Source organism: Kribbella alba, assembly GCF_039529635.1.
GTDB lineage: Bacteria > Actinomycetota > Actinomycetes > Propionibacteriales > Kribbellaceae > Kribbella > Kribbella alba.
Window position 1 is genome coordinate 253,525 of record NZ_BAAANE010000005.1, and the last position, 105,971, is coordinate 359,495.

A 105,971-nucleotide genomic window follows, 5' to 3' on the forward strand; every position below is an offset into this window, starting at 1 on the left:
ATCACGACCACGGCCGCGTTCTGGTCCCGGCTCCGGCCGACACCACCCCAGAGGGCGAGCCGGGTCATCAACCCGGCGAGCACGCCGAGGAAGGAGGCGATCGTCATGACCGCCACGTCCCGGTGCGCGACGTGGGACAGCTCGTGGGCGAGCACACCTTCGAGCTCGTCCGGCTCGAGCCGCCGTAGCAGCCCGGTTGTCACGCAGACCACGGCCTTGCTCGGACTGCGCCCGGTCGCGAACGCATTCGGCATGTCGGAGTCCGCGATGGCCACCGCCGGCTTCGGCATGTCGGCGAGCGCGCACAGCCGGTCGATGACGCCGTGCAGCTCGGGCGCCTGTTCCGGAGTCACCACGTGACCACGCATGGCATACAACGCGATACGGTCGGAGAACCAGTACTGCGCGAACAGCAGGCCGGCGGCAATCACGACGGCCACGAACGCGCTCTTGGTCAGTGCGATCAGTACGCCCACGAAAACGACGTACAACAATCCGAGCAGAAACCCAGTGGCCACCATCCGGCCGGTCAGGCCGCGATCGGGCTTGAAGCGGGTCTTCATCTGCAGACCCTGCGATCAGGACGTGTGCCCACGCTCATCGATGAACCATCTCCGCTCGGACCGTCATCGTGACGGTCCCGGCCGAGCCCGCGGACCGCCCACTCCTTACAAGAACGAGCGTAGATCGGCGCACCAATACCCAGGCCCGCGAGGAGCCGGTACGGCCCTGCGCGAAGGGTCCGGCGCCAGGCGCAGTAGCAGGTAGCTGGTACGGCGGCGTTGGTGCTGTCCGGGTGAGGGAACGGGGGCTGGTCGCCATGATTCGCGGGGCCGGCGCGGCCAGGCTAGGGATTGCCTGAGGGCCAAGCCAGATACGCGAGCGGGCACTGTGCCGCTTGGCGGGCGCCTTCGACGGCGATCGAGTTCACCGTTCCGAAGGAGGCGTCATCACATGCTTGCCGCGCTGCTGCTTGCGGGATTGTTCGTCGCACCCATCAGTTCTCTCGCGATGTTCGTCTCCCTGCCCACGCGATGGCCCGTCGCCACCGCCTGGGCCTATTCGCGGCGAGCGATCTCCGCAGTCATTGCCACTGTCGTCCTCGCCGCGATCGGCTACGCACTCTCAGTACTGGTCGGCACCACACCACATCGCGCGCTGATCGCCGCCATCGTCGTCATCGCGTTCAGCATCGCGCTCCTACCCGCCACCCCGCGCTGGAATGGCCGGGCGCGGGTGTGCTGGGCCGCGTCGACGTACCTGTACCTCGCATACCTGGTCTTCATCATCCACTGGACCTTCGTCAGCCACCTCGGTGTCGTCAACACGATCGGCGGTGTCGTCCTGTGGCTCCTCGAAGTCCTGGCCGGCCTGCTCGCGGGTGCTTACCTGTGGGAGCTGTGCGATGCGCTCGGTACGCAGTACTGGCGCCGTCGCGTCATCGGCGCGGGCAGGCCTGTCCAGGAAGGTGACTACCAACCGTTCGTCAGCCTGCACGTCCCCGCCCACAACGAGCCGCCCGAGATGGTCATCCAGACCCTCAGCGCGCTGCGCCGTCTGAACTACCCGTACTACGAGATCGTGGCCATCGACGACAACACCGACGACCCCGACCTCTGGCGCCCGGTCGAGCAGTGGTGCGCGACCCACGACGTGAAGTTCGTGCATCTGGAGAACTGGCCCGGCTACAAGTCCGGCGCGCTCAACTACGCGCTCGAAAACCTCACCGACGCACGGACCGAACTCATCGCGGTCGTCGACTCCGACTACCAGCTCCAGCCGGACTTCCTCGCCGACTGCGCGCGGCTCTTCGCCGACCCGGGCCTCGGGTTCGTCCAGGCGCCACAGGACTACCGCGGCTGGCAGCAGTCCGGGTACTACCGTCGGCTCTACTACTCCTACCGGTACTTCTTCGCCGTCTCGCAGCCGTCGCGCAACGAGCGGGACGCCGCGATCTTCGCCGGGACCATGGGCATCATCCGCAAGAAGGCGATCGAGGACCTCGGCGGCTGGGACCAGTGGTGCATCACCGAGGACGCTGAACTCTCGCTGCGCATGTTGCGAGCCGGCTGGACCGGTCTGCACGTCGACAAGTCGTACGGTGAGGGCATCATGCCTCTGACGTTCGAGGCACTGAAGAGTCAGCGGTACCGCTGGTGTTTCGGCGGTATCCAGATCCTCAGGATGCACTGGCGCTCGCTTGTGCCGGGCCCCCTCACCGCTGACAACCGCTTGACCTTGGGGCAGCGCTGGGGATACCTGTCGGGCGGCCTCCAGTGGTACGGCGACCTGCTCGGCGTGGTCTTCTACATGTTCCTGCTGGCTGGTGCCGCGAATCTCGCACTGGGCGGCGGGGAACTGTTCCGTAAGATCACCGGCTTCCTCGTCGCGGCGGTGCCTGTGCTCGTCCTGATCGGCCTGCTGCGCGCAGTGGCGCTGCTACGACGGGGCACGGATGCGTCGTGGCGGGATGCGTTCGGGGCGTTCTTCATCTGGCAGGCGACCGCACTCGTGGTCGCACGTGCCTCCGTTCTGGGGCTGTTCGCCAAGGAAGCCGTCTTCATGCGGACGCCGAAGACATTTGAGAGGGCTTCCTGGTTGGACGTGATCAAGGCGAATCGCGCGGAGAGCCTGCTGGCCGCACTCGGCATCGTCGGCATCGTGGCGGCACTGAGCCACCCCACGACGCTCAGCGGACCGCTGCTCGCCGCGTTGCTCCTCTTTCCGACCCTCGGTTTCGCCGCCGCACCGTTCAACAGTTTCTCCGCACAGCGGGCGGCGCTGCCGCCGGACCTGCGGCACCGCCGGCGTACCGAGTTCCTGCGCCAGCCGGCCGTGGTACGTGGTACTGCCCTGGCGAGCGGCCTTGTAGTGGGCGTGGGCGTCACGGCGGCCGCCTTCACCTTGCTAGCGGCAGGTTCCACTCCAAGCACCGTGCCTTCGCCAATCCTGGTGCAGCCGGCGCCGGCGCCAAGCTCGACCGCGCCAGTACCGACCAGCACGCCTTCCCCGACACCGAGCAGCACGCCCACCACCACCCCGACCCCGTCACCGACCCCCACGGCGTCCCCAACCCCGACCCCGACAGCCTCGGTGTCGCCGACACTCCCTCCGTCACCAACGCCCTCGCCGTCCGCGACGCCGACCGGCGCGCCATCGCCGACCAGCACGCCCTCCCCGGCACCGAGCAGCGCACCGACAACCACGCCAACTCCAATTCCGGCCCCCACACCCACTCCGCTACCGGCGGCCGCGTCCTCGACGCCTTGAGGCCGAAGTGGGCCGGGGCTCGACCGTCCGATGGAGCGAAGGGCGAAATCCTTTGCAGCTAAGGGATCTCGGCTCAACGGGAGAACAGGCCACTTTCTGAGGACTGCGCCGAGCGCGCCGGACCTGCGCCGTACCGGAGTACTGCGCATTAGACTCGGCGATGACTCGTTCGGAGGACTCGTCATGGCAGATATCAAACAATCGCCGGCGAAACTTGAACTCCAGCTGCCTGGCCAGATGCTGGCGGATCTGGCTACCGCGGCGTCGTCACGCGGCCAGGACGTCGAGGCCCTGGCCCTTGAGTGGCTGCAGGATCGCCTGGTCCACGAACAGGAGAAGCAGGAAGGCCTTGCCAAGAAGGTCCGCCGACCCTGACGCCGTGCCCGCGACATGGCATTGTTTCGCCCGACGTTTCGCCCGACGGAGCCCGGTCAGGGGACGTCGAGGGCGTCGTCGATGGTTGCGTGGAATTCGAACAGGGATCGAACGCCGGCTTCGTCCAGTGCCGATTCGACCACGCTGTCAGGTGCCACCAGAGCGAGGCCGACGTTCGCGTCGCCGAGCTCTCGCGCCATCCGTAGCAGCGCACGCACGCCGTCCGGGCCGAGGGTGGTCAGGTTGGTCAGATCCACGATCAGCAGGTCCAGAGCTGGGGAAAGCTGATCGCCGATCAGGCTCAGCAGCCCGGCAATGGTCCGTTCATCCAGGTTGCCGGCCGGCCGCACCAGTCGTGCGCCTCGCCTGAGGCTGTCCAGCGAGAGGACCACGCCTCTGTGTATGGACGGCATCGGCTCCCAGTCGCGATGGCTCAACTCAGACTCTCTCCCAAGCGGCGAACCCCCGAGGTACTGCTTCCAGTGAAGGGCCGCCGAAGGGTGCCATCCCAGCCGGTTGACGCGGAGTTCTGTCCAGTTTGCGCGTTGATTGCAACGGCAGCTGGGTACCCTCTGATTCGTGATGGCCTCAAGCCACAGGGAACTGCTCACCGGGCATCCCGTCGCCCGCGCGGCTGACGTGGATGAGGCCCACGACGCGGTCACTCGGCTCTACCTGCCGCATCGGCTGGAGGTCCTGGAGCGCGATACCGCGCTGAACATGACCCTCAACGCGGTCCGGATGGGAGCCGTCACGGTCGGCTACTTCCGGTACGGAGGCGCTGTCCGGATGGTCACGGCCGACGCCGGCAATTATCACGTCAACGTTCCCGTCGCCGGCCAGTGTGAGCAGCAGTGCGGCTCACTCGAGCCCGTCCTCGCCTCGACGAACCGTACGGCGGCCGTGTTCATGCCGGGGTATCCGGCCGACCTACGGTGGCAGGCAGATTCCGCGCAGCTGTGCCTCATGATCGACCGGCACGAACTGGAGTTCGAGCTCGAGCGGCAGATCGGGCAGCCACTTGCCAAGCCGCTGCAGTTCACCACAGCGATGGATCTGAGCACCGCGGCCGCGCAATCCTGGCTCGCAGTACTGGAACTGCTTGAACGTGAGATCGATCGGCCGGGCGGTATCGCTCACCACCCGCTGGCAAAGGCGCGCCTGCAGATGCTGGTGATCGCGGGCCTGTTGCTGGCTCAGCCGCACAACTACAGCGATCTGGTCTCTGCTCCCGCACGGCCGGCGGCGCCGAGGGCGGTGCGCCGCGCTGTCGAACTGATGGAGAGCGAGCCGTCACGACCGTGGTCGTCAGGCGCCCTGGCTCAAGAAGTCGCAGTCAGCGTACGGGCGCTGCAGGAGGGGTTCCGGCGTTCGTTCGGGCTGCCGCCGATGGTCTACCTGCGGGAGGTTCGCCTCAACCGGGTGCACGACGAGTTGTTGTCGGCGGCCCCGGACGACGTCACGGTCAGCGTGGTCGCCGGCCGCTGGGGCTTCCTGCACCACGGGCGGTTCGCCGAGGCCTACCGGCGAAAGTTCGGCTGCTCGCCGTCGGCGACGCTGCGTAGCTGAGCTCGGCCACTCGAGCTGGGTCAGTCGGACCTCGCTTGCAGATCGACGCGCCGCAAAGCTCCACCCCGATCAGCAGCCCTCTGATGACACTCGCGAAGAGTAGGTTCGATCTCGGCCCGGGGGCCGTAACAGGAGCCGGTTGGTGTGGAGCCGAAGGAGGGGTGGGATGGGTCAGGCAGGGGTCGAAGAGCTGGTGGTCCGCCGCAGCGATGGGCGCGACGACGGCGAGGACTGGACCGAGAACTACGAGGAACTGCCGGGTGCGGCGGGGATCTCGATCATCTTGGAGTCGACGTCGAAGGCCGGGGTAGGGCCGCGCTTGCACCGGCACCCGTACGCCGAGACGTTCATCATCCGCCGCGGATCGGCGACCTTCACGATCGGGGACGAGCAGGTCGTCGGCCGGGCCGGGCAGATCCTCGTGGTGCCGGCGGGTACGGCGCACAAGTTCGCGACCGGGCCGGACGGCTACGAGGCCGTGCACATCCACGCGAACTCCAGCTTCGAGACCGAGTGGCTGGAGTAGGCACCCACGATCGTCAGCCCAGGAGTTCTCGCCCGGCGGTTCGCGGCGGGACTTTGAGGTAGTGGCCGCTGTCGTCCCCGGCGCGGCTGCGGGATGTGTTACCACTGGTTGATGGCGCACGAGCAGGAGAGTGAGCAGGCGGAGGTCGTCCCGGGCGAGGGAGTCGCCTCAGGCGGCGGCCTCAGCCGGCCGGCCCATGACTTGCTCGGGAAGGTGCCGGGGTCGGAGGGGCCGGGTGGATCCGACAGCGTGACGACGGTACTGGTTGCCTTCGGCGCCAATGTGCTGATCGCGCTCGCGAAGTCGGTCGCCGCGGTCATGACCGGGTCGGCGTCGATTCTGGCCGAGGCGGCGCATTCGTGGGCCGATGCGGGCAATGAGATCTTTCTGCTGATCGCCAACCGGCGGTCCCGTCGCCCACCCGACGTCTTGCACCCGCTCGGTCACGGCCGGGAGGCGTACGTCTGGTCGTTGTTCGCCGCGCTGGGCCTGTTCATAGCCGGCGCCGCGGTGTCCGTCACGCACGGCGTCCAGGAACTCGTGACGCCGGAGCCGGCGGGCCAGTTCGTCGTCGGGTACGTCGTCCTGGCCGTCTCCTTCGTCCTCGAGGGGATCTCGTTCCTGCAGTCGGCGCGGCAGGCTCGGTCCGAGGCCGAGTCGTTGCAGCGGGACCTGATCGAGCACGTCCTGGCCACGTCCGATCCGACACTTCGAGCCGTGTTCGTGGAGGACGCGGCCGCGCTGACCGGTCTGCTCATCGCGACCGCCGGCCTGGCCGCGCACCAACTGACCGGTTCCTCGATTCCGGACGCGATCGGCTCGATCCTGGTCGGGTTGCTGCTCGCTTGGGTCGCGCTGCTTCTGATCAACCAGAACCGGCGATTCCTGGTCGGACAGGAGGCGGACCCCCGCCTGCGCGCGGCAGCACTCCAAGCCCTGCTGGAGGCACCGGAGGTCGCCCGGGTCACCTATCTGCGACTGGAGATCGTTGGTCCGCGGCTGATCTCGGTCATCGGCGACGTCGACCTCACCGGCGACGACACCGAGTCCCACGTAGCAGTCCGCCTCCGCGCCCTCGAGGCCCGCGTCAGCGCCTCCCCCGCCGTAGCCGGCGCAGTACTGAGCCTCTCCGCCCCCGACGAACCCACCCTCGTCGTCTGAGCAGAAGCGACTGTGGGAGACGGGTGGCTGGCGGGGTGTGACGGGTGGGGTCGGGCACTGGACCCGTAGGGGTTGCGGGCCTAGCGTCGGCGGGAGGGGGTGAGCCGAACGCAGGTCTAGGGGAGGCATCATGCGAAGGGTTGCGAAGTTGCTGGCGGTAGCGCTGGCGATCGTGTTGACGCTGGGGATGGGCGTGCCGTCGTCGGTACGGTCGGTACGGCTGCCGACCGACTTCTCGCCGGAAGGAATCGCGGCGGGCACGGGATCGACGGTGTACGTCGGGTCGCTGAAGGACGGGGACATCTATCGCGCCGACATCCGATCCGGCAAGGGCAAGGTCTTCATCAACGCACCCGCCGGCCGGAGGGCGCTCGGGATGAAGTTCGAGAAGGCGCGTCACCGGCTATGGGTCGCGGGCGGCCCCACCGGCCACGCGTATGTGTACGACACCCGCAACGGCAAGTCACGCGCGGATCTCGCGCTCGGCACCCCCGGCGCGTCACTGATCAACGACGTGGTGCTCACGAAGCGCGCCGCGTACTTCACCGACTCGTTCAACCCGGTGATCTACAAGGTGCCGATCGGACACCATGGCAAGATCGGCAAACCCCACAAGATCAACCTGAGAGGGCCGGCGGCGGATACCTCCGGCGACTTCAGCCTCAACGGGATCGCGGCGCCCGACGACCACACGCTGATCGTGGACAACACCACACTCGGAACGTTGATCACGATCGACCTACGCAACGGGTCCAGCCGCACCATCACGGTGACCGGTGGCACGCTGACCAAGGGCACGCTGGACGGCATCCTGCTCCACGGCCGGAAGCTCTACGTGGTCGAGAACTTCGCCGAGAGACTGGTGACGCTGAAGCTCAGCAAGGATCTCCGTACTGCGCGGATCGTCTCCGTGGTGACCGACAAGGACGTCAAGGGTGCGTTCCGGATCCCGACCGCTGTCGCGGAGCAGAACGGCAAACTCGCCCTGGTCAACGCCCGCTTCGACGTCGGCCTCCCGCCACCGCTGGGCACCGGAGTACCACGAGGTACCAAGTACAACCTGGTGATCCTCAAGAAGTAGTAGGAACGAAGGGTGCGGCCCTGACCAGGAGTGGAGACCTGGGACAGGTAGTCGGGGCCTTGAACACGTTATTTCGTGTCCGCGGTCCCTGTTTGGTGTTCAAGGCCCCCTGACTCACTCATCACCTGTCTCCTCTCCGATCGAAGCTGGTCGACTCCCTGCTCGACCCGCTCGCCGCGTCGGAACAGACCCCGCGACCTCGGCATCTTCACCCGAGGCATGATGGGAGCCGTGAGCACCGAGCTGACGCCTGAACTGGCGGCGACGATCGAGGAAGCGTTCGCGAACCGGGACCGGGCGAACATGCAACCCACCATCGACTTCTTCGCCGACCTGCTGACCAAGCATCCCGGCAACCCGTACATCCTGTACGAGGTGGGCGGCTCGTACGACACGGCGGGCCGGGAAGAGAAGGCCATCGAGTACTACGAGCAGGCGCTCCCGGGGCTGAGCGGGGACACCAAACGTCGGTGCCTGCTGCAGTACGGGAGCACGCTGCGCAACCTGGACAGGATCGACGAGTCACTCGAGGTATTCGCCGCCGCGTGCAAGGAGTTCCCGGAATCGGACTCGCTGCGGGTCTTCAAGGCGCTCAGCCTGCAGGCGGCGGGTCGCAAGGACAAGGCGCTGGCCACGTTGCTCCTGCTCGTCGCGGACCGGCTGGCGACCCCCGAGATCAAGCGCTACGAAGCCGCCATCCGGGGCAACGCGGAACACCTCGCCAACCTCTGATCGCCAACCAGCCAAGCACGGCGTCCCGCGGTACAGGGCCGTCAGCAGGCGCAGGCGACTCCGAGGGGCGCCACCAGGGCATCCACGAGGCGACGCTCGATGCCGTCGGCGGTCTCGACCGGGAGCCCTTCGCGGGTCCAGTACTCGAACCCGCCGATCATCTCCTTGACGGGATAACCCAGCTTGGCGAACTCGAGAGCAGCCCTGGTTCCGCCGTTGCACCCAGGACCCCAGCAGTACGTGATGACCGCGGACCCAGCCGGTACGACGGACGCCGCGCGCGCCGCGATCTCGGCTGTCGGCAGGTGGATCGCCCCGGGCACGTGGCCCTGGTCCCAGCTCGCCCGGCTCCTGCTGTCGACCAGCACCCAGCCGGTGACCCCGGCACCGATGTCGGCGGCCACGTCGGACGGGTCGGTCTCGAACGACAACCGCGCGGCGAAATGTGCGATCGCCTCCCCCTGGGCGGCAGGCGCAGTACTCAACACCGATGACATCTGGAAACCCCTTCTTGTCAGGAATCCCCAGCGTCACGCATCACTATCCATTTGAACCAGTGGCAGAAATGACGCAGCTAGACAAGTTACTGCCAGGCCTCAGAGCGACCGCCACAAGAGAGCGGCAGCATAGGTGCGGTACGGCGCCCAGGCGGCTCCCATCGCCTCGACTGCCTTGATGCTTGGCACCTCCGGGAGACCCCACGCGCGCTCGACAGCCCGGCGGATGCCCATGTCACCCGCAGGCAGAATGTCGGACCGATGCAACTGAGCCAGCAGGAACATCTGCGCCGACCACAGCCCGATCCCCCGCACCGCCGTCAGAGCCGCGATCGCCTCGGCGTCCTCGAGTGCCGTCATGTTCTCCAGGTCGATGAGGCCGTCCGCCTGCCGTTGGGCGAGGTCGAGCAGGTAGGCCGCCTTGGCGCGGGACAAACCACACTCGCGCAGGCGATCCGCTCCCAGCGCCAGCACCACCGCCGGGGTCACCTTGCCGCCGACGGCAGCGGCGACCCGGTCGAACAGCACGAACGCCACCTTGGTGGAGATCTGCTGGCCGACGATATGCAGCACCATCGCCGCGAAGTTGCTCGACTCCATCCGTTCGTCGGACCAGCCGAACGCATCGACCTCGCCGTACTGCTCGATCAGCCGGGCGAGCACCGGCTCCCGCGCGGCGAGTTCGCGGTACGGCTCCCTCATGACTCAGCGCCCCGGCGTGAGCGGCGGCGTACGAGAGGACCGAGGTCGTCGGTCTTGATGGCGGCCCGGGCGCGTGCGGTCTTGATCGCCTTGGTCAACGTCTCGATGTCGTAGGCGCCGTAGTGTCGCTGTCCGTTGATGAAGAAGGTCGGCGTCCCGGAGACCCCGCTGAGGTCGGCGGACTCGACGTCCCGCGCGACGCGGCCGGCCGCCACATGACGCTTCACATCGTCGTGGAAGCGCTGTGGATCCAGCCCGAGCTCATCGGCATACCTGAGGAGATCCGCCGACTGCAGCTTGTCCTGATTCGCCAGCAGCAGGTCATGCATCTCCCAGAACTTCCCCTGTGCTCCCGCCGCTTCAGCTGCTTCCGCCGCGATCTCGGCACGAGGATGGACGTCCGACAGTGGGAGGTGCCGCCAGACGAAGCGCAGGTCGTCATCCTTGAGAACATCCCGTACTACGGGCTCCGCCATCCCGCAGTACGGGCATTCGAAGTCGCCGTACTCCACCAGCGTCACCGAGGCGGACTCCGGGCCGCGGGTGTGGTCCCGCTCGGGGTCGACCGGATCGTTCAGATCGACGAGTTGGTCCACATCACCGAGCAGCGCCTTCGCCTTCCGCGGGGGCGAGAGCAGGGCCGCCACCCGGAACACGAGCCACGTCAGGGCGGCCGCCAGCACGACGGCCGCCAGCAACCCCAGCTTCGCCTCCTCCAGCTCCGGACCACTGAAGGCCAAGGTTGCTATCAGCAACGAAACCGTGAACCCGATACCGGCGATCGTGCCGCTGCCGACGACTCCGGCCCAACCGACCAGCGGACGGATCCGGCCACCGCTGAACCGCGCCAGCGCAGCCGACGAGACGATGATGGCCAGCGGCTTGCCGACGACGTACCCGATGACGATTCCGAGCGTGATCCGCGAGGTGGCCGCCCTGGCGAGGAGGTCCTGATTGATCGTGACGCCGGCATTGGCCAACCCGAAGAGCGGAACGATCAGGTAGCTCGTCCACGGGTGGTAGAAGCGCTGCAGCCGGGCGTTCGGTGAGACCGTCTGGGTGAGCCCCACCGCGGCAGTCCGAGCCAGCTCAGGCGTCGGCTGCTCGCGGAACAGCCGGAACAATCCGCTGGCTTGCTCGAGCTCGTCCCGGCCGGGCGAGTACGCCGGAGCCGTCAGCCCGATCGCGAGGCCCGCCACCACCGGGTCGACGCCACTCGTGAGCAACGAGGCCCACGTGGCGATGCCCAGGACAACGTAGACGAACGGCTTGCGGAGCCCGTAGGCCGAAGCGACGAGCACCGCGGCGAAGGCGGCGATCGCCGTCAGCAACGGCATCAACGCGATGTCCTTGCTGTAGAACACCGCGATCACCAGCAGCGCGATCAGGTCGTCGACCACGAAGACGGTCAGCAGGAAGACCCGGACCCGATCCGGCACCCCGCGGCCGACCAGCGCCAGGAGCCCCAGGGCCAGGGCGGTGTCGGTGGACATCGCGACACCCCAGCCGTGCGCGCCCGGACCGCCGTGGTTGAACGCCAGGTAGATCAGGACGGGCAGTGCCATCCCGGCGATCCCCGCAACCACCGGCAGCACGAACCGGCTCCGCTCGCGTAGATCGCCGAGATCGAACTCGCGCCGCGCCTCCAACCCGACCACCAGGAAGAACAGCGTCATCAACCCGCTGTTGATCCACTCCTGCAGGTCGAGACTGAGGTCGCGGTGCCCGAACGAGATCGCGAGGTCGGTGTGCCAGAACCCGTCGTACGAACCGGGTGCGAGGTTGGCCCAGATCAACGCGATCACGATGGCTCCGGCCAGGACTCCGGAACTGCCGGCCTCCGTGGTCAGGAAGGCTCGCAGCGGCGCCGCGACTTCGCGCTTCCAGTTCGTCCGGCCGCTCAGCCGCGCCGTGAAGTCGCTCATGGCGGAAGCATACCGGGCAAAATGGGATTCACAACCCAATCTCTGCCGTGGCCGGGATCCCGGCGAGCGGGCGTCTCGGGCCTACTCTCAGTGGCATGACAGCAAGCAGTTACACCGCGCGGATCGTCGAGGTACCCGGGCAAGGCATCCGGCTCGAGCCGACCGAGGAGTCGAACCGGCCCGACGAACCGACCGGGGTCAACCTGCTCGGCATGGCCATCGCTCTCGCGCTCGGCGCCGCCGGCTACCACCACCATGCGGAGACCCGCGATCCGGAGCTCCAGACCCTCGACGCCCTCCTCGCCGGCCAGGCCGTGATGCCCTGGCGCGGCGAAACCCCGCCGGGCGATTCGACCTTCATAGTCTGCGAGTCCGCACCCACCGGGGCCCCGACGTGCCACTTGGAACACCGCCCCGCCTGACCTGCCGGCGGCCGCGGCGTGAGGTCACGCCGGCCAGCCGGAGCGGGAGGTGGTCGACGGTGGACCGGGGAGGTCGCCGCTGCGGACCAACTGGTCGGCGACGTCGCGGAGCTTGATGTGGAGATCCTGGGAGTAGCGCTTGAGGACCTTGAAGGCCCGGTCGCCGTCGATCTCGAAGCGTTCCATCAGGATCCCGACCGCCAGGCCGACCTCAGCCTGGGTATCCAGCGCGATTATCAGGTTCTCCCGGACCCTGGTGATGTCCAGGGCAACCGACACGTGCGCCGCGACCGCTCCGGCCAACCGGATGTACTCCGGGTCGAGCGCGTCCGGCTTGGCCAGAGCGAAGTTCAGTACGCCGAGAGTGTTCCGGTTCCGGCTCATCATCCGCAGGCTCAGCCAGCTCCGCCAGCCCAGCTGAACCGCCGGCCCGGCCCAGGGAGTCCACCTCGGGTCCATGAACAAGTCCGGGCTCTGGACCATCGTCGCACCGTGCAGAACGTCCAGCGAGGGCCCTTCGCCGAGCTTGATCTGGAGGTCGTCGGCCCGCCGCAGAGACGGGGCGCCGGCCGCCACGGCGACCGGTGTCCGGTGCTGGCTCAGCACGATGCTTGCCGACGTCCCCGGAAGGAACTTCGCGATCCAGTCCACCGCAACCCGCGCGACGCCAGGCAGATCGGCGGTGGCATGCAAGGCCGCGGCCAGGTCTGCCAAGGACTTGCTCTTCGTGCCGTCTGTGACGATCACTCCGACCCACCTCCCCGTGGCTTCTCCTGAGAATGCGCCTCGGGCAAGCCTCCGCACAACAACTAGGTGCGTAGTCGCCACATCGATTTACCTTGCACCCTTCGGACGTCCGCGTAAGCTGCGGTTGCAGATCGTCGGAAGGGAGATCCGTTGACGGCAGGTGCGTGGCAACCGCTGACGGGGCCGTCGCACCAGGTCGCTCTGGAGATCCTGCTCGACGGCCCGCTCTCGCGCGCCGAACTGTCCCGCCGGCTCGGCCTCTCGCCGGGCAGTCTGACCCGGATCGCCAAGCCGATGGTCGAGTCCGGTCTACTGGTCGAGGTCTCCGCCGGTCCCACGGATCCGCGGGTCGGACGTCCGTCGCAACCGCTCGACATCGACCCCACCACCCACCACTTCGCCGGCGTGAAGCTCACCGCGGATACGGCGGTAGGCGTGCTCACTACTCTGCGCTCCGAGGTGATCGCCACCGAGGAGCGCCCGCTTCCCGACCACACCCCGCAGGTCGTAGCGGACCTGGTGGTCGACCTGGCCCAGTCTCTAGCCCAGTCCCTGACCCAGTCCGCAGCCGCTGAGGTGCCGGCGATCACGGGGATCGGGGTGAGTCTGGGCGGTCATGTCGCACGGGACGGGAAGGTGTTGCTGGGCAACTTCCTGGACTGGACCGACGTACCGTTCCAGCAGCTGGTCGCGACGAGGTCGGGCACCCAGGTGGTGGTCGCGAACGACGTCACCGCGGTGACCGAGGCGATCCACTGGTTCGGAGCCGGACGGGGTGTCAGCCGGTTCTGCCTGATCACCATCGGTGCCGGTGTCGGCTATGGCCTGGTCGTGCACGACAAGCTGGTCGACACCACCGACACCGGGCTCGGCCTGATCGGACACTTCCTGCTGGACCCCGAGGGCCCGCTCTGCCCGCTGGGACATCGCGGCTGCGCCGAAGCGATGCTCACGACCGCGGCCATCACGAGCCAGATCAGCGCCGCGCTGGGGCGCCCGGTGGAGTACGACGAATGCCTCGACCTCGCGAAGAACGGCGAGCCGGAGTCACTGCGGGTGGTCGCCACCTCCGGGCGAGCGCTCGGCCGGTTGATCGCGGCGGCGACCAACTTCACCATGCCGGAACTGGTCGTGCTCGGCGGCGAAGGGGTCCAACTTGCCGCCGTCGCCCACGAGGATGTCCTCGCCGGGCTCCGCGCCGACCGCGACCCGGCCGCCCTCGTGCCACCCCTGCTGCTCGAGGACCCCACCTTCACCCAATGGGCGCGCGGGGCCGCCGTCATCGCCATCCAAACGTTCGTCCTCGGCCGCTGAACCGCCTCAGCCCAGGAGACCGCTCGGCGTGCCGCAGCCCGGGGCTCTCGGACTACTCGTTGTCATCGGCCGCTCTTTCGGCGCCACCCTGGCGCCGACGTCTGCGGCCGCCTACCCGGATCGGTGCCAGCTGTGGGGGGCTCGGACAGCTACTGGGGACCGCGGACACGAAATAACCTGTCCGCGGTCCCCATTAAGTGACCGAGGTCCCCAGACCATCCTCAGTCAGTCGCGGGTCTGGCCGCGGTCGAAGTAGTCCCGACCGTCCACTGGTCGAGCTCTTCACCCGGGAGATCTCGGCGGAAGGTCGCCAACACGTCCGCGAGAGCCTGGCGGACCGGCTGGCCATGGCGAACGACTTCCTGCCGACAGGGGTTCGGCTGCACGTCTGCTTCCGGGCTGGTGAACTATCCGACCGAGTGGTGGCACTGGTCCTTCGGCGACCGCTACTGGGCCTTCAGCGAGATCGGGCGCACGCGATCTACGGCCCGGCCGGGGCCGCCGAACTGTCCTCGACCAGCCCCTCGACGACTGTTGCCTACGGCGCGCATTGATAGAGAGCGCCTATCACGTCATAGGTAGGTTTGCTTTGACCCCGGGGTAATGGGCAGCGACAGTCGGGGGTATGACGATCGAAGTCGCCAATCCCGCCCCCGTGCCCGCTGCCGGGCGGTCCGCGCGCGTGCGCGAGATCGCGACCGCCCGGAAGGCCCTGCGCGGTGCTCTGATGCCGATCCTGCATGCCGTGCAGGAGGACCTCGGGTACGTCGATCAGACCGACCTCCCGGTGATCGCCGACGTGCTGAACCTGTCGGTCGCCGAGGTACACGGCGTGGTGACGTTCTATCGCGACTTCCGGCGCGAGCCGGCCGGCCGGACCACCGTGCGGATCTGCCAGGCGGAGGCGTGCCGCTCCGTCGGCGCCGAGGAACTCGCCGAGCACGCGAAACGGCGTACCGGCGTCGGCTTCGGGGAGACCACGTACGACGGGAGGGTGACCGTCGACGAGGTGTTCTGCCTCGGCAACTGTGCCCTCGGGCCGGCCGTCCAGGTCGGCGACAAGCTGCACGGCCGGGTCACGCCGTCCCGGCTGGACGCGATCCTCGGGGAGGCACGATGACGTTCTCCGCAACGCCCATCAGCAAGAACGTCAGGGTGTTCGTACCCCGGGACGCGGCTGCCCGGTCCGTCGGAGCGGACGAAGTAGCCGAGCGGGTCGCCGCCGCGGCGACAGCCAACGGGGTTGCCGTCGAGGTGGTCCGCAACGGATCCCGCGGCATGCTCTGGCTGGAGCCACTGGTCGAGGTGGAGACCCTCGAAGGTCGCGTCGGCTACGGCCCGGTCGCGCCCGAGGACATCGACGGACTCGTCGCCGCCGGGATGCTGACTGGCGGCGGCCGGAGCGAAGGCGCCTACCTCGGACTGGTCGAGGAGCTGCCCTGGATGCGGCGCCAGCAGCGGTTGACCTTCGCTCGCGTGGGTGTGATCGACCCGCGCTCGGCCGACGACCACGCGCAGTACGAGGGAAACGCGGGGCTCAAGCAGGCTCTCGCCATGACGCCGTCCGAGGTCGTCGAGGAGGTGGTGAGCTCGGGGCTGCGTGGCCGGGGTGGTGCGGGGTTCCCGACGGGGATCAAGTGGCGCACGGTGCTGGCGGCGGAGTCCGAGCTGAAGTTCGTCTGCTGCAACGCCGACGAGGGCGACTCCGGTACGTTCGCCGACCGGATGCTGATCGAGGGCGACCCGTTCACCTTGATCGAGGGTATGACCATCGCGGCCTACGCGGTCGGGGCCACCGAGGGATACGTCTACCTGCGCTCGGAGTACCCGGATGCCATCGAGGCGCTGAACGCCGCGATCGTCGCGGCCCGTTCAAGGGGTTGGCTGGGCGAGAACATCCTGGATTCGGGCCTCGACTTCGACCTGCACGTGCGAGTCGGCGCCGGCGCCTACATCTGCGGCGAAGAGACCTCGATGCTGGAGAGTCTCGAGGGCAAGCGTGGCATGGTTCGCGCGAAGCCCCCGATCCCTGCCCTGGAAGGGCTTTTCGGCCGCCCGACCGTGGTGAACAACGTGTTGTCGCTGGCAACGATCCCGACCATCCTGGCGAACGGCGCGCCGGCGTACGCGGCCTACGGGATGGGTCGTTCGCTCGGCACGAACGTCTTCCAGCTCGGCGGCAACGTCGCCCGCGGCGGCATCGTGGAGACGGCGTTCGGCATCACCCTCGGCGAACTGGTGAACGAGCTCGGCGGCGGGGCCGCCTCCGGGCGCGCGGTCCGCGCAGTACAGGTAGGTGGGCCGCTGGGGGCCTACCTACCGGTCGAGCAGTTCGACCTGCCGATGGACTACGAGGCGTTCGCCGCGGCGGGCGCGATGGTCGGGCACGGCGGCATCGTGGTGTTCGACGAGACCGTGGACATGTCCGCGATGGCCCGGTTCGCCTTCGAGTTCTGCGCGGAGGAGTCCTGCGGCAAGTGCACGCCCTGCCGGGTCGGCGCCGTCCGCGGCGTCGAGACGATCGACCGGATCCGGAACGGCGAGGACCGGAAGAAGAACCTCGTGCTGCTCGACGACTTGTGCGACTTGATGACCGACGGCTCGCTCTGCGCGATGGGCGGGCTCACTCCGCTGCCCGTCCGCAGTGCCGTCCGCCACTTCGGAAAGGACTTCGGCGAATGACCCTGCTCAAGGAACCCGACTTCGGTACGCCGGCCCGCGAGGGCGAGGCGACTGTCGAGCTCACCATCGACGGGGTCGCCGTCACCGTTCCACCGGGGACGTCGGTCATGCGCGCCGCGAAACAAGCGGGCCTCGACATCCCCAAACTCTGCGCCACCGACAGCCTCGAGGCCTTCGGCTCCTGCCGCCTGTGCATCGTCGAGATCGACGGCGCCCGCGGAACACCAGCCTCCTGTACTACGCCTGTCGCGCCCGGCATGGTGGTTCACACCCAGAACGAGAAGCTTGGCAAACTCCGCCGCGGCGTGATGGAGCTCTACATCTCCGACCACCCGCTCGACTGCCTCACCTGCTCGGCCAACGGCGACTGCGAACTCCAGGACATGGCCGGCGTCACCGGCCTCCGCGAGGTCCGGTACGGCTCCGGCGTGGAGGCCGGTGCGAACCACCTGGACGCCCCGACCGACAGCTCCAACCCGTACTTCGATTTCGACGCGTCCAAGTGCATCGCCTGTTCGAGGTGTGTCCGCGCTTGCGATGAAGTCCAGGGCACGCTGGCTCTCACGATCGAGGGCCGCGGGTTCGACTCCAAGGTCGCCGCGGGCGCGGGGGTCTCCTTCATGGAGTCCGACTGCGTGTCCTGCGGGGCGTGCGTGCAGGCTTGTCCGACCGCGACGTTGCAGGAGAAGTCGGTCATCGAGCTCGGCATGCCTACGCGGTCCGTCGTGACCACCTGCGCCTATTGCGGTGTCGGTTGCTCCTTCAAGGCCGAACTGCGCGGTGACGAGCTGGTCCGGATGGTGCCGTTCAAGGACGGCGGTGCCAACGAGGGTCACTCGTGCGTGAAGGGACGGTTCGCCTTCGGGTACGCCAGCCACCCGGACCGGGTGATGGAGCCGATGGTGCGCGAGTCCATCACCGACCCGTGGCGCAAGGTCTCCTGGGAGGAAGCGATCACCTACACCGCCCGCCGGCTGCAGGAGATCCAGTCCACCTATGGGCAAGGGTCCATCGGTGCGATCACCTCGTCCCGGACCACCAACGAAGAGGTGTATGCGGTCCAGAAGATGGTCCGCGCGGTCTTCGGGAACAACAACGTCGACACCTGCGCGCGGGTCTGCCACTCGCCCACGGGGTACGGCCTGAAGCAGACCTTTGGCGAGTCCGCCGGCACGCAGGACTTCAGCTCCGTCGAGAAGGCGGACGTGATCCTGCTGATCGGGGCCAACCCGACCGACGGTCACCCGGTGTTCGCGTCGCGGATGAAGAGGCGGCTTCGCCAGGGCGCCAAGCTGATCGTGGTGGACCCGCGGCGGATCGACCTGGTCCGCTCGCCGCACATCGAGGCGGCCCACCACCTGCAGCTCGCGCCCGGCACGAACGTTGCCGTGGTCAACGCCTTCGCTCACGTCGTCGTCACCGAAGGTCTGGTCGACCGGTCATTCGTCGAGGAGCGCTGCGAGGACTTCGAGCAGTGGGAGCAGTTCATCTCCGGGCCGGAGCACAGCCCTGAGGCGGTGGAATCGGTCACCGGCATACCCGCCGAGGAACTGCGTGCCGCGGCACGGCTTTACGCGACCGGCGGCAACGGCGCGATCTACTACGGCCTCGGTGTCACCGAGCACAGCCAGGGCTCGACCACGGTGATGGGCATGGCGAACCTCGCGATGGCGACGGGCAACATCGGCCGCCGCGGCGTCGGGGTCAACCCTCTGCGCGGCCAGAACAACGTCCAGGGCTCGTGCGACATGGGTTCGTTCCCGCACGAACTGCCGGGCTACCGGCACGTTTCCGACGACGGCGCCCGGGACGTGTACGAACAGCTCTGGGGTACGCCGATCCTGAACGAGCCCGGCCTGCGGATTCCGAACATGTTCGACGCGGCGATCGACGGCTCGTTCCGCGCGTTGTTCGTGCAGGGCGAGGACATCGCGCAGTCCGACCCGAACATCCAGCACGTGCATGCCGCGCTGGCAGCACTGGACCTGGTCGTGGTCCAGGACCTCTTCGAGAACGAGACGGCCAAGTTCGCCCACGTGCTGCTGCCGGGCACCTCGTTCCTGGAGAAGGACGGCACTTTCACCAACGCGGAACGCCGGATCAACCGGGTCCGGCCGGTGATGGCGCCGAAGACCGGCAAGCAGGAGTGGCAGATCATCTGCGAGATCGCCCAGGCGATGGGCTACCCGATGCACTACGACTCGGCCTCGCAGATCATGGACGAGATCGCGCTGACCACCCCGACGTTCGCAGGGGTCTCCTTCGCGCACCTGGACAAGGTCGGCTCCGTCCAGTGGCCGTGCAACCTCGAGGCGCCGAACGGGACGCCGATCATGCACTCCGACGAGTTCACCCGCGGCAAAGGCCGGTTCATGGAGACCATGTACGTGCCGACTTCCGAGCGGAGCACGCGCAAGTACCCGTTGATCCTGACGACCGGGCGCATCCTGTCGCAGTACAACGTCGGCGCGCAGACCCGGCGTACGGCGAACGTGGCCTGGCATCCCGAGGACATCCTCGAGTTGCATCCGCACGACGCGGAGGTGCGCGGGATCGAGAACGGCGACATGGTGGCGTTGTCGAGCCGGGTCGGGCGGACCACGCTGCGGGCGGAGCTGTCGGAGCGGATGCCGGTCGGGGTCTGCTACACCACGTTCCACCACCCTGTGACCGGGGCGAACGTGATCACCACGGATAACTCGGACTGGGCGACCAACTGCCCGGAGTACAAGGTCACTGCTGTCCAGGTGGACCTGGTGGTCGAGCCGACTGCAGCTGCGGCTGCCCTTGAGCCTGCTGTGGCGGGCAGCTGATGAGTGCCGCGCTGCTGCCGCCGCATGTCCGGCTGGCCAATGAGATCGCCCGACAGTTCGCACACCGCCCGGCCGCCGACGCGGCGACGGCGATCGCGAACCACATGAAGGCGGTCTGGGACCCGCGGATGAAGAAGGCGCTGCTGGCCTCTCTCGATGCGGGGGACGATGCGCTGGATCCCGTCGCGGCGCTGGCCGCTGAGCAACTTCGGGTCAAGTAAGTGACTCAATTGGTCGATGGTCCCGGGATGCGGCACCGCCACGCGTTGGCCGCGATGTCGTGGGACGATGCGCGGCTGACCGCACATGCTTCGGCAACGCCGTTGAAGCCGAGCTCTGTGCCGCTCGCCGAGGCCGGCGGCAGCGTGCTCGCGACTCCGTTGGTAGCACCTGCGGCGGTGCCGCCGGTGGATCGGGCAGCGATGGATGGGTACGCCGTTCGTGGTCCCGGTCCCTGGCGGGTGGTCGGCGCGGTGATGGCTGCGTCGGGTCTGGCGGATCACTTGGAGGACGGTCAGGCTTGCAGCATCGTGACGGGGGCCGCGGTACCGCCTGGGACGACCTCCGTACTGCGGGACGAAGATGCTTCGCGCTCGGGTTCGCGCTCGGGCTCGGGCTCGGGTTCGGGTTCGGGCTCGGGTTCGGGTGATCTCGTAGCCGGCCCAGCCGGGACGGGTCGCCACATTCGGCGAGCTGGTGAAGAGTGCGCGGCCGGCGAGGTTCTCCTGCGCGCGGGCGTGGTCGTCGATCCGCCGGTGCTCGGGCTGGCCGCGTCGCTCGGGCTCGACCGGTTGACCGTGATCAGTCAGCCGCGAGTGACCGCCCTGGTGACGGGTGACGAGTTGGTCCACCGCGGTCCGTCCGGACCTGGTCGCGTACGAGATGCGATCGGCCCGATGCTGCCGGGCTTGATCGCCCGGGCAGGCGGCATCGCGTCGCCCGTGGCGCACCTGCCAGACTCACGTGATGCGTTGATCGAGGCGCTGGCGTCCGCGGACGCGGAGCTCGTGCTTGTCTCCGGTTCCTCGGCCTCGGGCCCTGCTGATCACCTGCGGGGCGCGTTGGCTGCCTTGGGTGCCGAGCTGATCATCGACGGGGTCGCCTGCCGGCCGGGTCACCCGCAAGCGTTGGCGCGGTTCAATGACGGCCGGTTGGTGCTCGGCCTTCCAGGGAATCCCCTTGCTGCATTGACCGCCTTCCTGACTCTCGGCGTGGCTGCGCTACATCGTCTTCGCGGACTCGGCCTGCCCGTGCTGCCGGTTGCGCCGGTGCCGGGCGGGATCGCTTGTCACCCGCACACCACTCGGCTGGTCCCCGTACGCGTGGGCCCGCAGGGCGTAGTACCGGTCGGGCATGGGGGCTCAGCGATGTTGCGAGGTGTCGCGGGCGCGGATGCGCTGGCGGTGGTTGATCCGGGTCCCGCGGAGGCGATCGCGGCGCGGCTGTTGTCGCTCGACCCGGGAGCGCGGCCATGGGGCGTCTGATCGCGCGTCGTCCGGTGCTGCGGCTCTCAGCCGATGGAGAGAGAACCAGGCCGGATTCGATCGCGGTCGAGGAACCGCTCGAGCTCCGCGTCGACGGACGTCCGCTCGCTGTCACCATGCGCACTCCGGGGCACGACGTCGAACTCGCGCACGGATTCCTGCACACCGAAGGCGTGATCGGGTCGGTCGACGACATCCGCGACGCCCGGTACTGCGATTCGCGCGATGACGAGGGCCGGAACACCTACAACGTGCTCGACCTCGGGTTGTCCCCCGGCGTACCGGCGCCCGAGATCGGTGTCGAGCGCAACTTCTACACCACCTCGTCGTGCGGGGTCTGCGGCAAGGCCTCGCTGGACGCCGTACGGGTGAAGACACGTTTCTCCCCCGCGGATGACCCGGTGCGGGTGCCCTTCGACGTACTGGTGACGCTGCCGGACGCGCTGCGGGATCACCAGCAGGTGTTCGACCGTACCGGCGGTCTGCACGCCGCCGGGTTGTTCAGCGCGACCGGCGAACTGCTGGTGGTCCGCGAGGACGTCGGCCGCCACAACGCCGTCGACAAAGTAGTCGGCTGGGCTTTGCTCGGCGGGCTCATCCCTGCGCGCGGATGCGTCCTGGTCGTCTCGGGCCGCACCTCGTTCGAACTTGCGCAGAAGGCCGTGATGGCAGGCATCCCCGTCCTCGGCGCAGTCTCAGCCCCCTCCTCGCTGGCCGTCGACCTAGCCGACGAATGCGGGCTCACCCTGGCCGGCTTCATCCGCAACGGCTCCATGAACGTCTACACCCACGCTAGCCGTATCACTGTCCCTGCGCTGCTCTGATAGAACCGCCTGCCCTGTCTGGAGGCTTGACCGGCTCTTAGATTGCTGTGGACAACTAACTTCTATTCAGCACCTCTGCGTCCACAGGTCGAGCGTTGCTGTGGACAACTGGGTCAATTTCGGTGCATCACGAAATCCCTTATCTATAAGGGATTCTCGGCACAGAAACTGTCGGCGGTCCCGTCTAGAGTCTTGGGTATGGATCTCGTGGAGATGCGGCCGGTGTGGTCGATGAGTGGCAGCGAACAGCTGACCACCCTCGACGCGCTGCGCGACGAGATCGCCCGGCTGGAAACCTACCGGCTCCAGGTCCTGGCCGGCTTCGACGCCGGCGGCCACGCCAAACAGCTCGGCGCCCGCGACACCGCCGAACTCGTGTCGTTGCGGCACCGCCTCGACAAAGCCGACGTCCGCCGCGACCTCAAACTCGCCGCCGCGCTACCCAAATACGAACTCGTCTCCGCCGCCCTACCCACCCCCACCGACGACCTAGACGACGATCAGAACGACACCGGCAGCGGCACCGACGATGAAAATGGCGGGGACATCGACAGTGCCGCGCTGGAAGGCGACGGCGCCGAGGGGGACGCCGGCGGGGAGGCGCCGGTGCTGCTGCACCTGGCCCAGGCCCGGGCGATCGTGTCCGCGCTGGAAAAGATCCCCACCACAGTGCCGGTCGAGCACGTGGTCGCCGCCGAGGAGCAGATGGTGCGGGCCGCGCGGCACCTGCCACCCGGAGATCTGCGCGACCTCGGCCGACAAATCCTGGAGTTGCTCGACACCGACGGACCCGAACCGGCCGAGGACAAGGCCTACGCCCGCGAGGCGTTCTGGATGAAGAACGCCGACCACGGCCTGAAGTTCGGCGGGTTCCTCGCCAACGAAAACGCAGAACTCCTCAACACCCTCATCGACGCCAACGCCAAACCCCACAAGACCATCGACGGCGAACAAGACCCCAGATCCCGCGACAAGCGCCAAGCCGACGCCTTGACCACGGTGCTGAACGCCGCCGCCGGTGCCGGCACCACCGGCCACGGCGCCATCAAACCCCACATCACCATCACCATCGACCTCACCGACCTCCAAAACGCCCTCACCGCCACCGGCAGGCACGCCCGGAACGGCGAGAACGCCGAAGGCAGCGGGAACGACGCGAACGACGGGCTCGGCGGGCTCGATGGAAACGGCGGCCTCGAGGGAAACGGCGGGTTCGAGGGGTTCGAGGAGCTCGCCGGGCTCGCCGGGCTCGGCGGGTCCGGCGGGTTCGATGGGCTCGGCGGGTCCGGCGGGTTCGATGGGCTCGGCGGGTCCGGCGGGTTCGATGGGCTGGGTGCCCTCGACCACACCAACCCGGGGTTCGGCCGGTTCGTCTACGGCGGCAACCTGTCCGCCGCCGCCGTCCGCCGACTCGCCTGCGACGCCGGCGTCGTCCCCATCATCCTCGGCTCCGACTCCGAACCTTTGGATGTGGGGAAGGAGGAACGGTTCGTCAACCGGGCGATGCGCCGCGCGCTGAACTTCCGCGACAGGGGCTGCGTCGTGTGCGGAGCACCGCCGATCCAGTGCGACGCCCACCACCTGATCCACTGGATCGACGGCGGACCCACCGCGATGTGGAATCTTGTCCTGCTCTGCCGGGCCCACCACATCCAGATCCACCACGGCCACTGGACCATCACCATCACCCGCGGCCGCGTCACCGTCACCCGCCCCACCTGGGCCGAACCCCCACGAGCCCGCCTCAACCGGAAACGACCACCCAGCACACCAGACGCACGCCCCGCACCCGGTTCACCCGGCGCAACGGGCGACGAAGAGCAGCCCGGCGCCGACGGGCCACCGCGCCCTGCCGCGGCCTGGCCACACACCAGCGACATCCCCTGGATCACCCCCGAGGAAACCGCACGCCTCAACCCCTGGGGCGACGAACCACACCAGACCACACCCACGCGCACCCTGACCCAACCGAAGAACGACACCACGTGGGTTTCACCCTGGGACGACGACAACACAGAATCCCCCGGCCCGTAAAACTCGGCCAAGCCGTCCCGTCACAGCCGCTGCCTTACCCCGCGACCTCAGCACCCGCGGCGCCCCGCCCTGCAACAGCCCCGCCGCGCGTTCTCGCCAGGGTCCGGACCGGAGCTTGACCGCCTGACACGGAGGCGAGTCCGTAAGGGTGTTCTGTGGGATCGATTGGGCCGCAGCCCACCACGACGTCGCCCTGGCTGACGAGGCCAGCCAACTGGTTGGCATGCTCAGCACCCACTCAGGCCACAGCTACCGGCGGATTACTCACGCCGAGGGGCGTGGCTCCGCGGCAGCTGCGTCGGCCAGGTCACGAACGTAGCGGCTCGGGGCGACCAGCGTAGGCCCGGTTCGGAAGAGACCGATGTCGAGAAATGTACAAGCGCCTCGTCTTGGTAGAGGACGGTGCCGGAAGCATGCCCCCATGACGACGGCGCAGAAGATGCAGGCCCAGTCACCGTCCAATCTGCAATGACCTAAGGCGACTCTAGGACCCTGCGGCTGTCCGCGAGGCTCAGCCCAGCTAGGAGATAGCCAGTCGGTAGTCCAGTCCCACAGTGCGTTCTTGTGCTCTGGAAGGACAGCAGGTCGTGCGCGACCTGATAGGTGTGCCACTCGAACCCGGAGTGCTCGTCGGACAGCGCAACCTCCTGGCCGCTCGCATCGACTCCGAACGTGTACTGCGGTACGGCGTACAGGTCGTCCGGCCAGCCCTAGAGGTGGCGATTCCGGAAGGAGCTCACCGGCACCGTGTCCACACTTGGAACGGAACTCGCGACATCCGGCGAACCTACCCGACCGCCGATGCCGTCGATGCCGCCGACCGAGGATGCCGCCGCCGACCGCGGACGCCGCCGACCGCGGATCACACGGCCTGGTCCTTTGACGTGGGGAGGGTCGAGGGCGCGACCCAGAGGCATTCGGCCACGCCGCGGTCGAGGTGGGCCTGGTAGATCTCGACCTTGTGGCTGATCACGTTCAGGCACTCGGTGAGTTCCTCGATCTGGGCGGCTACGTGCTCCTGGTGGCTGCGCAGCAGAGCGAGGCGGTCCTGCTCGTTGCCCAGGCCCTGGCGGACCAGGTCGGTGTAGCGGCGGATCGTGTCGAGCGGCATCCCGGACGAGCGGAACTTGATGCACATGTCGAGCCACTCGACGTCGTCCTCGCTGTAGACCCGACGACCGTTCGCCTCACGCCGAACAGGGTCCGCGAGGATTCCCTCCCGCTCGTAGAACCGCAGCGCATGCACGCTCAGCCCGGTCCGTTCGGCCACCTGTCCGATACTCAAGCCCGCAGTCATGCCGCCCACGATAACGGGCCTCCTAGAGTCGGCTCTAGATGATTTCAGTCCATCGAGCGCAGCTGCCGGGCGACACCGTCGAGGGCGTCGAGGGCGAGCTGGACATCGGCGCTGGTGGAGTAGACGTGGAAGGAGGCGCGGAGTCTGCCGCCGCGGACGGCTGCGCGGATCCCGGCGGTCTCGAAGGCCTGTTCGGCACCTGGGATGTCCGCGCTCACGATCGCGGAGTCACTCGGCGGCATCCCAAGGCCTGCGCGGAACTCGTTCGCCAGGCCGACGTCGTGCCGGTGGATTGCCGAAACGCCGATCCGTTCGATCAGCTCGAGCACCGGGGCCGCCGCGACGAAGCTGAACCAGGCCGGCGACTGGTCGAACCTGCGCGCGTTCGGAGCCAGCTCCATCCGCGTGCCGTAGTACGAATTCTTCACGTCGCTGCCGGCGTACCAGCCTGCGTTCAGCGGTCGGCAGAGCTCCTGCAGTCGCGGTGAGAGGTAGCCGAGGGTCACGCCGCGTGGGGACATCAACCACTTGTAGGTGTGGGTGATCAACGCATCGACGCCGCTCGCGTCCAGCGGCAGCCAGCCGGCCGCCTGGCTCGCGTCCACGACCAGGAGTGCACCGATCTTCTTGCTAGCAGCAACCACTTCGGCGAGGTCGAGAACCGTGCCAGTGGACGATTGGACCGCGCTGACCGCCACCAGGTCGATCCCCGGCCGGATCGCGGCGAGCAGGTCATCCGTCGAGGCCGAGACCACCTCGACGCCGCGATCGGCGTGAACCTGCCACGGGAAGACGTTCGAAGTGAACTCAACGTCGTCGACCAGCACCGTCGCCCCTTCGGGCAACGCCGCCGCGATCGGCGCGACGGCGGCCGAGACCGTGCTGCCGACGAAGACGTCAGCCGCGTCAGCACCCACCAAGCGGGCGAACGACTCGCGTGCCCGGGTGGTCGACTCGTCCCACGGCTCCCAGCTCGTCGCCCCCACCCGCCAGTCCCCCAGCGCCGCCTGCAACGCCTCCCAGGCCGGCCGCGGAGGCAGCCCGTACGACGCCGTGTTCAGCCAGCCCGGCTGTGCGTTCCAGAGGTCGGCGAAATCGGCGACAGAAGCCATCAGCTCACTCCCGGTAGTCCCCAACAGTGCGGCCGACTCTACGCGCGCCTTCCCGCCGGGCTGATCGCGTGCCAGGTGCCTTTGACACCTTCGCCGAGGACGTCGCCGGGCTTCGTGTCCTGGGCGTACCGGTAGAGCGGCCAACCTCCGAGTGTCGCCTGCACGTCCTTGTCCGGCCGGACCACCGTACCGAGGGCCTCCTGAACGACCCCGGCTCCGGCGATGACCCCGGCTTCCTTCACGTACACAGGCTTCCAGGCGCTTAGACACGTCTGGCTCACGCACACGGACTTCGACGGATCAGTCCCGTCCAGCACCGACAAGTAGAGCGTGAACCCCTCTGCGTCAACGGCGGTCGACCCAAGCCGCGTAGTACCGGCCTTGATCACCACGGGCGCCGCGGTGGGAGCTGACGGCCTTGGTGTTGTCGGTTCGACGGTACGCGGAGAAGTTGGAGTCGCGGCAGTGGGTGCAGAGGTGGCCGGAGCCGTGGGTGACGAAGCCCCAACGGTCGGACGGGTTGTAGCTGGAGCCGACACCGCGGGAGCAGCCGGTACTGCGGCCGGCGCGCTGGTGGCGACATTGCCGACCGCCGGGCTGAAGGCCGCGATCGCAATCGTCGCGCCGATCACCCAGATCATCGTGGGCAAGTTCTTGAACATCGCGAACCCCTAGCCCTGATAGACCGCGCCATCGCGCTGCTGCACGGCCACGGGCGGCAGCGGTTTCCTGGCCGGACCTGCGACAGGCTGACCGCTCGCGGCATCGAACTTGCTGCCATGGCACGGGCAGTTGATCGTGCCGTCGCTGACGGCTGTGACCACGCAGCCCTGGTGAGTGCAGGTCGCCGAGAAGGCCTGGACCTTCCCGCTCTGATCCTTGGTGAGCACGACGTTCTGGACGATCACCCCACCGCCCGCGGGGATGTCCGCCACCTTCGCCAGCGGCGGCGGCCCAGGAGCGCTTGTCTTCGCAGGCGGAGCCGGCGCCGTCGAATTCGGTGCGGACTGCGCCGTCGGGTTCGGTGCGGGCTGCGCCGTCGAGGTCGGCGTGGGCTCGATGGTCGCGGCAGGCGGTGCGGGTTGCGCCGTCGAGGTCGGCGTTTCCGCCCGCTGCACGATGCACCCACCCAGTACTACGGTCGCGGCCGCACCCCCGGCGAGCAACACGGCTCGGCGCTCGACCCCATTGTCTGGCTTGGTCATTTCCCTGCTCCTGTTCGCGAAAGTGTCATGGATCAGCGCAGCGGAACGCCGGACTGGGTGAAGTACCAGAGGGCCGCAGTACTCCACGCGCCGATCAACAGGGCGAACAGCAGTCCGCCCGCGACCGGCAGCGCCCACCCCGGCATCTTCGGGGACCGCAAGGCAAGCATCTTGGTCGTGAACGCGCCGTAGAAGGCACATCCGAACAGCGAATGCAGCGCGGTCCGGGTGTCGAAAGTGCTGAACCCGAGACTCCACAGACAGTGATACGCAACCGGCAGCGTCGCCACGAATGCGATCGCCCCACTCCACCGATGCAACTGTGACAGGTACGCCGGCGCCTTCCGCTTGGTCGGCAACCAGCCGAACATCCACGCCGCCGAGACCACCTGGAAGATCGCCAGTACTACGGCAGCCGTGGCCAGCCAGACCTTCATAGGAGTCAGCGAGGTGAATCCGACCAGCAAGGCCAACGGCCGCCCGGTCGGCTCATGCACGTTCCCGTAGATCCCCAGCGACAAGGCGACGAGTGCCCCTGCCACAGCGAACAGCAGGAACATGACCGTCCCGGCCCGCGCCGACGCCCGCGGCGGAGGTCCGTCCACCGTCGCGTTCGTATCCGTGTCCGTGTTCATCGTGAGTCCCCTCGGTAACCCCACCCCGCCCCACCCCACAGTGAGTCGTCCGGGGCCGATACGTCCAGCACCGCGACAGGTTCAACCGAGGCCCGCGGAGCTCCCCGGCGTACCCGCTGTCCGGCTGCGGTCGAGCGGTCACGGAAAGAGGTCGATCCGCTCAGGGGATTCGCTGCGACAGTGGGGATATGAGCGACGCAACCGTGGGGGTCGCAATGTTCGTAGCGCTGGCCCGACCGCTCGCACGCCACGTGCCGGTCTTTCCGTACACCGCCACCGACGACTGGGAGGCCAGCCGCCTGCTCTGGTCGGCCCTGTGCCTGGCCGCGATCACCTTGCCCCTCATCGGCAACCGCGCCGCATCGACCCGCAGTACCGGCCTTGCTTGACCTAGACAGCGCTCTAGCTCCTAGGTTTGGCTCACGCCCACGGAGCAAGGAGCTGGAGCCATGCGTTACCGCACACTCGGCGGGACCGGGATCGAGGTCAGCGTGCACTGCCTCGGCACCATGATGTTCGGTGCGGTCGGCAACCCCGACCATGAGGACAGCGCCCGGATCATCCAGGCCGCCCTGGACCAGGGCATCAACTTCGTCGACACCGCCGACATGTACTCCGCCGGTGAGTCCGAGGAGATCGTCGGCAAGGCCCTCAAGGGGCGCCGCGACGACGTCGTGCTCGCCACCAAGGTGCACTTCCAGATGGGCGAGGGCCGCAACCGCAGCGGCAACTCGCGGCGCTGGATCATCCAGGAGGTCGAGGAGAGCCTGCGCCGCCTCGACACCGACTGGATCGACCTCTATCAGGTGCACCGGCCGGACCACACCACTGACATCGGGGAAACGCTCGGAGTGCTCACCGACCTGGTCAGCCAGGGCAAGATCCGCGCCTTCGGGTGTTCGACCTTCCCGGCCGAGGACATCGTCGAGGCGTACCACGTGTCGGAGCGCCGCGGCCTCGGCCGGTTCCGCACCGAGCAGCCGCCGTACTCGTTGATCTCCCGTGGCATCGAGCGCTCGGTGCTGCCGACCTGCCGGCGCCTCGGCATGGGTGTGCTCACGTGGAGCCCGCTCGCCTCCGGCTTCCTGTCGGGCAAGAACCGCAAGGACCAGCCGGTTGATCTCAGCACCGGTCGCGCCGCCCTCACTCCGCACCGGTTCGATCCGGCGATCGCGGCCAACGCGGCCAAGTTCGAAGCCGTGGAGAAACTGCTGGAAGTTGCCGACGGCATCGGTTGTTCGTTGCCCGAGCTCGCGTTGGCGTTCGTCGTCTCTCACCCCGCGGTGACGTCGGTGATCAGTGGGCCACGCACGATGGACCAGCTCGACGGCCTGCTGAAGGGTGCCGGGCTCACCCTCGACGACGAGACCCTGGACCGGATCGACGAGATCGTCCCACCGGGCACCGACCTCTACCAAGCAGACGGCGCCTGGGACCCGATCACTCTCACCGACCCCGCCCGCCGCCGTCGTTCCCTGGCCGACCGCTGACTGCGGATGCCGGTAGAGCTGACACTCCGCAGAGCGCCCGGCACGATCAGTAACTCGCTCGAAATTCGTTGCCGGCGCTTTTCAATTCGGTCTGGAAGGGCACCTGAGAGCTGAAACGACTCGACGAGAAGAAGTGAGATCGATGGCAGTGCCGCAGTCCATCCGGAACGCGGGTGAGCCCTGGACCACCGAGGAGCTCGGCCGGCTTAAGAAGCTGGCAGCGGAGAACCTCCCGCCTACCGTGATCAGCCTCCGCCTCGGCCGTCCCGAAGTCGCGATCGAGGTCAAGGCGAGCGAAGCGGGGATCACCCTGTGCCCCGACTACCGCCCGCCGTACGGAACCAGTTAGCCGCGCGCTCCCGCCGTACGGACCTAGCCAGGCAGCACGGCGGCAGGGGCTGCGGGCGTGTCGGGTGGTTCGCGGTTACCGTGAGAGGCAGCCACAGCCGTAGGAGGACGCGCGATGAGTTTCGACAGGCCAGGCCTGCCACACCCAGGACACAAGGGCGACGAGGTCGAGATCGACGACGACCTGCGCGAGGAGGGTGTCGAGCTGACCGATGGCGACCTCGACGGCCTCGACCGCCCGGGCGGCGTCTCTCGCGGGCCTGAACCCAACCCACCGCGCCGCCCTCCGCACCGGTCTCACGCCGCCGAGTCTCCCGAGGTTGAGGCTGCCGCTGTCCGCGCCGCCGCAGCCGCCGAGGGCGAGCCGGTCGACGACCCGGCGCACGACGATCCGGCCCACGACTCTGCCCACAACCCCGCCCACAACTCAGCCCACAACACCGACTGAGAGCACGCTCTCTCACCTGGCCCGTCTCCCACGCCACTGCCACCGCACCGCAGTCCGATCCGCACATCGGCGGGGAGCACCACACTTCGATCCGCCGGAGCGCCGGACCAGGTGGTTGCTTCGGTGGGGCTCCCGCATGACCGCGCGGTTTGCATTACCGTGAGCGGACGACGGGCGCGCGGAGAGGTGGCACGGGTTGGCTGTGACGATGCGGGACGTCGCGCTGCATGCCGGTGTGTCGCCGAAGACGGTCTCGAATGTGATGAACGGCTACCCCTACATCCGCGAGGCGACCCGACTGAAGGTGCTCGCCTCGATCGAGGCTCTCGGCTACCAGCTGAACCTCTCCGCCCGGAACCTGAAGTCCGGCCGCACCGGCATCATCGGGCTGGCCGTGCCGCGGCTGAACCTTCCGTACTTCGCCGAGCTCGCCGACGCCGTCATCGGCGCGGCCGAGGAGCACGGCCTGACGGTGATGATCGAGCAGACCGGCGCCGTCCGCGAACGAGAACTCGGCGCGCTCTCCCGTCCCCGTGGTCACCTGGTCGACGGCCTGCTCTTCAGCCCGCTCGGCCTCGGACCGGACGATGCCGACTACCTGCGCATCTCGACCCCGATGGTGCTGCTGGGCGAGCGGATCTTCCACGGCCCCGCCGACCACGTGATGATCGACAACGTCAATGGAACGCGGGCCGCGACCCAGCATCTGCTCCAGCTCGGCCGTCGCCGGATCGCGGTGATCGGTACGCATCCCGGCGAGGTGGTCGGCACTGCCGCTATCCGGTACGGCGCGCATCTGAGCGCGTTGGCGGAAGCCGGCGTGAAACCGGTGCACAAGCTGGCGGTTGAGGCCGGGCCGTGGCATCGATCCAACGGCGCCGACGCGATGGAGAAACTGCTCGCCTCGGGGGCGAAGTTCGACGCCGTCCTGGGCCTCAACGACACCCTCGCACTCGGTGCCATCCGGGTGCTGACCAAGCACGGGTTCCGTATCCCCGACGACGTGGCCGTGGCGGGGTTCGACGACATCGACGAGGCCAGCTTCAGCACACCGACGCTCACCACGGTCGACCCTGGCCGCGCGCAGATCGCCACTGCCGCGGTCGAGCTCCTCGTCGAGCGGATGAACGGCGACGACTCCGACCACCGCGAGCTCGTCATCCCCTTCGAGCTCCACCGCCGCGAATCCACCATCGGCTCCAACTCCTGACGCTCATCGACGCGCTGACGGCACGGTGTCAGCGACGGCGTCTTCGCCATCGCGATCACGCTGCTGGTGCTCGAACTGCATGTTCCCGAACTCGAACCGGGTGAGCGGCTCTGGCCGGCCTTGCTGCGCGAGTGGCCGCAGTTCGGCGCCTACCTGACCAGCTTCGCGATCCTGGGCATCATGTGGGTCAACCACCACTCGATGTTCCGGCAGATCCGGCGGGCCGACCGCGGGCTGATGTTCCTCAACCTCTTCTTGTACGGCTTCGAGCAACTCCGGACCCGCACGGGATCAGCGGTGGCCTGAACCGCCGCTACCGGACTTGCCCGAGCCACCGCCGCCCGACTTGCGCAGACCGCCCTTGTCGTCGCCGGGCTCGGTCGTGCTGGACGAGCCGGACTTGCGGAGACCGCCTTTGTCGTCGCCGGGTTCGATGGTCCCGCCACTGGAGGGCGTCGTAGTGCTGGTACGACGCCCTCCATGGTCGTCCGGGGTGGGGGTTGGGACGACCGTGGCGTTCTGGGGACGAACGCTGGCGGGAGGTGGGAACCAGAGCGGCGCGGGCGACTGCCCCGGCGTACCGGGGTCGAAGGCCGCCCACACCGCCGTGCCGCCCGCTACCAAACCGGCAGCAGCAGCCACCGCCAGCAAGCCGCTGCCGGTCCAGGTGAGATAGCGGGCGGGGCGGCGGGCGGAGTCCGGGTCGGCACTGCGCGCTTGCAGTACGACCGGCCGCCTTCTGCTGTCCTCTGATTCCATACTTCGATCGTGGTCCTGTAGGCAGGGCAGCCACCATCGGACCTTGGTACTAGTACCTGCGGGTGCCCCGCGGGCACTAGTCCGTCCGCCGCTGGGCGTGGCGCTGAGCCCAGAGGGCGGCCTGGGTGCGATCGGTGACGCCGAGGCGCTGGTAGACGTTGGTCAGGTGCGCCTTGACGGTTCGTTCGCTGATTCCGAGCCGGCGGGCTATCGACTTGTTCGGCAGGCCGGCGCCGACCATCTCCAGCACCTCCTGCTCCCGCTCGGTGAGCTTGGTCTCCGGGCCGGGACTGCGCCGGTTGGTGAGCAGCACACGCGCGGCCTTCGGGTCCAGCGGCGAACCACCGGAGACGACCTCGCGGATCCCGGCCAGGATCACCTCGGGCTCGCTGTGCTTGAGCAGGTAGCCCTCGGCACCGGCCTGCAAGGCATCCAGGATCCGCGCTTGATCGCTGAAGGACGTCAGCACCACCACATGAGCCGACGGCGCCACCGCGACGATCTGCGCTGTCGCGGAGATTCCGTCCGTCCCCGGCATCGAGAGGTCCATCAGGATCACGTCCGGTTCGAGCTCGGTCGCCATCGTGACCGCCTCGGCCCCGTCGGCCGCGGCTCCCACCAACTCGAGGTCGTCTGTGGTACCGAGCAGTTGCGCGAGCCCGGTCCGGACGATCGCGTGGTCGTCGACGATCAGAACCCGGATCATGCCACCGGCACCTCGACTTCCACTCGTGTCCCCTGGCCGGGCGCGGCCCGCACGGTCAGCATGCCACCTGACTGCGCCAACAGGTCGCCGATCGACCGAAGACCGAGATGTCCGCTGCTGTTCCGCTCGCCGAGCCGGGTCTCGTCGAAGCCACGCCCGTCGTCGTCGACGACCAGCCTGGCGCGCCCGTCCAACCGCTCCGCCTTGATCAGTACTTCGCGGGCGCCGCTGTGCGAGGCGACGTTCCGGACGATCTCCTGAGCGGCGCGGAACAACAGGGCTGCGACGGCCGGCGGCAGGTGCTCCGCGCCGTCGGTCTCCAGCTGTACTTCGACCCCGGTGCGCTCGAGCCCGGCGGCCAGCTCCGCCAACGCCGAAGCGAGTCCCTCCTCGGCCAGGTTGGGCGGGTAGATGTCGACAAGAAGCGACCTGAGCGAGCCGATACTGCCGCGCAACCGGCTGGCACTGTCAGCGATCAGTTCGGCTCGTTGCCCTTCGTCGGGACTGCCCAATCGCATCGCGTCGAGCGCGTAGTTGAGCCCGGTGAGTTCCTGGACCACGCCGTCATGCAGTTCGCCGGCGATCCGGCGGCGTTCCGCGTCGGAGGCGTCGACGGCATGCTGGAGGAGGCGTTCCCGCTCGCGCTGCTGCCGCTGCACCCGACGGGCGAGCGACCAGGCGAACGGGATCTGGACCAGCTCCAGCACGAGCAGCGCCCCCAACGAAGGCGGCGCGAACCGCTTCCACGCGGTCTGCCCTGCCTGGGTGACCGCCTGGTACTGGAAGTACGCCTCGAACAGCAGCGGTTCGTTGTTCGGGCCGTGGACCCCGACGTACACCTCGAGAAGTTTGCGGTAGGGGATCTCGAACCGGTTCTCGGGCCGGCTCAGGTCGCTGACCTCCGACTCGCTGCTGCCCTGGATCCGGAGTGCCTCCGCCTCCGCGGCGCCGAGCGGGAAGGTTGCCCCGATCAACCGTGGCTCGTCGGAATACACGATCTTGCCGTCCGCGTTCCACAGCTTCACCCGAACCAGGGAGCCCTGCAGGACGAGGTCGCGCATCGCCTTGTCGAAGCCGCTGAGGGCGGCGGGTTCGCCGGCCAGGACGAACCCGTTCAGCCGCGGCTCCACGACGCCGCGCGCCGTCACGAAGGCGACCTGCCGAGCCGACTCACTCGCCTGCGCGGTACCGGCCTGCCTGGCGATGAAGGCGATCAGGGCCGCCAGCGAGAGCAGCACGATCAACCCGGCGGCGGTGAAGCGCACCAGCAGTCCGACCGTGGAGATCGGCTCGCCCTTCGCGCGGGAACGGGGCAACAACCGTCGCAGATTCACCATGCTGGGATCGTAGGGCGCTGGGCCGTCGACGGGCAGCCCGACAACGGTCGTAGTACCAAGGTGCACTACCGGCATCTACCTGCCGACGATGAATGTTGTCGACATGAAGCTCCCACTCCCCCTCACCGTCGCCGGGCCCGCTGCCCGGGTGCAGGTCCCTGCACTCGCCGCAGCCGCGGGCCTGGTCGTACTGCGGGTCGGCGTGCTGCTGCTTCGTCCCTGGCCACTGGCGCTCGCGGTCGACCACGCTCTGGCCGGTACGCCGGGTTCGTGGGCAGGTTTCGATCCACTGACGATCCTGGTGCTCGCCGGCGCCGCCACGATTCTGCTCAGCGCCGCGATCGGCCTGCTCGACATGGCCGGCCTCCGTACTGCGGAAGGCGCGGCCGAGCGGATCGGGGCGTCGCTGAGGGCAACCATGTTCCACCAGGCGATGACCAGGTCCCTGCGCTGGCACGACCGGATGCGGAGCGGGGAACTCGTGTCCCGGCTGACCACCGACGTCGGCCGGCTGCTCGACGGGGTTGTTGCCGTCGCCACCTCGTTCCTGCCGGACGCGGTCATGCTGCTCGGCGTACTGGGGCTGCTGTTCGCCTTCGATCCCGGGCTCGCGGTGATCGGGCTGACCGTAGTACCGGTGTTGGCAGTGCTGGCCGTTCGGCAACGTCGGCGGATCCGGGCGGCGCAGCAGGAGGCGCGGGCGGAGTCGGGGCGGTTGGCCGGCGCGACGACCGACCTGCTGCGCAACGTGCGGGCGGTTCAGGCGTTCGGCCGGGCAGATCGCGCGACTGCGGTCTTCGGCACGCGGAACCGCGCGGTGCTGGATGTCGAGCTGCGAGCCGTCGATGTCGATGCTCGGTGGACTCCGGTCGCCGACATCGTGCTGGCTATCGGGTCGGCGCTCGTGCTGGTCGTCGGGGGACGCCACGTCCTCGCGGGAGTCCTCACGACCGGCCAACTCCTCGTCGTGCTGGCGTATCTGCGTGACTTGTACTCACCCGTTCGCGGGCTGACCCGGTTATCCGCAGTACTCGCCAAGGCCGGTGCGAGCGCTTCCCGGGTCCGGGAGGTTCTGGAATGCGACGAGGCTGTCGTCGATCGGGTCGATGCGCTGCCGGCGCCTGCGTTGCGCCAGGACGTGCGGTTCGAGGAAGTTGCCTTCAGCTACGAGGCCGCACATCCGGTGCTGACCGACGTCAACCTGCGGATCGTCGCCGGTGAAACCGTGTGCCTGCTCGGCCCGAGCGGTATCGGCAAGAGCACACTGCTCCACCTGCTGCTTCGGCTGTATGACGTGGATGCCGGACGGATCCTGATCGACGGGGTGGACCTGCGTGACTGTGATCAGCGCAGCCTGCGGGAGCGGTTCGCCTTCGTGCCCCAGGACCCCTGGCTGCTCGACGCGAGCGTCGCCGAGAACATTGCCTTCGGCAACCAGCATGCCACCCGGGCCGGTGTGCTCGCGGCCGGCCGGGCCGCGCTGGTGGACGAGTTCGTCGACCGGTTGCCGTTCGGCTACGACACGCCGCTCGGCGAAGGCGGGATCCGGCTCTCGGGCGGACAGCGCCGACGGGTCGCACTTGCCCGCGCTGCCGTCTCGGAGGCGCCGATGGTGCTGCTGGACGAGCCGACAGCGTCCCTGGATCCCCACTCGGCAGCAGCCGTGGTCGAGGCGATCCGGACCACCACGACGAACCGCACCGTGCTGCTCGTCACCCATGATCACGACCTGGCGGCGATCGCCGACCGGGTCGTCACGCTGCCCCCACGGCAGACCCATCAGCCCCCGCTCACCGCGGAACTCCAGCCCAGCGGAAGGAGGTGAGCATCATGCTCCGGATCAAGCCGACCATGCACCACGGCCACGGCGGCGGCCGGCACCACAGCCGCTCGCGCAGCCGCAGCCGTTCCCGCAGCCGCTCGCGCGACTGACCGAACCGGCCTGCCGACCGCCCACACCCCCCGGGCGCCGGCTGAGCCTGTAGCGGCTCGGAACTCCACACCCCCCACGGTGGAGTTCCGAGCCGCACTCGACTGAAGGAGAGGTGCGGGATGGAAGCAATCGACAGCGACGACGGCCTGCCGGTCTGGCAATCCGCCGAGGGGTGCGAACTACCGGGCGGCACGCTGGCGATCGAGCGGCTCGGCGTCGGGCGGCGGTGCGAGACCTGGCTCGTCTGGTCGCCGGAGCTCTGGTCCCCGGCGGTGCTCAAGCTGGCCCGCCCTCACCAGCTCCAGCATCCGCGCGCGGTGAAGTCACTCGGCCGGGAGACGGCGGCCTTGTCCGGCAAGCTCCATCCCGCGCTCCCGCGGCTGCTGGCCGACGGAACCCTCGAGCCGGCGCCGCATCTGCTGATCGAGTACGTGGACGGCCCGTCACTGGCCGAGGAAATCGACTTGAACGGCGCGCTCGCTCCCGCCGAGGTTGCCTTGCTCGGCGCCCAGCTCCTTCCCGCGCTCACGTCACTGCATCAGCGCGGTCTGGCTCATCTGGACCTCAAGCCGGACAACATCGTCCTGCTGGACGGCCACCCGATCCTGATCGACTTCGGCTCGGCCCGCCGCCTCGGCTCGCTCCAACCGGTCGGACATCCGGTAGGCACCCCCGGCTACGCCCCGCCCGAGCAGGAAGATTGCCAGCCGGTCTCCGTCGCGATGGACCTCTACGCCCTCGGAGCCACCCTCGCCGAGGCCCTCACCGGCGTACCAGCTGCCACCCCAGGCGACGGAGTACAGGCCGGCGCGGTGGCCAACGGCGTACCGGAACTCCCCGAGTCGCCGGTCGGGCGCGTCATCGAACGGCTGCTCGCGGATGACCCCGCCGCCCGGGGCAGCACAGCCGACGTACTGGTCGCGCTCGCAACCGCTGCCGGCGAGCTGAGGCCTTGGCCGGACTGGCTGGACCGCTACGCCGCGGTCCGCACACTTACCGAAGCCGGGAACTGAAGGCCGGGAGCAAGGTTTGCCGAACATTCTGCTGAGTTGCCTTGTCAGCCGACCGGTACGGCGTGGACGCTGAAGAGGCTGGTTCCGCAGCCTGCCGTGGGGAGATCCGATGTTCGACTACGACCTGGTGGTGATCGGCTCGGGACCCGGCGGGCAGAAGGCGGCGATCGCGGGCGCCAAGCTCGGCCGGAAGGTCGCGGTGGTCGAGCGCGGCTCGATGCTCGGCGGCGTCTGCGTGAACACCGGCACGATCCCCTCGAAGACCCTCCGCGAGGCGGTGCTCTACCTCACCGGTATGGCCCTGCGCGACCTGTACGGCGCGAGCTACCGGGTGAAGGCGGATATCACCATCGCCGACCTGATGGCCCGGACCCAGCACGTGGTCGGCCGCGAGGTCGAGGTGGTCCGCGCCCAACTGCTCCGCAACCACGTGGAGCTGCTGCAAGGCACCGCGAGCTTCCTCGACGCGAACACGATCCGGGTGGTCGGGTCAGGCCGCGGCGAGTCGAGCACGATCACCGCCGAGAAGATCGTGATCGCCACCGGCACCCGCCCGGCGCGGCCGCCGGAGATCGAGTTCGACGACCGGTATGTGCTCGACTCCGACGCGATCCTGAAGCTGCAGAAGGTGCCCAACTCGATGGTCGTGGTCGGCGCGGGCGTGATCGGGATCGAGTACGCGTCGATGTTCGCCGCGCTCGGCACCCGGGTCACCGTGGTGGAGAAACGCGACCGGATGCTGGAGTTCTGCGACCCCGAGGTGGTCGAGTCGCTGAAGTTCCACCTGCGCGACCAGGCGGTCACGTTCCGGTTCGGCGAGGAGGTCGAGCGGGTCGAGGTGTCCGAGCGTGGCACCGTGACCTCGCTCGCGAGCGGCAAGCGGATCCCCGCCGAGATGGTGATGTACTCCGCCGGCCGGCAAGGCGTCACCGACGAGCTCAACCTGGCCGCGGCAGGGCTCGAGGCGGATTCCCGCGGCCGGATCAAGGTCGACGAGCACTACCGGACGACCGTGGAGCACATCTACGCGGTGGGCGACGTGATCGGATTCCCCGCGCTGGCCGCGAACAGCATGGACCAAGGGCGCCTCGCGGCGTACCACGCCTTCGGTGAACCGGCCCGGGAACTGGCCGGGCTGCAGCCGATCGGCATCTACACGATTCCCGAGGTCTCCTACTGTGGCGCGACCGAGGAGGAGCTGACCCGCTCCTCCGTCCCGTATGAGGTCGGCGTCTCCCGCTACCGCGAACTCGCCCGCGGGCAGATCCTCGGCGACACCTACGGCATGCTCAAGCTGCTCGTCTCCACCGAGGACCGCACCCTGCTCGGCGTCCACGTCTTCGGCACCAACGCCACCGACCTCGTGCACATCGGCCAGGCGATCATGGGCTGCGGCGGCACGGTCGACTACCTCGTCGACACGGTCCTCAACTACCCCACCTTGTCCGAGGCCTACAAGGTCGCCGCCCTCGACGTCACCAACAAGATCAGAGCCCTCGAGTCCTTCGGAACTGAGTGACCTGTACGCCGGGCGCCACCTCGACCGCATGAGCACGGTGCTGCACGACGAGCAGTCGCTTCGCAGTCTCGGTGTCGGTTGGGTCAAGCGCTCGGATCACGCGGTCACGCTAACTTATGACCAGCTGCCCGCCGCTGAAAGCAGGATGCCGAGTGAACGCCGAGTGAATGCCAAGGTCTTCCGGGACGCCTGGGGTGTGCCGCACTTGAAGGCCGGTGATCCGCTCGCGCTCGCCTACCTCCAAGGGTCCAACGCGGCGGCCGACCGGGCCTGGCAGCTCGAACTGGAGCGACGCCGCTTCCTCGGCACCAGCGCCGCCTTCCTGGGCCGCGAGGCGGCGGGCTGGGACGCATTCGCCCGGCAGGCCCGCCTCGACGACACCGCGCAACGCTGCTACCAGGCCCTCGACGAGGAGACCCGGGAGTGGATCGCGGCATACGTTGCCGGCGTCAACTACGGCATGCCCGGCGGCGCCCAGCGTGCTCCGGAGTTCGCCGCGACCGGCCTCGAGCCGCAGGAGTGGGAGCCGTGGGCACCGCTCGGCACCTGGATGGCAATCCACATCCTGTTCGCCGGCTTCCCGACCAAGCTCTGGCGCGAGCAGGTCGTTCGCCACCTCGGCGACGCGGCCGTCGGCCTCTTCAACTCAGAAGGCCCCAGTACTGCGGGCAGCAACGGCTGGCTGATCCCTGGGGACCACACCGCGACGGGCGCCCCGATCATCGCGGGCGACCCGCATCGTTACATCGAGAGCCCCGGCATCTACCAACAGGTCCGGCTCTCCTGCCCCGAGTTCGACGTGATCGGCCTGGCAGTGCCGGGGATCCCCGGGATCGCGCACTTCGGGCACACCGGCAAGGTCGCCTGGGCGATCACCAACGCCATGGCCGACTACCAGGATCTCTTCAGCGAGAAGTTGCGGCGAACCGGGTCAGGAGTCGAGGCCCTCGGGCCGGACGGCTGGAAGCAGGCCTCCGTCCACACCGAGACGTTCGAGGTCGCCGGGGCCGAGCCCGTGGATGTCGAGGTGATCGAGACCGAGCGCGGACCGGTGATCATCGGTGGACCCGACGACGAGCAAGCGATCAGCCTGCGTTATCCCCCACGGGTCACCGGGCGACTCGGCTTCGAGGCGCTGCCAAAGTTGCTGCAGGCAACCACCGTGGCCGATATCGACGATGCCGTCGGCAGCTGGGTGGAACCGGTCAACGTGGTCATGGCGGCGGATACGGCGGGCGGCCTACTGCATCGAACAGCCGGACTGGTTCCGGAGCGCCACCCGGACAACCGGCTGCGCGTAGTACCGGCCTGGGAAGCCGATCATCAGTGGCAGGGCTGGCGGGACTCGATGCCGCGGGCAACTGTTGACGACGTGGCGGTGATGGCAAACGCACGCGAGTTGGCGGAGCCGCTGGGAGTGGAGTTCGCCGCTCCGCATCGGTCGCGCCGGATCCGTGAGCTGCTGACCGAGCGATCCGACTGGACTGTCGGGGAGATGGCGCTGATCCACACCGACACCTTGCTGGGGTCGGCCGGCTCGCTGCTGGATCTCCTGGTGGACTTGGAGGAGCTGACAACTCAGGCCAAGGATCTGCGCGTGCGGCTACTCCAGTGGAACCGCCGGATGGATGCCTCCAGCAACCTCGCCTCCAGCTTCGCGGCCGTGCGGAAAGGGCTGGTCCGGCGACTCGCCGAGCACCCGACGCTGGCGGTGCTGGACCAGGATCCCGGCTGTCCCGAGCTGTTCCTGCCGTGGATGGACACGCTCGCTCACACCGGGTACGCGTTGGAGAACCTGATCGCGACCGACCTGCTGCCGGACGTGAACATGCAATGGCTGGCGAAGGAGTCACTCGAGGAGGTCGCGAGCAGGAAGCCCCGCGGTCCTTGGGGAGACACGCATCAGCTGTCCCCCTTACACCTGCTCAGGGGCCCGCTGTTCGCGGCCGACGAAGAGCCGATCGATCTCGCGTTGTCGGGGGATCACCACTGCGTGCTGTCGACGTCGAGTCTGCCGGGTCTCACCGACGTCTGCATCCGGGGCTCAGCCGCGCGATACGCCTGGGATCTCGCCCGGCGGGAGGACAGTGCTTGGATCGTGCCGCTGGGGGCGTCCGGCGTACTGGGCGAGCCGCACCATCACGACCAGCTGCCGCTGTACCTGCGTGGCGAACTCGCTCCGATCGTCACGGACTGGTCCTCGCTGACGCCTGAGGATGCAGGCCGTGAACAGGTGATCGAGGGCTTCGGCACGGTTCGGATCGTGGCGGCTGACCCGGCTGCCGACCTCGAGTTGATCCACGGCTGGGTGACCGCCGAGCGCGCCCGTTTCTGGGGCATGGCCGACTCGTCCCGTGAGCACGTGCAGGAGATCTACCGGTTCCTCGACTCGTTGCCGACCCACCACGTCTACCTCGTCCACCTGGACGACGAGCCGGTCGCGCTGCTCCAGACCTACGACCCCGCCGCCGATCCGGTCGGCGAAGCCTACGAAGTGCGGGCCGGCGACATCGGCGTCCACCTACTGGTCGGCCCCGGCACACCGCGCCCAGGCTTCACCGGCGACCTCCTCACCGCAGTACTGCGATTCCTGCTGATCCACCGCGGGCACCCGCGGCTGGTGGTGGAACCCGACGCCCGCAATGCGAAGGCGGTCGACCGCTTCCGGCGTACCGGCTTCACCCTCGGCCCCCAGGTCACCATCACCCAGCACGACGGCACCACCAAACCCGCGCAGCTCGGCTTCCTCACGAGAGAGGCCTTCGATCGGGCGGTATCGGATCAGCCGGTGGAACCGCCCACCGCGGAATAGGCGGCCGACCGGTTCGCCGCTAGCGCTTCCCCGCGATGATGTCGCCCATCGCGTCCAGGGCGGGGTTGCGTGGTTTGCCCGGCTCGCTGCCGTCATCGAAATAGGCGCTGTGAGCGTCCAGGTCCAGACCCAGCGGGCCGTCCTCACCAGGCGGCGAGTCGAAGGTCCGACCGCCGAAGTCCGGGTCCGCGGGATCCGGACCGAGGATGTCGGTGAACGGCAGGCCGTGGTTCACCTCGTTGATGAAGTCGTTCTGCGCCACCGTCGAGTAGACCCGCTGAGGCACGACCGCCTGGTCGACGCCGTCCAGGTGCAGGTCGGTGGCGTGCTCGGCGCCGACGCCCGGGCTGGCGACGAAGACCAACCGGTCCGCGTCGAGGCTGCCGTCCCTGGCCGCATGGCCGACGGCTGTGGTCCCGTAGCTGTGACCCAGCACGGTGTTCTGCGACGGCGCTCCCTGATGAGTCGCCCGCAGCCCGTTCTGGAAGTCCTGCAGGGCCTTCTCGCCACCATCCGCGTAGCTCTCGGAGGTTGCGTCGAGCAACGAGTCCGGCGCGTCGTAGCCGAGCCAGGCCACCACCGCCGTCGACGGTGAGCCGGCCAGCTGCGAGGACTGCCAGAGTCTGTCCGAACGGTTCAGATCTCCACCGATGCCGCCCAGCGAGGCTCCCGTGCCAGGAACGGACGTCACGACGTTGGCGGCGGTATCGGGGTTGCCGATAGCAACGACTGCCTTGCCGTCACCCGTGGGATCGAGCTTCAGCAGGAACGCAGGCGGCTGTCCGGCTTTGGTGCTGTCCAGCCTGTTCTGGATCGCCTGCAGACCGCCCAGCTTGTCGTTGAGCTCGCGGAGCCTGATCTTGTCGGCGGGGTCCGCCCGGCGGGCGGTGTGGTCATCCTTTGCGACCTTCGCCGCCAGCTGGTCCCGCTGGGCAGTGAGGTCGGCGGTGGTCTGCTGGAGCCAGGCGCGGTTGGCCGAGTCGCGGATCGCCGCGGGAATTCCGTCCAGACCGCGGATCAGGTCCGGCGAATCGCGAAGGATCGTCGCCTGATCCTGCTGGCTGAGCTTGTCCCACCAGGCCTTCACCTGATCAGGGCTGGCGCCCGGCGGCGGCCCTGCGACCGGTCCGGCAACCGGTCCGGCGGCCGCACGAGCAGCCAGGACAAGAGTGTTCGCGGAGACCTGCTCCGCCATCGCGGCGGTGTACGCGTTGACCGCATTCGCCAAGGTGGTCACGAACGACGCCTGGAACGCCTCCTGCGCACCGGCCGGCAGGCCACTCAACCCCGCATACGCCTGAAGGTTGTCCTGGATCAGATTGCCGATCGCCGTCTTCGTCTGCACCACCGCATCCGCGAATCCTGCTGCCTGCCCTGCCAGCCCTTGCATGCCCTGCACGTTCTGTCGGGCTGAAGCCAGCACTCTCTCGGTGCTGCCCACCATGGCCGTGCCCGCGCTGTCCGCCCAGGTCGCGGGTATCGCACCCACGTTGAACTCAGCCGCGGTTCTGAAGGCGTCCCCTGCGCGCTGCCAGCCACCCGACAGAGCCCGGACCACGTCTTCATTCGTGTCGGGCCAACTGCTGAGCGCCTTGACGCGGGGCCACAGGTCGAGATCGCTGGGCGGTTCCTGAACAGGCATGGCAACGCTCCTCCCTCACTCCACCGCGCGGAATAGGCCCGGGTCGTCAACGGCGCGGTAGTCCCGCACACCTTGAGCGCCCGCTCCGGCCACCGTTTGGAACTGGCCGGGCACCGGATCAGCTGTCCCTCGGACAGCCTCGGTCGCAGGCTGGTAGTTCGCGCGGAAGGCCTGCCCCAGCGGGCCCGACCCGATCCCCGCTTCTGCCGCTGAGATGTCCCCCTTGGCTCCGGTCCAGCTGCCGGCCAGCGTGGTACCCGTCTCGGTCAGCGCCTTGAGCTGTGGCTCGAGCTCCTCGGGAAACATGTCCATCATGGCGCCGGTGGTCATCAGCGGCCTCCCGCTTCGAGCAGGTTGAGAACCGGGTCGAACGCCAGGTCCGCAGCCGCCCGGGTCGCCTTCGGCGAAAGGACCTCCCGGGTGAGCACGAAAGCCTCGTCGGCGGCCAGCTCGACCGCCTGCCGGATCGTTTCGACGATGTTCTGGGCCAACGCGCCCGCGTCAGTGGTCCGATAGATGCGTGGATCGAGCTCCAACGCGATCAACTCGCCCCGGCCGCCGGCGGTCACGGTGATCAAGCCGTCGTCGGAATCGGCGGTCGCCCGCACCTTGCCAAGCTCCTGCTGAATGGTGAGCAGATTCGTCCGCAGCTGCGCATGGTCGATCCGCGGCGCTGCTGGATAGGTTCGAAGGTGTTCCATCGTCGCCTCCTCGTCTGGATGCCGGATCAGTGTGGCGAACGGCTCGTCACCGCCGCTGGCCGTGACCTCTTCCGGCCAACGGACCGATGAGCACCTGTCCGGCTTCGGAGAATGCGGTGTGACCCTTCGCATCGCGCTGTCCACCGCGCTACTGGTGCTTCCCTTCACGACCGGTCTGGCCGTGGACGCCGCAGCCGCGCCACCCGCCGGGTTGTGTGTCAACGCGGAGCCGGGGCGGGCAGTGGTGCGGCAACTGCCTTGGGGACAAGAGATGTTGGAGGTGGAGCGCGTCTGGCCGCAGAGCATTGGTGCCGGAGTGTTGGTGGGCGTGGTCGACAGTGGGGTCGACGCAGACCATCCTCAGCTCCGCGGCGGCGGGAAGGTGCTCACCGGAGAAGACTTCTACTACGCGAGCGGCAGACTACGCGCCAACTTCGACTGCGACTCCCACGGCACCGGGGTCGCAAGCATCATCGCCGCCGCACCCGCCGGTGGGATCGGGTTCCACGGCGTCGCACCCGGTGCCCGGATCCTGCCTGTCCGAGTCACCGAGCGGGCCGCGAACGGTGCCGACAGCAACCAGGTCTCGCCCGTCGCCCTGGCCGAAGGCATCAGGTATGCCACCGATCAACGGGTGAAGGTGCTCAACCTGTCGATGGCAGGCAGCGTCGACTACCCGGCAGTGCGTTCCGCGGTCAAGTACGCGCAGGCCCACGACGTTCTGGTGATCGCTGCCGTCGGCAACAACCAGCGCGACGGCGCCGGCAGCGCGCCGTCCTACCCCGCGGCGTACGACGGAGTACTGGGCGTCGGCGCGATCGACATCAGCGGCGACAGGTTGAGCGGCTCACAGATAGGCCCGTACGTCGATCTGGTCGCGCCCGGCGGGCAGGTCCTCGCAGCAACCCGGACGAGCGGCCACACCTACCTGTCGGGGACGAGTTTCGCAGTACCGTTCGTCACTGGCACTGCTGCGTTGGTGCGGGCGGCATGGCCCCGGCTTACGGCTCAGCAGGTTCAGCAGCGACTGCTGGCCACGGCCGATCCAGCGCGTGGCGGCAGCGCAGCCCCGCAGTACGGCGCGGGTGTCGTCGATCCGTATCGGGCTGTCACAGAAGGGTTGAGTGCCACTCGTCCGGTGAAGGCGGGACCGGTGATCTCGCCAGGGCCGGATCCGCTTGTCGTCGAGGCTGCCTCGACTCGTGCTCGTCTTCTGTCCACCGCGTGGGCGAGGAGTCTGCTGATCGGCGGAGCCACGTTGCTCGTGCTGCTGGCAGCCATCGTCCTGCCTCGCGGCGCGCGGCGCGGCTGGAGATCTGCCCGGATCGTCCAGCTGCCGGCCGAACGCGGTCGCGATGAACCGCCGGACCAACTCTTCCTCCTTCCACCCCCTGCCGCGGAACGCTGAACCTCCGCCGCAAGCTGAATCGGCCCCGGTGCACGATGCACCGGGGCCGATCACTCAGGACTGTGGTCACCCGAAGCGGGCGGCGCTCCGGGCTACCGTGGCGGCGTTCTCCGCCACGGCCTGGACGGTGGCCTGCCTGACGGCCAGCTGCATCTCCTGGTGTGCGGCCGCGACCACACCCCAGGCCCTGCTGACCTCGCCGAACTTGGTACCGGCGCCGTCCTGCCAGTCCGCCTCGGTCAGCCCGGCGGTCCGGGCCCAGGTCTCCATGTCCGTCTGGACCTTCCGGTGGGTGGCCGCGACCTGCTCGGCCAGATCTCCCACCGCGGTGAAGTCACACAGCTTGCGTGGCATTCTCGTTCCTCTCCCGTCAGGCCAGCTGGCCGTTGAAGGCCGGCGCCTCGACGCCGTTGAACGTACTGGTCATCGTCAGGTCGGTGTTGGTGTAGTCGCCCTCGGCCGATTTGGTGTCGACGCCGACCTTGTCCAGCGCGGTGATGAGCTGGGCCATCCCCGTCTGCCATTTGTCGTGCGCGCGGTTGAAGGCCACGGACTGGTCCATGTCCCAGCGGGCCGGGATCACCGCGCCGACCTGCCCGGCCAGCGCGCCGGCGCTGCCCTTCAACCCCGACGAAACCGACGTCGACATCGCATGTGCGTGTTGCGCGGACTCTGTCAGCAGATCCATCTGGTCGCCGATTGCCATGATGCTCCTCTCAGATCTTCGGGTCGGCCGGGAGGGAGGTCTCCTGAACCGCCGCACTCGAAAGTAGGCAGCAGTCACGCCCGCGCGAGACCGGCGGCACGTTCCTGCCAACCAGCCGTGGGCGGCGGAATGCCTTCCTAGGCTGGACTTCCCGCTGCCGAGACAAGGAGGCCGCCGACGTGGCCACCATGATCGTGAAACGGCCCCTGCGCCGCCCTGCCCCGGAGTTGCCGTCCGGCGAATTGTTGCTGGAGGCACCACCCGAGATCCCTACCGCCACTGGCCGGCAGTGGACCCAGGCGCTGATGATGCTGCCGATGGTCGCGATCATGGGCGCGATGCTGCTGACCTTCTCCGGCACGATGCGCGGCGGTATCCGGCTGGTCGTCTTCGGCCTGTTCGGTGCCGCGGTCGTCGGCATGGTGGTGGTATCGCTCTTCCAGGCCGGCGGGGCGAACCGGCGCGAGATGGGGATCGCGCGCCGGACCTATCTGCGCCACCTGGCCCAGCATCGCATCCGGCTGCGTCGATCGATCTCGCGGCAGCGTGCGGCGATGCACTACCTGCACCCTGATCCGGCGGTGCTGTGGGTGCTGGCCAAGAGCTTCCGGCTCTGGGAACGTCGCCGTGACGACCCGGACTTCGCGGTGGCCAGGATCGGCACCGGGGCCCAGAGCACGCCGGTGAAGTTGGTGCCGCCCGACACGCAGCCGCTCGAACGGCTGGAACCCCTGTCGGCGTTGGCATTGCGACGCTTCGTCTCGACGTACGCCGCCGTCCCCGATCTGCCGCTGGCGATCGCCGTCAACGGCTTCAGCCGGATCTATGTCCGCGGAGACCACGACAGGTCACTCTCGATGGCCCGCGCGCTGCTGGGTCAGCTCGCCACCCTGCAGGCACCGGACGATCTGCGGATCGCCGTCTGCACCGGGCAGCAGAGCCGCCCGGAGTGGGACTGGGTGAAGTGGTTGCCGCATGCCCTGCACCCGCACAAGACCGACGCACTCGGTCCGGTCCGGCTGGTGGCTCCATCCGTCACCGGGATCGAGGCGATGCTGGACGATCTGCTGGCGAACCGTCCCCGGTTCGACCCCGGCAACGATCCGAGGACTTCCGGCACCCACCTGGTCGTCGTACTGGATGGGGGCGCGGTCGAAGGATCCGATCACCTGATGACCGGTGGAGGTGTCGAAGGCGTGACGGTGATCGATCTGACCACGCCTCCGCCGCGCGTCCTGGACCCGAGCTGCATCGTCCTCGAGGTCAGCGAGGACGGCGGCCTGCGCAGCGAGACGATGGACGGCGAGACGGACCTCGGCCGGGCGGATGAGCTGGCGATCGAGGTGGCCGAGGCGCTCGCCCGTCAGTTGGCGCCGCTGCGGCTGACCACGCAGGCGGTCGGCGAACAACCCCTGAGCGCCGAGCTCGGACTGTCCGAGCTGCTGGAGCTCGGGGACCCCTACGCGTTCGATCCCGCCGCCACCTGGGTGCAACGGCCGAACCGGGACCGGCTGCGGCTTCGCTTCGGCATCCGCCCGGACGGTACGCCGATCGAGATCGATCTGAAGGAGTCCGCCCAGGACGGGATGGGGCCACACGGCCTGCTGATCGGTGCCACGGGTTCCGGCAAGAGCGAGCTGCTGCGCACCCTGGTCCTCGGGCTGGCTGTCACGCATCCGCCTCGGTCGTTGAACTTCGCGCTGGTGGACTTCAAGGGTGGGGCGACCTTCACCAGGCTGGACGCCTTGCCGCACACCAGCGCGGTGATCACCAACCTGGCCGACGAGTTGCACCTCGTCGACCGGATGACCGACGCGCTGAACGGCGAGCTGCTCCGGCGGCAGGAACTTTTACGGGCTGCTGGCAACTATTCGTCGTTGCGGGACTACGAGAAGGCCCGGATGGCCGGGGTACCGCTGGCCGAGGTGCCGACGCTGCTGGTCATCGTCGACGAGTTCAGCGAGTTGCTCAGCGCGAAGCCGGACTTCATCGAGACCTTCGTCCAGATCGGCCGGGTCGGACGCTCCCTCGGCGTACATCTGCTGCTGGCCAGTCAGCGACTGGAGGAGGGGCGGCTCCGTGGTCTCGACACCCACCTGTCCTACCGCGTCGCGCTGCGCACCTTCTCCGAGGCGGACAGCCGGACGGTCCTCGGCAACGGCGACGCCTTCCAGCTGCCGAGACCGCCCGGCCACGGCTTCCTCAAGTCGGGGACCGAGCCGCTGGTGCGGTTCAGATCGGCCTACGTGTCTGGTGTGCACCGACGGCCCCGGACCCCGGTGGTCGGGCAGGCACCGGGCCCGGTGCTCGAGCTGATGGAGTACTCGACCAGCTACCAGGCACCGGCGGTCGACGAGCACGAGAACCCCGAACCGGTGGAGACCGATGACGACGCGATCGGCGAGAGCCTGCTGGACATCCTGGTCGACCGGCTCAGCGGTCAGGGCACTCCAGCCCACCAGGTCTGGCTGCCGCCACTCGACGAGTCTGCCTCGATCGGCGAGCTGGTCGGCCCGCTGACGATCGATCCGGAGCGTGGCCTGACCACCGCCGCTCCTGAACAACGCGGCGGCCTGCAAGCCGTCGTCGGCCTGGTCGACCGACCGCTGGAGCAGCGGCGGGACTCGCTGCGGCTCGACCTGTCGGCCGGAGCCGGCCACGTGGTCGTGATCGGCGGCCCGCAAAGCGGCAAGAGCAACGCCCTGCAAGCGATCGTCGCTGGACTTGCCCTCACCCATACGCCGACCGAGGTGCAGTTCTACTGCCTGGACTTCGGTGGTGGTTCGCTGTCGTCGCTTCGCGGTTTGCCGCACGTAGGTGGCGTGGCCGCCCGTCAGAGCACCGGCGCCGTACGCCGGACCGTGGCTGAGGTGGCCTCCCTGCTGGCCCGTCGCGAGCGCCAGTTCGCCGCACACGAGATCGACGGCATCGCGGACTACCGGCGGCAGCGCGCAGCCGGGCGGTTCCTCGACGACCCGTACGGCGATGTGTTTCTGGTGGTGGACGGCTGGGGGACCCTGCGTACCGAGTTCGAGGACCTCGAGGCGACCATCGCCGACCTCGCCGCGCGCGGCTTGTCGTACGGGGTCCACGTGGTGCTGAGCTGCGCGCGGTCCTATGAGCTGAAAATGAACATCCGTGACCTGCTCGGCACCCGGCTGGAACTGCGGCTAGGTGATCCGCTCGACTCGATGACCGATCGGATGACCGCGCTGAGTGTGCCGGAAGGTCGGCCCGGGCGCGGTGTCACCAGCACCAGGCACCACCTGCTGATGGCACTTCCCCATTTGCCTGAGGCAACTACGGGGACGGCCGGTCTGGTTCGCGCCGTCGCGGAGGCCTGGCGGGGCGAGTCCGCGCCACCGATCCGGCTGCTGCCGGCCGAGCTGCCCTACGGCGCGCTGCCGGAGCGGGACCGCCCCGAACGGACCGGCCACCGACTCACCATCGGTATCTCCGAGCAGGATCTGGAACCCGTCCAGCTGGACTTCGCCGCGGAGCCACACCTGTTGCTGTTCGGCGATGCCGAGGCCGGGAAGACCAACTTCCTGCGAGTACTGGCCCGGCGGATCACCGAGAGCTATCAGCCGGCCGAAGCGCGGATCCTGCTGGTCGACCACCGACGCGCTCTGCTCGGCGAGGTCAGTCCCGGCCACCTGATCGGGTACGGCACGGACCGTGGGGTCACCACCGACCTGATGAGGGAAGCCGCGCGCGGAATGGCCGAGCGACTGCCACCGAAGGACGTGACGCCGGAGCAGCTGCGGCAGCGGAACTGGTGGAAGGGGCCGGAGCTGTTCATCATGATCGACGACTACGACCTGGTCGCGACGGCGATGGACAATCCGTTCCTGCACCTCCTCGACTACGTCCAGCACGGCCGGGACATCGGGCTGCACCTGATCGTCACCCGCCGGATGAACGGTGCCGGGCGGGCGCTGTACGAGCCCTTCATCGCCAGGATGCGCGACGTCGGATCCCCGGGCCTGATGATGTCCGGCGACAAGCTGGAAGGCCCGCTGCTGGGCGGCTTGAAGCCCGAGGCGCTGCCGCCCGGCCGCGGCCACCTGGTCCGCCACCGAGCGGGCACCGAACTGGTCCAGCTGGCGTGGCTGCCGAAGGCGGAGTGACCGTGACCGGAAGCTGTCGCCCACCGCCCGGGGCGGGGCAGTGCCGATTTGCTGGAAACGACCCTTCACCGAGCACCGAGCGGGAGACCTGATGAGTGCAGCACTGTGGATCGAGGAGACGCAGGCGATGAGTGATTTCGCCGGCGCACTGAAGAACCCGAACCTCGGGGTGATCAAGGCGGACGCGATGAAGGCCTGCGGCGGGCTGCCGGAGTGCGCCGCGCTGGCGACCGGCGTCAACGAGCTCTTCGCGAAAGGGCTCGCCTTCCTCACCGACGTGGACCAAGGCTTCAACGCCTTCAAGGACATCGTGGCGCAATGCCAGAGCGACTACCTGAGCAACGACACCACGCAGGCCGAGAAGATCGCGACGACCGCACACCACGCGGTCGGCGAGGACTACCTGCCCGGCCTGGTCGGCACCCCCGTGCCCGCCGGTACTTCGGCGCTTGCCGGCGAGCAGCCGACCGGGATGCGCGGGGTGCTCGACCCGCTGCTGCGGGCCGGCAGTGCAGGTGGCCCGCGATGAGTGTGCTGGACGAGCACCTGAAGATCGTGGAGGCCGAACTCGCGCACGCCGCCGGGTACCCTGACCTCGTCACTACCTGGAACAACTTCAAGACCGAGGTCGGCAACGCATCCGACATCCTGCAACAGTCGACGAACGCCTTGCACGCCGAGTGGATGGACGATGCCGGCGACGCTCTGGCGTCCCGGACCGAACGGGCGCGGGGTTCGCTGCAGGTCTGGCGCAACGCTCCGGACATCGCCCCGACGCTGGACGGCCTGAAGAGGAACATCCAGACCGCACGGGACCAGATCGAGGCGCTGAAGGCGGAGTACGACCAGCTCGCCGCCACGACGTACAACGCCGCGGATGTCGAAGGCGGCGTGGCAGCGATGGGACTGGCCAGGCAGGCCGAGATCCCGGCGATCTCCGCCGGCATCCTGAAGGCCCTCGGCCAGCAGCTGGCTGATGCCGGGAGTGCCATCGCCGGGTCCGCTCCGACCGTTCCCTGGACCGGGCCTGAGAGCACCGGCGCACCGGCTGCCACCCGCACTGCCGGCGGCGCCTCCCCAGCCGGGGCGGGACCAAGCGGCGCCAACCCGGCCGGTGCAACCCCGGCGGGGGCTACACCTGCCGGGGCCACCCCGGCCGGTGCTACTCCTGCCGGTGCCACACCTGGTAGTGCCCCGGGTGCTGCCACTCCGGGTGGTGCTACTCCGGGAGGCGCGACGCCAGGAGGAGCTACACCGGGCGGTGCTATGCCGGGCGGTGCTATGCCGGGCAGTGCTACACCGGGCAGGCCGGGCGCCACGCCTCCGGGTGGGCCCGACCTGTCGGGAATGCCTACCGCTCCGTCGCCCGTGGCGCCCCCGGCGGTCACCCCGCCGCCTTCGGCGACGCCGCCCCGGCCGATGATTCCGCCGCCGTTGCCGCCCCTGATGCTGCCGCCCCGGACCAACACCCCGCCGCTGACTCCGCTCCCGCCCGGAGCATCGGGCGTCAAGCTGCCCGGTGTCACCGGTGGCCTCGGTGGCCTTGGTGGCCTCGGTGGCGGAGGCTCTCGCGGCGTCGTTCGACCGGACCTCGGGAGGCTCAACGCTGTTCGTCCCGAGCAGTTGGAAGGCCCGGGCGGGTCCGCTCAGGCGACCAGGAGTCTGACTGGCCGGGCGCTCACACCGCCCGCGGAGGCACCGGTGCCACCGGCCGCGTCCGCGCCACCAGTTGCTCAGGGCAACAACGCGGGCCGGATGACACCACCGATGATGCCGCCGACCGGACTTGGAGGAAGCTCGACCGGCGGGCCGCGCCCTGGCACGGCGGATCGACAGGCACCGGGTCGCGGCAAGCCAGCCGGCGGCGTCCCCGGCGTACCGCCCAAGTTGCGCGGACGGTCGGGCCAGGCAAGCTTCCCGGTAGCGGCCGCGGGCAAGCAGCGCAGGCGTCAGGAGACCGAGGAGGGAACGGTCCAGTTGCTCGACGACGAACTCTGGCAGGTGGAAGCGGCACCCACTCCGCCAACGCCGGCAACTGCGGCGCCCACTCCACTCAGACGAGTCCGGCGCCCGTCGGTCTGAACCGCGAACCGCCCCTGCTGATCCATCAGCAGGGGCGGTTCTCTGTGCTCGGCCAGCGACCGGTGGTCTGTCGCCCAGCGGCTGGTGCCGTCGGCAGGTGGCGGTGCTGGGGTCAGCGGGTGAAGACTGTTGCGGAGCGGCTGGTGCCGTCGGCAGGTGGCGGTGCTGGGGTCAGCGGTGGTGAAGACTGTTGCCGAGCGGCTGGTGCCGTCGATAGGTGGCTGTGTTGGGGTCAGCGGCTGGTGGCGTTCGGGATCGGGTGACGTGCGGCTTCGGCGTCGAGGCCGTCGCCGGCTGGGATCCGCGCGACCAGCCCGGCAGGCATCCGTACTGTTGCGACACCGGCATACCCCAGCGCATCGAGAAGATCCGCTCCGGCCAGCGGGTAATACACGCCGAGGTCGCTGACCAGCCCGACGGCCGGTGCAGGCGTCCCCGTCGACGGCATGGTCTCCACCAGGGCAACCTGCCCGGGCGGAACCACGACGCGATCGGCGAGCCGGGTACCTCGCGTAGTGCTCGCTGGTGTGGCGGTCCGCTCGTCCTTGGGCGGCATGTCGACCTCGACGGCAAGTCGCGGCACGGCCTGACCCGGATCGAACGTGGCGCAGAGCGCAGTACCGGCGTCGCCGGGATCCACGAAGCTCGGGCGAGCGGATGGTAGTTGCCCTGGGCCAGCTGGTGCCGCCGCGGCGAGGTTGGCCCGGCCCGCTTCGATCAGTCCTAGCGGTACGCCGACCGGCTGGCGGCCGCCGTAGGCCTTCTCCGTCGGGGCGAAGGCGAGCTGTATTTCGTACTGCAGCGGGCTGAGCGGCCGCAACTGGTCCCGATCCGCCAAGTAGTACTGCGGGTTGCCGCCCGACGCCGACAGAACCATCAGCTGCCCGATTCGCAGCCCTGGTTGAGTCGCAACAGCGCGGGAGGGCTTCCCCAGGTCGGTAAGGCGGATCGGCTTCAGCGCGTCCCCGACGGGCAGCGCGTCCAGCAGCTCGGCCGCGACTGTCGCCCTGGGCTCCGAACGCAGTGCGAGCCCGAGCGTCACGGTGTCGGATGCGTCGATGCGATGCCGGTAGCCGTTCCACAGCAAGTACTGGTCACCCGTGCGTTCGACTGCCACCAGTAGCGCGTCCGAGTCGACCTGCCGGGCGTTGACGGGTTGACGGCCGACCATCAGCACGGACTCCTCCACCATCGCACCCGTCTCGTCCTTGCCGGGCGCGGAGCAGATCGACCAGCCCGAGACAAGCACGCCGTTCGGCCCGGGCAGCGAGTCCGGCGCATCTTCGATCCCGATCCGCGGCCCCCTGGTGACTCCGGCCAGAGAGTTTCGCGAGACGTTCATCAGGGGTGCGTGCTTGTTGAGTGCCAGCAGCGCCGAGACGTAGTTCGTGACCGGATGCAGCCGTCCGTCCAGGTAGACGAAACGGGTGCCGGTCTCCTTCTCGACGATGATCGACTCACCGTCGCGCCAGGCGTTCTTGCCACCGGGAGCGATCAGACCGAAGACGCCGAACCCGGCCAGCACCAGCACGGCGACGGCGACACTGCCGATCGCCGCAACAGTCGGCCGACGGAACGGCGGCTGCTCCGGATCTGATTCGCGGATGACCAGCGCCGACACCACCCGCTGGACCAGGAACTGGTACGCCTGCAGTTGGTCCCGTTTGGTCGCCATCTCAGCCTCCCAGTCCGCGCAGTACGGCGTAGAGGCCAACCACGGCACAACAAGTGGGAACCACCGCCAGTACGACGAGCAGCTCGAGTAGTTCGCTGTAGCGACCGATGTACGGCGTGAGCTGCCGGGTGCTGGCCAGGATGCCCGCCAGCATGATCAGGGCACCAACCAGCAGCAAGAGCGGTCCAACCAGGGTCAGGTGACCTGCGGGGTCGCCGGACATCAGCGGCCCCATTGCGAGCGCTACCGCTCCTGCTGCGCCGACGGCGATCACGGGTAGCCGGTGCCGGACGACCGGGTAGAGCCGTGCACGGAGCAGATGCCCCGCGGTCAGGACGCCGACGTACCAGTAGGCGGCCGTCTGACCACTGCGGACCAACAGGAGTTGGCAGACCACCCCGGCTACGGCCGAGCCGGCCAGCAGACCTGTCAGCAGCGCGTCTGCGCGGACCACTGCCTGGTAGACGGTCGACCGTGGCGTCTGTGGATCGTCTCTGACCAGGTCCGCGGTAGTCAGCGGCAGGTCCGGCATCGGGACCCGCCCGAGCCGGATCGAGAGCGAGCCGAACATCGGAGAGAAGGCCAGCAGCGCGCCGATCAGAACAGCGGCTGCTTGGTGTGGCGCAAGGGCGTCGATGGTCGCAAGCCAGCCGCCGGTGAAGCCCAGCAGACCAGTGACCACGGCGCTGGCGAACAGGGCCGGGCGGTCTGCGATACCGACGAAGCAGGCGATACCGGCCAGCACCAGGGCGGCGCTGCCGGTCAGCAGTTGCGGCGTACCGAGCTGGAGGAGCGAACGTTCTCCAGCCGCCAGGAAGGCTCCACCGACAGCGGCGAATGGCAGACCGACCGCCCCCAGCACAGCGCCGAGCGAGGAATCAGCCAGCGATCGGGACACCGCAGTACCGGACAAGGTGAGTACGGCGGCGATCCCCAGCGACCACCAGGCCGCAGCTCCGGCAGGTGTGGTCGTTCGCAGTACCGCGACGAGGACCAGCAACATGCAGGCGGCACCGCCGGTCACGCCTGCGAGGCGGGTGTGCCGCGGGGTCCACGCCCGCCCGGTCCGGCCTGCGCCGGTGGCGATCGCGTCGACCACGTCGTCGTACTCGAACTCGGGCCACTCCGTGGAGCGCGGCACCAGGTGCAGCACCTCGCCGTCGCGGACGCGGTGCGAGCCGAGTGTGAGCCCGAGGTCGAGCAGCGCACCATCGGCGCGGCGCAGCACCCAGCCGCCTCCCAGCGCGCCCTCGTCAGCCAGTTGCTCACCGGCGTACAACAGCAGCCCTGGCACGATCTCCGCGACTGCTGACTGTTCGGGTAGTGCGACATCGATGCGGCGCCGGGGAGCCGCCACGGTCACCCTGACCAGACCCGTGGTTCTCATCGGATCACTCCTGTTCCCACCCGCCTGGCGCGGGTGGTTCCACCCTGCCGCCGGGCCTCGGTTCCCGGCCTGCCGCGACAGGTTCCTGCCGCTGGGATCCGTGCGCCGCCGAGGCTTCTAGGCTGGGCGCGATCCAGGACGGGAAGTGCGATGCGAAGATGAGTGTGATGGCTGAGATTCCGCTCACTGCACTGGTTCCGCGGGCCACGGGGCCGGTGGCAACGGTGTATGTGCTGGCTCTGCGGGGTGGTGGGCGGACGGCTGCGGTGAAGGTGTACCCGCAGCCACTGGATCGGCGTACCTACAGCGGGTTGGAAGTCGAGCAGGCCAAGCTGGCCGGCTTGCGATCGGCGCCGTCGATCCTGCTGGTCGACTCGATTGACGAGTTGCCGGACGGGCGGACCGGGTTGCGGATGGAGTTCTGTCCGCAGTCGCTCCCCGACCTCGTGGCGCGGGGTCCGCTGCCGATCGGCGACGTCGCGGTGCTGGGCCAGATTCTCGCGTCCGTGCTCGCCCAGGCGCACGACATCGGCCTGGTGCACGGCGGGGTCACCCCGGCGAACGTGCTCGAGCGCGCCAACGGTCAACCGGCGCTGAGCGACTTCGGCCTGAGCCTACGGCTGCGGTTTGCCCGCGATCTGAGGGGCGACGCGGCGTACACGGCCCCCGAAGTACTGCGCGACGGGGAGCTCTCGGAGGAAGCGGACGTCTACGGGCTCGGCGCGGTGCTCTACCTGGCTCTGACGGGCCATTCGCCTTTCCCTGCAAGGACAGGCGAGACGACCGACGACGTCGTGCTGCGGGTGCTGCGTGAGCCGGTTCCGGACGTATCAGGTCGGGACATACCACCGGCGCTGACTGCCCTACTGCTCCGGATGATGGCCAAGGAGCCGGCTGAGCGGCCGGACGCGGCGGAGGTGGTCCGTGAGTTGGAAGCCCTGATGCTCAGGGCGAATGAGCCGGCGGCCGACGACCTGGACTGGGACGATTTCAGGGACGAGCTGGCAGCGGCCCGCGTCGCGCAGGTAGCGCCTGCTCTGAGCAGAGCGCCGGTGGCCCAGGCCGGGAAGCTCCGCAGGAAGCGGCTACCGAAGGGTCTCGTGATCGCTGCGGCGGCCGCCGTGGCCCTAGCGGCTGTTGTGCCAGTCGTCCTGCAGCCCTGGAAGCACAGCAGCCAAGCACAGCCGACTACTACCCGGCCGCCGGTTCCATCCTCCATCTCCCCCACGCCCGCAGCAGCGCAAGCCGTGCAGCTGGAATTGAAGCCGCCCAAGGACAACGGCACCTCGGTGCTGCTTGAGTGGAGCAGCTCCAAACCGCTCAACTATGCGCTATATATCGCTGAGCAGGGCGGGCAGGCAGCACGGACCAGCTATCGCGGCACCGGCACGTCGATGACCGTCACCGTGACGCCAGGTCTCAAGTACTGCTTCGAGGTCCAAGGCACCGACGGCAACGCCATCTACACCAGCCTGCCGAGGTCCATCCGCGGCGCCACCTGCAAGAGCTAGTGGACACGGGGGTACTAGAAGAGGCTGCGGACTTCCAAGGCGGCGTGCAGGCGGGCTGACCACGGACGCGCTCGCAAGCCCCGGCGTACCTCCCGTACGCCTGCCCAGGCCTCACGGCTGACGTGCGGATCCATGGGACCACCGGACCACAGCGCCCGGTCCACCGACCCTGCCACTGTCGCCAAACCGGCACGGGCTCGCTCGTCGGCAACGTCGGCCGAGGCCGTCCCGAGATCCCGCACAGTCATACCCGGGGTGACCACCACACCGTGCGCCCGCAGGCGATCCCGTGCCTCAGCCCAAGCTCCGACCACCGCCGCACTGCCCGTACGCCGTTGACGCCGCAGTGCGCGGGCAGACTTCAGCAGCGGCACGCCGAACAACCACAGCAACAACAGCGCGGCCAACACCACAAACGTCCCGAATACAGGGAAATCGAACCCGCCCCAGCTGCGGTTGCCCCCGTCATCTTTCGCCGGCGGCGCTACAGCCGGGTCCTCGATCTGGTTGACCGGTGGAACCTTTGCCCGCGCTTCGTCCGTCACGTCCGTGTCGCTACCCGGTACTACGGGCTTCCCGACCTCGGCTTGTCCGGCCGGATCGAGCGGCCACCAACCGACGCCCTCGACTGCTACTTCCGGCCACGCCAAGGCATCCCCGTCGCGCACTGTGTACCAGCCGTCCGCGTCTGCCTTCGCCGGCGTGCGGAAACCGACGACCAGCCGAGCAGGGATCCCATTGGACCGCGCCATCGCGACATAGCCGGCGGCGAACTGTTCACTCGTACCAGGCTCGTCATCCACCAGGAACCGCTTCAGCTGCGGCCAACTGTGACCCGTCGGCAGTGGTTCGGCAACGGCAAGCTTGTACCGCTTGCGCATGTAGGTCTCCAGGGCCAACGCTGTCGCGAAGGTGGCTCGCCGACCCGCGAGCGCCTCGCTGGCGACTGCGGCGACCTCGTTGGGCGCGGCACCGAGATCACCGAGTCCGTCGGTGGCATCCGGTTCGACCCCTGCCCTCAGCAGATAATTCGCATCGACAACCGGCTTCGACCAGGTCAGCTCATACTTGTCCGGCGCTTCCGCCGTCAGCAGCGTGCCACCGACCGGTTCGATCTGCGGCTCGATCGCACCGGAGACGGCAGCCGGCAACAGCTGCCCGGGCAACCAGGGACCGGTCAAGCCCTTGAGTTCTACCTCGGCCTGCTGCGTCGTGACGGACACGTCCACCTCGGCGCCCGGCGCCAATTCGGAACCCATCCGCAGGAACGGGTGACTAGTCGTCCAGTTCGCTCCGTCGAAGTCGTCGAGCGCGACCTGCCGCCAGCGGCTGACCGGCCCGGCTGACTTGTAGCGGAACACCACCGTCTGCGCGTTCCGCGGGTTGAGCCGGCCGGCGAGCTCGTCGAGTGGGCTGGTCAACCGGTTCGTCGGAGCCGCCGCGCTCTGTGCCTGCTGCAACGTGTACGGCTTCCGCCCGACGGGATCGACCGAGCTCACCACCAGGCTGCCGACAACCGCAACCACGGTGACGACACCCAAGGCCAGCAGAGGCGTCCAGCGCTGAGCCTTGTCGCTGCGAACCCGGTCAGGCAGCAGCAGCGCCGCCACCACCGAACCGTAGCCAATGGCAACCAAGACGGCGGCGAGCCCCGTCAGGGCGATGTAGAGCTGGCTGACGCCGACCACGATCAAGGCCGGCAGGACGGCCACCAGCGGCGGCGTACGGTCGAGGAGCTCGAGGCCGAGCAGGCACGCCAGCAGGACCAGCAGCGGGATGAAGACCAAGAGGTCGGGATCAGGTCGGGCCGGCCAGGTCGACTCGAGCGTCAGCTGCCAGGAGGTCAATCCACGGCCGAGCGCGCGGACCGACCCGACGGTCGGCAGTCCGGCCACAGTCGTTGCCCTCAGCACAGTTTCGACGACCGCCAGCAGACCGCTCAGCGCCACGAGCAGAGGCCGCCAGGATGACAACCCGGGCCGATAGCGGCACAACTCCGAGACGGCATAGACGACCAGACACACCAAGCCGAGCGGGACGATCAAGGATCGGAACCCGAAGACCGGGCCGAAACAAAGCCCCGCGATCAGCGCGGCGACGATCACAGCCAGCGTCCGTCGTCGAGTGCTCACCCGATCACCCCGCTCCACTGCTGCAACGCCTCTGCCGCGTCAGCGGCCAGGATCACCCGAGCTCCGAGGATCGGCGCGACACCGTGCACCGGCCCGAGACCGAGCACCGTCACCGAGCTGTAGCGGACCAATAGCGGCGCGAGATCGGCGGCGGTCCCGCGCACTCCGGTGACGACCACGATGGCGCCGCCGCTGGACGCACCAGTCGTCAGCGCGCGCGGTAGCAGACCAGACCGTTCGTCGCTCTGCTCGGCTACACACAACTCGTCCAGGAACTGCCGCGATGCGAGCGCCCCACCAGGAGCGGCCACGTCCGCACCCGCCGAGGTGAGCAGCCTGCACCGGTGGCCCGCCATCGACGCCGCGAACAGGATCGAGGCAACGACCTCGACTCCTTCCTCAAAGGTTGCTGCAGGCAATGGGTCGGTCCGGGTGTCGAGCAGCACGGTCAACCTGGGCTGGTCCGGATCGACGAAGTCCCGCACCATCAGCTGACCGGTTCGCGCCGTCGCCTTCCAGTGCAGGTGCCGCACCTCATCACCCACGACGTACGGGCGGACGTCGCGCACGTCGGCGGATCCGCGCAGCGAGTCGTCCGCAGTACGGCCGACGTGGTGATGTCGTGGGCGCCCGGCAACCACTGTGCGGGTCGCGTGCCGCTTCGGGTGGACCCAGAGTGTCGCCGTTTCGCCTGTGGCCAAACGGTTCCTGGCCAGGCCGAGCGGATCGCGGCGTTCCAGCGTCAGAGGTCCGACCTCGATCCGGCCGCGCCGCGAGGTCGGCAATTCGTACCGGTACGTCGCCTCGCTGTCCGGGCCGAGTCGCCGGATCCGGACCTGTTGGCGTGCTGCCCCGGCGGAGTCGTGCGCGGCGAAGGCCGGTTGCCAGCGGCCGCCCGTATTCCGCACGCGCAGTGTCGCCAGTGCGGGCCGGCCTCGCTCGACCCGGTCCGGCGAGAGGTCACGCTGGACCGAGACCTGCGGCTGCCGCACGGTCAGGACGGTCGCCGCGACCAACGCGCCGAGGCCGAGTCCACCCAGGGCGCGGAAGAAGGCATAGCCCGCCAGCTCCCCGAGGAGGTAGGCCGCGACCGAGCCCACCAACACCGCGACTCCACGTCGGGTCAAACGCATGGGCTGCTCAGACCGCGTTCAGGCTCGCGGTCGGAGCCGGCGTCGCGGCGAGCACCTCGTCCACGACCGACGACGGCGGCCGCTGGCTGAGCTCCGCGTCCGGCGTGAGGACGAGCCGGTGGGCGAGCACCGGCTGAGCCACCTGCTTGACGTCGTCCGGGGTGGTGAACGCCCGCCCGTCCGTCGCCGCGTAGGCCCGGGCCGCCCGGACCAGGGAGATGCTGCCGCGCGGGCTCGCGCCGTACCGGACTGCCGTGTGTTCACGGGTCGCGGCGGCCAGCTTCACGGCGTACGAGCTGATCGCCGGGTCGACGTGGACGGAACGGACAGCCGCGATCGCGTTCCGCAGCGCCGGTACGTCGATGACCGGGCTGAGCGAGTCGGGGCCGATCCTGCCGGTGTCGCCGAGCACGATCCGTACTTCGGCGTCGTGGTCGGGGTAGCCGATCTCGATCCGCATCAGGAACCGGTCCAGCTGCGCCTCGGGCAGCCGGTAGGTGCCTTCCATCTCGATCGGGTTCTGGGTGCCGATGACCAGGAACGGATCCGGGACGGCCCGGGTGATCGAGTCGACCGTGACCCGGCGCTCGGCCATCACCTCGAGCAGCGCGGACTGCGTCTTCGGCGTCCCGCGGTTGATCTCGTCCGCGACCACCACATTGGCGAAGATGCCGCCCGGGTGGAACTCGAACGCCTCGTTGCCCTGGTGGTAGACCATCACGCCGGTGATGTCACCCGGCAGCAGGTCGGGGGTGAACTGGATCCGGTTCCAGCTCGCGTCGATGCTGCGCGCGATGCACCGGGCCAGCGTTGTCTTGCCCAGCCCGGGCACGTCCTCGATCAGCAGATGCCCCTCGGCGAACAACGCGGTCAGCGCCAGCCGGACCACCTCCGGCTTGCCGTGGATCACCTTCTGCAGGTTGTCCGCGACCAGCCGGTACGCCTCGCCGGGCGGGATCGTCGCACTCATCAGCTTCTCCAGGTGAACTTGTTGGACGTGACCGTCTGCTCGCCGGGCGCGCTGGCGACCACCCAGACCTGCTGGCCGGGCGCGTCGGTGGCGAACCGGTCGTCGATCAGGATGCTGCCGTCGGACTCGGTGGTCAGCGTCGCGCCCGGGTTGGACGGTTGCCACTGGGTGGTGAACGGCTGGAAGAAGTAGCGGGTGTTGGGCTTGAGGCCCTTGCCGACGACCCGGATGAAGGCGCAGCCAGGTGGGTTGCAGGCCTGGTCACCGCCGCCGTGCGTGGTGTCGGCACCCCGGGAGGCGGTCAGCGTCGGTCCCGAGCTACCGCCGCCGCCACCAGGCGTGATCGTCCGGCTGGCCGCCTTGCCCTGGATCAAGTTGCCCTGGGCATCGGACGTGATCGCCCGCACGGTGACGCGATAGCTGGTGCCGTTGTCCAGGCCGGTGAAGGTGTAGCTCGTCTGCCGGCTGCTGCTGCTCTGCTGGCTCGACGCCGAGGAAGCGGTGTACTGGTAGCCCTGGAACGTCCCGCCGTGCAGGTTCGGCCGGCTCCAGCTCAGGCTGATCTTGCCGTTCCCCGCGGTCACCTTGAAGTTCGGCGGCGCATCGGCGGCACCACCGTCGGGCACGAGCCGCGCAGTACTGCTGCCCGGCCCGGTTCCCACCCGGTTCACCGCTCGCACCGTGAACGTGTAGCCGGTGCCGCTGGTCAGCCCGCTGACGTTGGTGCTCCGCGCCGACGCACCCAACACCTTGCTGCCCCCGCTCCACGTCACCCTGTACTGCGTAACGGGGGCTCCGTTGGGTGCGGCAGCTTCCCAGCTGACGAAGGCGGAGTTGGTCCCGGCCCGGCCCGAAACGCTGCGGGGAGCGCCGGGCCGGCTCGCCTGGACCGTGGGCTTGGGATCGGGTTTCGGGTCCGGCTTGCTCGACGCCGGTGGCCCTGGGCGATCCGGCCGGTTGGTCTGGTCGCCGCCGGGGTCCGTGGTCCGGGGCGGATCCGGCTTGTTCGGGTGTTCCGTCGTCTTCGGCGGCTCGGGCGGCTGGGTCGTGGTCGGATCGGCCGGCCGGCTGGGGGTGGTGGTCGGCTGGTCCGACGGCTTGGGCGTCTTCGGCCTGTCCGGCTTCGGGCTGTCGGTGTCGACCGGGGTCACGTCACCACCGTCGTCGACCACCATCACCTTCTCGCCGGCCTTGCTCGCGACGTACAGGCGGGAATCGCCGCCGCGGAACAGCCCCGCGCGGTCGCCAGGGCCGACCTTGGCCTTCGCCGACGGCGGTGGGATCCGGCGGACGGCCTTCTCGTTGCCGTTGCGGTCCAGCGTGACCAGGGTGTCGGTGCTGTCGTCGATCAGCGCGACGCTGTTGCCGGACGAGGCGATCCGTTCGTACTGGCCCTTGCGCAGTTGCTTGCGGATCGGCTTGGCGTCCGGCTTGCCGCCGGTCAGCTCGGCGGTGTCGATCAGATGCAGGACGTTGCGCTGCGGGTCGACGATCGCGACCCGGCCGGCCACGTCGTTCGGCGCGACGATCGCGCCGGCAGGCAGGTCCGGCAGCGGCAGCGCGACCTGCCGGCCCAGACCGCCGCCGTCGACGGCGAACATCGCTCGGGAGGTGGTGTCGACGAAGACAACCTGGTTGCCGCCGACAACAGTCAGCGCGCCGGTGTGCCCGAGCGTGGTCCTGGCCGGGCAGGACAGCCGGTCCGCGTCGAGCGGCAACTGGCAGAGCTGACCGTTGTCCGGGCGATGGACCCACAGCGTGCCGGTCGACGTGACAACCGGCTGCCCGAGCGGTACGCCGGGAGCGTCGATCGTGAGGTTGTCGCTGAAGCGAATCACCCGGCCCGCCTGCCGGTAGACCGCGAACGCGGCGCTGCCTGCCTCCAGGCCGACCGGGTGCTCGTTCACCGGCGCGGGCTTGGGATCCAGCACCTGGAGGTCGGACTTGCTGAACTCGTAGATGCGGCCCGCTGCCAGCGCATAGCCGCTCCTGTCCGTCTCGACCACCTGGGTGCCGGGACCGGCGCCGGGCAGGGCGATCTGGCCCTCGACGTTCTTGGTGGAGCCGTTGACGTGGAAGAGCGTGCCGAGCGTGCTGTTGTAGATCCAGCGTCCCTGCGCGGCGAACTTCACGCCCGGTGAGGCGTTCCCGGCGCCCGCCACGGCGATACCGGTGACCGCCACACAGACGGCGACCACCGCGGCCAGCGCCGCCCGTGGACGCCAGCCCTCGCTCCGTTCCCGCCGGGCACTCGCGGAGTCGTCCCCGGCTTTCGGCGGCGCGAGGCGACCACGCAACTCGGTCAAAGACTTCACAGCGAGTAAGGCTAAGGCACGTCGGTCCAGCGGCAGTCCAATTCGGATCCAGACCGGATCACTGCTGCTTGGCGACCGGGATCCGGAACTCGAAGATCGCGCCGCCCTCATCGGCGTTGTAGACCCTCAGGTCACCACCGTGCGACAGGGCGACCCACCGGACGATCGACAGCCCCAGACCCGACGAACCACTGCCGCTGGTGAACCGCTCGAACAGCTCATCACCGATGGCTGGGTCCACGCCGGGACCCTGGTCGGCGACCGTCACCCGGCCGTCCGCGACCGTGACGGTGACGACGGCTTCCCCGCCCGGGCCGCGGCCGTGCCGCAGGGCGTTGTCCAGCAAGTTGCCGATGGCCCGTTGGAGCAGTGCCGGGTCGGCCCGGACCATGGTCGGTGCCGTCACCACCGACACCCGCGCCGAACCGCTCACGGTGTCTTCGACGACTCCGGCGACCAACTGGTCGAGCCAGACCGGTTGCATCGACAGCTGTTCGACCCCTGCGGCTAGGCGAGCCCGGACCAGCAGCCCGTCGATGATGTCGCCCATCCGCCCGGCCAGGCGGACGGTTCTCGGCAGCAACTCGCCACTCTGTTCGGGGTCCTGTGCTGCTGTTTCTGCGAGCGCACGGAGCGCCGCAACCGGAGTACGGAGGTCGTGCGCAGTCTCGGCCAGCAGGACCTCCTGCTGTTCGAGAGCGGCCATCGCGGGCCGGATCGCCCGGCCGGACAGCCAGTACCCGGCGAGCGCCGCGGCGCCGATCAGGAGCGCACACCCCACCAGGACCACCGCGAGCACGCGCTGTCGACGGTCGATCTCGTCCGAGACGTCCGTCCACGCCAGCACCGCCCCGGCGTACCGGTCGCTGGAGTCCTTGAACGGCTCGACCTCGACGCGGACGTCGGCACCGCTGACAGCGTGGCTGTCGGCGAGCAGCCCGGTGCCGTCCCGCACGGCCTGGGTGGCCAGCCCGTCCAGGATCGCCGGGTCCATCGGCGTGCAGTCGTTGGCGCTGAAGTGTCTGGTGAACGGGGTCGCACTGCCCGGGAGGATGGCGAACTGCGGGCAACCGGTATTCAGCGGGTCCGCGTTGACCCCGGCGAAGTCGAGGCCGCCGCGCTCGCTGGCCAGGCGGAGCACGGGCCCGGTGACAACGTTCAGCTCGTTGTCGATCGCGGCCCGGCCGCGATCCGCGTCGAGGAAGATCACCAGCGGGGCGAGCACGACCAGACCGATCGTGTTCATCGCGGTGAAGATCGCGGTCAGCCGCCAGCGCAACCGACGCAGCCGCTCGACCGAGGGTGCCCTCATCCGGCGATCCCGTCAGTCAGCCGGTAGCCCTGCCCGCGCACGGCCTGGATCAGCTCGGGTTGGCGCAGCTTGGTCCGGAGCCGCTTGATGGTCACGTCGACCACGTTCGACATCGGGTCCGCCGCGGAGTCCCAGCAGTGCTCGATCAGCTCGCTACGGGTCACCGCCTGCTCGGGCCGGACCACCAGGTACTCGAGCACGGAGAACTCCTTCGCGGTCAAGGTCAGCAGTACTCCGGCCCGCCGTACCTCCCGGCGGCCGGTGTCCACCTCGACGTCGGCGTACCGGAGTACGGGCGGGCGGCCGGTGCCGGCGCGGCGGCAAAGGCTCAGCACCCGGGCGGTCAGCTCGGCCACCGCGAACGGCTTCACCAGGTAGTCGTCGCCGCCGTGCTCGAAGCCGTCCACCCGGTCGGCCAGGGTGTCGCGCGCGGTCAGGAAGAGCACCGGAACAGCCCAGCCCTCCTGTCGACGGCTGCGAATGTAGCCGATCGAGTCGCCGTCCGGCAGCATCCGGTCGAACACCACGCAGTCGTAGGAGTTCACGAACAGCGCCTCGTCGGCGGCCGCGATGTCGCCCACGCTGTCCACCGCGAGCGCGGCGGTCCGCAGACCGGCGGAGACCGCGATCCGCAGGTCCTCGTCGTCCTCTACCACCAGTACGCGCACAGTCGACCTCGGGTGTCATCGAAATGTCATCGTCGACACGGATCGTATGTGTCATGAACGGTCACTCAGCGCATACGCCGGCCCGGATCGCCTTCCGGGTGCTGGGTCCGCTCGAGGTCGACGGCCCGGACGGACACCCGCTCGACGTCGGTGGCGGCAAGCCCGCCACGATGCTGACGTTGCTCCTGCTGCACCGGAACGCCTGGGTCAGCACCGACCAGCTGATCGATGCGGTCTGGGCCGGCCGGGATGTCCCCGCCTCGGCGCAGCGCAACCTGAAGACCTACGCCTGGCAGCTCCGCCGGGCGCTCCCGGACGGGCGGATAGAGAGCCGCCCGGGCGCCTACCGCGTCTGTGTGCTGCGTGGCGAGCTGGACGCGGAGATCGCCGCCGACCTCTCGGACGAGGCCCGCAGGCGGCTCGGCACCGGAACCGCACCCGCCGAGGCGGCCGAGCTCGTCGAGCGCGCGCTGGGCCTGTGGCGCGGCTGCCCGTACGACGGGTTGACGAGCGACGCCAGCTCCGCGGTGGACCGGCTGACGGAGTTGCACAGATCCCTGCGGGAGGATCTCGCCGATGCCCAGCTGGCCCTCGGCCGGTCGGCTGAGGCGATCTCGTTGCTCCGGGCATTGACCGACGAGGAGCCGCTGCGGGAACTCTCCTGGACCAAGCTGATGGTCGCCCTTCGCCAGACCGGTCGCCGCCACGACGCGCTCGCGGCCTACCAGCGGGCCCGGACGGCGCTGGTACGGGAACTCGGGATCGAGCCGGGCGCGGAGCTGACCCTGCTGCACCAGGAGATCCTCAACGAGGAGGCTCCCGCGCTCGTCAGGCCCCCCGTAGCTGCTGGCGCGACTGTCGCGAGCGGCTCTGCCGCATCGGCCATCGCGGGCGTCCGGTCGGACCTGCCGGGGCGGATCGCCGGTTTCGTCGGGCGGTCGGTCGAGCTGGCGGCCATCGCGGCGGGCCGGGTGCGGGACGGGGTCGGTCTGGTCACGATCGACGGGATGCCCGGCGTGGGCAAGACCGCGATCGCGCTGGAAGCGGCCCACACGCTCGACTGTCCCGACGGGCAGTTCTACCTGCGGCTGGGTGAACTGGCGACGATCGATACCTTGGGCAAGTTGATCCGCGCGGTCCGGGGCTGCGAGGCTTCGTTGCCGACGGCAGTGGATGAGCGCGCTTCGATGTGGCGCTCGCTCGGGGCGCGGATCGTGCTCGTCCTGGACGATGCGGCCGACGTGGCTCAGGTGCGGCAATTGCTGCCGAACACCCCCGGCTCGATGGTCCTCGTGATTGGTCAACGCCGGTTGACCGGCCTGGACCGCACCGGATCGGTGAGCCTCGACGTGCTGCCTGCTGCCGACGCCGCCCGCCTGCTCGAGCCTGCCCGGCTAGTCGGCACCGAGGCCGACCAGGTACTGCGCTGGTGCGCGGGCCACCCCGCGGCTCTGAGGAACCTCGCCGACCGGATGCGCGACCAGCCGCCGTGGACGGTCTCCCGGCTCGCTGCCCGGCTGGACGACCAGACCGGCCGTTGGCAGCAGCTGGCCGAGCTTTACGCGCGCTTCGACGCGGCGTACCACGCACTCTCGGGACCGGTCCGACGGATCTACCGCTTACTTGCCTTGACCCCGTACTTCGACGTCCGGCGGGCCGCGCGGTTGGCCGGTACGACCCAAGAGGAGGTGGAGCCGATGGTGGATGAGCTGCTGGACCGGCACCTCGTCTCCGAACCGGCGCCCGGCCGGTTCGCCCTGCATCCTGTGGTGCGCGACCACGCCCACACAGCCCTGCTGGCCACCGAGTCGCCTGACGAGCTGGCCGCCGCGACCCACCGCCTCCGTGAGGCCGACCGGCGGGACGCCGGCGAGCGCGGAGCCGGCGGCCGGGGTGAGTTGGAACTGGTCTCGCCCAGGGACCCGAGGGTCGCATGAGCCCCTCGGCCGCAGCCGCGCCCACACCGGGTCAGGAGGCTGCCTACGCTCCGACAGTCCCCGCCCACCACGCCGTCCGGCCCGCCGCCCACCCCACCGCCCACCCCCGGGCCACCTCGATTGGTACGCCGGTCGCACGCACTGCGGTGCTGCCCCAACCGCTGACTGCGCGCCCGGCGCCCGCACCTCCCACACCGCCGACGGCGGCGCGGCTCTTCGTGGCCGAGCAGCCGCCGGCCCCCGAGCCCGCCGCGGAGCCAGTGGAACACCCGGACCGTACTGTCCGGGTCGGGCAGATCGTCTGCTGGCAGTTCGCCCTCGTCGCGGTCGGTGCGGCTACCACCGGCTCTCGGCTGGTCCTGATCCTCACCACGCTCGCTGCTGTCTCGCTGGTTCTCCTGACCGGCGTGCGGTTCCGCGGAATGTGGCTCTTCCGCTGGGCCGGCGTACTACTGGCCTACCTGGTGCGCCGGCGGCGAGTCGACCTCGCAGGTGACACTGCGATCAACCTGCTCAGCGTGTTCTGCGGCCGGACGACAGCGACCACATTGACCGTCCGCGAGCAGCCTTACGGGTTGCTCAGCCGACCAGGGGGCGCCAGTGTCGCCCTGCGACTCGGTGCGGATGCACAGCACGAGGTCCTACCTCGCCTGACGTCGCTGGCTGACTCTGCTGACGAACAACCGGTCTCCGTAGCGGTGCAGCTGGTCCTGCACCGCGGGGTCAAGCAGAACCAGCCGCCGCGGGCCTGGATCGCCGTCTGCGCGACCCGGACCCCGGAGATCGCGACGGACGAGCAGGTCAGCCAGGTGCTGGCGAACACCGTCCGCCGGCTGGTGCGGCGGTTCGACCGGGAGCAGGTCGAGAGCATGCCGCTCGACGAGTCCGACGTACTGGCCTCGATCGGAGCGCTGGCGCATGCGAACGCCGGCCGCGGTCAGCTCCGGGAGCGCTGGTCCACCTGGTCCGCCGGGCCGGTCCTGCAGGTCTGCATCCGGCTCACCGGCTACGCGGCTCTTCCCAAGCCCGTCGCCCAGGCACTGGTCGACACATTGCTCGGCACCGGCACCGGTGCTGCCCAAACCATCGCCGTCACCGTCACAGCTCCGGCTGATGACCCCGAACCCGCCCTCCACCACGCCGTACTGCGAGTCGCCGCGTCCCACCCGGCCACGCTCGACACGGCGGTCAACGTCCTGACCACGCTGGCTCGCTCGTTCGGAGTCGAGCCGGAACGCCTCGACGGACGGCACGCCACCGGCGTCGCCGCCACGCTACCTCTGGGGGTCCCTCTCTCATGACTGTCACGCTGCTGAACCGCCCCACCGGCTTCCACCAGGTCCCTGCCCACGACGGCGTCGCCGCCCTGCTCGCCGGCGCCCAGGACGAGGTGATCGCGATGAGCACGCTCACCCCGAACGGTCCGGCCTTCGGCCCGCGCGAGGTGCGGCCCGGGCTGCGCTACCGCGCTATCTACCCCGACACCGCCCGTACTGCGCCGACGCTCTGCCGCCACCTCGGTGCGATGTCAGTTGCCGGTGTCGCCGTGCGGACCATGCCGCTGGTCCCGATGAACGCGCTGATCATCGACGGCTCCGTCGCCGTCCTTCCGGCTGACACTGCGAACGGCAGCGTCGCCGTACTCCGCCTGAGCAGCGTGGTGACCACCGCGACTGAACTGTTCGAGCGGGTCTGGCCCGACGCCGTACCACTGGCCGACAGCGACATCCCGCTCGACACGGACCTCTCGCTGCGGGAGCGCGAGATGCTGCGGCTGCTGTCCCTGGGGGCCACTGACGAGGTCGCTGCGGCACAACTGGGGATCTCCGTACGGACCGTGCGGCGGATGGTCGCGCAGATCATGCATCGACTGGGTGCTCGCAGCAGGTTCCAGGCCGGGGTCAAGGCCGCCGACCGTGGCTGGCTGCTGGACCGGGCCAGCTGATGCCTGGTTCGATCCGGGTGCTGACGGTCGCCGCGGATCGTCCCGGCGCCTATCCGACCATCGGCTCCGCCTTACTGGAGGCGCCCGACGGGGCCGTGGTCGCGATAGCCGCCGGGACCTACGCAGAGACGCTCGAGCTCAGTGGCCGGTCGATCACCCTGCAGGCCGAGGCGGGCGCGACCGTAGTACTGGATGGTGCCGGGGCTGAGTGTCCGACGTTGCGGGCTGTTGACGGCGAGCTCACGCTGCGCGGCCTCGACCTACGGGCTGGTGACAATCTGGCGATCTCGGTCGATCGGACCGTGCTGACGGTGGAGCAGTGCAGCGTGCGGAGTCAGACTCGTCCGGCGATCAGCGTGCACGCCTGTACGGCGTTCACGGTCGACCGCTGCAGGATCGGCGGCGCCGAGACGGGGATCGTGGTCGAGGGTGCGAGCGGACGGATCCTCGACACCACGGTCACCGGGATCTCCGGCGACGGCATAGTCGTTGCCCTGGGCTCCGATCCGCTGATCCGCGGCTGCACGATCACGTCCTGCGGAGGGCGTGGGATCTACGTCTACCAGTACAGCCGTCCGGAGATCACCGACACCGAGGTCGCGCAGACGGGGACCGAGGGAATCGGCGTCGCCCACGCCAGTACGCCGACCATCCGGCGGGTGAGCGTGCACGACACCCGGGGCCCGGCGATCACCTTCGCTCCCGGCTGCGGCGGCACCGTCGAGGGCTGCCGGACCGACAACACCGGACAGCCCGCCCTGGCGATCGCCGACGGTGCCACGGTGGAGGTCATCGAGCGCGCTTCGGTCCGTCCTGCGGAGGCAGGCGGTCCGCTGGACGAACTGCTCGGCGATCTCGACGAGATGGTCGGATTGCCCGGGGTCAAGGCCGAGGTGCGCGCGCTGGTCGACGAGATCCAGGTGAACGAGTGGCGCCGGGCCGCCGGACTCTCGATCGGCGGCGTCAGCCATCACCTGATCTTCGCGGGCGCGCCCGGCACCGGGAAGACCACCGTGGCGCGGTTGTACGGGAAGCTGCTGAAGGCGCTCGGCGTACTCCCGCAGGGCAGCTTCACCGAGGTGTCGCGGCGCGACCTGGTCGGCCAGTACATCGGCCACACCGCGGAGAAGACCGCCCAGGTGTTCGAGAAGTCGCTCGGCGGGGTGCTGTTCATCGACGAGGCCTACACGCTGTCCCGCTCGGCCGGCACCGGGGGCGATTTCGGCCAGGAGGCGATCGACGCGCTGGTGAAGCTGATGGAGGACCACCGCGACGAGATCGCCATCATCGTGGCGGGCTACACCGCCGAGATGGAGGACTTCCTGGCCGCGAACCCGGGCCTGGCGTCCCGGTTCTCCAAGACGATCGAGTTCGAGAACTATTCCGCCGAGGAACTGCTGCTGATCACCGACCGGATGGTGGCCGGCGGCGACTACCAGCTCGACCCGGCCGCCGGACCACCGCTGACGGCGTACTTCGACCGGATCGCCCACGGCGCCAACTTCGGCAACGCCCGCGAGGCCCGCCGCCTGGTCGAAGCCATGCGCAAAGCCCAGTCCCAACGCCTCCGCCGTCTGGGCCGCCTCCCCACCACCGAAGAACTCCGCTCTCTCCACCACACTGACGCTCAGACCGCCGCCGGCGGCTAGTACGACGGCCGTATTTCGTGATGATGCCTTTTCGGCAGGGGGCCGTGGAGGGCTGGGTGAGTGCGGCCCTGGCCAAGAGTGGGGACCTGGGACAGGTAGTCGGGGCCTTGAACACGTTATTTCGTGTCCGCGGTCCCTGTCTGGTGTTCAAGGTCGCCGCCTCGGGATCGCCGCGCGGGACGGGCGGGCATGACAGGCCGGGTGCCCTGGTACTCGGCACCCGGCGGGGTCGTATGGCTGGGGCTGGGTGGTCGGGCCTGGCGGTGCTGGCCACCCGAGGCCGGATCAGCTCAGGACTTTGTCGTCCTTGGGGTTGCTGGTGTGGTCTCGGCCGACCGCTCGTCGCTCGACCGGTTGGTGCTCGACGGTTCGTGGCGCTGGGCAGACCGGGCCTCGGCGAATCGGTCCGCCGCCCAGCCTCCTGCTCTTCCACTGCTTCTCTTCGTAGTCGTAGTAAGTGTCGACGCCTCCGACTGTCATCGATGACCTCCCGTTGCCCCCGTGACTGCTCCCTGCTGGCTTCTCAACAGTCCGTTACCAGGTACCTTCGACACAAGTGAATCGTCAAGTACCCTCCGGCAAACGGACGTTTCCCACGATATCGACCGCTATGTCCAGAACTTATCCAACAGCAAAAGAGTTTCCGCCACATTTCGACGCCACTTTCTTCAAGTCCGAAAGCAATTCACCCGCCGAAAACGCCCACGCCGTGGCCGGGAATCCGAATACCGTGAGTGACGATTTCGGCCCCGCCGAACGAGAGCACCTCGTACGCCGGGACGCGGTCGAGCGGCACCACCAGCTCGGCGGCTTCGAGGTTCGCCACGACCCGGAGGGCGCCCCGGGTGATCACCAGCCACGAGCCGTCCGGGTCGTAGGAGATGTCCACCGAGTCCAGCCGGTCGTTGCGCAGGTCCGCGCTGCGGGCCCGCAGCGCGAGCAGGTCGCGATACCAGGCGAGCAGTTCGCGGTGCGGCGAGGCGTCCACCTCGGTCCAGTCGAGCACCGAGCTCCGCCAGGTCTCCGGATCCTGCGGGTCGGGGATCTCCTCGGCATCCCACCCGTACGACGCGAACTCACGGCGCCGGCCGGTCCGGACGGCCTCGGCGAGTTCGGGCTCCGAGTGGTCGGTGAAGAACCGCCACGGCGTGGAGGCGCCCCATTCCTCACCCATGAACACCATCGGCGTGTAGGGCGACGTGATCACCAGGGCCGCACCGATCGCCAGCTGGCCGGGCGTCAGAGCGGGCCGGTCGCCGAGCGCGCGGTTGCCGACCTGGTCGTGGTTCGAGGTGTACGCGAGGAACTCCCAGCCGCGGTGCCGCTTGGGGTCCACCGGGCGCCCCCAGTCCGTGCCGCGGAAGGTCGAGTAGGACCCGTCGTGCAGGAACACCTGGGTGAGCGTCTTGGCGAACACCCCGGGCTCACCGAAGTCCACGTAGTACCCGGCTCGCTCCCCGGTCAGCAGCGTGTGCAGCGCATGGTGGAAGTCGTCACTCCATTGCGCGGTCATCCCGAGCCCGCCGTCAGCGACCGGCTCGACCATGCGCGGGTCGTTCAGGTCGGACTCCGCGACCAGCCCCAGCGGCCGCCCGAGCTCCGCCGCCAAGTCGGCCGTCTCCTCCGACAACTGCGCCAACAAATGCCGTGGGCTGTCGTCAGCAAGAGCGTGTACTGCGTCCAATCGCAAGGCGTCGACGTGGAACTCCCGGAACCAGCGCAGCGCGTTGTCGCAGATGAATCGCCGCACCTCGACGCTGCCGTCGTCGTCCAGGTTGACCGCCGGGCCCCAGGGCGTCGTGTGGCGCGAGGTGAAGTACGGCCCGAACGTATCGAGGTAGTTCCCGCTCGGCCCGAGGTGGTTGTAGACCACGTCCAGGCAGACGGCCAACCCGACCGCGTGGCACCGATCGACGAATCGCTGCAGCGCCTCCGGCCCTCCATAGGGCTCGTGCACCGCATACAGATCCACCCCGTCGTAACCCCAGCCGTGTCGCCCGGGGAAGGCCGCGACCGGCATCAGCGACACCATCTCGACACCGAGAGCCACCAGGTAGTCCAGGTGCTCGGCAGCGGCATCAAGCGTGCCCTCGGGCGTGAACGTACCGAGGTGCAGCTCGTAGAAGACGGCGCCTCGGGCGTCGCGTCCGGCCCAGTCGGCATCGCTCCAGGCGAAGCGGCTGGTGTCGAAGACCCTGCTGAAACCGTGGACGCCGTTCGGTTGCCAGGGGCTCCGGGGATCAGGGATCGGGTCACTGCCGTCGACGGAGAACGCGTAGTCGGTCCCGTGCCCACCCTCGGCCTCAGCCGACCACCAACCATCAGCAGCCTTGGTCATAGGAACAGAGCCGGACGAAAGCACCAGGGAGACAGCAGACGCGTCAGGGGCCCAGACGGTGAACTTGGGCACAGTCAGCTCCTTGTCAGCAGGGCCACCGGGAGATCAGCCAGCAGCTCATTGATCCGAGCCGCTCCACTACCCACCGACCGCCCGGTCAACACGTCTTTCCAGTCGCCCTCGGGCAGGACGACAGTGCTCTCGCCCCAACCGCCCAGCCGATGCAACGCGACCGGAAGCCGGGTCGCGATCGTGACGACCTCGCCGCCGCGTGCGAACGCGACGGCATGCCCGCTGGAGGTCGGCAGCGGCGTGTAGCTCCCGGCGAAGGCCTCCGGATGCTGCCGGCGCAACCGCAGTGCCCGGGACGTCACCAGCAGCTTCTCGTCCGCCAAGCCGTCCGGGTGAGCACCGTCGTCCAGCCGGGCCAGCCGCTCGATCCGGCGTTTGTAGTCCACCGGTCGCCGGTTGTCCGGATCCACCAGCGACAGATCGACGAACTCGCTGCCCTGATAAACATCCGGCACACCCGGCATCGTCAGCTGGACGAGTTTCTGCCCGAGCGTCGCGGCCCTGACGAACTCCGCCTGCCCGTCGGCGAACCGGCGTACGGAATCGAGCACAGCCTTGTCAGCCAGTACTGCGGTCGCGAGCGAAGCGACGGCTTGTTCGTACTCCTCGACGGGAGACGTCCAGCTCGTGTGCCGCTTGGCCTCCCGGATCGCCTTCAGCAGGTACGCCTGCAGGCGGTCCTCGGCCAGGGGGCCGTTCTCCCAGGTGCCGAACAACGTCTGCCAGACCAAGTACTCCGTGCTGCCGTCGAGGGCGGCGTCGCAGTAGTCGACGGAGAGCTGCCGCCACGACCTGACGGCCTCAATCCAGGCCGCGGGCTGCTCCGACAGTACGGCGAGCCGGGCCCGGACATCCTCGGAGCGCTTGGTGTCGTGCGTGGACAACGTGGTCATCGTGCGCGGCCAGTGGTCGTTCAGCCTCGCGGCATACGCGTGGAACTCCTCGGGCGAGACGCCGAAATGCTCCGGATCGCCACCGACCTCGTTCAGCGAGCTCAACCGGAACCACCGGTAGAAGGCGGTGTCCTCGACGCCCTTGGCCATCACCGGCCCGCAGGTCTGCTGGAACCGCACGATCAGCTCGTGCCGCGCGTCCTCGTCGATCCTGCTCGCGGTGCCGGCTTCCCGCCCGAGCAGGAGATCCCGGACCAGCTCCAGCGTCTCCTGCAGCTCGTCGTCCAGGTTGCGCCGCGACAGCTCGGTCGCGTGTTCCATGGCCCGCACCGCGGTGGCATCAGGCTGCTCACCCGGTACTACGTACGCGCGGTACCGGTCGAAGTTCACCAGCAGCTCGACGACGACCTCGTGGAAGGCGCGGCGCGTGTGGTCGCGAAGGCGTACGTCGTCCTGGCAGATCCGGGCCAGGAGCTCCACCAGCCGGTGAACCTCGGCGTACTGCCCGTGCTGCACCACCTCCCGCTTGGCCTGCTCCACGACCGGGGCGAAGTCGGCGGGCTCGCCCGTGAGCTCCGAGTGGAAGGCGGACAGCGGTGCGGCCCCGGCCGGGTCCACGAAGAGTCCCCCGACTCGCAGCAGAGCGTCGTACCCGGTGGTGCCGGCACAGGGCCAGTCCCGCGGCAGCTCCTCGTCGCCCTCGAGGATCTTCTCCACCACGACCCACGCGCCACCCGTACGCTCGGCCAGCCGGCGCAGGTAGCCGCGCGGATCGGCAAGACCGTCCGGGTGGTCGATGCGGAAGCCGTTGAGCTTGCCCTCGTGCAGCAGCGCGAACAGCAGCTCGTGGGTGGCCTCGAAGACCGCCTGGTTCTCCACCCGGACAGCGGCCAGCGTGTCGACGTCGAAGAACCTCCGGTAGTTCAGCTCCTCGTCCGCGACCCGCCAGTGCGCCAGGCGATACCACTGCTCGGTCACCAGCTCGGCGATCGGCAGGTTCTCGGTGCCCGGCCGCAGCGGGAACTCGTGGTCGTAGTAGCGCAGCACATCACCGTCGACCGACAGCTCACCGTCGGCGAGCACCTTGCCGATCCGGTTACCGAGCACCGCCATCAGCAGCGGCTGGTTCCCCGACCCCCAGTCGACGTCGAACCACTCCGCATAGGGCGAGCCCGGCCCGTCCCGCAGTACCGACCACAGCGCGGTATTGAGCCGTGCGGGCGTCGGCACCGCGACATGATTCGGTACTACGTCCGCGATCGCGCCCATCCGGTGGTCCGCCAGCGTCGCGGCCAGCCGGTCGAACGCCGCTTGTCCCCCGGCGGCCTCGGACAATCTGCTGTGGTCGACCACGTCGTACCCGTGGGTGGAACCGGGCGCGGCCTGCAGGATCGGGGACAGGTAGACGTGTGAGATCCCGAGGCTGTGCAGGTACGACACGACCTCCGCGGCGTCGTCGAACCCGAATCCGGCGTGCACCTGCAGCCGGTAGGTGGCGTGCGGGACCGCTGTCATTCCGCCGCCTGGCGCGTCCGGGTCAGGACCAGAGTGCCGCGGGCCTCGATCTTGATCGTGCTGCCGGCCTTGTGCTGCTCGTCAGCGGCTCCGCCGGTCGCGGTGCCGGTGGCGGTGCTGGTGTCCACAACCACCTGCCAGGACTCGCCGTACTCCTTGGCGGGCAGCAGGAAGTCCGTCGGCTGGTGGTCGCTGTTCAGCAGGATCAGGAACGAGTCGTCCACCACCGGTTCACCGCGCGGATCCGGCTCGGAGATCGCGTCGCCGTTCAGGAACACCGCAACCGCGCGGGCGTCGTCCCGGCTCCAGTCGCCGTCCTGCATCTCGGTGCCCTCCGGGGTGAACCACACCAGGTCGCCCAGGCCGTCGACACCCGTGTCGCCGTGGAAGAACCTGCGCCGTCGCAGTACCGGGTGTTCATTGCGCAGTTTCACCAGGCGGCGGGTGAACTCCAGCAGTTCCTTCTGCGAGTCGGACAGGTTCCAGTTCACCCAGGAGAGTTCGTTGTCCTGGCAGTAGACGTTGTTGTTGCCCTTCTGCGTGCGGCCCAACTCGTCACCGTGCGCGAGCATCGGGACGCCCTGCGAGATCAGCAGGGTGGTCAGGAAGTTGCGCTGCTGGCGGGCCCGCAGCGTCAGCACGGCCGGGTCGTCGGTCTCACCCTCGACGCCGCAGTTCCACGAGCGGTTGTGACTCTCGCCGTCCTTGCCGCCCTCGCCGTTCGCGTCGTTGTGCTTGTCGTTGTACGAGACCAGGTCGCGCAGCGTGAAGCCGTCGTGCGCGGTGACGAAGTTGATACTTGCCAACGGCCGACGGCTGTCGTCCTGGTAGAGGTCGGACGAACCGGTCAGCCGGGAGGCGAACTCGGCCAGCGTGTACTTCTCGCCGCGCCAGAAATCCCGCACCGTGTCGCGGTACTTGCCGTTCCACTCGGTCCACAGGGGCGGGAAGTTCCCCACCTGGTAGCCGCCGTCGCCAACGTCCCACGGCTCGGCGATCAGTTTCACCTGGCTCACCACCGGGTCCTGCTGGACCAGGTCGAAGAACGCCGACAGCCTGTCAACCTCATGGAACTGGCGGGCCAGCGTGGCAGCCAGGTCGAAGCGGAACCCGTCGACGTGCATCTCGGTCACCCAGTAACGCAGGGAGTCCATGATCAGCTGCAGCACATGCGGGTGCCGCATCAGCAGGCTGTTCCCGGTGCCGGTGGTGTCGTAGTAGTGGGACTTGTCGGAGTCCACCAGCCGGTAGTACGCCGCGTTGTCGATGCCCTTGAACGACAGGGTCGGGCCGAACTCGTTGCCCTCGGCGGTGTGGTTGTAGACCACGTCGAGGATCACCTCGATGTCGGCCTCGTGCAGCGCCTGCACCATCGTCTTGAACTCGGTCACCTGCTGGCCGCGGGTGCCGTTGGCCGCGTACGCGTTGTGCGGGGCGAAGAAGCCGATCGTGTTGTAACCCCAGTAGTTGGTCAGCCCGCGCTCCTGCAGGTGACCGTCCTGGGCGAACTGGTGCACCGGCATCAGCTCGATCGCGGTCACCCCGAGCTCCTTGAGGTGCTCGATGATCGCCGGGTGGCCGATCCCGGCATACGTGCCGCGGATCTCCTCCGGCAGGCCCGGGTGGGTCTTGGTCAGACCCTTCACGTGCGCCTCGTAGATCACCGTCTCGTGGTACTTGTGGCCCGGCGGCCGGTCGTTGCCCCAGTCGAAGAACGGATTGGTGACCACCGACAGCATGGTGTGACCGCGGTTGTCCATCGTGTTCAGCTCGTCCGGCTTGGCGAACCGGTAACTGAACAGAGACTCGTCGGCGTCGACCTGTCCGTCGATCGCCTTCGCATACGGGTCCAGCAGCAGCTTGGAGGGGTTGCACCGCAGGCCGTTGGCCGGGTCGTACGGCCCGTGCACGCGGTATCCGTACCGCTGACCGGGCTGGACCGACGGCAGATACGCGTGCCAGACGAACCCGTCCACCTCGGTGAGCTGGACCAACTGCTCGGACCCGTCGTCGCCGATCAGTGCCAGGTCAACTTGTTCGGCAACCTCCGAGAACAGCGCGAAGTTCGTTCCGGAGCCGTCATACGTGGCTCCGAGGGGATAGGGACGACCAGGCCATTTCTGCACCTGACGACAGTAGCCACCCCTACCCCCAACCCAAGAACCGTGGCGTGTTTTCGTGCCCGAAGTTCACCTGCCCCGGGCCGTTCGAGGCGGCCCGGGGCGTGCGTTATGTCACTTGACGGTGACGGACTTCACTGCGCTGACGGTGGTGGCGTGGTCGGCGTCGGCCAGCCAGACGACGCGGTAGTTGAAGGTGCCGCGGGCCGTGGGCTTGATGCTGAAGGCGTAATTGCCGGTGGAGTTCAGCTTGGTCGTGCCCACGGTCGGCCAACTGGCGCCGGACTGGCGCTGCAGATAGACGGTCGTGCCGGGGTGCTGCGGCCGGAGGTAACCGTAGAACGCCGTGCTCGCGCCGAGGTTGATCGAGGCGACGGTGAGGCTCGCCGTGATCGTCGGCCGCACCTCGACCGTGGAGTAGGCGCTGCGCGACCCCAGCAGGCCGTCGGTCGACCCGTTGTAACCCCAGACATACACGGTGGAAACCGTCGGCTTCTGCACCGAGGCGACCGAGCCCGAGCCGCTCGAAGTGGTCCGGGCGACCTCGGTCCAGGTCGTGCCGTTCTTCGGCCGCGAGTAGAGGGACATCGGTACGCCGACCACCCCGGCCTTGGTGTCGACCCGGGTCACCCGGCTGTAGAGCGTCACCGAGCCCTGGTAGGCGATCGCCGAGGCACTGGCGGCAACGGTTGAGCCCGTGCCGGTCAGGAGCAGGTCGCTCGGAGGGCCGACCTTGCCGCTGCTGTCCTTCACCCAGGCCCGGAACGCGTAGCTGGTGGCATTCGCCAGGCCCGTGGCGGTCGTAGTACTGGCCGTCCCCGCGTAGACCGCGGTGCCGTTGTTCGGCAGGGCGGGCGGGGTGGTGCCGGTGTTGCGGCGGACGACGACCTGGCCGAGGGTGGTGCCGGACGGAACAGTCCAGCGGAGGGCTGCCGAGCCGGCCGCGCCGGTGGCGGTGAAGCTCGTGAGGGCCGCAGGCGGTGCGGTCAGGTCCACTGCGTTGCTGTCGATGTTGATCGTCACGCCACCGTACGTCTCGTCATGCCCGCCCACGTACTGGTGGACCCGCTGGTGGTTCGCCCAGTAAGTCGCGGGGATGTACTTGTTATCCGAGGTGTCGGTGACCGGCGGGGTGCTGTATCGGGCGAACCAGATGTTGTCCGGCCGGGTGTAGGTGGTGCCGTTGTAGACGCTGGACAGGTCGGCAGCGCCTGAGGCCGCACCAACGTAGGCGCCGCTGACGTAGCCGCGGCTGTTCAGCCCGACGGTCCAACCACTCAAGTAGGAGAGCACGGCAGCCTTGCAGACGCCGGCGGGAACCGTGGCGTTGGGCGAGGGGTAGGCCTCGATGTCGCTGTAGATCGCGCTGCGCTGGGCGAACCCGAGAGCCTGGGCCTGGGTGATCGCGTTGGCGGCGGCGGTCTGTCCCTGGTTCCGGGCCGTGGCCGGGTCGGTGGACATCCTGCTGGACAGGTTGCTGCAGGGCGCCTGCATGCCGACGTCGATCAGCAGGAACTGCCAACCCTTGGCCGCGTTCGCCGCAACCCAGCTCGAGGTCAGGTTCGGCTGACCGCAGCGGCGCAGGCCGCCGCTGATGTAGATGCCGATTGCCTTGTAGTTGGAGTTCGGGAAGAGCCAGGCATCCATGGCGGACTGGCTCGGTGCGGTGCACGCGTCGAAGGCCTGGCCGGTCAAGTTGCCGGTAGCAACGATCGAGGGGGTGACAGCTTCGGCTTGCGGCTGGGCGAGGCGGGCGGACTTCGACGTCACCTGGCCGGTGCTCAGCACCTTGCGGACCGACTGCTCGCCGCCAGGCGCGTAGTACGCGGTCGCCAGGACGCCGGCGTCCTGCACAGCGACCTGAACCTCGCCGTCGGTTGACTGCGCGGGCTTGTCGAGCGGCTCCAACACGAGACCCTCGCTGCGACCAACAAGATGCGCTGGGCAATCAGCTTGAGCTGTACTGCGCCCCAGGTAGACGGCAGGCCGGTCGAACCGGACACAAGCCGTCGGGTTCTTCGCCAGGTCCACCACCTGCCAGCTAGCAGGCACCGTCACCTGGTAGCCGCGGTACGAGACCGTCTGATCGCTGACGCCTTGAGCAGGCGTCACCCCAGTCGCAAGAACCAGAACAGGCAAAGCAAATTTCCACAACCTCACAGAAAGCTCCTCACAGCGGCTAGCAGGCCGACCGCGAGTATTGCAGAGGAGCTTCGGAAGTCGCCTGAGTATTGCTACTTATTGCAAGGGCCGCCCGCGGGAACACCGAAGGATTTCCCCGGCGACCCACGAGGCTGGCCACTGGTTCGGGCTCTACCACACCTTCCAGGGCGGCTGCGCGGCCCCCAACGACGAGGTCTCGGACACCCCGGCGCAGAGCAGCTCGACCAACGGCTGCCCCGAGGGCCGCGACTCGTGCTCGCTGCCCGGCCTGGACCCGATCCACAACTACATGGACTACTCCTACGACTCCTGCTACACCCAGTTCACCCCGGGCCAGAGCACCCGGATCAGCAACATGTGGACCGCTTACCGCGCCTGATCAACACCCGCGAACCGGCCCCGCTTCGTGCGGGGCCGGTTCCGTGCTCAGACGATGTAGCGATCGCCGGGATGGACTACTCGCAACCAGCAGCAGCCGTACGGGCCGATCGGGTGCCGCAGCGTGCCGTCGGTGTCGACCTCCGCGAGCTTGCCGGTCAGCAGATCGGCCACTCGGACGCCGACGCCACTGCCGGCCACAGCCAGCGTCACCTCGGCGGGCTCGGCGGAGAAGTTGTGCAGCGCGATCACCGAGCCGCTCTCGTACTCCGACCGGTGCGCGAACACCGTCGGCGACTCGTGCTCCAGGATCGTGCACGTCCCCCAGGACAGCTCGGGCGATTCCCGGTAGCGCTGGATCAGCAGCTTGATCCAGTTCAGCAACGAATCCGGGTCACGACGCTGAGCCGCGACATTCACGTGCTCCGGTCCCAGCTCGCCCTCGACCACCGGCCCGGCCAGCTGCTTCGGATCGGCCGTGGAGAACCCGCCGTTGGGCCCGTTCGTCCACTGCATCGGAGTCCGTACTGCGCTGCGCCCCTCCGCCGCGAGGTTCTCGCCCATGCCGATCTCCTCGCCGTAGAACAGCACCGGCGTACCGGGGAGCGAGAACAGCAGGCTGTAGACCATCTTGATCCGCGTCAGGTCGTTCCCGAGCATCGTCGGCAGCCGGCGGCGCAGCCCGCGACCGTAGAGTTGCATGTCCTTGTCCGGCCCGAAGGCGCTGAACACCTCCTGGCGCTCCTCGTCGGTGAGCTTGTCCAGGGTGAGCTCGTCGTGGTTGCGGACGAACGTCCCCCACTGCGCCTCCTCCGGCGGATCGGGCCGCTCCCGCAGGGCCTCGATCAGTTCCGCAGGGTTCTGCCGGGCCAGCGACAGGTACATCTTCTGCATGCCGATGAAGTCGAAGCACATCGTCAGTTCGTCGCCGTCCTCGTCACCGAAGAACTTGCGCGTGTCCGGGTAGGGCAGGTTGACCTCGCCGAGCAGGATGGCCCGGCCGGTCCGGCGGGTCAGGAAGGCCCGTAGATCCCTCAGGTAGTCGTGCGGGTCGGGCAGGTTCGCGGCATCCAGCGCGCCCGCGGTGTCGATCAGGAACGGCACCGCGTCGACGCGGAACCCGGAAAGCCCCATCTGCAGCCAGAAGCCGATCACCCGCATGATCTCCTCGCGGACTTCCGGGTGCGCGATGTCGAGATCCGGTTGGTACTTGTAGAACTGATGCAGGTAGTACTGCCCCGCCTGCTCGTCGTACTGCCACAGGCTTGTTTCCTGGTCCGGGAACACGACGCCCTTGTCCGCGTCCGGCGGCGGCTCGTCCCGCCAGACGTACCAGTCCCGGTACGGCGAGTCGCGCGACGACCGCGCGCTCTGGAACCACGGGTGCTGGTCGGACGTGTGGTTCACGACGAGGTCCGCGATCACCCGGATGCCCCGGTCCTGCGCCAGCGTGATCAGCTCGACCAGGTCGCCGTGCGAGCCCAGCCGTGAGTCCACCCCGTAGAAGTCGGTGATGTCGTAGCCGTCGTCACGGTCCGGCGTCGGGTAGAACGGCATCAGCCAAAGGCACGTCACCCCGAGCTCGGCCAGATGGTCGATCCGCTGCGACAACCCGCGGATGTCGCCGCGGCCGTCCCCGTCGGTGTCGAAGAAGGTCTCGATGTCCAGGCAGTAGATCACCGCGTTCTTCCACCACAGATCGGCGGTCTCGGTCAGCCTCACGGGCGGGTCACCTCCAGTTGGGGCAGTACTTTGTCGCCGAACACGTCGATGAATTCCGACTGCTCCTGCCCGACGTGATGCAGGTAGATCGCGTCGAACCCCAACCCGGCGTACCGGTCCAGCCACTCGGTATGGCGGGCCGGGTCCGCGGAGATCCGCACGGCCTGGTGCATCGCCTCGGGCGGCAAGTACTCCGCCGCCTGGTCGAACGCCTCGACCGTCTCCGTGTCCCAGCAGAAGGGCGGCGCGAACACGTTGGTCCGCCACTGTTCATGGGCGAGCTCCAGCGCCGTGTCCTCGTCGGCCGCATAGCTCAGATGCACCTGCAGGCACACCTTGCCGCGACCGCCGTTGTCCTTGTACGCCGAGATGATCCGGCGCAACCGGTCCTCCTCGGCCGCGACGGTGATCAGCCCGTCAGCCCAGCTCGCACACCATCCCGCGGTTTCCGGCGACACCGCGGCCCCGAGCAACGCGGGTGGTTCCGCAGGGCGCGTCCAGAGCCGGGCGCGATCGACCGTCACGAGGCCGTCGTGGCTCACTTCCTCGCCCTGCAAGAGTTTCCGGATCACCTCGACGGATTCGCCGAGTCTCTTGTTGCGCTTGTCTTTGCGCGGCCAGCCGCCACCGGTGATGTGCTCGTTGCTCGCCTCGCCGGTGCCGAGCGCGGCCCAGAACCGGCCCGGATACATCGACCCGAGGGTTCCGATCGCCTGCGCGATGATCGCCGGGTGATACCGCTGACCGGGCGCATTCACGACACCGAAGGACAACCCGGTCGCCTGCAGCGCGGCACCCAGCCAGGACCAGGCGAACCCGGACTCGCCCTGCCGACGGCTCCACGGGCTGAAGTGGTCCGAACACATCGCCGCCGTGAAGCCTGCTTGTTCGGCCCGCACCACCGCTGCCAGCAGGTCGGTGGGCGGGACCTGTTCATGCGAGGCATGGAAGCCGTAGACAGTCATACCTCCTCGTGCCCCCACCTGCTCGGCCCTACACGGGGATTCGCTGAAAACCGGCCGAACAGGCTCATTCGCCCCGCGCAAGACCCAAAACCGGGCTAGCCGGGCGCCTCTGCGCAGTTCCGTGTCCCCACGTGAAGCGAGCGGTTCGGGATCGCGGTCGCCCCCAACGGCGACCCCTGGTACACGATGTTCGCAGCCGACAAGATCGCCACCCTGCAGCAGTAGCCGTACCCGGTTCCTGCCGGCGGGGGACACGGATCACCCCGCCGGAGGGCAGCCTGATCGAGTCCCGGGAGTCACACCGGCACGCCGGCTGAAGGTCAGCGTTTGGCGGCTTCGTTGGCGGTGTCGACGAGGGTGGCGGCTACGGTGCGGAGTTTCTTGTTGGCGGACTGAGAGAGGCGAACGAGGAAGGCGAAGGCTCGGTCCGAGTCGAGCTGGTAGCGCTCCATCACGATGCCGACCGCCTGGCCGATCAGGTTGCGGGTGGTCAGTGCCTCGGTGAGGGTCTGCTCCTGCTTGGCCCAGCCCATCGCCACCGCGATCTGCCCGGCGAACATGCTGCCCAGGTGGATCGAGTCCTGGTCGAGCCCGTACGGCCCGTCGGCGTACAGGTTGAGCGCCCCACGCACATGGGGCTCCGCCCTGAACTGGAACGCCACCTGCGAACCGAACCCGAGCGCAGCCGCCTTCGGCCCGAAATCGGGCCAGCGTGGGTCCGAGGCGAGGTCGTTGACGATGACGACGGATTCCTCGATCGCGGCGTCCAGGCAGGGTCCCTCGTGCAGCTCGTACTGCAGGTGGTCGGCCCGCGCGACCCTCGGACCGGTCGGCGCGAGGGTCTGGATCTCGCCACCCCTGGTGGTGATCGAGATGCTCGCCTCCAGGATGCCCGGGATCGTCTCGGCGGCGCTGCGAGTGATCAGCTCGAGCGTCTCCTCGACCTTCGTCGGTTCTTGCATCGACGCGACCACGTCGGCCATCGCGTCCGCGACATCGCTCAGCGGTGTGGGTTGCATCGGGCACCTCCTAGTGGAGCGCCGATCCCCCGAACGTCGGCCTTCCCCCAGTCTGCACCAAGTTCGCCCCAGTGCCGTTCCCCGTAGCGCCGCGGGAATGAGGCAGCCCCGGCGCTGTCAGTCTCAACGCCGGGGCCTAGAGTTTGCGAGCCCTCGAGAACTCGCATCTCCTGCCGTGTCGGTGCCCTTACTCAACGAATCCAATCACCCGTTTCGGGCGACCCGACCACGGCGGACCAGGACGTGACTTCCGTCGCAGAATGGCTTCAGTGCCGACTTGTCGCATCGGCAGAGGGCAATCGTGTCGCGGCGCGCGTCGATCGGATCGCCGTTCTCGTCCTGCAGCTGAAAGTCACCGCGCACCAGCAACGGGCCGTCCTCGTACGCGCGGATCACGGTCTGATCTTCACTCATGCTTACCCGGTACCCAACCCGAAAAACAAGCGTTTTGGTTCGGGTACCGGACGGCCGAACCGAAGGAGACACAGACGATGCAGCTGCCACCCCCTCGCGGCCCCCTGAGCGCCTGGCTGATCGGCCGGCTCGAAGGCCGCGGCAGCCCAATGCCGAGCTCGATCACGGTGGACCGGACATCGCCGTGGGCGGACGAAGATCTTCAGCTCGCCCTGTGGTGCTGCTACGAACTGCACTACCGCGGCTTCGACGGCGTCACGCCGGACGCCGAGTGGGACCCGGAGATCCTGGCGTTCCGCGCCCGGCTCGAGAAACCCTGGTCCGAGTGGCTGACGAGCAGCTTCCAGCCCGTCGTGACCGACGACCCTGTCTCGCGACAGCTTCGCGAGTTGATCGACACGGACGACGGACCACCGCTTGCGGCGCACCTGCATCGGCATGCCGACCTCGACCAGTTCCGCGAGTTCGTCCGGAACCGCTCGATCTACCAGCTCAAGGAGGCCGACCCGCACAGCTTCGGCATCCCCCGCCTCGACGGGCCGGCGAAGGCAGCGCTGGTCGAGATCCAGGCCGACGAGTACGGCGGCGGCCGCCCCGAAAGGATGCACGCCGAACTGTTCCGTACGACGATGCGCTGGCTCGGGCTGGACGACACCTACGGCCACTACGTCCCCGACGTACCGGCGGTGACCCTGGCGATCTCCAATCTGATGTCGTACTTCGCGGTCCACCGCCGCTGGGTCGGCGCACTCGTCGGTCATCTCGCGGCCCTCGAGATGACCTCGACGCTGCCCAACCGCCGGTACGCCGCGGGCGCGGCTCGCCTGGGCGCGTCCGAGGCCCAGGCCCGCTACTTCACCGAACATGTCGAGGCGGACGCGGTCCACGAACAGATTGCCGCGCACGATCTCTGTGACGGCTACGCCGCGCAACACCCCGAGGCGGCCGGCGACATCCTCTTCGGAGCCGCCTGCTCCCTGGGCCTCGACAACCTCTTCGCCCGGGACCTCCTGGCACGCTGGACCGCCACCACCTCGCAACAAGTTGCCAGCTAGGGCCCATCACCTACCGCGTTCGATCGAGCACGTGGAGTAGGTTCTCTGGCATGTTCAAGCGTGCTGCTCTTGTTGCGGGAATTCTGCTGGTCGCCTCGTCCGGGGCAGTGTCGGCGGCGGTGGACCAGCCGGCCGGCGATGGCGTCGAGCCGGGTCACGGCAGCGGTCGCGGGATGATCGTCGGTGGCACGTTGGCGAGCACCTCCGAGGCGCCGTGGGCGATCGCCCTGACCACTTCGGACTCGCCGCAGCTGAGCCACCGGTGGTGCGGCGGCGTCCTGGTCCGGGCGAACAAGGTCATCACCGCCGCGCACTGCATGAGCAAGTCGGTCGGCACCTACACGGCGATCCAGGGCCGGACCGACCTGCTCGACGACAGCACCGGCCGGACCTCCGCGATCAGGAGCGTCTGGATCCACCCCGGCTACAGCCGGGCGAACAACCACAACGACTTCGCCATTCTCACCCTGGCCCGGCCGCTCACCGGCGTACCGGTGATCCGGCTGGAGACCAACCCGAAGGCCGACCGCAAGGGCGCAGTACCGACCGTCTACGGCTGGGGCCAAACCCAGAACACCGGTCCGGACGACACCCTGCAGAAGCTCGCGGCGCCCGATCTCGGCGACGCCACCTGCCTGGCGAACAAGGAGTACGTCGACAACGGGTACGCGGCGAGCATGAACGTCTGCGCGGGCTACCTCGACGGCACGGGCGACGCCTGCCAGGGTGACTCGGGCGGCCCCCTGGTCCTCAACGGCCGACTGCTCGCCACGGTCTCCTGGGGCAAGGGCTGTGCCGACCGCAACTACCCCGGCGTCTACGCCGAGATCGCCCCCAACGCCAAAACCCTGCAGGCCCAGATCAACAAGTAGCGCACGACCCGTCCGCTGATCCCTCTGCATCAGAAGTGAACCCGCGACGGAGGACTTCCTGGCTGCCTGAGCACTTCGGCGGTGGGGTCAGCCGAGCGCTTCCACGCGATAGTGCCCGTCATCCTCGACCAACAGGATCCCGTCGCCCTTGCCCATCGGGGGGGACGACCTCGCCCGTGAGCCCGAGTACGGCGGCCTCGTTCGTCGGGCTGTGACCCACCACGAGCGCCCGGCCCCCATCCGGCAGCCCGTCCGCGATCCCGCGCAAAGTGAGACCGAGCAGCCACGACTCCCGCTCGACGAACTCCGGGTCGACGGCCCGGATCGCCTCCACGTCCGCGCCCTTTCCCGCTGCCTTGGCCGCATCCCGCCACCGATCCTCAACAGCAGACCGCAGCCCGGCCGCTTCCTGGATCGGCGTTTCCTCCTGACCAGCGGCCCGCCGGAGAATTCCCAGCATCTCGGTCGACCGCTCCGCACCGGACGAAACGAACGCCGAGTACGGCGGCTGCAACTCCTGGCCAATCGCCTCAGCATCCGCCACACCCTGCTGCGTCAGGCGCTCCCCGTCGTTGTCAGTGTGCCGCCGCAACTCGACGTACTGGTCGCGAGTAGGCGTACGTACGCTCGGCTGGAGGCAATCAGCCGCGGTTGATCGCCTTGGCGCTCCGGGGCTCACGAACCCCGCCGAAACCACGCCGCCAGTGATCAGCACCGGACTCGGTGGTGCGCAGCGGTCACGAAGCGGTGACCTTGAACACCAAACAGGGGCCGCGGACACGAAATAACGTGTTCAAGGCCCCGACTACCTGTCCCAGGTCCCCACTCTTGGTCAGGGCCGCACCCACCCAGCCCTCCGCGGCCCCCTTGCCGAGAGGCATCATCACGAACTACGGCTGTCGTACTAGCGCGGCCCCTCCTGGGTCGTCTGATTCACGCTATCGACCGCGTTACGGCGCGATCGTCGCCTCCCCGCGACTCCTGTCGACGCTGTTGGGGCGTGGACACACAATCACGCACCCTGAATTGTCGAGACGCCTGCAGAGACCGCGTTGAGGGATCGCGGCTGGGTTGGGGGATGGCGGCCGGTGGGGGTGGGACCTAGGCTGCCGGGATGGCGGGCATCGTGTTGCGGGTTCGGCTTACTAGCGGCGATCACATCGATGTCACGTACGAGGAGCCCGACGTCCTCGGTGATGATGAGGTCGTCGAGCATGCTGTCGCGGCGCTTGCTGACAACACCGGCACGCTTCGATGCAAGCACGGTGATCGGCTCATGGTGCTGTATGCGCGGGGCGTTGCCGCAGTGGAGATCGCACCACGAGGCGCCGTCCTCTGACCACCACGCGGGGGGCGAGACCAGCCTGAGCTGGGTCCACCTGAGCCCGATGGGCAGGTGAGTCGACCCTCAGTCGTGCCGTCGCGTCAGCGCACGGCCGGAAGGTCCGATCGGGCGTGCCAGCCGGCCGGCGGGTCTTCGCCGATGCGGCCGTCGACGGCTTCGCGAAGCAGGTCGGCGTGGCCGGTGTGGCGGCCGTACTCCTCGATCAGGTCGCAGACGAGGCGGCGCAGGCTGGCGTGGCGACCTTCGGCGTCGGAGACGTGGACGAGCTGGTCGAGTCCGCCGTCGGCCAGGGCCGCGTCGAGCCTTGCCCGGGAACGTTCGACGGCACCGTCCCACAGGGCGTACAGCTGGTCGGGGGTGTCGGTGGCGGCGGAGGTGAATTCCCAGTCGTTGCTGCCGTCCCAGCCGGTCGCGTCCCACGGGGCGCCCATCGGCGCGCCGCTCAGCTTGGCGGTGGTGGTGTAGTCCTCCACCGAGGCTAGATGTTTGAGCAGGCCGCCGAGGGTGAGCGAGGACGCGCCGATACGCGTCTGCAGCCCGGCCGCATCCAGGTCGTCGGCCTTCCAGCGGAAGGTCGCGCGCAGGCGGTCGAGCGCACCGACGAGGTGTTCGGCCTCGCTGCCGGCGAGGGGCGGTTCCCAGGGGGTGTCATTGGTGGTCATGCCGACACCGTAGAGCTCATTCCGGACGTTCTGCTTCCGGAGGGCCTCATGACCTCCGCGGTTCGCAGCAGCAGCGGCTGGCCGTTGACAGTGTTTCCGGCGCGCCGCAGGCTGCAACCAACGCCTGCCGGCTCTGCCCGGCGTGGCGTGAGGGAGGCGGTATGCGGTACGGGATCTACCTGCCGAATCAGGGTGCGTTCGCCGACGTGGCCGTGCTGGTGGAGCTGGCGCGGTCGGCCGAAGACGCCGGGTGGGACGGGTTCTTCATCTGGGACGAATTGCTGCCGCTCTACAAACACAACGAAGCGGTCCGCGCCAAGCTCGGCGACTCCGACGACGCGGCCGACGCGCTCGTGGCGCTGACCGCGGTAGCGATGGCGACCCGGCGGATCCGGTTCGGCACTCTCGTCACCGCCGTGGCCCGGTTGCGACCGGAGGCGTACGCCCGCCAGACGGCGACCCTCGACCGACTGTCGGGCGGCCGGCTCGTGCTCGGCGTCGGCCTGGGCCACCCGGACGACCAGTTCACGGCGTTCGGGATCCACGCGGACCTGCGGACCAGGGCTGCCGTGGTCGACGAGTTCCTCGACCTGGTGAACCGCCTGTGGAGCGGTGAATCGGTGGATTTCGACGGCAACTACTACACCTGTCACGGCGTCTTGATGGCGCCGACGCCGGCCCAGCGTCCACGGATCCCGATCTGGGTCGGCGCCGGCGGGTCATACCGGGCACCCCGTCGGCGGGCGGCCCGCTGGGACGGTTTCGCCCCGGCCAGCGAGCAGTGGCCGCTCGGGGTGATCCCGCCCGAGACGTATGCCGAGATCGCCGCCGACCTCCGAGCCGCCCGGACTTCAGACGCGCCGTACGACGTCGTCGTGATCGGCAACGCGGAGGCGACCGAACCCACACCGGCAGCGCTCCCCGACTACGAGCGCGCCGGCGTCACCTGGCTCCTCACCCAGGCCCTCACCGTCGACGACGCCCACGACCGTATCCGTCGCGGGCCCCCGGACGCCGCCGACACCTGGCCCAGCACATCTCCGGGCATCTGACGGAGCACGGGGACCAGGTAGCGATTGCAGCAGTGGCAGCGCAGACTGCTGCAATGAGCGACCCCATTCGCGTGATCAGGAAGAGCGAGCTGATGGCGGCCGACCCGACCCCCGGCATGCTCCGGAAGCGAGCGTTCGAGCTCCCGACCCTGTGGGCCGGGCGGGTCGAGACAGCACCGGGCGCCGTGTCCGGCTGGCATCATCACGACCTCAACGAGTCGTGTCTGTACATCGTTTCGGGCGTACTGCGGTTGGAGTTCGAGGACTTCGCGGATTACCTGGATGCCACCGCGGGTGACTTCGTCCACGTTCCGGCGTTCACCGTGCACCGCGAGAGCAATCCCACCGACGAGATCTCGGTGGCCGTGATCGCTCGCGCGGGTGGCGGCATCCCGACCGTGAACGTGGACGCGCCGGCGGATCGTCAGGGCATGCGTTCGTAGGCCGGGATGGTGAGGAAGTCGATGTAGTCGTCGGCATTCGCCACTTCGAGGAAGGTCTCCCGGGCGGCGGCGTAGTGGGCCGGGCCGCCGTCCAGCTTGGCGATCTCCTCGTCGGCGATGCGGGTGACGAGGTCGGCGCTGACCGTTTCGCCGGTGTCGAGCACGACGTTGTTGTGCCGCCATTGCCAGATCTGGGAGCGCGAGATCTCGGCGGTGGCGGCATCTTCCATCAGGTTGAAGATGCCGACCGCGCCGGTTCCTTCGAGCCAGGCCGCGAGGTACTGGATGGCCACGCTCACGTTGTTCCGCAGGCCGGCCTCCGTCACCTCGCCCGGGGTCGACGCGACATCGAGCAGCTGCTCAGCCGTCACGTTGACATCCTCGCGCAGCTTGTCCAGCTGGTTCGGACTAGAGCCGAGGACCTCGTCGAAGACGGTCTTGCAGGTGTCGACCATGCCCGGATGCGCGACCCACGAGCCGTCGAACCCGTCGCCGGCCTCACGCTTCTTGTCCGCCTCCACCTTGGCGAACGCCTGCTCGTTGACCGCGGGATCCTTGCTCGGGATGAAGGCCGCCATCCCGCCGATCGCGTGTGCGCCGCGCTTGTGACACGTGCGGACCAGCAACTCGGTGTACGCCCGCATGAACGGCACGGTCATCGTCACCGAGTTCCGGTCCGGCAGCTGGAAGTCCGTACCGCGGGTCCGATAGGTCTTGATCACGCTGAACATGAAGTCCCAGCGACCCGCGTTCAGCCCGGCCGAGTGCTCGCGCAGCTCGTAGAGGATCTCCTCCATCTCGAACGCCGCCGGGAACGTCTCGATCAGCACGGTCGCCCGGATCGTGCCGCGCGGGATCCCGAGGAACTCCTGCGCCGCGACGAACACGTCGTTCCACAACCGCGCCTCGAGGTGCGACTCCATCTTGGGCAGGTAGAAGTACGGCCCTTGGCCGCGGTCGAGTTGCAGCTGCCCACTGGTCGCGAGGTAGAGCGCGAAGTCGACCAACGAGCCCGACGTCCGTTCACCGTCGACCAGGATGTGCTTCTCGGGCAGGTGCCAGCCACGCGGCCGGACCACGATCGTGGCCAGCTCCTCGTCGGGCTTCAATTCATAGGCCTTGCCGGCCTCCGAGCTGAAGTCGATCTTCCGGGTGATCGCGTCGAGCAGGTTGAGCTGGCCGCCGACCACGTTCTCCCACAGCGGGGTGTTCGCGTCCTCGTGGTCGGCCAGCCAGACCTTCGCGCCCGAGTTGAGCGCGTTGATCGTCATCTTCCGGTCGGTCGGCCCGGTGATCTCGACCCTGCGATCCACCAGCCCGGGCGCCGGCTCGGCCACCCGCCAGTCAGGGTCTTCACGGACTGCCTTGGTCTCCGGCAGGAACCCGAGAGAGCTGCCCGCCACGATCTCCTCCACCCGGGCCCGGCGGCGGTCGAGCAACTCCAGCCGCCGCCCGTTGAACTCGCGATGCAGCCGCCCGATCAACTCCAGCGCCTGCGGCGTCAACACCTCGTCGTACCGCTCACCCATCGGTCCGGTGACCTCGACTGACACAGCCTGACTCCCTGTCTCTAGCGAACGACTGCCTTTGGAACGACTGCCTTTAGCGGATGACCACGACTTCGTGGTCGGTGATCCGGGCTACCTCGACCGTAATCCAGTCGTCCTGGCCGCTCACCTCGACCTCACCGCCTGAGACGAGGAACACGGCCCGCGAGCCGGCAGCCCGCAGCCGGACGGTGAACGGTCCGGCCGGGGTGAACTCCTCGAGCCGCCCCTGCCAGGCGCCGCCCTGGTCGAGGTTGATCAGGTGGAGGATGACGGTCTCACCCTGACGATAGAGGTGACAATCCAGTACGCCGGCGCCCTCGACCGACAGCGGGATGTCGCCCCGGGCCGCCCACCGGACGAGATTGGCCAGCAGCCGACCGTGGTCCGGATGGTGATACCGCGCATACAACCGATCGAGATCCGCCGCCAGATAGGCAACCCGCCGAGAACCCAGCACGACAGCCGGTACTGCGGTCCGCGGCTCCGCCATCCACGACTTCTCCGGCGGGTAGATCGGGAACGGCGGCACCAACGTCAGCGCCACCCGGCCGTCGGTCCGCACCGCCTGGAGTTGTCCCCCGAACGGCAGCAGATCGGTGTCCCCGAGCCCGTCGACGATCTCGCGCTCCTCGATCCGCAGGTAGCTGTGGTTGTCATAGGTCTCCCAGCTACTAACAGCATCTCCGCCACCCAGCCGTTCGCCGGCCAGGTGAACTCCGAGCAGGTCGGCAAGCGCGAAGTCGTCCCGCCGATCGCCCCACTCGTCGTACAGGCTGGACTCGCCTGTCACCACGAGCCCACCCCCGCCCTCGGCGAAGGCCCGCAGCGCCGCGCACTGATCGTCGGTGAGCACGCCGACATTCGGTACGACGATGGCGGAGAGCCCGGCCGAGTCCCTCGCCACATGGTCCGCATTCACCGGCAGATAAGGGATCCTGGCCCGGATCAACGCATCCACGAACCCCCGATAAGGCAGCAGACTCCGAGTCTCCGGCTGATCCTTCCCATGGAAGTCAACGCTGCGCTGACTCCACAGCAGGCCGACGGTCGCCACGGGTTCCCGATTGATCAGGTACTGCTCGTGCTCTGCATGCCAGCTGAACAGCGGTTCGGCCGTCGCGTACTGCCGACGATCCTCATGCACCGAGCCGATGTGGTGCCACCACGGCTGGATGCCACCGGCGAATCCCTCGACGGCCCACATCCGCGCCTCCGCCTCCGGCTTGCTGCCGAGGCGGAACGTGGGCGTCCCGGCGTCGTACATCGCGGTGCTCTCCGGGATCAGCGCCTCCCATCCCAGCAGACCGTGCAGGCGCTTGCCGCTGTCCCCGTTGGCCTGGAAGCCGCCACCCTCATGCCGGTACTGCGAGTCCAGCATGAAGATCGGCGTCCGATCGCAGATCGCCCGGTCATCCCGCAACCGCTTGCTCTGAGCAACTACATCGCCGCCGTTCATCCCGATCCACAGGCAGTCCGGGCCGCCGGCTCTCGTCGTCACTTCGTTGTTGAGGTCCCACACCGCCATCCGCTGCTGGTAACTCCAAAGGATCCACCGCCGGTACGCCGGGTCGTCCCAGTCGACGCGTCCGGGAAGATCGAGCCGCGCTGCTTCCTTGAAGGCCGAGGAGCAGTTCGGGCAGTAGCAGATGTGGTCCCGGTCGAGCCCGCTCCAGCTGTTGTCGGTGATGCCATCGGGCGCGCTCCGCTCGATGATCTCCTCGAGCACGCCGGTCAGGTGTTCGCGGTAGTACGGCCCGGTGACGCACGCGACGTACAGGTCGCCGGCGCGATAGGGGTTGCCGTCGGCATCGATCGCGAACCAGTCCGGGTGGGCGTCGTAGAACTCCTGGTGCGCGCGGTTGGAGTCCATCCGCGCCAGCACCACCAGGCCCTCGGAGCGTGCCGCCGCCACGATCTCGCCGTACAGGTCTCGATCGCCGAGGAACTCCGCCCGGTGCTGCAAAGGAAACTTGCTCGGGTAGTAGGCGACGATGCCGCCGGCGTTGACGATGGCGCCCTGCACCCTGGTCCGGCGCCACTGGTCACGCCACCAGTCCGCGTCGTACCGGGCCGGGTCCTTCTCGGTCAGGTTGGTCTGTGCCCAGCGCAGCGTGCGCCGGTACCAGGGTGCGGCGGTCATCCGGCCAGGCTCCTCATCGCGGCGCCGGCACCCGACAGGTTGTCCAGCAGCATCTCCGAGTACTTCCGGCTGAGCACGACACCTTCGGCACCGCCCTCGAACGCGGCCAGCACGGCGTCGCGCACGCCGTCCGGACTACAGGCGGTCAGCTCTCCCTCGTTGTCGTCCCAGTTGATCTTGCTGCCGACGTCACGAGCCGGCTCAAGCCGCTCGCGGGTCACGCCGACCGGGATGTCGATGTCGATGCCGGGGTAGATCGCGCTCTGCCCGCCGACCCCGGCGACTGCCCGGGCGGTCTCCCGGCGGACGTAGTCGGCGGTGAACCCGGTCTGCGGCAGCTTCTCGTACGAGCCCTCGTCCAACTGCAGCAACTTCATCATCAGCGGGTAGACGTCCTCCGGGTCCGCATCGGCGAACAACGAGCGGCAGATGTTCTTCACCCAGGTGTAGAACCGAGGACCCGCACAGTTGTTGTAGATCACCACCTTGATGAAGTCCGAGAACTTCGCCATCTCCGCGTAGTCCTGGTCCGCCCGGAAGAACGGGCTGAACGAGATGTTGTGGTAGACGTGCCAGCCGACCTGCACCTGCGGCGCGCAGGCCTTCGCCACCCCGTAGATGTCGCGGTAGATCTGCCGCTGGCTCTCGGTCCACAACGTCTGCCAGGCCAGTACTTCGGGGAAGTTCAGCAGGATCCGCCAGAACGTCACGAACGCCCCGTCCGCGGGTCGCTCACCGGCACCTACCCGGTTGTTCCAGTCCAGCAGCTCGCGGTATCCCTGCTGAGCGCGAGCCACATCGATGCCCCGTCCGCGGCCGATCTCCAAGCAGTGCGGGCAGAAGCACCCGATGTCGGCGACGTCGACGGGCCCCTGCATCAACAGGTTCAGCGGGCCGGGCCGCTCCGAACACCATGCCAGCCCGTCCAGGTCGTAGCTCTGCACGTAGTCCTCGACGAACCCCAGATGCCAGTTGCGGTAGTCCGGGTTGTTGAAGCACGGCCGCCGGGCCGGCCTCGACCATGCGTCCACCTCGAGCACCTTGGCGAAGTTCGGGTACCGCCGCAGCTCGCGGGCGCCGCCGCTCTCCTCCATCCAGGCGAACGACTTCATCCCGCGCTCGCGGGCCTTCGGGATCACCTCCGCGAGCAGGTCGAGCTCCGGATGCTCGGGAGCCCGTCCGACCGCCCCGAGCACGGTGTTCCCGTAGTACTGCGGGTGCGGGGTCGCGTAGTTGCCACCCACCCAGCCGAGGTCGTACTCCGATCCCCCGTGGTCGGGGATCGGGTGTCCGGGGATCTGCCGTCCCCCGGTCCCCCTGGTCCAGGTGGGGGTGGCGAGGAACAACGCGTTCACCGCGCCCTTGTCCGCCAGGAGGTCCAGCGTCTGGTCGACACCTTCGTCGACGAACGAAACCGCTCCGATCTGCATGGCCACCAGCCGGTCCGGCAAGTCGCTCACCCCTTCATTCCCGTCATCGTGATGCCCTGGATGAAATAGCGCTGTGCAAAGAGGAGCAAGCCGGTTGTGAATACGTATACACACCTCTACGCTCCAGGTCAACGGCGAGACGTGAGACTCTCTGCAGGAGTAGGACCGACGGAGGAAGGCGATCGATGAGTGGTAGCAATCGGCCACCGACCAGCAGGGACCTCGCACGGCTGGCCGGGGTCTCGCAGGCCACCGTGTCCAGGGTGCTGACGAACAGCCCACGCGTCAGCCCGGACACCAGGGCCCGGGTGCTTCAGGTGCTGGCCGATGCCAACTACACCCCGAACGCGCTGGCCAGGGCGATGAAGACCGGCCGGACCGACACTATCGGCGTCTTCATGACCCGGGTGACCAGCCCGTTCCACGCCGCACTGCTGGACGAGATCGGCCGACTGCTGAACCAGGTCGGCCTGCACATGATCCTCTGGAACATCGAGCACGACCCGGAGGAGTCGGTCAGCGAGGTGATCCAGCAGCGGCTGGTGGACGGGTTCATCCTCACGTCAGCGACCTACACCTCCAAGCTGCACACCATCGCACTCGCCTCCGGCACGCCGACCGTCTTGCTGCACCGCGGCATCGACGGCCTCGACTGCGACCAGGTCGTCGGCGACAACTGGCAGGGTGCGTACGACGCGGGCCGCTACCTGGTCGAGGCAGGTCATCGCGACATCGGCCTGGTGACGTTGGAACACACCGGCAACACCTCGCGGGACCGGGATCTCGGCTTCCGGGCTGCCCTCGCCGACGGGGGCATCTCGATCAAGGCCCGCAACGCCATCACCACAGCAGTGGGCCATGCCGACGGCCATGCGGCCGCGCAAAAACTCCTGTCCGCCAAGAAGCCACCGACCGCGATCTACACGGTCACCGACCTGCTCGCCTTCGGGCTGCTGGACGGCGCCCGCGCGCTCGGCGTGAGGGTGCCGGACGACGTCTGGGTGGTCGGATTCGACAACACGGATATGGCGTCCTGGGAGGCGTTCGACCTCACCACGGTCGATCAGCCGGTGCATGCCATCGTCAAGGCCGGCATCGACCTGCTCCGCCATCGGATCGCCGATCCCTCGGCCGACACGACCATCATCAGCCTGCCCTGCCCCTTGGTCGTCCGCGGCTCGACGGCCGACACCGTGATCCGCCGACGGGGCACCACGCGCTAGCCCGCTTGCAGCAGCGGCAGGACGTCGCGGAGTACGGCGGCGTGGTCTTCGGGCTTGGACAGGCCCATGTTCATCGTGTTCACGCCGAGGTGGGTGGCGCCCAACTCACGCCAGCCCTCAGCGAACGCGGGCCAGTCCTTCTCCGGTACGGAGCCCAGCGTGAGGCGGGCCTCGATCCCCACCTCCGCGGGATTACGGCCTGCCTCGGCCGTGTACGCGCGCAGCCGTTCCACCCGCGCGCGAGCCTCGTCGTCCGGCGGACTCTGCGGCATCCAGCCGTCACCGATCCGCCCCGTGCGCCGGAGTACGGCGTCGGCGGTCCCACCGAACCAGATCGGGATGGTCCGCCGCGGCGGCAACGGGTTGATCCCCGCTTCGACGATCTGGTGGAACTTGCCCTGGTAGGAGATGACCGGCTCCGCCCAGAGCTTGCGCAGTACGTCGACCTGCTCGGTCAACCGCGCTCCGCGCTTCTCGAACGGGACACCCAGAGCCTGGTACTCGACCTGGTTCCAGCCGATGCCGACCCCGAGCCTGAGCCGGCCCCCGCTGAGCACGTCGACCTCGGCCGCCTGCTTCGCCACCAGCGCGGTCTGCCGTTGCGGCAGGATCACCACGCCCGTGACCAGCTCGAGGTTCGTGGTGATCGCCGCGAGGTAGCCGAACAGCACGAAAACCTCATGGAACAAGGACTTGTCGGTGTATCCGGTCCAGCCCGGCCTGTTGTCGGGACTCGCGCCGAGCACGTGGTCGTAGGCCACCACATGCGTGTAGCCGACCTCTTCGACGGTCTCGGCCCAGTCCCGGACCATCGCGGGGTCCGTCCCGATCTCGAGTTGGGGAAAGACGGCACCGATCTTCATCGAGTCACTCCAGCCAGTAGCTTGACGAGTCCCTGGATCGCGAGCTCGAACGGTTCGTCCGAGTTCGCCGCACGGGCCAGAACATACCCACCCTGCAGTACTGCGGCGATGGTGGCCGCCGTCTCCTGGGCGTCGAGAGACTCGGCGTACTCGCCGTTCTGCTTGCCCTCGGCAATGATCTCGGCCAGCCGGGTGCGGATCCACCGGAAGGTCTGGTCGACCGGCGCCCGCAGTACCGGGTCTGTCATCACGTCCGGGTCCGAGGTCAGGCGTCCCATCCGGCAGCCCTTCAGCACCTCGCGGTCCCGCTGCAGATACTGCGTGATCCGCTCGGTCGCCGTGCCGTCCGTCGCGAACTGCTCCTCGGCGGTGGCGCGCAGTTCCGCGGCGGACCGCTCGATCGCGGTCTTGGCGAGCTCGGCCTTACCGCTGAAGTGGTGGTACATGCTGCCCTGGCCGGCGTCCGCGGCGACCTGGATCGCCTTCGGGCTGGTGCCGACGTATCCGCGCTCCCAGAGCAGTTCCTGCGTGCTCCGGATCAACCTCTCGACCGTCTCCACCGGACCACTGTACCCACTCGTAGGTACACCGGAATGGCCTCGCCCCGGCTCCGAGCGCTAGTCTCGGTCGGCATGAGCACCAGCGTCGCGATCGCCGTCATCACGTTCCGGCGACCTGACCTGCTGAAGGACCTGCTCGACAGCCTCCAGGCGCAGGAACTCCCCGAGCACGGCGACTACGCAGTACGGATCGTGGTGGTCGACAACGACGCGGAGGGTTCCGCGGGCGAGGTGATCGCCACGGCCGCTGCCGACGCCCGCTACCCGATCGAGACGGCGATCGAGCCGGAACCGGGGATCCCGTTCGCGCGGGAGAAGTCGGTTCAGCTGGCATGGGACGACGATGCGCTGATTTTTGTGGACGACGACGAGGTGGCTCCACCCGGTTGGCTGGCGACCCTGCTGCGCGCGTGGGAGACCACCGGCGCGGACGTGGTCACGGGACCGGTCCAGGGCATTCTCCCCGCCGATGCGCCGGCCTGGAACCACCACAGCGACGTCCACGACTCGACCGGGAAACACGCGACCGGCGACGTGCTGAACAAGGCCTACACGAACAACACGCTGGTCGCGCAGCGCGTCTATCACGCGGTGACTCCGGCGTTCCATCCCGCCTTCCGGTACACGGGGTCCAGCGATCTGCACTTCTTCCTGCGGGTGCACCAGGCCGGCTTCCGGATCGTGTGGTGCGAGGAGGCGCGGATCCAAGAGGATGTGCCGGCATCGCGGACGACGTTGCGCTGGTTGTTCCGGCGGGCTTTCCGATCCGGCAGCGGTGACACGATCAGCCGGCTCCTGATCCAGCCGGGCGCAATGAGCTACCTGCGGGTGCTGGCCTATGCTCTGGCGCGGATCGCCTCTGCCTTCGTCTACGGCCTCGGCGGTCTGGTGCTCATCCGGAAGACCCATCTGCTGAAGGCCGTCCGCCGGTTCTTCTCGGGCATCGGCAGCCTCGCGGGCATAGTAGGGATCAACCATGACGAGTACCGGGAACGGCACCGACCTGACGGTGGAGACGCTGTGCCAGGCGATCTGGCAGGTGGAGCAGGAACTGGATCTGCTGAACTGGCGGATCCAGAAGGCGCACCCGTGGCCGATCATCCGGATGCGCGTCTTCCATGAGCTGAGCCAACGCGGCGGCATCCACGGACAGCCCCACCCGGTACGCCGGACGCGGTCCGACAAGGCCCGGCTGGTCGGCAAACACCTGGCCGGGGTGGTCACCCGCAATCCCTTCCTCGCTCTCGGCCGGCACGACGCTGTGGTGGTTCCGCACCCGCGTAAACCCGGCGGCGTGGAGATCTACACGGATCGGCTACGCGCTTCGTTGGGCCCGGCGGCCCTGGTCCTCGACTCCGGGATCAACGGAACGCCGCTCGTCGGGAGCCGCAACCTGGACTTCTTCACCTCGGCTGCGGGCGCTCTGCGTAGTCGCCCGTTGGACGCCGAGCGCTGCAAGAAGGTGGAGCAGGCGTTGGAGGCGCTCACCGGGGTCAAGGTGCCGATCGGTGCACTCGTGGCGCGCGAGGTTCCGAAGCATCTGCGGCTTCGTGCGATTTACCGGTCGCTGCTGAAACGGCGGAAGATCAAGACGGTGTTCGTGGTGGTCGCGTATTTCCACCAGCACCTCGTCGGCGCGGCCCGCGACCTCGGCATCCGCGTGGTGGAACTGCAGCACGGCGCGATCAGTCCGTTCCACCTGGGCTACAGCTATCCGGGGCGACCTGTCGTGGCGGATCAGCCGGACGAGTTGTGGTGCTTCGGCTCGTACTGGGCCGGTGTCGCCGAGCTGCCTGCGGGCATGAAGACCCAGGTCATCGGGGCGCCGTTCATTCAACCGCTGACGGCTTCGGAGCTGGCAGCCAAGAATCCTCAGCGGGTCGTGTTTCTGTCGCAGGGGACGATCGGAGGGTTGCTGCTCGACTACGCGCTGGCGCTTTCGTCCGCGCGGCCCGAGTTGGAGGTCATCTTCCGGTTGCATCCCAGCGAACACTTGTCGGACTACGCCGTGCCGGCTGGTAGTTCGGTGCGGATCTCGGCCGGCCCGGTTGAGTCCACCTTGGGTTTGCTTGCCTCTGCCACCTATCAGGTCGGGGTCGCTACGACCGCGCTCTTCGAGGGGATGGTGTTGGGATGCCGTACGGCGGTAGCGAAGCTGCCGGGGCACGAATACCTGTTGCCTGTGGTGGATCGCGGCGATGCGCTGCTTGTCGAAGAGCCTGCCGCGTTGGCCCAATTGTTGCCTTCAGCTCCTATTTGCCAGGACAGCACTGCTTACTACGCGCCTGACAACCTCGCGGCTGTGCTGAAGCGCTGAGCTATTCGGCGACGGCCTCAGCCGGCGGCCCGTAGTACAGGCTGCGCTTGAGGCTGTCGGCGTTCAGGGTTGCCGGCGCTCAGGGTTGCCGGCGCTCAGGGCTGTCGGCGCTCAGGGCTGTCGGCCTATGAAGCCGAGGAGGCGGTTCTGCAGGGGCGCGTCGGGTGGCACCGGGATCTCCGGGCCGAAGACCTCGATGCCGGGGCCGAAGGCGTCGGGGGTTCGGTACATCTTGATGAGCTCGGGCGGGATCGCCGAGTTGGACGCCCAGAGCCGCTCGACGTCGCCGGGATCCATCGCCTCGTCCTGGCCGGTCGCGCGGGCAAGGTCCCAACCGTGCAGCACCAGATCGTCGCTGACCACGGCGTCGATGTGCGCCTCTGCTGTCATCGGCCCAGTCGGAGTGCTGCTTTCCTGGCCGGCCTGGTCGGGGTCGAGCAACACGGCCTCCACGGCAGCTCGCGCCTGCTGGAATGCCGCCAACGGTTCGTCCGGCACGTCACCGAGCGTGTGTCCCTCGAGCATGTAACCGTGCATGGCGATGACGTGGTCCACCACGTCCCGGGCGGTCCACTTCTCGCACGGGGACTGGTTCTCCCACTGCTCCGGCCGCACCGCCGCGACCTTCCGCTCGAAGGCCTCCGCCCGCCGCCGGTAACGCTCCGCGATCTCGCCCATCATGCCCTCCCAAGGCTCCGTCCGAACGAGTATGCACCTCGACAAGAACGATATGGCCGTACGGCGAGGACGAGGCGATGCCCGAGTCGTCGCGGGTCCCGCGCGGCTGCAGCCTTACTGAGTGTCACCTTGGACCGTCAGCGGTAGACCGGCCGCCGTTCTCTACGGCGATCACGGAGATCGACGTCTGGGCCATTCGGGGGACTGGATGGCCCGTTGCGGGGCCCCGCGTCGCCGGGTTGCGGCTGTGGGGCAGGTCACCGGGTTGCACAAGTTTTGCATGACTACGGCGTTAGTTGCCGGGTACCGGGAGGCCTCCACAACGAATGAGGAGGTTCCATGAGTGGCATCACGCAGTCGGTGGACGTCGATGTACCGATCACGACCGTGTACAACCAGTGGACCCAGTTCGAGTCCTTCCCGCGGTTCATGGAAGGCGTGGAGGAAGTCCGGCAGCTGGACGACAAGCACACCCACTGGGTGACGACGGTGGGCGGCGCGACCCGCGAGTTCGACGCGACCATCACCGAGCAGCACCCGGACGAGCGGGTCGCCTGGCGCGCCGACTCCGGACCCCACCACGCCGGGGTGATCACCTTCCACCAGCTCGATCCGACCCGCACGCGGGTGACCGCGCAGATGGAGATCGACCCGGAAGGCTTCCTGGAGAAGGTCGGCGACAAGCTCGGCATGGTCGAGGGACGCGTGAAGGGCGACCTGCAGCGCTTCAAGGAATTCATCGAGCACCGAGGTTCCGAGACCGGCGCCTGGCGCGGCGACGTACCGCGCTGACCTCTGACAGCGACGTACCCGCGCTGATCCAGCACGCTGGTCGTCGCTGAGCAGTCTCCGGCCGGCAACCGACATCCCCCCGTGGGTGCCGGTTGCCGGTCGGTTCCGTTGGCAACGCGAAGCCGGTTGTGGCACGACTGCCGGGCCGCTCGGGCGCGGCCGGGAACTGTCGGCGGGGCGTCCTACGCTCGCGGGCATGGAGATGGTGGAGCTGGGGCGGACCGGGCTGACCGTGAGCCGGTTGGGCCTCGGGTTGGCGTCCCTGGGCGGGATGTTCGCGGCCGTTCCGGAGCAGCAGGCCATCGCCACGATCGACCGCGCCTGGGAGCTCGGGATCCGACTGTTCGACACCGCACCCGTCTACGGTTACGGACTTTCTGAGCGACGTGCCGGCCTCGCGCTCCGTGGTCGGCCGCGTTCTGCCTTCATCCTTTGCACCAAGGTCGGCCGGCTGATCGAGCCCGGTGGCCCCGACATCCAGCCGATCTGGGCTGAACCGCCCCGCGGCGTCGGCCCGCGCCTGGACTACTCGTACGCGGCGGTGATGCGTTCGTTCGAGGAAAGCCTCGCGCGGATGGGCATCGACCGGATCGACGTGCTGCACATCCACGACCCGGAGCTCGACTTCACGAAGGCATCGACGTCGGCTCTGAAGGCCCTCACCGAGCTCCGCGGCCGGGGGACGATCGGAGCGGTATCGCTCGGCGTGAACCACGCAGACGTCGCCGCCCGGTTCCTCCGCTCGGTGGGCCCGGCCACCCTCGACTGCATCCTCCTCGCCGGGCGCTACACCTTGCTCGACCAATCCGCTGGCGACGATCTCCTGCCGTTGTGTCGCGACCTCGGCGTGGTGGTACTCGCCGCGGGAGTGTTCCAGGGCGGCGTGCTGGCCGACTCTTCGAAGGGCGCGCCGCACGGCTACGGCGTGGTTCCACCAGCGCTCGCCACGCGAATCGAGGGACTCCGCGGGATTTGCAGACGGTACGCCGTACCGCCGCTGGCCGCTGCTGCGCAGTTCCCGCTCGCCCACCCCGTAGTACCGGCTGTTGTCGTCGGTGCTCGAACTCCAGCGGAGATCGCAGAGGTCGCAGCCATGCTCGACCAGGAGATCCCGGGTGAGTTCTGGTGGGCGCTGGAGCGAGAGGGGTTGATCACCGCACGCGCAGAGATCGGCTGAGCAACCACGCAAGGACCGGCCGGTGGTCTACCGTCGGTTCATGCGGTACATGCTCCTGCACAAGACCAACGACAAGCTCGAGGCGGGCCTGCCACCTGACCCCGACATCCTGGCGCGCGCGGACGCGGTCCTGGAGGAGATGCGCCAGGCCGGAGTACTGCTGACCGCCGAGGGGCTGATGCCCAGCGCCCGCGGCGCCCGCATCGCCTTCCCCAATGGCGCCCCACGCGTCATCGACGGCCCGTTCACCGAAACCAAGGAACTGGTCGCCGGCGTCTCCATCATCCGAGTCACCTCGAAGGACGAAGCCGTCCGCTGGGCCCTCCGCTTCGCCGAGGCCGACCCCGGCACCGAAATAGACATCTTCGAAATAGCCGACTGACCCGCCAGGTCCGCCCCCTCGGCGGCCGCGGTTCTTGCGGTGTTGTTGTTGGCCTGCTGGTTCGGGATGGTGCAGACGACGCCGCTTCGGCGCAGGTTGGCGCGTTTGACGCGTTTGGCGCGTTCGCACGTTGGCGCTGCTGGCGCTGCTGGCGCGGGAACTGCAGGCCTTGGCTGCCCGGGCCTTGTCGGGCCGTGTGGGGGGACGGCCTGCGCCGATGCGCGAGACGTTCTGCCGAGAGGCCACCGGGCCGCTCTTGCTGCTGGCCGGCGTATCGGCGGGCGCCGGCGGCGTGCTGGTGCACCTCTACCGGAGACCTCAATTACTTCAGGATCACGAAACGCCTGTCACACCGGACATCGAGGCAGACCCGAGGTACCTGGTGTCGAGGCTGACCGATGAGCATCAGAGTGGGTTGAGGCGGGCCTTGAGCAGGCAGAACTCATTACCTTCGGGGTCGACCAGGACATGCCACTGCTCCTGCCCTGTCTGGCCGATGTCGGCCGGGCGCGCACCGAGCTTCAGAAGGCGCTCGAGCTCGGCGTCCTGATCGCGGTCGGTGGCGTTGACGTCGATGTGCAGCCGGGATTTCCCCTGCTCCGGCTCATCCCCGCGACTGAGGATGATCGTCGGCTGCGGACCGCCGAACCCGTCGCGCGGCCCGATCTCCACCGAGCCGTCGTCCTCGCGATCGAGCACGACGAAGTCCAGGACCTCGCACCAGCACCTCAGGGTCGCGGCAACCGAGCACGAGCTCACTGATACGACATGCCATTGACCAAACCTGCTCTCAGCCTGGGAACTGCCGGGAAGACCACACGCGAACCTCACGGGCTCCCAGCGGTGAAAACAACCCCGGGATCGTATCGGACGAGGCGAGCACGGGCGAAATGATTTCAGGGCCGACCCTGCCCGGGCAGCCGGGCAAGGCCGTTGGCCATGCAGTAGCGAAGCTGACTGTTGCGACACGACCTAGCTGATTCCGGTGCCGTCAGCGGCGACGCCTTCTTCGGCGCTGATCGGCTCGACAAATCGCGGCGAAGAACCGGCCGATGCGGGACAGATTGTCGCGGAATCGACCCTGACATCGCGGCCCTGGAGGAGGCCCGCGGCCGGACAGCGACCGAGCAGGCTGACGCGGCTGACCGAAGCAACGGTGCCGGGGCATTGAATGGGTCGAGGGCAAGGCTGAGGACATGACCTGGAAGCGGAAGTTCGAACTCGCATTCCTGGCCAGCAACGCATCGTCGACCACGCGAGCCGCGAGCTCCGCCTCAGCTACAGCGTCGAGTCCGTCGAGGATGACGTGGTCACCCTCACCGAGATCACCTCCAGCCGCGACGACTCCCCCACTCCGCAGCGACCGCGGCAGCCTCCGCTTCCTCGGCCCCGAAGCACTCGGCACCTTCCTCACTACCGCCGGCTTCACCATCGCCCAAGCTGCCTAGAACTACAGCCGGAGTTTGTGATGTTGCGGGGGCAGGCCCGGACTGCCAGCACTCACAACCTGCGGGTCCCGGTCGCGAGCAGGCCTACGCACGCTCGCCTGGAGGCAACCAGCCGCGGTTGATCAGCGTTGGCGCTCCGGGGCTCACGAACCCGCCGAAACAACGCTGCCCTTGATCAGCACCCGACTCGGTGGCGCGCAGCGGTCACGAAGCGGCGACCTTGAACACCAAACAGGGACCGCGGACACGAAATAACGTGTTCAAGGCCCCGACTACCTGTCCCAGGCCCCCACTCTTGGTCAAAGCCACACCACCCAGCCCTCCGCCGCCCCTTGCCGAAAGGCATCATCACGAACTACGGCTGTCGTACCAGCCCCACTCGTTTCGGCCGCCGGCACAGGACTGTTGCGCCAAGATCCCCACTCTTGCTGTGGACAACTAAGGCCTTTTCACCGCCTCTGCGTCCACAGGTCTACGGTTACTGTGGACAACTGGGCTAGTTTCAGTGCAGCACGGAACCCCTTATCTATAACGGGTTCTCGGCACAGAAACTGTCGGCGGGCACCTCTAGAGTCTTGGGTATGGATCTCGTGGAGATGCGGCCGGTGTGGTCGATGAGTGGCAGCGAACAGCTGACCACCCTCGACGCACTGCGCGACGAGATCGCCCGGCTGGAAACCTACCGGCTCCAGGTCCTGGCCGGCTTCGACGCCGGCGGCCACGCCAAACAGCTCGGCGCCCGCGACACCGCCGAACTCGTGTCGTTTCGGCACCGCCTCGACAAAGCCGACGTCCGCCGCGACCTCAAACTCGCCGCCTCGCTCCCCAAGTACGAACTCGTCTCCGCCGCCCTACCCACCCCCACCGACGACCTAGACGACGATCAGAACGACACCGGCAGCGGCAGCGGCAGCGGCACCGACGGGGGCAGTGCCGGCGCCGCGGTGGACAGCGATGTCGACGGCGAGGACCGCGGCGCCGGTGGGGAGGCCGGTGGGGAGGCTCCGGTGCTGCTGCACCTGGCCCAGGCGAGGGCGATCGTGTCCGCGCTGGAAAAGGTCCCCACCACAGTGCCGGTCGAGCACGTGGTCGCGGCCG

The 105,971-nt window shown here is 68.6% G+C and carries 94 protein-coding genes and 2 pseudogenes (1 of these 96 running past the window's edge); 51 read left to right on the top strand and 45 right to left on the bottom strand.

All coding sequences use genetic code 11. The features are described from left to right. Window positions 1-563, bottom strand: partial view of a zinc metalloprotease HtpX gene (gene htpX, locus ABD210_RS16495; RefSeq protein ID WP_344112382.1) — the 5' portion only. The gene continues 334 nt to the left of window position 1, outside the view; 563 of the gene's 897 nt are visible here — the first part of the coding sequence; its start codon is at window positions 561-563; its stop codon lies off the left edge, out of view. A 391-nt stretch (window positions 564-954) separates the two neighbouring features. Between htpX and ABD210_RS16500 the strand changes: the two genes are divergently transcribed. Together ABD210_RS16500 and ABD210_RS16505 are read left to right on the top strand one after the other, a co-directional pair. Beyond that, the gene (locus tag ABD210_RS16500) at window positions 955-3,270 is read left to right on the top strand and encodes a glycosyltransferase family 2 protein (protein WP_344112383.1); all 2,316 of its coding nucleotides are present in this window, start codon (window positions 955-957) and stop codon (window positions 3,268-3,270) included. A 183-nt stretch (window positions 3,271-3,453) separates the two neighbouring features. Then, window positions 3,454-3,645, top strand: a complete 192-nt coding sequence (locus ABD210_RS16505; protein WP_344112385.1) for a hypothetical protein — start codon at window positions 3,454-3,456, stop codon at window positions 3,643-3,645. 56 nt (window positions 3,646-3,701) lie between these two features. Here ABD210_RS16505 and ABD210_RS16510 read toward each other — a convergent pair whose 3' ends face one another. Beyond that, the gene (locus ABD210_RS16510; RefSeq protein WP_344112387.1) at window positions 3,702-3,995 is read right to left on the bottom strand and encodes an STAS domain-containing protein; all 294 of its coding nucleotides are present in this window, start codon (window positions 3,993-3,995) and stop codon (window positions 3,702-3,704) included. A 232-nt stretch (window positions 3,996-4,227) separates the two neighbouring features. Between ABD210_RS16510 and ABD210_RS16515 the strand changes: the two genes are divergently transcribed. The 5 genes from ABD210_RS16515 (at window position 4,228) to ABD210_RS16535 (ending at window position 8,714) form a co-directional block, all read left to right on the top strand. Continuing rightward, window positions 4,228-5,214: an AraC family transcriptional regulator gene (locus ABD210_RS16515; RefSeq protein ID WP_344112505.1), complete on the top strand. Its 987-nt coding sequence runs from the start codon at window positions 4,228-4,230 to the stop codon at window positions 5,212-5,214. Window positions 5,215-5,380: 166 nt separating this feature from the next. Continuing rightward, window positions 5,381-5,740, top strand: a complete 360-nt coding sequence (locus ABD210_RS16520) for a cupin domain-containing protein (protein WP_344112388.1) — start codon at window positions 5,381-5,383, stop codon at window positions 5,738-5,740. Between the two features lie 111 nt (window positions 5,741-5,851). Continuing rightward, window positions 5,852-6,901 carry a cation diffusion facilitator family transporter gene (locus ABD210_RS16525; RefSeq protein ID WP_344112389.1) on the top strand — a complete coding sequence of 350 codons (1,050 nt, stop codon included), beginning with the start codon at window positions 5,852-5,854 and terminating at the stop codon, window positions 6,899-6,901. A 130-nt stretch (window positions 6,902-7,031) separates the two neighbouring features. Next, window positions 7,032-7,982: a YncE family protein gene (locus tag ABD210_RS16530; RefSeq protein ID WP_344112390.1), complete on the top strand. Its 951-nt coding sequence runs from the start codon at window positions 7,032-7,034 to the stop codon at window positions 7,980-7,982. Window positions 7,983-8,204: 222 nt separating this feature from the next. Further along, window positions 8,205-8,714 (top strand): tetratricopeptide repeat protein, encoded by a 510-nt coding sequence (locus ABD210_RS16535; RefSeq protein WP_344112508.1) that lies wholly within the window; start codon window positions 8,205-8,207, stop codon window positions 8,712-8,714. A gap of 41 nt (window positions 8,715-8,755) precedes the next feature. On the opposite strand, the gene ABD210_RS16540 is transcribed toward ABD210_RS16535, so the two are convergent. The 3 genes from ABD210_RS16540 to nhaA form a co-directional block, all read right to left on the bottom strand. Next, window positions 8,756-9,211: a rhodanese-like domain-containing protein gene (locus ABD210_RS16540; protein WP_344112391.1), complete on the bottom strand. Its 456-nt coding sequence runs from the start codon at window positions 9,209-9,211 to the stop codon at window positions 8,756-8,758. Between the two features lie 99 nt (window positions 9,212-9,310). Next, window positions 9,311-9,913, bottom strand: coding sequence for a DNA-3-methyladenine glycosylase family protein (locus ABD210_RS16545; protein ID WP_344112392.1), 603 nt, complete (start codon window positions 9,911-9,913; stop codon window positions 9,311-9,313). Beyond that, on the bottom strand, window positions 9,910-11,838 hold the full coding sequence (gene nhaA / locus ABD210_RS16550) for a Na+/H+ antiporter NhaA (RefSeq protein ID WP_344112393.1): 1,929 nt from the start codon (window positions 11,836-11,838) through the stop codon (window positions 9,910-9,912). The genes ABD210_RS16545 and nhaA overlap by 4 nt, the downstream gene beginning before the upstream one ends. 95 nt (window positions 11,839-11,933) lie before the next feature. Between nhaA and ABD210_RS16555 the strand changes: the two genes are divergently transcribed. Beyond that, the gene (locus ABD210_RS16555; RefSeq protein ID WP_344112394.1) at window positions 11,934-12,260 is read left to right on the top strand and encodes a hypothetical protein; all 327 of its coding nucleotides are present in this window, start codon (window positions 11,934-11,936) and stop codon (window positions 12,258-12,260) included. Window positions 12,261-12,284: 24 nt separating this feature from the next. Here ABD210_RS16555 and ABD210_RS16560 read toward each other — a convergent pair whose 3' ends face one another. After that, window positions 12,285-13,007, bottom strand: a complete 723-nt coding sequence (locus ABD210_RS16560) for a GAF and ANTAR domain-containing protein (RefSeq protein ID WP_344112396.1) — start codon at window positions 13,005-13,007, stop codon at window positions 12,285-12,287. A gap of 150 nt (window positions 13,008-13,157) precedes the next feature. Between ABD210_RS16560 and ABD210_RS16565 the strand changes: the two genes are divergently transcribed. The 9 genes from ABD210_RS16565 (at window position 13,158) to ABD210_RS16605 (ending at window position 24,158) form a co-directional block, all read left to right on the top strand. Further along, complete coding sequence (locus tag ABD210_RS16565; protein WP_344112398.1) at window positions 13,158-14,321, top strand: ROK family transcriptional regulator; 1,164 nt, start codon at window positions 13,158-13,160, stop codon at window positions 14,319-14,321. Between the two features lie 197 nt (window positions 14,322-14,518). Continuing rightward, the gene (locus tag ABD210_RS16570) at window positions 14,519-14,875 is read left to right on the top strand and encodes a hypothetical protein (protein ID WP_344112399.1); all 357 of its coding nucleotides are present in this window, start codon (window positions 14,519-14,521) and stop codon (window positions 14,873-14,875) included. A gap of 71 nt (window positions 14,876-14,946) precedes the next feature. After that, on the top strand, window positions 14,947-15,441 hold the full coding sequence (locus ABD210_RS16575; protein WP_344112400.1) for a formate dehydrogenase subunit gamma: 495 nt from the start codon (window positions 14,947-14,949) through the stop codon (window positions 15,439-15,441). Then, entirely contained in the window at window positions 15,438-17,003 is a 1,566-nt protein-coding gene (locus tag ABD210_RS16580) for a formate dehydrogenase beta subunit (RefSeq protein WP_344112402.1), read from the top strand. The genes ABD210_RS16575 and ABD210_RS16580 overlap by 4 nt, the downstream gene beginning before the upstream one ends. Next, window positions 17,000-19,816, top strand: a complete 2,817-nt coding sequence (gene fdhF, locus ABD210_RS16585; protein WP_344112403.1) for a formate dehydrogenase subunit alpha — start codon at window positions 17,000-17,002, stop codon at window positions 19,814-19,816. The genes ABD210_RS16580 and fdhF overlap by 4 nt, the downstream gene beginning before the upstream one ends. After that, the gene (locus ABD210_RS16590; protein ID WP_344112404.1) at window positions 19,816-20,037 is read left to right on the top strand and encodes a formate dehydrogenase subunit delta; all 222 of its coding nucleotides are present in this window, start codon (window positions 19,816-19,818) and stop codon (window positions 20,035-20,037) included. Before fdhF ends, ABD210_RS16590 begins: the two co-directional genes overlap by 1 nt. Before the next feature lie 27 nt (window positions 20,038-20,064). Beyond that, window positions 20,065-21,300, top strand: coding sequence for a molybdopterin molybdotransferase MoeA (locus tag ABD210_RS16595; RefSeq protein WP_344112406.1), 1,236 nt, complete (start codon window positions 20,065-20,067; stop codon window positions 21,298-21,300). After that, window positions 21,288-22,124 (top strand): formate dehydrogenase accessory sulfurtransferase FdhD, encoded by an 837-nt coding sequence (gene fdhD, locus ABD210_RS16600; RefSeq protein ID WP_344112407.1) that lies wholly within the window; start codon window positions 21,288-21,290, stop codon window positions 22,122-22,124. Before ABD210_RS16595 ends, fdhD begins: the two co-directional genes overlap by 13 nt. A gap of 198 nt (window positions 22,125-22,322) precedes the next feature. After that, window positions 22,323-24,158 (top strand): HNH endonuclease signature motif containing protein, encoded by a 1,836-nt coding sequence (locus ABD210_RS16605; protein ID WP_344112408.1) that lies wholly within the window; start codon window positions 22,323-22,325, stop codon window positions 24,156-24,158. Between the two features lie 862 nt (window positions 24,159-25,020). On the opposite strand, the gene ABD210_RS16610 is transcribed toward ABD210_RS16605, so the two are convergent. The 3 genes from ABD210_RS16610 to ABD210_RS16620 are packed head-to-tail and all read right to left on the bottom strand — an operon-like array spanning window position 25,021 to window position 26,959. After that, window positions 25,021-25,455, bottom strand: coding sequence for a MerR family transcriptional regulator (locus ABD210_RS16610; protein WP_344112409.1), 435 nt, complete (start codon window positions 25,453-25,455; stop codon window positions 25,021-25,023). A 44-nt stretch (window positions 25,456-25,499) separates the two neighbouring features. After that, entirely contained in the window at window positions 25,500-26,567 is a 1,068-nt protein-coding gene (locus ABD210_RS16615) for an aminotransferase class V-fold PLP-dependent enzyme (protein ID WP_344112410.1), read from the bottom strand. A gap of 38 nt (window positions 26,568-26,605) precedes the next feature. Next, on the bottom strand, window positions 26,606-26,959 hold the full coding sequence (locus ABD210_RS16620; RefSeq protein WP_344112413.1) for a COG4315 family predicted lipoprotein: 354 nt from the start codon (window positions 26,957-26,959) through the stop codon (window positions 26,606-26,608). Between the two features lie 73 nt (window positions 26,960-27,032). On the opposite strand from ABD210_RS16620, the gene ABD210_RS16625 reads away from it, so the two are divergent. Further along, the gene (locus tag ABD210_RS16625) at window positions 27,033-27,242 is read left to right on the top strand and encodes a hypothetical protein (RefSeq protein WP_344112415.1); all 210 of its coding nucleotides are present in this window, start codon (window positions 27,033-27,035) and stop codon (window positions 27,240-27,242) included. Here ABD210_RS16625 and ABD210_RS16630 read toward each other — a convergent pair. Together ABD210_RS16630 and ABD210_RS16635 are read right to left on the bottom strand one after the other, a co-directional pair. Further along, window positions 27,239-27,772: a Rieske (2Fe-2S) protein gene (locus ABD210_RS16630; protein ID WP_344112416.1), complete on the bottom strand. Its 534-nt coding sequence runs from the start codon at window positions 27,770-27,772 to the stop codon at window positions 27,239-27,241. The genes ABD210_RS16625 and ABD210_RS16630 overlap by 4 nt on opposite strands. A 32-nt stretch (window positions 27,773-27,804) precedes the next feature. Beyond that, window positions 27,805-28,407 carry a DUF6529 family protein gene (locus ABD210_RS16635; protein ID WP_344112417.1) on the bottom strand — a complete coding sequence of 201 codons (603 nt, stop codon included), beginning with the start codon at window positions 28,405-28,407 and terminating at the stop codon, window positions 27,805-27,807. A 188-nt stretch (window positions 28,408-28,595) separates the two neighbouring features. Here ABD210_RS16635 and ABD210_RS16640 point away from each other — a divergent pair, with 188 nt between their 5' ends. The 6 genes and pseudogenes from ABD210_RS16640 to ABD210_RS16665 form a co-directional block, all read left to right on the top strand. Beyond that, on the top strand, window positions 28,596-28,796 hold the full coding sequence (locus ABD210_RS16640; protein ID WP_344112418.1) for a hypothetical protein: 201 nt from the start codon (window positions 28,596-28,598) through the stop codon (window positions 28,794-28,796). A gap of 60 nt (window positions 28,797-28,856) precedes the next feature. After that, entirely contained in the window at window positions 28,857-29,897 is a 1,041-nt protein-coding gene (locus ABD210_RS16645; RefSeq protein WP_344112419.1) for an aldo/keto reductase, read from the top strand. A gap of 142 nt (window positions 29,898-30,039) precedes the next feature. Further along, window positions 30,040-30,246, top strand: coding sequence for a hypothetical protein (locus tag ABD210_RS16650; protein WP_344112420.1), 207 nt, complete (start codon window positions 30,040-30,042; stop codon window positions 30,244-30,246). Window positions 30,247-30,360: 114 nt separating this feature from the next. Next, entirely contained in the window at window positions 30,361-30,693 is a 333-nt protein-coding gene (locus ABD210_RS16655) for a hypothetical protein (protein WP_344112421.1), read from the top strand. Window positions 30,694-30,901: 208 nt separating this feature from the next. Next, on the top strand, window positions 30,902-31,903 hold the full coding sequence (locus ABD210_RS16660; RefSeq protein ID WP_344112422.1) for a LacI family DNA-binding transcriptional regulator: 1,002 nt from the start codon (window positions 30,902-30,904) through the stop codon (window positions 31,901-31,903). Window positions 31,904-31,942: 39 nt separating this feature from the next. After that, window positions 31,943-32,209 (top strand): annotated as a pseudogene (locus tag ABD210_RS16665) (TMEM175 family protein); the annotation flags it as partial. Here ABD210_RS16665 and ABD210_RS16670 read toward each other — a convergent pair. The 3 genes from ABD210_RS16670 to ABD210_RS16680 form a co-directional block, all read right to left on the bottom strand. Continuing rightward, window positions 32,195-32,662, bottom strand: a complete 468-nt coding sequence (locus tag ABD210_RS16670; protein WP_344112423.1) for a hypothetical protein — start codon at window positions 32,660-32,662, stop codon at window positions 32,195-32,197. The pseudogene ABD210_RS16665 and the gene ABD210_RS16670 sit on opposite strands and share 15 nt — an antisense overlap. 76 nt (window positions 32,663-32,738) lie before the next feature. Then, a complete protein-coding gene (locus tag ABD210_RS16675; RefSeq protein WP_344112425.1) occupies window positions 32,739-33,368 on the bottom strand; it encodes a response regulator in 630 nt (209 codons plus the stop codon). Continuing rightward, entirely contained in the window at window positions 33,365-34,705 is a 1,341-nt protein-coding gene (locus ABD210_RS16680; protein WP_344112426.1) for a sensor histidine kinase, read from the bottom strand. The genes ABD210_RS16675 and ABD210_RS16680 overlap by 4 nt, the downstream gene beginning before the upstream one ends. A gap of 103 nt (window positions 34,706-34,808) precedes the next feature. Here ABD210_RS16680 and ABD210_RS16685 point away from each other — a divergent pair, with 103 nt between their 5' ends. From ABD210_RS16685 to ABD210_RS16700, 4 genes are all read left to right on the top strand, one after another. Next, on the top strand, window positions 34,809-36,530 hold the full coding sequence (locus tag ABD210_RS16685) for an ABC transporter ATP-binding protein (protein ID WP_344112427.1): 1,722 nt from the start codon (window positions 34,809-34,811) through the stop codon (window positions 36,528-36,530). A gap of 227 nt (window positions 36,531-36,757) precedes the next feature. Further along, on the top strand, window positions 36,758-37,651 hold the full coding sequence (locus ABD210_RS16690) for a serine/threonine-protein kinase (protein ID WP_344112428.1): 894 nt from the start codon (window positions 36,758-36,760) through the stop codon (window positions 37,649-37,651). 109 nt (window positions 37,652-37,760) lie between these two features. Next, on the top strand, window positions 37,761-39,170 hold the full coding sequence (sthA, locus tag ABD210_RS16695) for a Si-specific NAD(P)(+) transhydrogenase (protein ID WP_344112429.1): 1,410 nt from the start codon (window positions 37,761-37,763) through the stop codon (window positions 39,168-39,170). Between the two features lie 28 nt (window positions 39,171-39,198). Beyond that, window positions 39,199-41,982 (top strand): GNAT family N-acetyltransferase, encoded by a 2,784-nt coding sequence (locus tag ABD210_RS16700; protein WP_344112430.1) that lies wholly within the window; start codon window positions 39,199-39,201, stop codon window positions 41,980-41,982. A 19-nt stretch (window positions 41,983-42,001) separates the two neighbouring features. Here the strand turns inward: ABD210_RS16700 and ABD210_RS16705 are convergent, their stop codons facing one another. The 3 genes from ABD210_RS16705 to ABD210_RS16715 are packed head-to-tail and all read right to left on the bottom strand — an operon-like array spanning window position 42,002 to window position 44,325. Beyond that, entirely contained in the window at window positions 42,002-43,624 is a 1,623-nt protein-coding gene (locus ABD210_RS16705) for an alpha/beta hydrolase (RefSeq protein WP_344112431.1), read from the bottom strand. A gap of 15 nt (window positions 43,625-43,639) precedes the next feature. Continuing rightward, on the bottom strand, window positions 43,640-43,954 hold the full coding sequence (locus ABD210_RS16710; RefSeq protein ID WP_344112432.1) for a hypothetical protein: 315 nt from the start codon (window positions 43,952-43,954) through the stop codon (window positions 43,640-43,642). Beyond that, on the bottom strand, window positions 43,954-44,325 hold the full coding sequence (locus ABD210_RS16715; RefSeq protein ID WP_344112433.1) for a YbaB/EbfC family nucleoid-associated protein: 372 nt from the start codon (window positions 44,323-44,325) through the stop codon (window positions 43,954-43,956). Before ABD210_RS16715 ends, ABD210_RS16710 begins: the two co-directional genes overlap by 1 nt. Before the next feature lie 118 nt (window positions 44,326-44,443). On the opposite strand from ABD210_RS16715, the gene mycP reads away from it, so the two are divergent. Then, on the top strand, window positions 44,444-45,733 hold the full coding sequence (gene mycP / locus ABD210_RS16720; RefSeq protein ID WP_344112434.1) for a type VII secretion-associated serine protease mycosin: 1,290 nt from the start codon (window positions 44,444-44,446) through the stop codon (window positions 45,731-45,733). Between the two features lie 66 nt (window positions 45,734-45,799). Here the strand turns inward: mycP and ABD210_RS16725 are convergent, their stop codons facing one another. Both ABD210_RS16725 and ABD210_RS16730 read right to left on the bottom strand, forming a co-directional pair. Then, window positions 45,800-46,087 carry a hypothetical protein gene (locus tag ABD210_RS16725; protein WP_344112436.1) on the bottom strand — a complete coding sequence of 96 codons (288 nt, stop codon included), beginning with the start codon at window positions 46,085-46,087 and terminating at the stop codon, window positions 45,800-45,802. A gap of 16 nt (window positions 46,088-46,103) precedes the next feature. After that, entirely contained in the window at window positions 46,104-46,439 is a 336-nt protein-coding gene (locus ABD210_RS16730) for a WXG100 family type VII secretion target (RefSeq protein WP_344112438.1), read from the bottom strand. Window positions 46,440-46,627: 188 nt separating this feature from the next. Between ABD210_RS16730 and eccCa the strand changes: the two genes are divergently transcribed. The 3 genes from eccCa (at window position 46,628) to ABD210_RS16745 (ending at window position 52,651) form a co-directional block, all read left to right on the top strand. Continuing rightward, window positions 46,628-50,569: a type VII secretion protein EccCa gene (gene eccCa, locus ABD210_RS16735; RefSeq protein ID WP_344112509.1), complete on the top strand. Its 3,942-nt coding sequence runs from the start codon at window positions 46,628-46,630 to the stop codon at window positions 50,567-50,569. A 91-nt stretch (window positions 50,570-50,660) separates the two neighbouring features. Next, complete coding sequence (locus tag ABD210_RS16740) at window positions 50,661-51,098, top strand: hypothetical protein (protein ID WP_344112439.1); 438 nt, start codon at window positions 50,661-50,663, stop codon at window positions 51,096-51,098. Continuing rightward, window positions 51,095-52,651 carry a hypothetical protein gene (locus ABD210_RS16745; RefSeq protein ID WP_344112441.1) on the top strand — a complete coding sequence of 519 codons (1,557 nt, stop codon included), beginning with the start codon at window positions 51,095-51,097 and terminating at the stop codon, window positions 52,649-52,651. Before ABD210_RS16740 ends, ABD210_RS16745 begins: the two co-directional genes overlap by 4 nt. A gap of 232 nt (window positions 52,652-52,883) precedes the next feature. On the opposite strand, the gene eccB is transcribed toward ABD210_RS16745, so the two are convergent. Together eccB and eccD are read right to left on the bottom strand one after the other, a co-directional pair. Then, window positions 52,884-54,326: a type VII secretion protein EccB gene (gene eccB / locus ABD210_RS16750; RefSeq protein ID WP_344112443.1), complete on the bottom strand. Its 1,443-nt coding sequence runs from the start codon at window positions 54,324-54,326 to the stop codon at window positions 52,884-52,886. A gap of 1 nt (window position 54,327) precedes the next feature. Then, window positions 54,328-55,713, bottom strand: coding sequence for a type VII secretion integral membrane protein EccD (gene eccD, locus ABD210_RS16755; RefSeq protein ID WP_344112444.1), 1,386 nt, complete (start codon window positions 55,711-55,713; stop codon window positions 54,328-54,330). Window positions 55,714-55,880: 167 nt separating this feature from the next. On the opposite strand from eccD, the gene ABD210_RS16760 reads away from it, so the two are divergent. After that, entirely contained in the window at window positions 55,881-57,224 is a 1,344-nt protein-coding gene (locus ABD210_RS16760; RefSeq protein WP_344112445.1) for a serine/threonine-protein kinase, read from the top strand. Between the two features lie 14 nt (window positions 57,225-57,238). Here the strand turns inward: ABD210_RS16760 and ABD210_RS16765 are convergent, their stop codons facing one another. The 6 genes from ABD210_RS16765 to ABD210_RS16790 are packed head-to-tail and all read right to left on the bottom strand — an operon-like array spanning window position 57,239 to window position 65,754. Further along, window positions 57,239-59,356, bottom strand: coding sequence for a transglutaminase TgpA family protein (locus tag ABD210_RS16765; protein ID WP_344112447.1), 2,118 nt, complete (start codon window positions 59,354-59,356; stop codon window positions 57,239-57,241). Continuing rightward, window positions 59,353-60,489 carry a DUF58 domain-containing protein gene (locus tag ABD210_RS16770; protein ID WP_344112448.1) on the bottom strand — a complete coding sequence of 379 codons (1,137 nt, stop codon included), beginning with the start codon at window positions 60,487-60,489 and terminating at the stop codon, window positions 59,353-59,355. Before ABD210_RS16770 ends, ABD210_RS16765 begins: the two co-directional genes overlap by 4 nt. A gap of 7 nt (window positions 60,490-60,496) precedes the next feature. Further along, window positions 60,497-61,459, bottom strand: a complete 963-nt coding sequence (locus ABD210_RS16775; RefSeq protein WP_344112449.1) for an AAA family ATPase — start codon at window positions 61,457-61,459, stop codon at window positions 60,497-60,499. After that, the gene (locus ABD210_RS16780; RefSeq protein WP_344112450.1) at window positions 61,459-63,774 is read right to left on the bottom strand and encodes a fibronectin type III domain-containing protein; all 2,316 of its coding nucleotides are present in this window, start codon (window positions 63,772-63,774) and stop codon (window positions 61,459-61,461) included. The genes ABD210_RS16775 and ABD210_RS16780 overlap by 1 nt, the downstream gene beginning before the upstream one ends. A 58-nt stretch (window positions 63,775-63,832) precedes the next feature. Further along, entirely contained in the window at window positions 63,833-65,086 is a 1,254-nt protein-coding gene (locus tag ABD210_RS16785; RefSeq protein WP_344112451.1) for a sensor histidine kinase, read from the bottom strand. Further along, entirely contained in the window at window positions 65,083-65,754 is a 672-nt protein-coding gene (locus ABD210_RS16790; protein ID WP_344112453.1) for a response regulator transcription factor, read from the bottom strand. Before ABD210_RS16790 ends, ABD210_RS16785 begins: the two co-directional genes overlap by 4 nt. 53 nt (window positions 65,755-65,807) lie before the next feature. Here ABD210_RS16790 and ABD210_RS16795 point away from each other — a divergent pair, with 53 nt between their 5' ends. From ABD210_RS16795 to ABD210_RS16810, 4 genes are read left to right on the top strand one after another with little or no spacing between them, the layout of a single operon-like run. Further along, on the top strand, window positions 65,808-67,691 hold the full coding sequence (locus tag ABD210_RS16795) for an AfsR/SARP family transcriptional regulator (RefSeq protein WP_344112455.1): 1,884 nt from the start codon (window positions 65,808-65,810) through the stop codon (window positions 67,689-67,691). Further along, window positions 67,688-68,992 (top strand): type VII secretion protein EccE, encoded by a 1,305-nt coding sequence (locus tag ABD210_RS16800; RefSeq protein ID WP_344112457.1) that lies wholly within the window; start codon window positions 67,688-67,690, stop codon window positions 68,990-68,992. Before ABD210_RS16795 ends, ABD210_RS16800 begins: the two co-directional genes overlap by 4 nt. Beyond that, window positions 68,989-69,636 (top strand): helix-turn-helix transcriptional regulator, encoded by a 648-nt coding sequence (locus tag ABD210_RS16805; RefSeq protein ID WP_344112459.1) that lies wholly within the window; start codon window positions 68,989-68,991, stop codon window positions 69,634-69,636. Before ABD210_RS16800 ends, ABD210_RS16805 begins: the two co-directional genes overlap by 4 nt. Beyond that, window positions 69,636-71,285 (top strand): right-handed parallel beta-helix repeat-containing protein, encoded by a 1,650-nt coding sequence (locus ABD210_RS16810; RefSeq protein ID WP_344112460.1) that lies wholly within the window; start codon window positions 69,636-69,638, stop codon window positions 71,283-71,285. Before ABD210_RS16805 ends, ABD210_RS16810 begins: the two co-directional genes overlap by 1 nt. Before the next feature lie 285 nt (window positions 71,286-71,570). Here the strand turns inward: ABD210_RS16810 and ABD210_RS16815 are convergent, their stop codons facing one another. The 5 genes from ABD210_RS16815 to ABD210_RS16835 form a co-directional block, all read right to left on the bottom strand. Further along, window positions 71,571-71,765 (bottom strand): hypothetical protein, encoded by a 195-nt coding sequence (locus ABD210_RS16815; RefSeq protein ID WP_344112461.1) that lies wholly within the window; start codon window positions 71,763-71,765, stop codon window positions 71,571-71,573. A gap of 205 nt (window positions 71,766-71,970) precedes the next feature. Beyond that, complete coding sequence (gene treZ / locus ABD210_RS16820) at window positions 71,971-73,695, bottom strand: malto-oligosyltrehalose trehalohydrolase (RefSeq protein WP_344112463.1); 1,725 nt, start codon at window positions 73,693-73,695, stop codon at window positions 71,971-71,973. 2 nt (window positions 73,696-73,697) lie between these two features. Further along, window positions 73,698-76,103 carry a malto-oligosyltrehalose synthase gene (gene treY / locus ABD210_RS16825; RefSeq protein ID WP_344112464.1) on the bottom strand — a complete coding sequence of 802 codons (2,406 nt, stop codon included), beginning with the start codon at window positions 76,101-76,103 and terminating at the stop codon, window positions 73,698-73,700. Then, the gene (gene glgX, locus ABD210_RS16830; protein WP_344112466.1) at window positions 76,100-78,229 is read right to left on the bottom strand and encodes a glycogen debranching protein GlgX; all 2,130 of its coding nucleotides are present in this window, start codon (window positions 78,227-78,229) and stop codon (window positions 76,100-76,102) included. Before glgX ends, treY begins: the two co-directional genes overlap by 4 nt. Window positions 78,230-78,337: 108 nt before the next feature. Further along, entirely contained in the window at window positions 78,338-80,383 is a 2,046-nt protein-coding gene (locus tag ABD210_RS16835; RefSeq protein WP_344112467.1) for a DUF1906 domain-containing protein, read from the bottom strand. 40 nt (window positions 80,384-80,423) lie between these two features. Here ABD210_RS16835 and ABD210_RS16840 point away from each other — a divergent pair, with 40 nt between their 5' ends. After that, window positions 80,424-80,765: a M43 family zinc metalloprotease gene (locus tag ABD210_RS16840; protein ID WP_344112468.1), complete on the top strand. Its 342-nt coding sequence runs from the start codon at window positions 80,424-80,426 to the stop codon at window positions 80,763-80,765. Between the two features lie 47 nt (window positions 80,766-80,812). On the opposite strand, the gene ABD210_RS16845 is transcribed toward ABD210_RS16840, so the two are convergent. The 4 genes from ABD210_RS16845 to ABD210_RS16860 all read right to left on the bottom strand — a co-directional run bounded on the left by ABD210_RS16845 (window position 80,813) and on the right by ABD210_RS16860 (window position 84,884). Next, window positions 80,813-82,486 (bottom strand): alpha-amylase family protein, encoded by a 1,674-nt coding sequence (locus ABD210_RS16845; RefSeq protein ID WP_344112469.1) that lies wholly within the window; start codon window positions 82,484-82,486, stop codon window positions 80,813-80,815. Next, window positions 82,483-83,451 carry a TIGR03885 family FMN-dependent LLM class oxidoreductase gene (locus ABD210_RS16850; protein ID WP_344112470.1) on the bottom strand — a complete coding sequence of 323 codons (969 nt, stop codon included), beginning with the start codon at window positions 83,449-83,451 and terminating at the stop codon, window positions 82,483-82,485. Before ABD210_RS16850 ends, ABD210_RS16845 begins: the two co-directional genes overlap by 4 nt. A gap of 320 nt (window positions 83,452-83,771) precedes the next feature. Next, on the bottom strand, window positions 83,772-84,470 hold the full coding sequence (locus tag ABD210_RS16855; protein ID WP_344112471.1) for a GAF and ANTAR domain-containing protein: 699 nt from the start codon (window positions 84,468-84,470) through the stop codon (window positions 83,772-83,774). 204 nt (window positions 84,471-84,674) lie between these two features. Next, window positions 84,675-84,884, bottom strand: coding sequence for a CDGSH iron-sulfur domain-containing protein (locus ABD210_RS16860; RefSeq protein ID WP_344112473.1), 210 nt, complete (start codon window positions 84,882-84,884; stop codon window positions 84,675-84,677). Window positions 84,885-84,961: 77 nt separating this feature from the next. Here ABD210_RS16860 and ABD210_RS16865 point away from each other — a divergent pair, with 77 nt between their 5' ends. Then, window positions 84,962-85,939, top strand: coding sequence for an iron-containing redox enzyme family protein (locus tag ABD210_RS16865; protein ID WP_344112474.1), 978 nt, complete (start codon window positions 84,962-84,964; stop codon window positions 85,937-85,939). A gap of 50 nt (window positions 85,940-85,989) precedes the next feature. Beyond that, window positions 85,990-86,811 carry a S1 family peptidase gene (locus tag ABD210_RS16870; RefSeq protein WP_344112475.1) on the top strand — a complete coding sequence of 274 codons (822 nt, stop codon included), beginning with the start codon at window positions 85,990-85,992 and terminating at the stop codon, window positions 86,809-86,811. A gap of 118 nt (window positions 86,812-86,929) precedes the next feature. Here ABD210_RS16870 and ABD210_RS16875 read toward each other — a convergent pair whose 3' ends face one another. Then, complete coding sequence (locus tag ABD210_RS16875; protein ID WP_344112477.1) at window positions 86,930-87,403, bottom strand: hypothetical protein; 474 nt, start codon at window positions 87,401-87,403, stop codon at window positions 86,930-86,932. 522 nt (window positions 87,404-87,925) lie between these two features. On the opposite strand from ABD210_RS16875, the gene ABD210_RS16880 reads away from it, so the two are divergent. Then, complete coding sequence (locus ABD210_RS16880) at window positions 87,926-88,150, top strand: hypothetical protein (protein WP_344112478.1); 225 nt, start codon at window positions 87,926-87,928, stop codon at window positions 88,148-88,150. A gap of 86 nt (window positions 88,151-88,236) precedes the next feature. Here ABD210_RS16880 and ABD210_RS16885 read toward each other — a convergent pair whose 3' ends face one another. Beyond that, complete coding sequence (locus tag ABD210_RS16885; protein WP_344112479.1) at window positions 88,237-88,818, bottom strand: mycothiol transferase; 582 nt, start codon at window positions 88,816-88,818, stop codon at window positions 88,237-88,239. A gap of 161 nt (window positions 88,819-88,979) precedes the next feature. Between ABD210_RS16885 and ABD210_RS16890 the strand changes: the two genes are divergently transcribed. Both ABD210_RS16890 and ABD210_RS16895 read left to right on the top strand, forming a co-directional pair. After that, window positions 88,980-89,870: a TIGR03619 family F420-dependent LLM class oxidoreductase gene (locus ABD210_RS16890; protein WP_344112480.1), complete on the top strand. Its 891-nt coding sequence runs from the start codon at window positions 88,980-88,982 to the stop codon at window positions 89,868-89,870. A gap of 53 nt (window positions 89,871-89,923) precedes the next feature. Then, the gene (locus ABD210_RS16895; RefSeq protein WP_344112481.1) at window positions 89,924-90,313 is read left to right on the top strand and encodes a cupin domain-containing protein; all 390 of its coding nucleotides are present in this window, start codon (window positions 89,924-89,926) and stop codon (window positions 90,311-90,313) included. Here ABD210_RS16895 and aceB read toward each other — a convergent pair. Genes aceB through ABD210_RS16910 form a run of 3 tightly spaced genes read right to left on the bottom strand, consistent with a single transcriptional unit; the run spans window position 90,295 to window position 95,463 of the window. Further along, on the bottom strand, window positions 90,295-91,866 hold the full coding sequence (aceB, locus tag ABD210_RS16900; RefSeq protein WP_344112482.1) for a malate synthase A: 1,572 nt from the start codon (window positions 91,864-91,866) through the stop codon (window positions 90,295-90,297). The two genes, ABD210_RS16895 and aceB, sit on opposite strands and share 19 nt — an antisense overlap. Before the next feature lie 49 nt (window positions 91,867-91,915). After that, window positions 91,916-94,003, bottom strand: a complete 2,088-nt coding sequence (locus ABD210_RS16905; protein WP_344112485.1) for an alpha-amylase family protein — start codon at window positions 94,001-94,003, stop codon at window positions 91,916-91,918. Further along, window positions 94,000-95,463 (bottom strand): alpha-amylase family protein, encoded by a 1,464-nt coding sequence (locus tag ABD210_RS16910; RefSeq protein ID WP_344112487.1) that lies wholly within the window; start codon window positions 95,461-95,463, stop codon window positions 94,000-94,002. Before ABD210_RS16910 ends, ABD210_RS16905 begins: the two co-directional genes overlap by 4 nt. A gap of 155 nt (window positions 95,464-95,618) precedes the next feature. Here ABD210_RS16910 and ABD210_RS16915 point away from each other — a divergent pair, with 155 nt between their 5' ends. Further along, window positions 95,619-96,656, top strand: coding sequence for a LacI family DNA-binding transcriptional regulator (locus ABD210_RS16915; protein WP_344112489.1), 1,038 nt, complete (start codon window positions 95,619-95,621; stop codon window positions 96,654-96,656). On the opposite strand, the gene ABD210_RS16920 is transcribed toward ABD210_RS16915, so the two are convergent. Together ABD210_RS16920 and ABD210_RS16925 are read right to left on the bottom strand one after the other, a co-directional pair. Continuing rightward, window positions 96,653-97,519, bottom strand: coding sequence for an LLM class F420-dependent oxidoreductase (locus ABD210_RS16920; RefSeq protein WP_344112491.1), 867 nt, complete (start codon window positions 97,517-97,519; stop codon window positions 96,653-96,655). The two genes, ABD210_RS16915 and ABD210_RS16920, sit on opposite strands and share 4 nt — an antisense overlap. Continuing rightward, on the bottom strand, window positions 97,516-98,079 hold the full coding sequence (locus ABD210_RS16925) for a TetR/AcrR family transcriptional regulator (protein ID WP_344112492.1): 564 nt from the start codon (window positions 98,077-98,079) through the stop codon (window positions 97,516-97,518). The genes ABD210_RS16920 and ABD210_RS16925 overlap by 4 nt, the downstream gene beginning before the upstream one ends. Before the next feature lie 72 nt (window positions 98,080-98,151). Here ABD210_RS16925 and ABD210_RS16930 point away from each other — a divergent pair, with 72 nt between their 5' ends. Both ABD210_RS16930 and ABD210_RS16935 read left to right on the top strand, forming a co-directional pair. Next, on the top strand, window positions 98,152-99,201 hold the full coding sequence (locus ABD210_RS16930) for a glycosyltransferase family 2 protein (RefSeq protein WP_344112494.1): 1,050 nt from the start codon (window positions 98,152-98,154) through the stop codon (window positions 99,199-99,201). After that, the gene (locus ABD210_RS16935; RefSeq protein WP_344112510.1) at window positions 99,185-100,396 is read left to right on the top strand and encodes a hypothetical protein; all 1,212 of its coding nucleotides are present in this window, start codon (window positions 99,185-99,187) and stop codon (window positions 100,394-100,396) included. Before ABD210_RS16930 ends, ABD210_RS16935 begins: the two co-directional genes overlap by 17 nt. A gap of 111 nt (window positions 100,397-100,507) precedes the next feature. Here ABD210_RS16935 and ABD210_RS16940 read toward each other — a convergent pair whose 3' ends face one another. Then, window positions 100,508-101,074 carry a TIGR03086 family metal-binding protein gene (locus ABD210_RS16940; protein WP_344112495.1) on the bottom strand — a complete coding sequence of 189 codons (567 nt, stop codon included), beginning with the start codon at window positions 101,072-101,074 and terminating at the stop codon, window positions 100,508-100,510. A gap of 339 nt (window positions 101,075-101,413) precedes the next feature. On the opposite strand from ABD210_RS16940, the gene ABD210_RS16945 reads away from it, so the two are divergent. From ABD210_RS16945 to ABD210_RS16955, 3 genes are all read left to right on the top strand, one after another. Then, window positions 101,414-101,866, top strand: coding sequence for an SRPBCC family protein (locus tag ABD210_RS16945; RefSeq protein ID WP_344112496.1), 453 nt, complete (start codon window positions 101,414-101,416; stop codon window positions 101,864-101,866). A 196-nt stretch (window positions 101,867-102,062) separates the two neighbouring features. Continuing rightward, window positions 102,063-103,043 (top strand): aldo/keto reductase, encoded by a 981-nt coding sequence (locus ABD210_RS16950; protein ID WP_344112498.1) that lies wholly within the window; start codon window positions 102,063-102,065, stop codon window positions 103,041-103,043. Window positions 103,044-103,083: 40 nt separating this feature from the next. Next, entirely contained in the window at window positions 103,084-103,425 is a 342-nt protein-coding gene (locus tag ABD210_RS16955) for a YciI family protein (RefSeq protein WP_344112499.1), read from the top strand. A gap of 405 nt (window positions 103,426-103,830) precedes the next feature. Here ABD210_RS16955 and ABD210_RS16960 read toward each other — a convergent pair whose 3' ends face one another. Beyond that, window positions 103,831-104,124 (bottom strand): VOC family protein, encoded by a 294-nt coding sequence (locus ABD210_RS16960; RefSeq protein WP_344112500.1) that lies wholly within the window; start codon window positions 104,122-104,124, stop codon window positions 103,831-103,833. A gap of 497 nt (window positions 104,125-104,621) precedes the next feature. Here ABD210_RS16960 and ABD210_RS16965 point away from each other — a divergent pair, with 497 nt between their 5' ends. Continuing rightward, window positions 104,622-104,873, top strand: a complete 252-nt coding sequence (locus ABD210_RS16965) for a hypothetical protein (protein ID WP_344112501.1) — start codon at window positions 104,622-104,624, stop codon at window positions 104,871-104,873. Between the two features lie 581 nt (window positions 104,874-105,454). Further along, a pseudogene (locus ABD210_RS16970) lies at window positions 105,455-105,971 on the top strand (hypothetical protein); the annotation flags it as partial.

Coding starts and splice junctions, on each gene's coding strand:
- ABD210_RS16895 (WP_344112481.1), top strand. CDS start 89,924: ATGAGCGACCCCATTCGCGTGATCAGGAAGAGCGAGCTGATGGCGGCC.
- ABD210_RS16950 (WP_344112498.1), top strand. CDS start 102,063: ATGGAGATGGTGGAGCTGGGGCGGACCGGGCTGACCGTGAGCCGGTTG.
- ABD210_RS16500 (WP_344112383.1), top strand. CDS start 955: ATGCTTGCCGCGCTGCTGCTTGCGGGATTGTTCGTCGCACCCATCAGT.
- ABD210_RS16860 (WP_344112473.1), bottom strand. CDS start 84,884: ATGAGTGAAGATCAGACCGTGATCCGCGCGTACGAGGACGGCCCGTTG.
- ABD210_RS16805 (WP_344112459.1), top strand. CDS start 68,989: ATGACTGTCACGCTGCTGAACCGCCCCACCGGCTTCCACCAGGTCCCT.
- ABD210_RS16530 (WP_344112390.1), top strand. CDS start 7,032: ATGCGAAGGGTTGCGAAGTTGCTGGCGGTAGCGCTGGCGATCGTGTTG.
- ABD210_RS16545 (WP_344112392.1), bottom strand. CDS start 9,913: ATGAGGGAGCCGTACCGCGAACTCGCCGCGCGGGAGCCGGTGCTCGCC.
- ABD210_RS16670 (WP_344112423.1), bottom strand. CDS start 32,662: ATGGAATCAGAGGACAGCAGAAGGCGGCCGGTCGTACTGCAAGCGCGC.
- ABD210_RS16595 (WP_344112406.1), top strand. CDS start 20,065: ATGCGGCACCGCCACGCGTTGGCCGCGATGTCGTGGGACGATGCGCGG.
- ABD210_RS16650 (WP_344112420.1), top strand. CDS start 30,040: ATGGCAGTGCCGCAGTCCATCCGGAACGCGGGTGAGCCCTGGACCACC.
- nhaA (WP_344112393.1), bottom strand. CDS start 11,838: ATGAGCGACTTCACGGCGCGGCTGAGCGGCCGGACGAACTGGAAGCGC.
- ABD210_RS16940 (WP_344112495.1), bottom strand. CDS start 101,074: ATGGGCGAGATCGCGGAGCGTTACCGGCGGCGGGCGGAGGCCTTCGAG.
- ABD210_RS16685 (WP_344112427.1), top strand. CDS start 34,809: ATGAAGCTCCCACTCCCCCTCACCGTCGCCGGGCCCGCTGCCCGGGTG.
- ABD210_RS16640 (WP_344112418.1), top strand. CDS start 28,596: ATGAGCGACGCAACCGTGGGGGTCGCAATGTTCGTAGCGCTGGCCCGA.
- ABD210_RS16635 (WP_344112417.1), bottom strand. CDS start 28,407: ATGAACACGGACACGGATACGAACGCGACGGTGGACGGACCTCCGCCG.
- ABD210_RS16775 (WP_344112449.1), bottom strand. CDS start 61,459: ATGAGTGCGACGATCCCGCCCGGCGAGGCGTACCGGCTGGTCGCGGAC.
- ABD210_RS16610 (WP_344112409.1), bottom strand. CDS start 25,455: ATGACTGCGGGCTTGAGTATCGGACAGGTGGCCGAACGGACCGGGCTG.
- ABD210_RS16810 (WP_344112460.1), top strand. CDS start 69,636: ATGCCTGGTTCGATCCGGGTGCTGACGGTCGCCGCGGATCGTCCCGGC.
- ABD210_RS16675 (WP_344112425.1), bottom strand. CDS start 33,368: ATGATCCGGGTTCTGATCGTCGACGACCACGCGATCGTCCGGACCGGG.
- ABD210_RS16815 (WP_344112461.1), bottom strand. CDS start 71,765: ATGACAGTCGGAGGCGTCGACACTTACTACGACTACGAAGAGAAGCAG.
- eccD (WP_344112444.1), bottom strand. CDS start 55,713: ATGAGAACCACGGGTCTGGTCAGGGTGACCGTGGCGGCTCCCCGGCGC.
- ABD210_RS16655 (WP_344112421.1), top strand. CDS start 30,361: ATGAGTTTCGACAGGCCAGGCCTGCCACACCCAGGACACAAGGGCGAC.
- fdhD (WP_344112407.1), top strand. CDS start 21,288: ATGGGGCGTCTGATCGCGCGTCGTCCGGTGCTGCGGCTCTCAGCCGAT.
- ABD210_RS16915 (WP_344112489.1), top strand. CDS start 95,619: ATGAGTGGTAGCAATCGGCCACCGACCAGCAGGGACCTCGCACGGCTG.
- ABD210_RS16715 (WP_344112433.1), bottom strand. CDS start 44,325: ATGGAACACCTTCGAACCTATCCAGCAGCGCCGCGGATCGACCATGCG.
- eccCa (WP_344112509.1), top strand. CDS start 46,628: ATGATCGTGAAACGGCCCCTGCGCCGCCCTGCCCCGGAGTTGCCGTCC.
- ABD210_RS16870 (WP_344112475.1), top strand. CDS start 85,990: ATGTTCAAGCGTGCTGCTCTTGTTGCGGGAATTCTGCTGGTCGCCTCG.
- ABD210_RS16575 (WP_344112400.1), top strand. CDS start 14,947: ATGACGATCGAAGTCGCCAATCCCGCCCCCGTGCCCGCTGCCGGGCGG.
- ABD210_RS16890 (WP_344112480.1), top strand. CDS start 88,980: ATGCGGTACGGGATCTACCTGCCGAATCAGGGTGCGTTCGCCGACGTG.
- ABD210_RS16705 (WP_344112431.1), bottom strand. CDS start 43,624: ATGCCTGTTCAGGAACCGCCCAGCGATCTCGACCTGTGGCCCCGCGTC.
- ABD210_RS16740 (WP_344112439.1), top strand. CDS start 50,661: ATGAGTGCAGCACTGTGGATCGAGGAGACGCAGGCGATGAGTGATTTC.
- ABD210_RS16855 (WP_344112471.1), bottom strand. CDS start 84,470: ATGCAACCCACACCGCTGAGCGATGTCGCGGACGCGATGGCCGACGTG.
- ABD210_RS16660 (WP_344112422.1), top strand. CDS start 30,902: ATGCGGGACGTCGCGCTGCATGCCGGTGTGTCGCCGAAGACGGTCTCG.
- ABD210_RS16645 (WP_344112419.1), top strand. CDS start 28,857: ATGCGTTACCGCACACTCGGCGGGACCGGGATCGAGGTCAGCGTGCAC.
- ABD210_RS16710 (WP_344112432.1), bottom strand. CDS start 43,954: ATGACCACCGGCGCCATGATGGACATGTTTCCCGAGGAGCTCGAGCCA.
- ABD210_RS16850 (WP_344112470.1), bottom strand. CDS start 83,451: ATGACTGTCTACGGCTTCCATGCCTCGCATGAACAGGTCCCGCCCACC.
- ABD210_RS16725 (WP_344112436.1), bottom strand. CDS start 46,087: ATGCCACGCAAGCTGTGTGACTTCACCGCGGTGGGAGATCTGGCCGAG.
- ABD210_RS16935 (WP_344112510.1), top strand. CDS start 99,185: ATGCGCGTCTTCCATGAGCTGAGCCAACGCGGCGGCATCCACGGACAG.
- ABD210_RS16605 (WP_344112408.1), top strand. CDS start 22,323: ATGGATCTCGTGGAGATGCGGCCGGTGTGGTCGATGAGTGGCAGCGAA.
- ABD210_RS16785 (WP_344112451.1), bottom strand. CDS start 65,086: ATGAGGGCACCCTCGGTCGAGCGGCTGCGTCGGTTGCGCTGGCGGCTG.
- ABD210_RS16630 (WP_344112416.1), bottom strand. CDS start 27,772: ATGACCAAGCCAGACAATGGGGTCGAGCGCCGAGCCGTGTTGCTCGCC.
- ABD210_RS16865 (WP_344112474.1), top strand. CDS start 84,962: ATGCAGCTGCCACCCCCTCGCGGCCCCCTGAGCGCCTGGCTGATCGGC.
- ABD210_RS16580 (WP_344112402.1), top strand. CDS start 15,438: ATGACGTTCTCCGCAACGCCCATCAGCAAGAACGTCAGGGTGTTCGTA.
- sthA (WP_344112429.1), top strand. CDS start 37,761: ATGTTCGACTACGACCTGGTGGTGATCGGCTCGGGACCCGGCGGGCAG.
- ABD210_RS16905 (WP_344112485.1), bottom strand. CDS start 94,003: ATGACCGCCGCACCCTGGTACCGGCGCACGCTGCGCTGGGCACAGACC.
- ABD210_RS16590 (WP_344112404.1), top strand. CDS start 19,816: ATGAGTGCCGCGCTGCTGCCGCCGCATGTCCGGCTGGCCAATGAGATC.
- ABD210_RS16555 (WP_344112394.1), top strand. CDS start 11,934: ATGACAGCAAGCAGTTACACCGCGCGGATCGTCGAGGTACCCGGGCAA.
- ABD210_RS16690 (WP_344112428.1), top strand. CDS start 36,758: ATGGAAGCAATCGACAGCGACGACGGCCTGCCGGTCTGGCAATCCGCC.
- ABD210_RS16930 (WP_344112494.1), top strand. CDS start 98,152: ATGAGCACCAGCGTCGCGATCGCCGTCATCACGTTCCGGCGACCTGAC.
- ABD210_RS16880 (WP_344112478.1), top strand. CDS start 87,926: ATGGCGGGCATCGTGTTGCGGGTTCGGCTTACTAGCGGCGATCACATC.
- ABD210_RS16965 (WP_344112501.1), top strand. CDS start 104,622: ATGACCTGGAAGCGGAAGTTCGAACTCGCATTCCTGGCCAGCAACGCA.
- ABD210_RS16540 (WP_344112391.1), bottom strand. CDS start 9,211: ATGTCATCGGTGTTGAGTACTGCGCCTGCCGCCCAGGGGGAGGCGATC.
- ABD210_RS16615 (WP_344112410.1), bottom strand. CDS start 26,567: ATGGCTTCTGTCGCCGATTTCGCCGACCTCTGGAACGCACAGCCGGGC.
- fdhF (WP_344112403.1), top strand. CDS start 17,000: ATGACCCTGCTCAAGGAACCCGACTTCGGTACGCCGGCCCGCGAGGGC.
- ABD210_RS16700 (WP_344112430.1), top strand. CDS start 39,199: ATGAGCACGGTGCTGCACGACGAGCAGTCGCTTCGCAGTCTCGGTGTC.
- ABD210_RS16525 (WP_344112389.1), top strand. CDS start 5,852: ATGGCGCACGAGCAGGAGAGTGAGCAGGCGGAGGTCGTCCCGGGCGAG.
- ABD210_RS16920 (WP_344112491.1), bottom strand. CDS start 97,519: ATGAAGATCGGTGCCGTCTTTCCCCAACTCGAGATCGGGACGGACCCC.
- ABD210_RS16945 (WP_344112496.1), top strand. CDS start 101,414: ATGAGTGGCATCACGCAGTCGGTGGACGTCGATGTACCGATCACGACC.
- treY (WP_344112464.1), bottom strand. CDS start 76,103: ATGACAGCGGTCCCGCACGCCACCTACCGGCTGCAGGTGCACGCCGGA.
- ABD210_RS16535 (WP_344112508.1), top strand. CDS start 8,205: ATGGGAGCCGTGAGCACCGAGCTGACGCCTGAACTGGCGGCGACGATC.
- ABD210_RS16885 (WP_344112479.1), bottom strand. CDS start 88,818: ATGACCACCAATGACACCCCCTGGGAACCGCCCCTCGCCGGCAGCGAG.
- ABD210_RS16730 (WP_344112438.1), bottom strand. CDS start 46,439: ATGGCAATCGGCGACCAGATGGATCTGCTGACAGAGTCCGCGCAACAC.
- ABD210_RS16745 (WP_344112441.1), top strand. CDS start 51,095: ATGAGTGTGCTGGACGAGCACCTGAAGATCGTGGAGGCCGAACTCGCG.
- ABD210_RS16800 (WP_344112457.1), top strand. CDS start 67,688: ATGAGCCCCTCGGCCGCAGCCGCGCCCACACCGGGTCAGGAGGCTGCC.
- ABD210_RS16770 (WP_344112448.1), bottom strand. CDS start 60,489: ATGCGTTTGACCCGACGTGGAGTCGCGGTGTTGGTGGGCTCGGTCGCG.
- eccB (WP_344112443.1), bottom strand. CDS start 54,326: ATGGCGACCAAACGGGACCAACTGCAGGCGTACCAGTTCCTGGTCCAG.
- ABD210_RS16680 (WP_344112426.1), bottom strand. CDS start 34,705: ATGGTGAATCTGCGACGGTTGTTGCCCCGTTCCCGCGCGAAGGGCGAG.
- ABD210_RS16955 (WP_344112499.1), top strand. CDS start 103,084: ATGCGGTACATGCTCCTGCACAAGACCAACGACAAGCTCGAGGCGGGC.
- ABD210_RS16520 (WP_344112388.1), top strand. CDS start 5,381: ATGGGTCAGGCAGGGGTCGAAGAGCTGGTGGTCCGCCGCAGCGATGGG.
- ABD210_RS16760 (WP_344112445.1), top strand. CDS start 55,881: ATGGCTGAGATTCCGCTCACTGCACTGGTTCCGCGGGCCACGGGGCCG.
- ABD210_RS16505 (WP_344112385.1), top strand. CDS start 3,454: ATGGCAGATATCAAACAATCGCCGGCGAAACTTGAACTCCAGCTGCCT.
- ABD210_RS16515 (WP_344112505.1), top strand. CDS start 4,228: ATGGCCTCAAGCCACAGGGAACTGCTCACCGGGCATCCCGTCGCCCGC.
- ABD210_RS16795 (WP_344112455.1), top strand. CDS start 65,808: ATGAACGGTCACTCAGCGCATACGCCGGCCCGGATCGCCTTCCGGGTG.